We start from the raw sequence: 90437 nt of genomic DNA, 5'->3' as shown, positions 1-90437 counted from the left end.
ACTCCCGCGCGGGCCTTCACCCCCGGCGTGAACGCCGGAGCACTGGCCCGCATTCCGGTAGACCGCGACCGCGGCCCCGAATGCGATCAGCCAGGGCCGCGCGTCCGCGGGTGTGCTCCCCAGCAGGGCCCGCAGCACCGGAACCAGCAGTGCGTAGGACAGGCCCTCGGCTATCGCGGTCGTCGTCATGAGGGCCACGGTGCGGCGCATCGCCTGGGCGTACTCGTGTCCGAGCACGCGCAGCAGCATTCGGATCACCGGGGCTCGTCTCCTTGCCGTATGCCGCCACCGCGGGTTTCGGTCTCGTCGCCGGCCGCCGATCGGTGAGAACGCCAGAACTCGGCGAACTTTCCGCCCCGGGCCAGCAGTTCGGCGGGTGTGCCGCGCTCGACGATCTCCCCGTCGTCCAGCAGCACGATGGCGTCGGCGCCGGCGATCGTCTCCAGGCGATGGGCGATGACCAGAATCGTCCGATCACCCGCCGGCGTCGCCAGGGCCCGGCGCACCGCCTGTTCGGTCTGCGGGTCGGCGAAGGAGGTCGCCTCGTCAAGCACCAGAACGGGCGCGTCGACCAGCAGCGCGCGTGCGATCGAGATCCGCTGCGCCTCGCCACCCGACAGCCGGGCGTCCTGGCCGATCACCGTCTCGTATCCGCGCGGCAGCTCCGGCGACCGCGGTGACCGTCCCCGGTTCGAGGACCAGGTCGATCCCGCGCAGCACCTCGTGATCGGGTTCGTGTTCCTCGCGACTGCGGCGCTCGTCGACGAGCTCGATCGGCTCGGTAGTGCGCGTGAGCTCGTGCTCCCCTCGCTGGTAGCCGAATCGGACGTCACGCAGTTCCACCCGGTGGCCCTGTGGTGCGACCAGGTGCGCGGGCTCCGGCAGCGGCCGTACGGCGAGCACTTCCCTGATCCGGCCGACCGCGCGCCGGGCGGCCTGCATGTCGTCGAAGCCGTGGCCGAGAGCCGCCACCGGAGCGGTCAGGCCCAGTCCGAGCAGCAGGAAGGGCAGCAGGTCGGCCGGGGCCAGGCCACCGGACGTGATCAGAGTCGCGCCGCCGGTCAGCACGACCAGCAGCACGAACGGAGGCGACAGCGCCAGCTGCATCCCGGCGGCGATCACGGACATGCCACGCACCCACCGGAAGAAGACACCGACGAAATCGTCCACGGCCGACAGGAAGCTGCGGTGGGCGCGCTCGGACCCGCCGAACGCCTTGACTACCGGTGGCGGTGTGGGCCGCTCTCCCGCCTGGGCAAGGTCGGTGGTGGTCATCGTTCTCCTCAGTCCCGGGCGGGGAGCGAATCGCGGTCATCGGTCCGCTCAGCCGGTGATGGCGGTCCGGTCCGGGGCAGGACGGTGAGGGCGATGAGGACGGCGGCGGCCAGGAGCGCGGTACCGAGCGCCAGGCCGAGCGCGTATCCGGCGTTGAGGGCGTCGGGCGTGGCGGACTGGCCGGTGCGGATGTGCGCGGCGGTGCCGAGGGCGGCCAGCCCGAGTGAGGCGCCGATCTGTCGTGAGCTGTTGAGCAGGCCCGAGGCAGTGCCGGTCTCGTGGGGCGCGACGCCAGCGGTGGCGGTGGAGACGACCGGTCCGAGGCAGAGCCCGAAGCCGACGCTGGCGACGATCGAGGGCCCCAGGACGTCGGTGAGGAAAGCGCCGTCCGGGCTGATCAGGCCGAACCAGGCGCAGCCTGCCGCGGTCAGCAGTCCGCCGGTGACCATGAGGGTCCGCGGCGCGAGACGGTAGCCGAGTTTGACGGCGAGCACCGAGCCGACGATCACGCCGAGGGCGAGCGGCAGGAACATGACGCCGGTCAGCGCCGGTCCGGTCCCGAGCACGCGTTGCAGGTAGAGGGACAGGAAGTAGAACGCCGAGGCCAGGACCGCTCCGACCAGGAGGTTGTAGGCGTTCGCGCCGGCGACCGAGCGGTTGGCGAACAGGCCGAGCCGGATCAGCGGTTCGCGGGTGGTGGTCCGCTCGACATGGATGAACGCGGCCAGCGATGCGGCGGCGACCGCCAACGTCGTCACGGTGATTGGCGAGGTCCAGGAGTGCTGGTCGGTGCGGACGACGCCGAACACCAGTGCCGTCATGCCCGCGGTGGCCAGGACTGCGCCGAGGACGTCCGGGCGGCCGCCGCGACGTGGCGGCGGGCCGGGGGCGATCCGCCAGGCCAGGGCCACCGCGGCCGCGGCCATCGGCACGTTCACGAACATCACCCAGCGCCAGCCGGCGTACTCGGTGAGCAGGCCGCCGATCAGGACGCCGAGGGCGGCCCCGGCGGCGTTCACCGCACTCCATACGCCGAAGGCCCGGACGCGGGCCCTGCCCGTGGGGAATGTCGCGGTCAGCAGTGCCAGCGCGGCCGGAGCCAGTGCGGCGGCTCCGATGCCCTGTACGGCACGGGCGGCGACCAGATGGCCGGGCTCCTGCGCGAAGCCGCCGACGAGTGAGGAGAGGCCGAACAGGCCGAGCCCGAACAGTAGGACCCGCTTGCGACCGTAGGAGTCGGCGACCTTGCCGCCCAGCAGGAGCAGCCCGCCGAAGGTGAGCGCGTAGGCGTGGATCACCCAGGTCAGGCCCACCGCGCTGAAGCCCAGGCCAGCGGCGATCCGCGGGAGCCCGACGTTCACGATCGACAGATCCAAAGACACCAGGAACTGCACGACGGACACCGCGGCGAGGGTGATCCCCGGCCGGGAGATCTCCGGGCTAACGTAGCGGGACTCGCCCTTGTCTCGGATCATCTGCATGCCGACATCGTGGTATTCGGGCTGGTCGGCGGTCATCGTGCCCAGAAAGGCTCCTGCGCCTGATGTCTGGGAAGTAGGAGCGGCCCCACTACACCGCGGGGAGTAGTGAATTATTGCTACGTACCGCGGACGACCCGTCGGCGGAAAAGATCGTAATCTACACAGATGAGCCCTGCAGACCGGTGGTGGCCGCTCATCCAGGACGGCCTGCTCGCCGTGGTGATGGCCATCCTGCTGGCGGTCGTCGCGTTCGTCTCGCCACGCGCGGGTGCCGTGGATTTCGCGGCCGTCCTCGCCGGCTCGCTCGCGCTCGTCGCCTGGCGGCGGGCGCCCCTGGTGTCGTTGCTCGTCAGCACGGCCTGCATGCTCGTGGTCACGGCGCATATCCAGCCGGGCCCACCGGCCGCCTTTCCCGTGCTGGTGTCGGTGTTCGCCGCGGTCCGGGCCGGCCATCGGCCGGCCGCGGCGCTGGCGGGCGTGGTCTTCCTGGGCGCCGACCTGGTGGTGAACCTGCCCGGCGCCGACGGGGTGCTGCGGAATCTCCAGAACTCCTCACTGCTGGTCGGCTGGTTCGTGGCGGCCGGCGTGGCGGCGACGGTGACCCGGCACCGGCAGGCGTACCTGGAAGAGGCCGAGCGGCGTGCCGCCGAGGCCGAGCGCACCCGCGAGGAGGTGGCCCGGCGCCGTGCGGGGGAAGAGCGGCTGCGCATCGCCAGGGAACTGCACGACTCGCTCACCCACAGCATCTCGATCATCAAAGTCCAGGCCGGGGTGGCCGTCCACCTGGCACGCAAGCGCGGTGAGGACGTGCCCCCCGCGCTGCTGGCCATTCAGGAAGCCGGCAGGGACGCCATGCGCGAGCTGCGCGCCACCCTGGAGGTGCTGCGCGATCCCGTGCGCGACCCCGGCAGCTCCGACGGCGAGGCTCCGGCCAGTGGCCTGGACCGGCTCGACGACATGGTGGAGCGGGCCCGCTCGGCCGGGCTGCCGGCCACGGTGACGATCTCCGGAGCGCGGCGGGAGTTGCCGGCCGAGGTGGACCGGGCCGCGTACCGGATCGTCCAGGAGGCGCTCACCAACGTCTCCAGGCACGCCGGCGGGGCGGCCGCGGCGGTGCACATCGACTACGCGGACGGGGAACTGGTCGTACAGGTCGACGACGACGGCACCGCCGACCCGGATAAACCGCCCGTACCCGGTACGGGTCTGCTCGGCATGCGCGAGCGCGTCACGACGCTCGGCGGCCGGCTGCGGGCCGAGCCCCGCCCCGAGGGCGGCTTCACCGTACGCGCCGAGCTTCCCCTGGGAGAAGGATCGTGATCCGTGTGCTGCTCGTGGACGACCAGGCGCTCATTCGCGGCGGCTTCCGGGCCCTGCTGGAGATCGAGGACGACATCGAGGTGGTGGCCGAGGCCGCCAACGGCGAGCAGGGCGTCGCGCTCGCCCTCGAGCACGTGCCCGACGTCGCCCTCGTTGACATCCAGATGCCGGTGATGGACGGCATCGAGGCGACCCGGCTGATCGCCGCCGACGAGCGGTTGAGCGGCGTCCACGTCGTGATCCTCACCAACTACGGCCTCGACGAGTACGTCTTCAACGCGCTCCGCGCCGGCGCCTGCGGCTTCATGCTCAAGGATGCCGAACCCGCCGACCTGCTGCAGGGCGTCAGGGTCGCGGCCCGCGGCGACGCGCTGCTGTCGCCCGCGATCACCCGCCGCCTGATCGGCGAGTACGTCGCCCGTCGCCCCGAGCCCGCGCCGGAGGGTCTCCACGTGCTGACCAACCGCGAGCGTGAGGTCACCGCGCTGGTGGCCCGCGGCATGTCGAACGACGAGATCGCCGCCCACATGGTGATCAGCCCGACCACCGCCAAGACGCACGTCAGCAGGGCGATGACCAAGCTGCATGCCAGGGACCGCGCCCAGCTCGTGGTGTTCGCCTACGAATCCGGCCTCGTCACTCCGCGGCGCGGCTGATCGCGTGCCGGCGACCGGTGGGAGTTCGCCGGCGACTTCATCGGCTTGACGAATTCACCAGAAGATACGCCCACGCGGTAGAATTTGGTCATTCGTCCAGGACAGTCGCCCAGGGTGGGTGACCAATCATCGCGACAGGAGGAGTGCGTGGCAGGAACTACGGCCGCGGATCGGGGACGGGAGGTGCGCCGCCGGCTGTTGCGGGTGGCGGCCGAACTGATCGCCGAGCGGGGCTGGACGGCGGTCAGCACCCGGATGCTGGCCGAGCGGGCCGGCGTCGCCCCGGGGGTGGTGCACTACCACTTCACCTCGGTGCGGGCCCTGCTGGCCGAGGCGGCACTCGACGTGATCGGCGACGTGGTGGAGCAGGCGGGACCTGCGCTGGCCCGGGCCGCCACGCCCGGTGAGGCGCTCGGGCTGATGATGGGCCTGCTGGAGGACCACGACGGCCGGGACGCCACCTCGCTGCTGTTCACCGAGGCATATCTGGCCGCCACCCGCGACGAGGGCCTGCGCCGCTCACTGGCCGAGGTCATGACCGGGTTCCGGCGACGGCTCGCCGACCACCTGACCGAGCACGCGGTGCCCTCCCCCGAGGCGACCGCGGCCGTCCTGGCCGCCGCGATCGACGGCATCGTGCTGCATCGCGCGCTCGGCCCCGGCCTGGAGGCCTCCGACGTGGTGTCCGTCCTGCATCGGCTGGTCACGCCTCTCGATCGTCACGCCCCCGACGACGACCGCCCACCTCCACGAAAGGCCGGTGAATCGGCATGAAGGTAGTCATCTGCGGAGCCGGGATCGCCGGGCTGGCCCTCGCCCAGCACCTCCACGGCTTCGGCGCCGAGGTCGTGGTGCTGGAGAAGGCGCCCGCCCCCCGGACCCAGGGCTACATGATCGACTTTTTCGGGCCGGGCTACGACGCCGCCGAGGTCCTGGGTGTGCTGCCCCGCATCCGCGAGCTCGGCCACCGGGTCGAGGAGCTGACCTACCGGGACCGGACCGGTCGCCCGCGCGCCCGGATGAGTTTCGCCCAGTTCGCCAAGATCGTCGACGGCCGGCTGATCAGCATCATGCGCCCCGACCTGGAACGCGCACTGCGCGAACACCTCTCCCCCGGCGTCGACCTGCGCTACGCCACGAGTCTCACCCGCATCGACAGCCGCCCCGACGGCGTCACGATCACCCTCACCGACGGCGACGCCGTCGACGCCGATCTGCTGGTGGGCGCCGACGGCGTCCACTCGGCCGTCCGCGGCCTGGTGTTCGGGCCGGAGCGCGAGTTCCTGCGGTACCTGGGATACCACACCGCCGCCTACAGCTTCGAGGACGCCGACGTGCACGCCGAGGTCGCCGGCCGGTTCTGCCTGACCGACACCGCCAACCGGGAGATGGGCTTCTACGGACTGCCCGGCGATCGGGTGGCCGTGTTCACCGTGCACCGCTCCCCCGACCCGGCGTTACCGGCCGATCCACGCGCGGCCCTCCGCAGCGAGTACGCGACGCTGGGCTGGATGGTGCCGCGCGCCCTGGCCGCCTGCCCGCCACCCGAGCAGGTGTACTACGACCAGGTGGCCCAGATCGACATGCCGGCCTGGAGCCGGGGCCGGGTCGTGCTGATCGGCGACGCCGCCTACGCGGTGTCCCTGCTGGCCGGGCAGGGCGCCTCCCTGGGCATGACCGGCGCCTACGTCCTGGCCGAGCAGCTGTCCCAGACCGGTGACATCGACACCGCGCTGGGGCACTACGAGCGGACGCTGCGGCCGGTGGTCACCGAAAAGCAGCAGGCGGCGAGGAACGCGGCACGTTGGTTCGTCCCCGCGTCCGCCTGGCAGCTCGGCGTCCGGCGCGCGGCGCTCAAACTGGCCAGGCTTCCCCTCCTCGACCGGTACATGGCCGCCGCGCTGGTCGGCAAATCCACCGCCTCTAACACTCGCGCCGATCATGCTCAACGGGCGAGGATTCACCCATGAACAACGAACCCATCGATCTGAGCAGGGCTCTGAGTTCCTTCGACATCCTGTGGAGCCCCCGCATCGTCACCCGCGTCAACGACTACGACGTACGCGTCGCCAAAGTCCAGGGCGAGCACATCTGGCACGTCCACGACGACACCGATGAGTTCTTCCTGGTGCTCGACGGGGAACTGCACATCTCCCTGCGGGAGCCCGGCGGGGAGCGCACGGTCCGGCTCCCCCGGGGTGCCGTGTTCACCGTCCCCCGCGGCACGGAGCACAAGCCGTACGCGCCGGGCGGCGCTTCGATCCTGCTGTTCGAGCCCAGCGGGACACCGACGGTCGGAGACCGCCACGCGGAGATCCCCGACCACATCGATGCGACGACAGGGCACGAACTCGAATGAGCGCGGAGGGGAATGGCCGGTATTCGCCTGAGTTTGACCGCGGAGATTGAGCATGGTCTACGTGGAGGCGGCGTCCGGAGGCTCGACGGCGCTGCCAGGGGTGTTGTCGGGGTCGCGGCTCGGTGAGGGCGTTTTGCCGCGTCAGCGCCCCCTCTCATAGGGTGGCTGCTGTCGCACGTCGTCACGAAGGGACGCCTCTCCATGCACCGCAGCCGCACCGCCCGAATGGTGCCGACGCCTGCGGTGCTGAGGCTCTCCGTGCCGGCGTTGGTGCTCATACTGCTCGCCTTCGCGGTCTTCGCCTGCGGGCTGATCTCCACAGTGAGCGTCACCGCCGGGCTCGAGCGGATCGCGTCCCCGGATGCCGTGACCGCCCAGGGATCGTCTGACGCGACCGGCCTCCTCGTGGCAGTGGCACACGCCACCGCGGACGGCGACGATGGCGCTTCGGGCCACGGCTGCTCGAAGAAGCCGAGCGTGACCGAGGGATCACCGTCCCTCCGGGCCGACTCTTACGGGAGCGGCTTCCTGAGCATCGCCAGGCCGCAGGTCGCAACTCGGCTTCCGGCGGACAGACACAGTGCCGGGTGCGCCGGCCCGGCCCCTCCAGCCCCCGCGCCGATTCTTCTGTCTGTTCTGCGGATCTAGACATGCCCGCGCCCGTCAAGGCGCTCGTGGCAGGTCGAATGATCCGACCAGAACAGGACATCTTCATGGATTCTTCAACCATTCGGCATTTCCTCAAGCGACTGGTCGTCGCCGTACTGAACGAGCAGCGTTCCGCGCTGACCGCGCTGCGGATCTGGGGCGGCGCCCGCTGGGCGACCGCTGCCGGTGGTGCGCTCCTGACCGTACTGGTCGTCGGAGTGCCCACCGTGGTGATCCCCAACCCACTCTTCGGCCGCGAGGTGCCCGTTCAGTGGTGGAACTATCCGACACTGGCCGCCACCGCCATGCTGGGCGGCTTGGTGATCGCCACCTTTGCCGATACCTCCGGGGCCCGGGTGCGCGCTGATCGGGGCTCCTCCCGGTTGGGCGCTGTCGGCGCGGTGCTGTCATTCCTCGCTGTGGGCTGCCCGGTGTGCAACAAACTCGCGCTGCTACTGCTCGGTGCCTCCGGGGCGATGACCGTATGGGCACCCATCCAGCCGGTGGCCGCGGTGGCTTCGGTACTTCTGCTGGCGGTGGCGGCGGTTCGCCGCCTGTCCGGGGAAGTGAACTGTCCGGTACGTCCGGCGCCGCCTGCCGTACCGCCGCCGCTTGCTACCGAACGTGGCCGCCGGTCCGGCGACTGATCTTCGTCTTCCCTTCCATCTCATCAGGAGCATCCTGTGTCCAGCACCACCTCCGGCGGCGGCCGAACCCGCGGAACCGTCGTCGCCGCGGCCGCCCTCGTCGCCGTTGTCATCCTGGGCCTCGCCTCACTCACCGCGACCCCCGGCGGTACCCCGAGCGCGCCGGTCGCCACCCCTTCCACATCGGCCTCATCGGCCACCGGCAGTGTCGAAACGCAGATGCCGCCGGAGTTGGAAAGGGCGTTGCTCGCCCTGGCCCGGCGTGACGTCGATGACGGCAGTGCCACGGGACGCGTGGACGCGCCCGTGGTCTTGGTCGAGTACGCCGACTTCCAGTGCCCGTACTGCGGAAAGTTCGCGAGGGACACCAAACCTCAGCTGATGAAGTACGTGCAGGACGGCACCCTGCGCATCGAATGGCGCAACTTCCCGATCTTCGGTGATGAGTCGACGGCCGCCGCCCGTGCCGGATACGCCGCCGCGCAGCAGGGCAGGTTCTGGGAGTTCTACAACGTCGCCTTCTCCAAGGAGCGCACGCGCAACAGCGGCGCCTTCGCCCCCGGCAAGCTCGAGAAGATGGCCCGCGAGGCGGGCGTGCCGGATCTCGACCGATTCCGCGCGGACATGAAGAGTGCGGCGGCCCAGGTCGCCATCGACCGCGACAGTGAGGAGGGATATCGGATCGGAGTGACCAGTACCCCCGCGTTCCTGGTGAACGCGCAGCCCATTTTGGGGGCGCAGCCGTTTGAAGTCTTCGAGGCCGCCATCGAGAAGGCCAGGCTGGCCGCCGGGACGCCCCCGGTGGCGTCCTCGCCCGGGGTAACGGGGAAATGACTGACATCGGTTATCTCGCCGCCTTCCTCGGCGGGCTGCTCGCGCTGCTCAGCCCGTGCAGCGCCCTCCTGCTGCCGGCCTTCTTCGCCTACGCGTTCGGCACCACCGCGCGGCTGCTCGGCCGTACCCTGCTCTTCTACGCGGGGCTGTGCACCACGCTTGTGCCCCTGGGTGCGGCCGGGTCGCTCGCCGGGCGGCTGTTCTACGGCCACCGGGACCTGCTCGTGACCATCGGCGGCTGGACGGTCATCGCCCTCGGTATCGCCCAGGTGCTGGGGATCGGCTTCGCCTCGCGCCGCATACAGGAGAAAGCGGCCGGCATCCGCCCGGGATCGGCGGGATCGGTCTACGCGCTCGGCACGGTCTACGGCCTGGCCGGCTTCTGCGCGGGGCCCGTCCTCGGCGGCGTGCTGACCGTGTCCGCGATCGGCGGCAACCCTGTCTACGGGGGTGCGCTGCTGGCCGTCTACGCGCTCGGCATGGCCTTCCCGATGTTCCTGCTCGCCCTGATGTGGGACCGGTTCCACCTGGGGGGCAGGCGCTGGCTCCGGGGGCGGGGCTTTCACCTGGGGCCGCTGCACCTGCACACCAACTCACTGCTGTCGGGGGTCTTCTTCGTCCTTCTCGGGGTGATCTTCCTGCTCTTCGACGGGACCTCCGCACTTCCCGGGCTGATGGGGGTGGACGGCGAGTACGCGGTCGAGCAGTGGGTCGGACGGATCTCCGCCGGGATTCCCGATATCGCGGTCGTCCTGCTCGCCATGGCGGTGATCGTGGCGGTGATCCTGGTCGTCCGCTTCCGCCGTTCCGCTTCCACACAGGTCCGGACGAGCGAAGTGACCGAGCAGGCGGTCTCCTCCCGAACGCGGCCCCGGCCGCCATCCGACTCTGGGTGATAGTTGGAGTTGCAGCAGCACTTCGCGGTGATGAACGAGATCCGGGCGCTCAACGAGAAGATCGACCGGCTGGCCGCGACCCTGCCGGTCCCCGTTGACGTTGTTGACGTTGTTGACGTCGCCGATGGCCGGGCCGGGCCCGCGAATCACGCACGGTGAGACTGACCGGCCAGGGGCGACGCTCGGTCCCCCTGCCGGCCCTGCCCCGGCAAAGACAATTGACAAAGCTAATTTAGGGAAGACAACTGCCATCTTGCGCGTCTTGCGGGGCCGGGTTACGTTGACGCCGACCGACGCGGGAGCCCGGTGCGACCGGGCTGAGAGGACGGCTATCGATCAGCCGCCGACCGCCAGAACCTGCTCCGGGTAATGCCGGCGAAGGGAGTTTCGCAGATGAGCGACGCGCGTATTTCCGAAACCAGATCTTCCGGGATCCGCTCTGCCAAGGTTCACGTCGGGGATCTCCGGGTGCCGATGCGCGAGGTCCTGCTGTCCAACGGCGAACGGGTACGGCTCTACGACACCTCCGGGCCGTACACCGACCCGGCCGCGACCACCGACCTCACCCGCGGACTGCCGCGGCGGCGGGAGGAGTGGATCCGCGATCGCGGCGACGTGGCCCCGAGCGGCCCGGGCCGGGCGATGCGGGCCACCGGGGCGCCGGTGACGCAGCTGGCCTACGCCCGACGCGGCGTGATCACCCGGGAGATGGAATTCGTCGCGACCAGGGAGGGGGTGAGCCCGGAGTCCGTCCGGGACGCGGTGGCCGCCGGGCGGGCCATCATCCCGGCCAACGTCAACCACCCCGAGAGCGAACCGATGATCATTGGTCGTGACTTCCTCGTGAAGATCAATGCCAACATCGGCAACTCGGCGGTCTCCTCCTCCATCGAGGAGGAGGTGGAGAAGATGACCTGGGCCACCCGATGGGGGGCCGACACCGTCATGGACCTGTCCACCGGCCGAGACATTCACACCACCCGCGAGTGGATCATCCGCAACTCCCCCGTGCCGGTCGGAACCGTACCCATCTACCAGGCGCTGGAGAAGGTGGGCGGGGTGGCCGCCGACCTGTCGTGGGAGGTCTACCGCGACACCCTGATCGAACAGTGCGAGCAGGGCGTCGACTACATGACCGTGCACGCCGGGGTCCGCCTGGCGTACGTGCCGCTGACCGCTCGCCGTAAGACCGGCATCGTCTCCCGCGGTGGGTCGATCATGGCCGCATGGTGCCTGGCGCATCACCGGGAGAGCTTCCTGTATGAGCACTTCGCGGACATGTGCGAGATCTTCGCCGCCTACGATGTGGCGTTCTCCCTCGGCGATGGGCTGCGGCCCGGCTCGATCGCCGACGCCAACGACGAGGCCCAGTTCGCCGAGCTGCGCACGCTGGGCGAGCTGACCGAGATCGCCCGGGAGCACGAAGTGCAGGTGATGATCGAGGGACCGGGCCACGTGCCCATGCACAAGATCAAGGAGAACGTCGATCTGCAGCGCGAGCTGTGCGACGACGCCCCCTTTTACACCCTCGGGCCGCTGGTCACCGACATCGCACCCGGCTACGACCACATCACCTCCGGCATCGGCGCCGCCATGATCGGCTGGTACGGCACGGCCATGCTGTGCTACGTCACGCCGAAGGAGCACCTCGGACTGCCGAACCGGGACGACGTGAAGACCGGCGTGATCACCTACAAGATCGCGGCTCACGCCGCCGATCTGGCCAAGGGACACCCGCTGGCCCAGGCCTGGGACGACGCACTGTCGGAGGCGAGGTTCGAGTTCCGCTGGGAGGATCAGTTCGATCTGTCGCTCGACCCCGACACCGCCCGCTCGTTCCACGACGAGACACTGCCGGCCGCACCGGCCAAGACGGCGCACTTCTGCTCCATGTGCGGCCCGAAGTTCTGCTCCATGAAGATCAGCCACGATGTGCGGCGGTTCGCCGCCGAGCGGGGGCTGACGGAGTCGGAGGCGCTCACGGCGGGGATGGCGGAGAAGTCCGCCCAGTTCCTCGACCAGGGCGGCGCCGTGTACGTGCCGATCGCCGACCTCCCCTGAGCCCGGTCGCCGGCTTCGCCCGCCGTACGGCCCGGCCCGGTTGCCGAGCCGTACGGCGGGGCCGGTCGTCGAGGCCGCGACCGCCTCTGGTACCATATGTAGCCCGCAAGTGATCGTCCCGAGGAGGTGAGACCCATTACCGCCAGATCAGGTTGGGTGCTCCCCTCTCCCCGCCTCGCATAGGCGATCGGCAGGAGCCCCACGGCGTCCCGAAAGGCTCCCATGTCGGGCTTCTCATCCCCTTTCCCGTTGTTTCCCCTGTCCGAGGTCGTCGCCAGGCTTCGGTCCGCCGGTTGCGTCTTCGCCGAGGACGAGGCGGGCCTGCTCGTCCGCGCCGCGCGTACGCCGGACGAGCTGGCCGCCATGGTGGCGCGGCGAGCGTCCGGCCTCCCCCTTGAACACGTGCTGGGCTGGGCGGAGTTCTGCGGCCTGCGGATGGCGGTGGATCCGGGAGTGTTCGTGCCCCGCCGCCGCACCGAGTTCCTCGCACACCAGGCCGTCGAACTCATCCGCCGGCTTCCCGCCCGCACTCGGCCCCTGGTGGTCGACCTGTGCTGCGGCTCCGGCGCGATAGGCGCGGCACTGGCAGCGGCGGCGGGCACGGCACACGCGGTCGAGTTGCACGCGGTCGACGTCGATCCCGCGGCGGTGCGGTGCGCCCGCCGCAACATCGCCGCCATGGGCGGCCGGGCGTACCAGGGCGACCTGTACGACCCGCTGCCCGTGACACTGCGTGGCCGGGTCGACCTCCTGGTCGCCAGCGCTCCCTACGTGCCCACCGAGGCGATCGGGCTGCTGCCGCCGGAGGCCCGCCTGCACGAGCCGCCGGTGGCGCTGGACGGCGGAGTGGACGGCCTGGACATCGTACGGCGCGTGATCGCCGAGGCACCGGCCTGGCTGGCGCCGGGCGGCCACCTGCTGGTCGAGACGAGCCGGAGCCAGGCGCGGCCTACCGTCGAAGCGGCAGCCCGCAGCGGGCTCAACGCCCGCCTGGCCGGATCCGACGACCTGGACGCCACCGTGGTCATCGGCACCGGCCCCGACCGCGTCGGCGTACCTGCCGGTGCCTGATCTGGGATAACACGGGTAGTAAGCCCGACATGCAGAGCGACGGCGAGCGGATGTTGGGCGGTCTGCTGCGTGCCAGCCATCTGACCACGATGGAGGATCTGCCACGGCTGGTCGCCGAGCATGCCGCGCTGGTCGGCTTCTCCCACACCATGATCTACCTGATCGACCTGCAGATGAAGGTCCTGCTGCCGATGACGGGCCAGCGGGACGAACACGGTGAGGAGCTCTCCCCCATCCGCATCGAGACCACCTTGGCAGGGAGGGCCTTCCGAGATCTCGAGGTCGTCGCGGCCCGGCTCGCCGCCGACCCCGGCGAGGGCGAGCCGGTGGAGCCGGGCTCGCCCGCCGGCCCCCGCCGGCTGTGGGTGCCCATGCTGGACGGGGCCGAGCGGATCGGCGTGCTCGGGGTCACCGTGCCGATGGACGACGAGATCAACCGGTCGCGCGCCCAATGGCTGGGCACGATGGTGGCCCTGCTGGTCGAGAGTAAGCGCGACCGCAGCGACAGCCACGCCCGCCTGGTGCGCACCTGCCCGATGGCGCTGTCGGCCGAGGTGCTGTGGAACCTGGTGCCCCCCGAGACCCTGGTCAACGACCGCGTGGTGATCAGTGTCGCGTTGGAACCGGCCTACAACGTGGGGGGAGACGTCTTCGACTACGCGATCGAGGAGAACACCGCACACCTGTCCATCTTCGACGCGATGGGCCACGATGCCGCCGCCGCGCTCACCGCGACGATCGCCGTGGGCTCCTACCGCAACAGCCGCCGCCGCGGCCTGGACCTGGTCACGGCCAGTGAGGCGGTCGACGAGGCCATCGCCGACCAGCTCGGCGGCGATCGTTTCGCCACCGGCATCCTGGCCACGCTCGACATCGACACGGGCTGGCTGACCTGGATCAACCGGGGCCACCACCCGCCGCTGATCCTGCGGCAGGGGCGGCGGGTCGCCACCCTGGACGAGGCACCGCCGGCGCCGCCGATGGGCATGGCGCTCGGGCTGTCCGGCGAGCTCGCCCGCTACCAGCTCGAACCCGGCGACCGGCTGCTGTTCTACACGGACGGCATCATCGAGGCGCGTAACCCCGAGGGAGAGCCGTTCGGCATGGAACGCTTCACCAGCTTCGTGATCCGCCGCGAAGCCGACGGCGTGTCCGCCCCGGAGACCGTCCGCCGGCTGATCGTCAGCGTCCTCGACCACCAGCAGGGCGTCCTGCAGGACGACGCGACCGTGCTGCTGGTCGAATGGCGCACCCAGCGGCACCGCAAGTTCGCGCTGTGACCACGCCATGACCATGCGCTGAATGACGCTCTGGACGACGCCGAGGAGGCGCGGTCAGCCGGGGGCTCGCAAGCAGGATGATCAGGCCGCGGCACGCGGCAGCAGGCACCCGGCGCTTTCGCGGACCGCCTCGATGGCCTCCCAGTCGCCCGTGCTCAGACCGGCCAGGGCGGCGGGGAACACCCCGTCCTGCTCCTTGAGGATGTGGCGGCGCAGGACGTCGAGGACGTCCAGGAGCCGCCGTGGCCAGGCCGGGTCGGCGGGGACGCCCGATGGGGCGTCTCCCGCCTCGCCGAGCACCGCCTCGACCCGCCGGTGCTCGGCCTCCAGCGCCGCGATCTGGTCGGGGAAGTCGGCGGCGAGCGCCGGGAACAGGCCGTGCTCCTCGACCTGCGTGTGCGGCTCCAGAATGGCCGCGATCCGCCGGGCCAGTTCGGCCATGAGACCCACGTCCCCGTTCCGGTGCGCGGTCCGCACCTCTCCGATCAGGTCGACGACGGCGTCGTGCTCACGCGTCAACTCGTCGATGGTCGCCAGCGCCTGGCAACCGCAGTACTCGCACATCCGAAACCCCCTTGCGCGGGCTCCATCCCACGGGCCGCCCACGTGCAGTCTCCCTCGCACGGCAGGGCTGCGGGCAGGGTCCTTCGTCACCGGCCGCCGGGCCGTCGGTCACGCCGCCGGTCGGTGAAACAGCCGGGGACACCGGCCGCATTCCCAGGTAGACATTGTCATGCAAGCAGATGCTTGCCTATTATCGGGGCATGGCGGAAGATGTCTTCAAGGCATTGGCCGACCCCACCCGCAGGAAGATCCTCGACGAGTTGGCCGAGCGGAACGGCCAGACGCTGTTCGAGATCTGCTCGAGACTCGTGGCCAGGCACGGGCTGGGATCGTCCCGCCAGGCGATCTCACAGCACCTCGCCGTGCTCGAAGCCGCCGGTCTGGTGACGACCCGGCGGCAGGGCCGGTACAAGTTCCACGACTTCGACAGACGACCACTTGAGCGCATCGCCGACCGATGGCTCAGGCACGAACCACCGGAGACCCCATGAGAATCAACCTCGCAAGCGTCCTCGTCGACGACCAGGACAAGGCCCTGCGCTTCTACACCGAGGTGCTGGGCTTCGTGAAGAAGACCGAGATCCCGCTCGGCGAAGCCCGATGGCTGACCGTGGTCTCACCTGATGACCCCGACGGTGTCGAGCTCGTCCTCGAACCCGACGGGCACCCCGCCGTCAAGCCCTTCAAGGAAGCGCTGATGGAAGACGGCATACCCTTCACCTCGTTCGCCGTCGACGACGTCCGCGCGGAGTTCGAACGGCTGCGCGGGCTCGGCGTACGGTTCACCCAGGAGCCGCTCGAAATGGGGCCGGTGACCACGGCCGTGCTCGACGACACCTGCGGCAACCTCATCCAGATCGCCCAGCACTCATAGCGCCGGCGAAGGCGGCAGCTCACCGGCGCGCCCTCAGCTGCCGCAGGGTGTAGCCGTCACCCGCCGGATCCAGAGGCCTGGTGGCCTGCTTGAACAGGTATTCCGCCCGCTCGTACGACAGCCGCCGGCGGCCCGTCTCCGGGCACAGGTCGGCCTCCCGCGGCATCCGCGACGGCCCCGGCCGCCGGTCGGCCAGGAACACCGGGCCCCTGGTCCGGCCGGCCACCAGCTGGGGCAGCAACCGGGCCGTGCCCGACCGCCAGCTCACCCAGGCGCCGCCCACCCGGGCCCGGCGATCCTCCAGGTCCAGATGCTCGACGTTCAGCGACAGAACCGTTCGCACCCCGGCAGCCGACTCGTGCAGCAGCCGCCCCAGCCGCAGCGCCTCCAGGCACAGCCCCGGCCGCATCAGATCGTCCCCCGAGGTCGCCGAATACCCCTCATTGAAGATCAGGTAGATGACCTCGAGCACCGACGACAGGCGACCGGTCGGCTCGGCGCCGGACGGCAGCTCGAACGGCACCCGCTCCTCGGCCAGCGTCCGCTTCGCCTGTGCGATGCGCCGGGTGATCGCCGGCTCGTCGGCGAGGAACGCTCTGGCGATCTCCTCGGCGGTCAGCCCGCCGAGGAGGCGAAGCGTCAGCGCGACCCGCGCCTCGGTCGGCAGCACCGCGTGGCAGGAGATGAACATCAGCCGCAGGACGTCGTCCTGCTCTGACTCGACCGGAGGCTTGGGGTCCTGCTGCCGCTCCAGCTCATGGGCGAGCTGTTCGTGCTTGCGCTCGGCCCGCTGGGAGCGGCGGATGTGATCGATGGCGCGGCGCTTGGCCGCGGTCGTCAGCCAGGCGCCGGGATTGTCGGGGGCGCCCGAGCCGGGCCACTGCTCCAGCGCGGCGACGAGCGCGTCCTGGGCCAGTTCCTCAGCGAGGCCGACGTCGTTCACCATCCGCGTGAGGCCAGCGATGATCTTGGCCGACTCGAGCTTCCAGACCGCGTCGATTGTGCGATGGACGTCCGTCACCGGACGATGACAGCACCGCCCCGGCCCGCTCGCAAGCGCGGGGCGGCGCTCCCGGTGGTCTCGACGTCGGCTCGGCGCCGCGGGCTCAGGGCCCGAAGACCTGCTGGATCACGGTCTCACCGTCGCCGACGATCCCGCGGAACCGGCGGGTGAACTCGATCGCCTCCTGCTGGGAACGGACCTCGACCAGCGCGAAGCCGGCCACGGCCTCCTTCGCCTCGGCGAACGGCCCGTCGGTCACGGTGATCTCATCGCCGCGGGACGTCACGCGCACGCCGCCCGGTTCGAGGCCACCGGTGGCCAGCAGGACGCCCGCCGCGCTCAGTTCCTCGACGAACTCGGCCATCTCCGCGTACAGCTTCTCGTCCGGCTCGGGAGTCGTGTCCGTGACCTTGGACATCATCAGGTAGCGCATCGGGCTCTCCTTCGGTTTTCTGTTGCTCTGCCCAAACGTCGAACAACACGATGTGACAGGGAACGCCACTCGCCGGCCATCACACAGCAGCCGGTACAGCCCGGGCCGCAGCGCAAGTTCACATCGAAATGATGGGCTTCGCCCGTCTCAGGTTGAGAGCCAACTCCTCACGGTTCTACCACGCGTGACGGACCCACGCGGGCTGGCCGGGGGCGGTACGCCAGGATTCGCTCAGCGGGCTGTTGTCCACGGTGTCGAACCCGAATTGGTCGTATAACCGCGTGACGATTTCCACGGCCTCGGGGTAGTCGCTCGAGACCGACAGCGCGAACCGCTTCGGGTCGCCTGCCGGACGGGCGGCGCTGAACAAGCGCGGGGCCTGGATGTGGGTGAACGCCTTGGCGACCTTCGACGTAGGGAGCTGCTCCTGGCGAAGTTCGTGCACCGTCTTCTCGCCGGAGTCGATCACCGGGAAGTGGCCGTCGCGCCAGCTCATGTAGTTGTTCGTGTCCAGCACGACCTTGCCCCGAAGCCAAGTAACCCGCTCTCCATCAAACTCGGGCCGCTTCAGAGCAGTGCGGTTGCCTCGACCTCGACGAGCACATCCGGTTCGAAGAGCGGCCAGGCTCACATTCGGCCACGCCTCAGAGAAACAGGCCCCCAGCACCTGACCGAACACGCTCGGGATGAACAACAGGCCACGTCCCCCGAACCGAAGCCGACGGTCGCCGCCTCTCGCCATCCGCGCCGTCGCGCTGGCTCTGCGCGGCGATCTTCGTACGCCCCGGCCGGCTTCCCGGCCGTCGGGCTGCTCTTGACCTTCACATCGGCCGGTCCTACTAGCCAGGTGGCAACGCCGCCACGACTTCACGGCGGTTCCCGGTGTATCGCGACGTTGATCCCGCTCCTCACGGCGGATACGGTGACCGCATGTCCGATTCCTCCCCCCGGGATGGGCGGTTGCGCCGTTACTGGGACCGCCAGGCAGAGTCGTACGACCGGCAGATGGCCTTCGCCGAGCGCCGCTTCTTCGCCGACACCCGCGCATGGGTATGCGGGCAGGCAACCGGCGACGTCCTGGAAGTGGCCGTGGGCACCGGGCTGAATCTCACTCACTACTCGCATGACGTCCGGCTGACCGGCGTGGAGTGGAGCCCCTCCATGCTGGCGGTCGCCCGGCGCCGCGCGGACGAGACCGGACGCCGGGTCGATCTCCAGCAGGGTGACGCACGGGCACTGGGCTTCACCGACGGCCGCTTCGACACAGTCGTCTGCACGTTCTCACTGTGCGCGATCGAGGACGAACGTAAGGCACTCGCCGAGATGGCGCGCGTGCTCCGCCCGGGCGGGCTGCTGCTCCTGGCCGATCACGTGGAGTCGTCAGCCTGGCCGGTTCGCGGGCTGCAGTGGCTGATCGACGCCTTCAGCGTGCCCATGCACGGGGAGCACTGCCGCCGCCGTCCATTCCGCAATGTGCTCGGCATGGGATTCGGCATAGAGCGGCACGATCGGTTCAAGCTCGGCATCATCGAACGGTTCACCGCCCGCAAGCCCGATGATTCCTCTCGGCGAGGTTGGCGGGGTCTGTCGTAAGCGGGTATTGAGAATCATCCCGCATCCTTTACATTGTAGATTCATACTATGATCGGCGACTGTGAACGTGCCCGCGATGTCGCCCGCCGTACCGGAGCGAAACCCTCCCGAGCAGGTCGGACCAGACCCCTATCACGTTTACCTCGACGGACTCCCCAGCCCTGAGTCCCGGCGCACCATGCGGGGCTGTCTCGATCGCATCGCCCGCCTCATCACCGGTGACCCCCAGGCCACCGGTGCGGGCCAGCCCTGGGAACTACTGAGGTACGAGCACACGGTCAAGCTGCGCACGCTGATGCGCGAGCAGGGATGGTCTCCAGCGCACGTGAACAAGCACCTGGTCGCGTTGCGCCGGGTGCTGAAGGAGGCCTGGCGGCTCGGGTTGATGAGCGGTGAGGACTATCAGCGGGCCGCCGACCTTCCGGCCTACGCGCACACACGAGTGCCGGCGGGGCGGCATGTCCAGGCCGAGATCCTCACCGCGGCGCTCGCCGCGTGCGACGAGGACCCCTCACCCGCCGGAAGGCGGGACGGGGCCATGCTCGCGGCGCTGTACTCGACCGGCTGCCGGCGGGCGGAAATCGCCGGTCTCACGCTGGCCGACCTCGATCTGGACGCCAGATCGCTGCGCGTGCGCGGCAAGGGCGACAAGGAACGTCTGGTCTACCTCACAGCCGAGGCGGTCGAACGGCTCGAGCTGTGGCTGGACGTGCGAGGCAGAACGTACGGCCCGCTGTTCTGCCCTATCAACAAGGCGGGACGGCTACGGCGGGCCCACATGACCGGGCAGGCCATAGCCGACATCGTCTCCCGCCGCCTTGCCTCGGCCGGCGCGTCGAAGCGGACGCCGCACGACTTCCGCCGCACGTTCATCGGTGAGCTCCTCGACGCCGGAGTCGACCTCGCGACCGCCCAGGCCCTGGTCGGCCATGCCTCCCCCGCCACCACCGCGCGCTACGACCGCCGCCCGGAGCGCCGACGCCGCGAGGCCGTCGACAGGCTGAACATCCCGCCCGCCACGTAGCGGTAGGGCAAGGTCGGGCGGAGCGCGAGGCAATGGTTCTTGGTTCCGGGTGCTGACATCGTCACCCTTGGGCCCTCCGGCGAGGTGCAGCACGGTCTGTACCCCGTCGAGCGCCTCGTCGAGGCCGTCCCCGGCCATCAGATCGACGGCCATCAGATCGACGGCCACGTACTCCACGCCGTCGCACGGTTCCCGGTCGTGCCGGCTCAGCACCTGGACCTTGTGCCCGGCCGGCCGAAGGAGCGGAACCACCTGTGAACCGAGAAGACCAGTGCCGCCGGTGACCAAAGTGGTGGAAGTCATTTGTTGATCTCCGTGTTGTAGATTTCCGGTGCAGCACGGCTACGACCCGGCCGGGGTCAGGAATGTGACACGGTGATCCAAGATTTTTCGTCGCTCGACAGGTTCGAGGCGGAGCGGCCTCGGCTGCGGGCGCTCGCCTACCGGATGCTGGGCTCCTGCGCCGAGGAGGACGACGCGGTTCAGGAAGCCTGGCTGCGGTTCGACCGGACCGACCCGTCACAGGTGGAGAACCTGGCGGCCTGGCTGACGACCGTGGTCAGCCGCGTCTGTCTCAACCTGCTCCGGACGCGGCAGGCCCAGCGTGAGGAGTCGCTGGAGAGTTTCACCTCCGACTGGCTCGGCGCGGCCGATGAGGACCGGATCCCGCAGGAGGAGGCCGAGCTGGCCGACTCGGTGGGGTTGGCGATGCTCGAGGCGCTGCTGGCCCTGCTCGTTCGAATCCTTCGTTCGACTCCCGCCCCGTACCTGCTCGGATACGACCCCATCCTTCTGAAATTTTCGTCGCAGTTATGCCGGGCCAAGACATCGTCCGACGGAAAGCATGGGGACAACAGCGGTCATGCCTGCTTCGGAGCCACACCCGGTCTCTCGCCCGGTCGCGGTGCTCGCCGCCCTGCTCACCGTCGCCGCCGGGCTCGGGATCCGGGCCGTGGCCGACGGGCCGGTCGCCAAGTACGGCGGGGACGCCCTTTACACGCTGCTGCTGTACGCGCTGGTCGTGGCGGCCGCTCCGCGGACGCGGCCCGCCTGCGCCGCCTCGGTGGCGCTCGCGGCGAGCTGGGCGGTGGAGTTCTTCCAGCTCACCGGCGTCCCGGAGGAACTCGCCGCACGCAGCGTGCTCGCCCGCCTGGTGTTCGGCACCTCGTTCAACCCGCCCGACCTGTTCTGGTACGCCATCGGCGCGGGCGTGGGCTGGACGGCACATCGCCTGACCTGCCGTACGGCCCGGCCGGGCTGACCCCTCTTCCGGGGCTATGCCAGGACATGGGGGGCCGATGGAATAACAAGGGCCGAGAGTCGGTTAGAGTCGGTACCGGCCGATGTGGTCTGTGTCCCCCGGGCCGCAATTATCGCCTTCACGGAATACCGTTCGGCTGGAGCCGTGTTGTGCCTCTCGCCGAGGAGGCGACCGCCACATCGGCCTTCGCGTGGGCGCCCCGCGAGACTCGTTCTCGCGGGGCGTCCGCGTCTCACCTCCACCCGGTTGGCGGTGCCGTACAAAACCTGAGCACGCCACACGTGGCGACGGCACAATCACGTGCGCGGCGGCCTAAGGTTGATCGCACATGCCCGATGGAGGAGAGTCCGTGCTTTACCGCGCCAGCAAGATCATCAGTGTTCCGTTGATGCGCCTGCTGTGGCGACCGAAGGTCGAGGGCGCGGGCAACGTCCCCGCGAGCGGGCCTGCGATCCTCGCCTCCAACCACCTGTCCGTGCTCGACTCCTTCATCCTGCCCGCGGTGCTGCCCCGGCCGGTACGGTTCGTGGCCAAGAACGAGTACTTCACCGGCAACCCGCTGACCGCCCTGTGGATGCGCGGCATGGGGACGGTGTCGATCGACCGGGAGAACGCGTCGGCCGCCCAGGCCATGCTCGACTCGGCCGTGGAGGTGCTGAAGGCCGGCGAACTGTTCGGCATCTACCCCGAGGGCACCCGCTCCCCCGACGGCCGCCTGTACCGCGGCAAGATCGGCGTCGCCTGGCTCTCACTGACCACCCACGCGCCGGTGATCCCGGTCGCGATGATGGGCGTCGACAAGGTGCTGCCGCCGGGGGCAACGGTGCCGCGCCTGTACCGGATCGGCATCCGGATCGGCGAGCCGATGACGTTCGCCGGCGATCCCGGGCGGGCGCGCGACCGGCGCGAGGTCACCGATCAGGTGATGGAGGCCATCCAGCGGCTGTCAGGCCAGGAGTACGTCCCGAAGTACGCGGCGAGCGTCAAAGCGGCCACCTGATCGCTGCGGGGGCCGGCACGCGGCCGGGATGCGGATCACCAACTGATCACGTTAGGCTCTGAGGTCGATCCGGACCTCAGGGGGTGTCACGCGGTGCCGCGAGGACGTACGGTCGTGATCATAACTGCCGCGGTCGTGGTGGCCGCGGCCGCCGGGGCGGGAGGCGCCTACTACCTGCTGCACACCAGGGGAACGCCGCTGGAGACGGCCCAGCGCTTCACGGCCGCCTGGTCACGCGGGGACCTCACGACCATGAAAGCCGAACTCGCGGCCCCGGCCGCCGGTTTCGAGGCGGCCTATGCCGAGCTCACGAAGAACCTGGGCGCGACCAAGGTCACCGTCACCGGCATGCACGTGAGCGACCCTGCCGACGACCGCTCCACCGCCTCCTACACCGCGACCGCGTCCCTCAAGAACGTGGGCGAGTGGACCTACAAGGGCAAGTTGCAGCTCGTGGTCAAGGACCGTCACTGGAAGGTGGACTGGTCTCCGGCCGCCGTCCATCCCGCACTGACCGGTGCCGAACATTTGGCGATCAAGACGACCTGGCCGGCCAGGGCCGCGATCATGGATGCCGGCGGCGCCCGCATCGATGACGGCGACGACGGCGGTTCAGTGCAGCAACTCGTCGGATTTCTGGACAAGGCCACCGCCAAGGACGTCAAGAAGCTGGGCGCGGCCTATCGCGTGGGCGGCACGGTGGGACGCGGTGGCCTGCAGGAGACCTTCGAGAGGCGGCTCGCCGGCACCCCGACCACCGAGATCCAGGTCGTCGGCAGCGAGAGCGAGACACTGCACACGATCAAGGGCAAGCGGGGCGAGAACCTGCGGACCAGCCTCGATCCGCGGGTGCAGAAGGCCGCGGCCGATGCCGTACGCGACCTGCCCAAACCCACCTCCCTGGTGGCCGTCCGGCCCTCATCCGGTGAGATCCTCGCGGTCGTCAACAGCCAGGGCGGCTTCAACCGGGCCCTGGACGGCCGCTATCCGCCGGGTTCGACGTTCAAGACCATCACCGCCGCCGGACTGCTGGCCACCGGCGTCACCCCGTCCTCGACGGTGTCCTGCCCTCCGGAAGTGAACATCGGCGGCCTGAAGATCCGAAACTCCGACCACGAGGCGTTCGGTTCGCTGTCGTTCCTGGACTCCTACGCCCATTCCTGCAACACCACGTTCGCTCCGATGGCCGCCGAGAAGCTGGGTGCGCAGAAGCTGTACGACCTGGCGGGCGATTTCGGGTTCAACCGGCCGCTCAACATCGGCGTGCCGGCGACGACGGGCAGCATGCCCAAGGCGACCAGCGACGCCGAGCTGGCGGCCGAGTCGTTCGGTCAGGCCAGGATCACCGCCAGCCCGCTGGTGATGGCGGGGGTCGCCGCCACCGTGGCCGACGGGTCGTGGCGCCCGCCCACGCTGGTGCCGTCTCTCAAGCAGAAGGCCTCGCCCGAGCCGCTGCCCGACGGGGTGGCCGAGCAGCTCCGCGCGATGATGAAGGCCGTGGTGACCAAGGGAACGGCACGAACCGCCGGGCTGCCGGCCGGGACCGCGGGCAAGACCGGGACCGCTGAGTTCGGCACCGGCCCCGAACTCGACTCGCATGCCTGGTTCGTCGGCTACCGAGGCGACCTCGCCTTCGCCGTCGTGGTCGAGGGCGGCGGCGGAGGTGGCGCGGTCGCCGCCCCGGTCGCGGCCGCCTTCCTCAAGGCCCTCGGATAGAGCCCAACCAAGGCAAGCCCCAAGCCCCCCCATACCGTGATCTTGCGAATTCTCGCAGTCGGCGCCATGAGCAGGCACTTCACGTCCATGATCTTGCAGTTTCTCGCAGGCCTACCCACTGAACAGCGAAAACACCGTCCGTGATCTTGCACTTCCTGGCAACTGCAAGATCAGCTAGCACATAGACGCAGGTCGTACGCCACGCCTGCGATTATCTGCAAGATCACGAAATGGATCCGCACAGCTCAGGAGGCTTCCGTGCGAGAATTCGCAAGATCACGGAGTGGCGGTGGGGCGGCGTACGGGGCGAATAGGAGACCAGCAGGGTCTCCTTCCCGTAACGGCTCGTGCTCAGATCGGGAGGGCGGCCGCGTTGTGCTGGAGAGCCATGATCAGCAGAGCCGTGATCAGCACCACGATCAGCATCCAGCTCAACGTGATGATCAGGGTGGATCGGCGTGGCCAACGGCCCCTCGCCCCGCCGGCGGCACGATCGGCCGTCCGCCGCCGGCCGTGCTCCTTCCGCTCCACCCTCTGGTTGAAGGACTCGATCCTGGCAGCCAGCTTGGGGTCTTCGTCGGTGAGATGCCGCTCGATCATCGTGAGCATTCGCTCTTCGTCCTGCGACCAGGCCATGGCGCAACTCTCCAGAACGCGAGGTGTGTGCCGACTTTCTGCCCATCGATCAAGATCGTTAGCCGTTTCCAGAGCCGGTATTTACCGCGCGTTGAAAGTCGCGACAGGAATCGAAATTTTGTTCTAATATAGTCGTGCGCTGGGACAATCTCCGCCTTGACGATCAAGGGCCTGACGATCGAGGAAACGACGGCCGGGAACGTTCCCGCCGACAGGGCGACGACGCCGCGCCGCTGTTCGCACGCGGCGCGGTCACCAGGACATTCGACACTCCCGGGTTCCAGGGCATCACGTTCTACGAGATCCAGGCGCGCTCGATCATCAATCGCGTCCCCGGCGCCAGTCGTGTTCCCTTCGAATGGACGATCAACCGTTCCTTAGGACTGTGCATGAGTGACATTCACAGCCGCACGCCCCGAACGGTGCTGGGCGCACTGGTCGGCCGCTTTCGCAACCGGGCGGCGACGCGGATCACGTCCACGGTCAGCCGGCGATCCTCGCGGCGAAGGACCCGACGGCCTCGGCGACCTCGGCAGGAGCGGTCCCGTGAGCGGTGTGGCCCTGACCGCGCAGCACCGCCCGTTCGGCCCGGGGCAGCACACGCGCCAGCGCATCGAGGCGCTCGCTCAGGTGGGCGGGGCTCCGGTCGCCGCCGAGCAGCAACACCGGGGTCGCGATCCGGGCGTAGGCGTCGAGCCGGACGCCGAGCCGATCTATCGCCTCGGTGTCGTCGAGCTGCTGGGGAACGAGCGAGCGCAGCCGCAGCATCACGGAGAGGCACACACCGCTCAGGAAGGCCAGCCAGGCCGGGAACCGTACAACGTCCCGCATGAAGATCCGCAATGCCCGGCCCGAGCGGCCCGTCGCGATCGCCTGCCGAGCCCGGGTGATGTTCTCCCCATTCGGGCCGCCGAGTGGAGTGCCGATCACGGCCGGCGGCTCGTAGAGGACCGCTCCGGTGAACAACTCCGGTGCGGCGACCAGCGACTCCAGCGCGACCACCGCGCCGGAGGAGTGCCCGATGAGCAGGCTCGGGGAGCCGATTTCCCGAGCGACCGCGAGCACGTGCCCAACCTCCTGCGTGATCGTCGCCGGACCCGGCAGGTCCTGCCGGTACTGCCGCCGATGCAGGCGGACGACCCGATGACGCGGCGTCAGTCGCGCCGCCACCTTGCCCCAGGATCGGCCGTCGTCCATTCCGGGATGGAGGATCAGCACGGCGGGTCCTCGTCCCTCGTCGATCGCCCGGACTTCCGTGCCGTCGGGCGCGGTGGTGGTGAGCATGCCGCTCTCCTCAGCCAAGGTCAGGAATGGCGAAAAATCGACCTCCGTGCTCACGGTACGCGCGATCACCCGAGTGATGAACCATATCGCCGGCCACGGTGATGTGACCTGAATCACATCAACCGTCGGCGCTGTCGGACACGTCCCAGGGAAGAGGGGATCATCAGTCGACATGAACGGGGCATGTCTTGTCCTTGTTACGCGGATTTTCATTACGCGGATCTTCGTTACGCCGCACCGCCGCCAACGTGATGGTGAAGGCGATCGAGGCGCGTGACCGGCAGCGTTCCCGATCGGCTTCGCCGCCCGACGTCCAGGAGGTACGCATTCTGCTGCTGCACGCCAACGGCATGGGCGGCACGATCCGTACGGCGTTCAACCTCGCCGGGCACCTGGCCCGCACGCACGACGTCGAGATCGTCAGCGTGGTCAGGCAGCGCGAGGCGCCGTTCTTCCCGGTTCCCCCCGGCGTCCGCATCCGCTATCTGGACGACCGGCTGCCGCGGCGCCGGGGCCTGCTGTCCCGATTCCCGAGCCGGCTGGTCCCCAAGGACGAGGCGGCCTATCACTGGTTCACGCTGAGGACCGATCTCAAGCTGGTCCGCTACCTCCGGTCGCGGCGCGGCGGCGTGCTCATCGGCACCCGGCCGGGCCTCAACCTGATCGCCGCCGGGTTCGCACCCCCGGAGATCATCACGATCGGGCAGGAGCACGGCAATCTCGCCGGGCACCGGCCCTCGGTGCGCTCCCGGATCACCCGCGGGTACGGCAGGCTCGATGCGGTCGTCACGCTCACCGAGGCCGATCTCAATGCCTACGAACGCGCCTTCGATCGCGCGGGCCGACCGCGACCGGCCGTGCTGGCGCGGATTCCGAACGCGGTGCCCCGGCTGGAGGGCGGTCTGTCTCCGCTCACCGCGAAGACGGCGGTCACGGTCGGCCGCCTCACCCATGTCAAGGGCTATGACCTGCTGATCCGCGCCTGGGCGCACGTCGCGGCCCGGCACCTGGACTGGACGCTGCTGATCTTCGGCTCCGGACCGCGCCAGGAGAAGTTGCAGGCGGACATCGACAAGCGCGGCCTGACCGGTCAGGTGCTGTTGGCGGGACCGGTCCAGGACGTCGGCGCCGAACTGGTCAAGGCTTCGTTGTTCGTACTCAGCTCGCGCCGCGAGGGCGGGCCGATGGTGGTCCTGGAAGCGATGAGCAAGGGGCTGCCGGTCGTCGGTTACGCCTGTCCGACCGGGCCCGCCGAGCTGATCAGCGACGGCGTGAACGGGCTGCTGGTCAAGCCCGAGAAGATCCATGCTCTGGCCGACGCGATCTGCGCGGTCATCGAGGATGAGGAGCTGCGCGCCAGGCTGGCCGCCCAGGGACCGCCGACCGCCGCCCGCTACGACATCGACGTGATCGGCCCACGTTGGGAGCGGCTCCTCGCCGATCTGGTCGCGCTCCGCCGCGGGCTCTCCCCCGACCGGCTCACCCGCAGACACGCTCCCCGTTCCACGGATCTCGCTGATTTCCCGGCCGAGCTCTGACAGCGACCGGCGGCGCCCGCTGGAGGACCGACCGGGAGGCGCCGCCGATAGGGTGATGCCGTGCGCATGGGGAGCGCGGCGATCGCGGGGACCGCGACGCCCAGAAGGATCAGGGGGATCGCGGCGGAGGCGATACTGCCGCGGCTCCTGCTGCTCGTGGCCGCGCTGCTGGCCGTGAGCCTCGGTCACATCGCCGCCCACCTCTGCGGCCCGGCCTCCTCGATGTCCACCTCCTCGATGCCCGCGCTGTGCGCCCACTGCGAACACGGCGGCAGCGGGGAGGACAGGCTCGCCGGGAACGGCACACCGGCCGGGCACACGGCGGCGGACCTGGCGCCGCCGGTCACGGCTTCCGGCCCGGATTCGGATCAGCCGAACCCGATCGTCTTCTGCCTGGCCGCGGTCGCCGCGATCCTCGTGACCTTGGTGCTGCGTCTGCTGGGGGCCGGCCGCCTCCCCGAAGGCGTACGCGGCCCGGGTGAGCGGCCGGCCCGCCTTCCTCCGGCGCGCGGTTCGCCGGCTCCGCCGTTCGCGCTGTCGCTACGACGCGTCGCGGTTCTGCGCGTATAGAGGCTCCCGGCCGGGTCAGGCGTGCCTTCGCCTCACCCGGTTCTCCGTGTGCCCTTTCCGTACGTGAACTGTGAGCGAATCACCATGTCATCGATCGATCGACGACTCTTCCTGCGCGCCGGTCTGGCCGCCGCCGGAGGCGCCCTCGCCACCGCCTGCTCCCCCGCCCAGAGTGAACCAGCACGCCAATCAGCGGATCCCCGGCCCGGGACCGGCGCCCTTGTCCGGCCGTCGGGCCCCGAGGTCGCCGCCGCCGAGGCGGCGCGCCGACCCGGCCAGGTGCGCGAGTTCCACCTGATCGCCCGGGAAGGCCGCGCCGACCTCGGCGGTCCCGTGGTCCAGACCTGGATGTACGGCGACCGCCTGCCCGGGGAGCCGATCCGCGTCCGGGCCGGCGAGGTCGTCCGGGCTCGGCTGACCAACCGGCTCCCTCAGGAGACCACCGTCCACTGGCATGGCCTCGCCCTGCGCAACGACGCCGACGGCGTACCCGGGGTCACCCAGCCGCCCATCCCCCCGGGCGGGGAGATGGTCTACGAGTTCACCGCGTCCCATCCCGGGACGTACTGGTTCCATCCGCATCACGGCACGCAGTTGGATCGCGGGCTGTACGCACCGATCATCGTGGAGGATCCGGCCGAGCCGTACGACTATGACGACGAGTGGACCGTCGTCCTCGACGACTGGCTGGACGGCGTCACCGGCACACCGGCTGAGGTGCTGGCCGAGATCACTTCGATGTCGGGGGGCGGCGGCCATGGTGGCGGTCACGGTGGCGGTCACGGTGGCGGTCACGGTGGCGGTCACGGTGGCGGTCACGGTGGCGGTCACGGTGGCGGTCACGGCCATGAGGGGATGCCGATGTCGATGCCGGACTCGACGGCTTCCCCAGGGGCCTCCTGGCCGCACATGATGATGAACGCGGAAAGCGACCTCCTGGGCGGCGACGCCGGAGACGTCTACTACCCCCACTTCCTGGTCAACGGCAGGACCGCGACGGCCCCGCAGACCTTCGCCGCCAAGCCGGGCTCCCGGCTGCGGATCAGGATCATCAACGCCGGCGGCGACACCGCGTTCCGCGTCGCGCTGGCCGACCACGCCATGACCGTGACCCACGCCGACGGCTTCCCCGTCGTGCCGGTCGAGACCGACGCGCTGCTGCTCGGCATGGGCGAGCGGTACGACGTGCTGGTCACCCTCAAAGGTGGGGTGTTCCCCCTGGTGGCACTGGCCGAGGGCAAGCGTGCCGTCGCTCAGCTTTCCGTTCCACAGCTGGGTGATGGACTGTCTGCTGGGCCAGGTTTACTTCACGGTCCAGCTGTTGACCGTGTCCGCCCTTGTCGAACCCGCTCACGAAAGCACGCTTCTTTACGATGTAGATTTTTTATCTCTTGCGGTTGGGACATTTGTCCTGCCGCAGACCGGATCGATCGATCTACTCGGCCGAACGCTCGCTTCCTACCGTTTCAACCATGCGAAACATCGAAAGCCCGGCCGTGCTGCTCTCCTCGGTCACGAAGAGCTTCGGTCCGGTACGCGCCGTCGACGGGGTCACGCTCGCCATCCCCCGCGGCCAGACCATCGCCCTCCTCGGCCCCAATGGGGCGGGCAAGTCGACCACGATCGGCCTGCTGCTCGGGCTGCTGCCGCCCGACTCCGGACAGGCGTCGCTGTTCGGCCACGACCCCGGCCAGGCCGTACGGCGGGGCCGGGTGGGCGCGATGCCCCAGGAGGGCGGCCTGGTCGAACGGGTCACCGTGCGCGAACTGCTGACCTTCGTGGCCGGCACCTACCCCGCGCCGCTGCCGCTGGACCGGGTCCTCGAGCTCGCGCAGCTCACCGGGCTGCGCGACAGGCGGGTGGACAAGCTGTCCGGCGGTCAGGCCCAGCGCGTGCGGTTCGCGACCGCCATCGTCGGAAACCCCGACCTGATCGTCCTCGACGAACCGACCGCCGCGCTCGACGTCGCCGCCAGACGGGAGTTCTGGGATGGCATGCACGGCCTGGCCAGCCAGGGCAAGACCATCCTCTTCTCCACGCACTACCTGGACGAGGCCGACGAACGATCCGACCGGATCATCGTGATCGACCGCGGCCGCCTGATCGCGGACGGCACCAGTGACGAGATCAAGCGGGTCGTGGCGCTGACGACCGTGAGCGTGACCGTGGCCGGTGAGGCGGCCTGGCTCGCCGCCCTGCCCGGGGTGCGCCACCTGGAGATCCGTGGCGACCGCGCGCACCTGCGCAGCGCGGATCCCGACGCGACCGTGCTGGCCCTAGCCCGGGCGGGAGCCGTACGGAACCTCGAAGTCGCCCCCGCCGACCTGGAGGACGCCTTCGTCGCCCTCACCACCAAGACCAACCTCACCACCAAGACCAAGGAGATCGTGTGATGCTTGGATATATCCGGCTTGAGCTGATCAGGACCATCCGCGATGGCGGCTACATCATCTTCGGCCTGGTCATGCCCGTCGTCATGTACCTCGTGTTCACCAACCTCGGCCTGGCCCCCGGCGACAAGCACCACGCCGCGATCCACACGATGGTCAGCATGGCGGCCTACGGCGCGCTCGGTGCGGCGTTCAACAACGGCAGCGGCATCGCCGAGGACCGCGCGGCCGGCTGGCTGCGGCGGCTCCGCCTCACCCCGATGACCCCCGCTCAGGTGATCACCGGCAAGGTCGTCGTCGGAGCGGTCGGGGTGGTGCCGGGCATCGCCGCCGTTCTGCTCACCGGGGCGCTGGTCAACCACGTCACGCTCGCCCCGGGGCAGTGGCTCGCCGTCGTGGGTCTGCTGTGGGCGGGGACGATCCCGTTCTCGCTGCTCGGCCTCGGCAACGGCTACCGGCTGACCGGCCAGACCGCGTCCATGGCCAACCTCGCGACCATGCTCACCCTGTCCATCGTGGGCGGGCTGTGGGTGCCGGTCAACGGGTTCCCGTCGTGGCTGCGCGCCATCGCGGAGTGGACGCCGTCCAACAGTTACGCCGCCCTGTCGTGGCACGTCGCGTTCGGCGAGGGCCCCGGGCTGCGCGAGGTCGCCGTACTGGCCGCCTGGCTGCTGGCCTTCGGTCTCTACGCCGGGTACGGCTACCGCCGCGCCGGCCGTACGGCGTGACGCGTGCGGTCAGGATCTGCCCTCAGCAGACATATCGGCACGCCACCGGTGACCGGCGGATACAAAGGCGCCATGGGTCAGTCCGACAACCTCCAGTACGTAGACCTTGCGCAACAGCGGATCAGAGCCATTGGGGATCTCGGGACCGCGCTCCCTGCCGGCCCGGCGCGTCCGGATGCCGATGATCGCTGATCGGCCCGAGGCTGCCATACCGGCAGTCTGGCACGCTGAGATCTCCGGCGGGCCGTTGTTCGCGCACAGACGAGCAAGCAGGTCAGTACGGCGTGACGGGTGCCGGTCAGACCCGGTCGAGGGGCCGATGCGGTTCCGGCGGCAGCTCGACCTCGATCGGGTCGCCGGGCCGTACCACGCCGCCTTCCCTCACCACGCCCATGATCCCGGCCTTGCGAACGAGGTTGCCGTCCTCGTCCCGGGCGACGACCTCCTTCAGCAGTCCGTTCTGGAAATTGTCGATCTGCACACAGGGATTGCGCAGACCCGTGACCTCCACGACCGCGCCGTCCCCGAAACGCAGCAGCGTGCCCACGGGCAGGCCGAGCAGGTCGATCCCGCTGGTGGTGATGTTCTCCCCGAGCTCGCCGGGCACCACCCGGAAGCCCTTCTGACCGACCTCCGTGAAGAGCTCCTCATGAATGAGGTGGACCTGACGGAGGTTGGGCCGGGTGGGATCCTGCGCCACACGCGAGCGGTGCTTGACCGTGACGCCGGCGTGCACGTCCCCCTCCACGCCGAGCCCCGCGAGCAAGGTGATGCTGCTCCGGTTCGGCTTGGTGAAGGAGTATTCGCCGTTGCTGCTGACCGCCGTCACTGTCCCACCCATGCCGCGCAGCTCCCCCCGTACACCACGATGATCTGTCACGACCCAAGACTAAACGGGCGAATGCCTCGCACGTTCGATCATCTCGGTGTGATCCGGGCGACGCCGGTACTTCTGGAGGACGTGGACCGCGGCCGCGCCCAGGGCGACGCCCAGCAGGACCATGAGGATGATCGTTGGCCACTGCGCCCACGACGGCAGGTACAGGGCGAGGAACCACCCTCGGCTGTCCACCCCTGTGATCTTGAAGACGCCCGGCACGATGCCCTGGGGGAACAGCGCGATCGGGCAGAGCGTCATGCACAGGCCGACGGTGGCCTGGTCGCGCCTGGGCAGATCTTCGTACCTGGCCATCTTGCCGGCGCCGGTGTCGCGTCGGCCCGTGCGCATCAGGTGAAGCAGCTCCGGGCCGTGACCGCGCAACCTGCGCGCGGCCAACGCGCCCAGGCCCCACCAGCACAGCACCCCTGACGCCAGGCCGACGGGCACCCCGGCCCAGCCGTACAGGACCGCCACGATGCCGGCGGGCAGCGCCGTGAGCAGCCCCAGCGCCAGCACGCCGTAGATCATGCCGGTCGCCGAGCCGCTGTCTTCCGTGGTACGGAGGGGATTGCCACTGCGCTTGTGCGGATCGATTCCCGGCACGAGCCCGTACACCGAGACCAGCGGCACCAGCCCGGCTCCGCCGCCGAGCAGCGCGAACATGATCGACAGCACCAGCGGCCACGGACCGTCGACGAGCGCGGTGAGCGAGAGCGTCAGCGCGAGCGCCACGGGTGTGACGAACAGCAGCCAGGCGAGTTGGCGGCCGCGCACGTCGCCGGCTCGCGGGGTGAGCAGCGTGAGCCAGAGCGCGGTCCCGTCGGTGCCGTAGATGTTGGCCGACATCGCGGCGGCCATCAGGATGAAGATCGGGCCCGCCCACGGCAGCATCTGGTCCCAGCCCATCAGCAGTGGGATCGCCGCGAAGAACACCCCGTAGGCCAGGGCGAACGTCAGCTGGTGGGTCCGGACCAGATCACGCGACCAGGTGCGCGTCTCCTTGCCCAGCACAACGCCGGTCGCCGTGGTGGCGCGCATCGGCCTGCGCCCTCCGGTGGCGGCCCGTGCGCGTCCCACTCGCCGGGTCAGCAGCACCGCCCACGCCGCGAGCAGCAGCGCGGCCAGTACGGCCAGGGCGGCGAGTGCGACGGCGACCCGTCCCCACCTGCCGGCAGCCGCGGACTCGACCGCGACGAGGCCCCACCCGGACGGGACGGCGCGCACCACGTCGGCCACCACGGGCGGCACCCCGCCTGCTTCGCTGTAGGCGACGGCGAACACCCAGCCCTGCCCGAGCAGCGCCAGCACCATGCCGTTGATCAGTCCGGCGGCGATCGCACTCACCCGCGAGCGCAGCGCGAGGCCGAACACCGCGACCGCGACCTTCGACAGCAGGACGAACACCACCAACTGCAGCAGCAGGGCGGGCAGCGCCACCAGACCGGCCGCGACGCCCTGCCCTACCCCGAAAACCGCCAGCCCCGTCAGCGCCAGCAGGCTGATCACGGGCGCGATGCCGACGAACGCGGCCGCCAGCAGCCCGGCGGCCATCCGCCGGGGCGGCAGGCCCAGCGGTGCGAAGAACTCCGGCCTGATCGTCTCGTCCCCGCCGCCCGCGAAGACCGGGCCGAGGATCCACCCGAGCATCCACACCGCGTAGGCGGGGCCGAGCAGCTCCGGCCCGGTCAGCGACAGCGCGATCGTGCCGACCGCCAGCGCCACGCCGATCAGGCCGCCGAGGGTGATCAGGCCGGCCCGCTGGCCGGTCATCGAGTTGCGGATGATAGCGATCTTCATCCGCGCCATGGTCAGCGCGACAGCCACGACAGCTCCTTCGCCTCGCCGTCGTCCGCGCCGACCAGCTCGACGAACCTGTCCTCCAGCGTCTGCGAACCCCGCACCTGCGACAGGGTCCCGGCAGCCGCGACCCTGCCCTTGTCGATCACCGCGACGTGGTCGCAGAGCTGCTCCACCAGCGCCATCACGTGGCTGGACAGCACGATGGATCCCCCGCCCGCGACGAATCCCCGCAGGATCGTCTTGATCGTCGCCGCGGACACCGGGTCGACGGCTTCGAACGGCTCGTCCAGCACGAGCAGCCTCGGAGCGTGCAGCAAGGCGGTGGCCAGGCCGATCTTCTTGCGCATACCGGTCGAATACTCGATCACCAGGGTCTTGTCCGCCTGGTCCAGCTCCAGCACTGCCAGGAGCTCCTCGGCCCGCTCGGCCACCACCTCCGGCGGCAGCCCGCGTAACAGGCCGAGATAGGTCAGCACCTCCCGGCCCGTCAGCCGCTCCGGCATGGCCAGGCCGTCAGGAAGCACTCCGACCAGCGCCTTGGCCCGCGTCGGGTCCGCCCAGACGTCGGCGCCGAAGATCTGGGCGGTCCCGTCATCGGGCCGGAGCAGGCCCACGGCCATCGACAGCGTCGTGGTCTTGCCCGCACCGTTCTGTCCGACCAGACCATAGAACGAACCTGGCGGAACGTTCAGATCGACCCGGTCGACGGCGACCTTTTCTCCGAACCTCTTGACCAATCCCGTTATTTCCAGCGCAGCGGTCACGGGCCCTCCCAAGGGCGACGGCGATCTGGCGGAGATTCGGCAGGCCCCGGAATCATCGAGCGGACATGGGCCAACCGATCAAGATTCAAGATAATTCAACAGAACTCCTGAAGATCGGGCAATGGGTGCGTACCCGGCGTGAGATCCTCACAGACGATGGATCACGAAGGATGGATGAATCCCCTGCGGGAGGGCGAGCAGGGCCCGGACGCCAAGGGCATGTACTGGCTGGCGGTTCTCGCGGCCGGTCCGGTGTGGGACATCGTGCGGGGACGGACGCATCCGCTGTGGCCGGCCGTGGTCGCGGTGACCGCGTCGGTCGCGCTCTACCTGGTCACGGCGACCCTCGCCTTCTCCGACCGGTGGCGGGCTCAGTGGCTGGCCCTGCCCGTGCTGGCCGTGGTCACGATCGCCGCGGCGGCCGCCTTCGGCGAGAACTGGTTCTATCTGTTGATCATGCTCGCCGTGGCGGTGGGCATGGTCGTGCGCGGCCGGGAGCTGCCGGTCGTGCTGCTCGTCGTCGTGGCCGCCGGTCTGGCCATCCGGCTGAGCGCCGGCTCGTCACTCAGCGACTCGCTGACCCTGGTATGGGGGATCTTCGCCTCGGGGATCGTCCCGGCGATCATCATCAGGCTGTGGGAGGCGATCGGAGAGCTTCAGCGCACCCGCGAGGAGCTCGCCCGCGCCGCGGTCACCGAGGAGCGGCTGCGCTTCGCCCGCGACCTGCACGACCTGCTCGGCCACACGCTGTCGGTCATGGTCGTGAAGGCGGAGGCCGTACGCCGCCTGGCGCCCCGCGACGGGGAGACGGCGGCCGGGCAGGCCGCCGACATCGAACGGATCGGACGGCAGGCCCTCACCGAGGTCCGGGGCGCGGTCACCGGCTACCGGGGGCGTGGCCTGGCCACCGAGCTCGAGACCGCCCGCACGGCGCTCGCCGACGCCGGCATCGCCGCCGTCCTCCGCGTCCCTTCCGTACGGCTCACGCCGGAGACCGACGCCCTGCTGGGCTGGGCCGTACGGGAGGGCGTCACCAATGTCATCCGGCACAGCGGCGGCGCCAACTGCGCCATCGAACTACGCGAGGCCGACGGTCTCGTGCTGGAGATCCGCGATGACGGCGCGGCCGGTGGCTCTGCCCCCGGCCAGGGCGGATCCCGGGGCAACGGGCTGGCGGGCCTGCGGGAGCGGGTGGCCGCGGCCGGCGGCACGCTGGAGGCCGGCAGGCTGCCCGGCCGGGGCTTCCTGCTGCGTGTCCAGGCGCCGAACGGGAGGGAGGAGGAATGATCAGGGTGCTGCTGGCGGAGGACCAGGGCATGATGCGCGGTGCCCTGGCCCTGCTGCTGGGACTCGAGGACGACATGGAGGTCGTCGCGCAGGTCTCGTCGGGTGACGAGGTCGTGGCGGCCGCCCTGGCGGCCCGGCCCGACGTGGCGCTGCTCGACATCGAGATGCCGGGCCGCGGTGGGCTGGAGGCCGCCGACGAGTTGCGCGAGCGGCTGCCCTCGTGCCGGGTGCTGATCCTCACCACGTTCGGACGGCCCGGATATCTGCGCCGGGCCATGGAGGCGGGGGCCCGTGGGTTCCTCGTGAAGGACGGCCCGGTCGAGGAACTGGCCGGCGCGATCCGTCGCGTACTGCGTGGTGAGCGGGTCGTCGACCCCGCGCTCGCGGCGGCCGCGCTCAGCACCGGGCCGAGCCCGCTGACGGACCGGGAACGCGACGTCCTGGGCGCGGCGGCCGACGGCTCGACCATCGCCGACATCGCCGCCCGGCTCCACCTGTCAGAGAGCACGGTGCGCAACTACCTGTCCTCGGCGATCGGCAAGACCGGCACACGCAACCGCATCGAAGCGGCCAGGGCGGCCCGTCACAACGGGTGGTTGTGACGCCGTCCCGGCCGGGCTCGGTGTTCCCGGCGTCGCAATATGGGAGATGCGGCCCGGCCTGGCGGGACAGCACCATGAACAGCAGCGACACCTGCTCCGGATCGTCGACCGGGAACACCGGGCGAGCCGCCGGCGACAAGGGACCGACTTCGGCAAGGGCAAGGTGATGAAGACCGTGACCGGGCACCAGATCGTGGACACACTGACCCAGGGGGCCACGCCGGACGACCGTCCGCACGACTCGGCGGGCATCGAGGCCCGATGGAAGCTGATCGTCGATCACGAAGGCGTGACAATCGCCAGCGACCGTTTCCGGCTCACGGCCGTCGGATCGCACGCCGAGGACGACGACCTGTTTCCGGAGAGGACGTTGCTGGACGCGATGGACTCCGGCGAAATGGAGGCCATCCTCTCCGAGCTGCACAGCGTGACCAGGTGGACCTACGGGCAGTTCTGCGGCCTGGCGCGCGCGCTTGAAATGGTCGGCGAACGATGGGCCCTGTTCATCATCCGTGACCTTCTCGTCGGCCCCAAGAGCTTCGCCGACCTGCGCAAGGGCCTGCCCCGGATCCCCGCCGACACGCTGGCCGCCCGCCTCAAGGAGCTCGAACGGACCGGGGTGGTCAGCCACCGGCTCGTGCGGGGGCCCGGCGCCGAGGTGGCGGTGTACGAGCTCACCGAGTACGGCAGCCGCATCGAGGACGCGGTCATCCAGCTCTCCCGCTGGGGTGCGCAGGTCCTCGACCAGCCCCGGCCGGAGGACATCGTCACCGTCGACTCCATGATCATGGCGCTTCGCACGACGTTCCGCCCCGAGGCGGCCCGCGGCCTCCGGGCGAGCTTCGAGGTACGCATCGGCGAGATCATCCTCAACGCGCAGGTCGACGACGGCACGGTCAAGGTGGCCTCCGGGCACCTTCCCGGCGCCGACCTCGTCATCGAGCCGGGCCCCGTGCTGAAGTCCCTGATGTCGGGCGAGGTCAGTCCGGCGGAGGCCGTCGCCGAAGGCATGGTGCGTCTCGCCGGCGACGCCGGCCTGCTGGACCGCTTCGTCGAGATCTTCACGATCCGCCCCGACGCACACTTACCGGCCTGAACCCGGCCTGAATCGGGCGTCACGGCTGCGTCTCGGCGAAGAATCCGGCGGCGAAGGTGACCCGGGCGAGGGCCCGCTGGCCGGCCTCGTTGGGGTGGAAGAAGTCCCACGGGCTGACCATCTTCAGCGAGAAGGGGTAGCCGAAGACCGCACCGCCGTCATAACGGCAGGCCGGGCCGTACCGTAGACAGGCCGTCCGGAGTTGCGCGTTGTAGTCCATCACCCGCTCACGGACCTCCGCACGCCTGATCTCGTCCGCCTTCGCCGTGGACCCGGGGTTGGCCAGCATCGACTGGCAGGTGCGGCCGATCGTCCAGAACGCGCGGGCCCAGCGGTTGTCCTTCCCGATCCGCCAGAGCCGCTTCAGATCGGGAATGCTGGCGACGAAGACCCTCACGCCCGTCGGCCGTAGCACGTCAAGGGCGGCCTCGATCCGGCGCCGATAGGTGACCACCGGGGTCATGAGCTTCGGCGACCGGGTGCACGCGTCCTGCGCTCCCACGAGGATCGTGACGTAGTCGGCCCCGCCCTCGACGGCCTGCCGGGCCTGTGCGGCCAGGTCGGCGCTGGTCGCGCCGGGGACCGCGAAGTTGAGGTTGTGCCCCTTCAGGGCCGGCGCGAGCGCCAGCAGACGCAGATAGTGGCTGCTCACTTCGGGGTTGTCCCCGGCCGACCACGACCTCGAGGTGCACGAGACGTACCAGCCGCACGCGTTGAACCCCGCGCTGATCGAGTCGCCCAGCGCCGCCAGCACCGTTGGCAGTGCGGGCGGCGCCGGGGGCAGTGCGCGCGGCGCCGCCGTCAGACGGTGCGCGCGGGCCGCTCCGGCCGCGAGCAGCGTGCCGGGTGTGAGTAGAACGGAAAAGGCCAGGACCGACGTGATCTTCTTGATCATGAACACCTCCGGGTGACCAAAGGTAGGGATCACCCGGAGGTGAACTCCATCTCCAAGGCGGAATGCGCCGCTTCCCTGACCAAGTTCCTATCGCCGCTTGACAGAAGGGCATCAGCTACCGCCTGCGGTCCGGGCAACGGGGGTCCCTGCCGAAGCAGGTACGGATCTTGCGTAAAGTGAATTGAGTGAGCGTCGTTCTTATCCGCCCCCTCGCGGTTCGCACGGTCGCGGTGAGCGACCCCGGCGATCTCCTGACGCGCCTGCCGGATGCGATGCCGTACGCCTGGATCAGGCACGGCGAGGGCCTGGTGGGCTGGGGAGAGGCGGCCCGCATCGTCATTCCGCCCGGCCCGGACCGTTTCGACCGGGCCCGGGAGTGGCTCGGCTCGCTCTTCGACGGGGCGCGCATCGACGACGAGGTCGAGGCGCCCGGCTCTGGACCGGTCGCGTTCGGCTCGTTCACCTTCGACGGCGACGCCGCCGGCTCCACGCTGGTCATCCCACGCACGGTGCTCGCCCGTAGACACGGCCGGGCCTGGCTCACCACGATCGGTGAGGCCGGATCCGTTCCGGTGACCTCGCCCGTCGAACCCGGGCGCATCCGGTACGGCGACGGTACGCTGACCGCTCCGGAGTGGGAGCAGGCCGTGGCCAGGGCCGTACGCAGGATCAGGAGCGGCACCCTGGACAAGGTCGTGCTCGCCCGCGATCTCACAGCCACCGCCGAGCGCGACATCGACACGCGGGTGCTGCTGTCCCGGCTGGCCGTCCGCTATCCCGAGTGCTACACGTTCTCCGTGGACGGACTGACCGGGGCGACCCCCGAACTGCTGGTCCGGCACACCGGCCGGTCGATCGAGTCGCTGGTCCTGGCGGGCACGACGCCACGCGGCGCCGGACCGGCCGAGGACGCCGCCCGCGGCGTCGCGCTGTACGCCTCAGGCAAGGACCGCCACGAGCACGCCTGCGCCGTCGCCTCCGTCCAGGAGGCCCTGGCTCCCCTGTGTTCGACGCTGGACGTGCCCGCCCGGCCGGAGCTGCTGGTGCTGCCGAACGTGCAGCACCTGGCCAGCCGGGTCAGCGGGCGGCTGTCGGACGGCGCGTCCGTGCTCGACGTGGTGGCCGCCATGCACCCGACCGCGGCCGTCGGCGGCACCCCCACCGGCATGGCCCTGCGCGTCATCCGGGAGCTGGAGGGCATGGCACGCGGCGGCTACGCCGGTCCGGTCGGCTGGATCGACTCCCGAGGCGACGGTGAGTGGGGCATCGCACTGCGCTGCGCCCAGATCTCCGGCCGCCGCGCCCGGCTGTTCGCCGGGTGCGGCATCATGGCCGGGTCCGACCCCGTCGCCGAGCTCGCCGAGGCTCAGGCGAAGTTCCGCGTCATGCAGTACGCCCTTGAAGGGTGACTCGAGGGGTGAGCGGCGCGATCGCGGCGCCGGCGTGCTCAGCGGGCCACGGTTGAGCGGGCCACAGCTCAGCGGCTCAGGTACGTCGTGCCGCCGAAACGGGCGGTGGCACGGCCGGCGGTCGCGGTGGCCAGCCACTCCTCGAAGCCGGACGCCGCGTCGCAGGCCACAGCGACCTCGAAGGTGACGCGCGCGCCGTAGTCCACGCCGCGCAGCGGGTAGTGCGAAGCACGCAGATCGTTCTCCAGCCGGCCGGCGTGCGCGTGGTCGATCGTCACCTCCGCGATGGTCGCCGGAATCATCTCGACGGTCTCGGCCCGGTCGAGCGTCTCCCCGACCGCACCGCCGTACGCGCGGGCCAGTCCCCCGGCACCCAGCAGCACCCCACCGAAGTAGCGGGTGACCACGGCCACGACGTCGGCAAAGCCGCGCCGGGTGAGCATCTCAAGCATCGGTGTGCCCGCCGTCCCCCCGGGCTCGCCGTCGTCGTCGGCCTTGCGCAGATCTGTGCCGATGACGTAAGCGGTGCAGTTGTGCGTGGCATCCGCGTGAAGTCGCCTGCGCCCGGCGATGAACTCCCGCGCGGCCTCCTCGGTGCCCACCGGCGCTATCGCGCAGATGAACCGTGAGCGGCGGACCTCGGTCTCGTGCTCGATGATGTTTTTGATCGTCAGGTACGGCGCGGCCACGACGCTCAGGCTACTGGGACTCGGGTGCGCATGAGGCGGCGGCCTTTACCTTGTAGATCCAAGGGGCTTGAGATCCGAGGGTCAGCGGGCGCTGACCGTCTCGGGCGTCTCCTCCTCCTCGGCGAAGGCCTTGGCGGCTCTGCGCTTCAGCCAGATCGTGCCGCCGACGCCGAACAGGACGGCGATCACGAGTCCCACCCAGGAAAAACCCTTCAGCCACCGCTCGGCCACCATGCCCAGGTAGTAGACGGCCGCGGTGGTGCCGCCCGCCCAGACGATACCGCCCGACACGTTGGCCACCAGGAACCGCCAGTACGGCATGTGCAGCGCCCCCGCGAGCGGGCCGGCGAGGATGCGCAGCAGGGCCACGAACCGGCCGAAGAAGACGGCCCAAACCCCCCAGCGCTGGAACAATCGCTCGGCCCTGGCGATGTGATGGGGGCCGAAATGCTTGGGGAAGCGCCGCCCGAGCCGGTCGAACAGCGGCCTGCCGCCCTTGCGCCCGATGAGGTAACCGATCGAGTCCCCCACGATGGCCCCGGTGCTCGCGCAGACGCCGACGATGAGTGGACTTACCACGCCCTTGGCCGACAGCAGGGCCGAGCTGACCAGGACGATCTCCCCGGGAAGGGGGATCCCCAGGCTCTCGAGGCCGACGACCACGCCCACGATCACGTAGACCCACAGGGCGGGGATCGTCTGCAACCACTCCTCGACGTGCATGCCACTCCTCTGCCGGGGGTAAACAAGACCTATTGTGCCGTCGCCCCGGGCACGCGACATCCCCCTTCAGGACCAGGCCGGGCCGGACCGCAGTCGGACCACAGACGGACTATGACCGGACCACAGGACGACCCCGCATCAAGACGAAGGTCCCTGGAAAGTCACTTCCGCATCGTCGCGCGTACGGCGACGCGCATCGCGGCGTGCACCCCGGCATTGCGCTCGCGGTCGGTGCGGACCTCGACCATCCGCAGACCGTCCCCCCTGATGGCCCCATTGATGGCCTTCGGTAGCTCATCGATGTCTTCTAGCAGCGTATACGGCACGCCGGCGGCGGCCGCGAGGTAGCCCAGGTCCACACCGTGCGGCGTGCCGAAGACCCGCTCGAACGGCTCGGCCAGCGCGGCCTGGGGCAGCATCGAGAAGATCCCGCCGCCGTCGTTGTTCACCACGACCAGGCACAGGTCCGGCCGGGGCTCTCGCGGGCCGAGGACCAGCCCGTTCTGGTCGTGCAGCAGCGTCAGGTCGCCGATCAGCGCGTAGGCGGGGCCGTTGTGGGCGAGCGCGGCGCCGACGGCCGTGGAGACCAGGCCGTCGATCCCCGAGGCGCCCCTGGAGGCCATCAGCCGCAGGCCGCGGCGCGGCCGCATGGCCTGGTCGAGGTCCCTGACCGGCATCGACGACCCGCACAGCAGCAGCGCGCCGTTGGGCAGGGCCTCGGCGAGGTCCCGGGCCAGCCGGGGCTCGCTCAGCCCGGACGAGTCGAGCACCCGGTCGATCGCCTCACGGGCCAGGTGGTCCGCGTGCCGCCAGGAGCGCAGCCAGGTGTCGTCGCCCGAGGCGATCGGGATCTCCACGGCCTGGGCGACCTGGGTGGCCGAGCGGGTGGGGTCGGGCCAGCGGGTCAGGTCGCCCGCGACCACGATGTGCTCCTCTGTCCGGCCCAGCCACGACAGCAGCGGCCGTGACAGCCCGGGGCGGCCGAGGGTGACCACGACGTCCGGCCGGTGGGCTGCGGCGAACTCCTCGTCGCCCAGCAGGAAGTGGTAGGTCGAGATGGCGTGGTCGCCGTACCTGCCGCCGCCGTTGGGCTCCGACAGCACCGGCCAGCCGGCCATCCCGGCCGCGGCGACGTACCTCCTGACGTTGACCGCGCCGTCGCCCACCACGAGCACGCCGCGGCGGGTCGGCGGGATGTGCAACGCCGGCGCCGGCGGCGCGACCCTCACCCTGACCTTGGGGCGGCCCTCGTCGACGGCGGGCAGCGGCTCGCACCAGTTCGCGTCCCCGTCCGGGATGAGCGGCTCGCGGAAGGCCGCGTTCAGGTGCACGGGCCCGGGGTCGTACGGCCCGGCCGCTCGCTGGTAGGCCCGGCAGACGAGGGACCGCCAGTACGCCACCTGTCCGGGCCGCTCCTGCGGGGTCCCGATCTCGGCGAACCACCGTACGGCCGAGCCGTACAGCTTGATCTGGTCGATCGTCTGGTTGGCGCCGGTGTCGCGCAGTTCCGGCGGCCGGTCGGCCGTCAGCACGAGCAGCGGAACGCCTGACTCCGACGCCTCGATGACGGCGGGATGGAAGTTGGCGGCCGCCGTACCCGACGTGCAGACGAGGGCGACCGGCCGCTCGGAGCGCTTGGCGAGCCCGAGCGCGAGGTAGGAGGCGGACCGCTCGTCGATGCGGACGTGCAGGCGAAGCCTGGGCTGCGCGTGCGCGGCGAGCGCGAGCGGCGCGGAACGGGAGCCGGGGGCGAGCACCAGATCGGTCATCCCGCAGCGCACCAGCTCGTCGACCAGGACGGTCGCCAGCGCGGTAGCGGGGTTCACGGGCGGCGGGGGAACTTCGCGAAGTCCGGCTTGCGCTTCTCCTTGAACGCGTCGCGGCCCTCCTGCGCCTCCTCGCTCATGTAGTAGATGAGCGTGGCGTCACCGGCGAACTGCTGCATGCCGGCCGCGCCGTCGGTGACCGCGTTGAGCGCGCCCTTGAGCATGCGCAGCGCGATCGGCGACTTCTCCAGCAGTTCGCGGGCCCACTGGACGGTCTCCTCCTCCAGCCGCTCCAGCGGGACGACGGCGTTGACGAGCCCCCACTGCAGGGCGGTCTGCGCGTCGTACTGGCGGCACAGGTACCAGATCTCCCTGGCCCGCTTGAGCCCGACGGTCTCGGCCAGCAGCCAGGAGCCGTAGCCGCCGTCGAAGGAGCCGACCTTGGGGCCGGTCTGCCCGAACCTGGCGTTGTCGGCGGCGATCGTCAGGTCGCAGCACACGTGCAGGACGTGGCCGCCGCCGATCGCGTATCCCGCGACCATCGCGATGATCGGCTTGGGGCAGCGCCGCATCTGCACCTGCAGGTCGAGCACGTTCAGCCGGCCGATGCCGTGGGTCTTGTCGTCGACGTAGCCGTCGTCGCCGCGGATCTTCTGGTCGCCGCCGGAACAGAACGCCTTGTCGCCCGCCCCGGTGAAGATGATCACGCCGATCTCGGTGTCCTCCTGCGCGAGGTTGAACGCCTCACGCAGCTCGAACAGGGTCGTGGGGCGGAACGCGTTGTGCCGCTCCGGCCGGTTGATCGTGATTTTCGCGATGCCCTCGGCGGTCTCGTAGATGATGTCCTCGTACTCGCCCGACCGCTTCCACTCGACCCCGCTCGTCACACTCGCTCCTCAGTCGCGTCACCTACCGGCCGGTCACCGTCGGGTGGCCGTGCCCGCACTAACCTTACGACCGTGCTCATCCGTCCCGGACATCACCCGGCGCATCGCAGGGATCACCGGCCCGGTCGGCGGCCCGACCTGCGGCCGGATCAGCGGCCCGTGCATGCCCTGCTCATCCCGCCCGGTCCGGCTCTGTTCGACGCCGTACGGCTCGCTCTGTCGGGCGAGGGGCCGGCCGTGCTGCCGCTGTCGCCCGATCTGCCCCGGCCCGCCCTCGAGGCGGCGCTCGCCGCGCTGCGCCCGACCCACGTCGTGACCCCCGACGGCGTACGACGCCGGCCGCACGGGGAGCCCACCTCCGCCGCTGTGATCATCGCCACATCCGGGTCCACCGGCGTGCCCAAGGGCGTCGAGCTGCCGGCTGAGGCGCTGACCGCATCGGCCCGTGCCTCGCTGACCCGCCTCGACGCCCGGGAAGGCGATCGGTGGCTGTGCTGCCTGCCGCCGTCGCACATCTCGGGCATGCAGGTGCTTGTACGGTCGCTGCTGTGCGGGACCGAGCCGGTGATCCACGCGCGCTTCTCCCCCGATGACGTCGCCGCCTCCGGCGCGGACCATGTGTCGCTGGTCCCGACCCAGCTGCGGCGCATGATCGACGCGGGGGCCGATGTCGCGGCGTTCCGCACGATCCTGCTGGGCGGCGCCGCCGCTCCCCCGGGCCTGCTCGGCGAGGCCCGCGCCGCCGGCGCGCGGGTCGTCACGACGTACGGCATGAGCGAGACGAGCGGCGGTTGCGTGTACGACGGCGCGCCCCTTGACAATGTAGATCTCGAGTTCGGGGAGGACGGCCGGGTGCGAATCCGCGGGCCGGTGCTCTTCGCCGGATATCGGCTGCGCGATGAGCGACCGTTCGAGGACGGCTGGTTCGTCACCTCGGATCTGGGAACGATGGAGGACGGCCGGCTGAGGGTGCTCGGCCGCGCCGACGACGTGATCAACACCGGGGGCCGGAAGGTGGTCGCGGGCGCGGTCGCCGAGGTCCTGTCCGGTCATCCCGGAGTGAGGGACGTCGTGGTGGTCGGCCGTCCCGATCCGGAATGGGGCGAGATCGTCGAGGCGGTGGTGGTCGGCCGGGGCGGCGGAGCCGGGGAGGTGACGCTCGCCGACCTGCGGGCCTTCGCCAAGGAGCGTCTGCCGGCGTACGCCGCGCCACGCGCGATGCGCGTTTTGCCCCGCATTCCGCTGCTGCCGAACGGAAAACCGGATATGGTCGCCCTGCGGAACCAAAAATGACCATAGCGCGTCTATATGGTCAGGGAGTGGATTGAGAGAGCTGTCCGAATGCCTTCTGAACCGCAGGCCCAGGAAAGGACCCGGGAAAGGGGGACGTCGATGAAGCCGACCCGGAAGATGCTGATCTCCACAGGCGTCATCGGCGCCGTCCTCATCGGTGGGGTCGCCGTCACCGCGGCGGCCTCGGCGAACCGGTTGCGGGAGGCCGCGACCCAGATGACCGCCCGCCACCCCGGCCTCGGCGACCCCGTTCCGTCGGCCTCCCGCGTGGAGACCGAGAACCCGGCGAGCGCGCGTACGATCACGCCGATCGCCCCCGACCCGGACGTGGTGTCGAAGGATCTCGACATCGATCCCGAGGACGCGTCCGACTACTGGACCACGCGACGCATGCGGGACGCCGATCCCATGCCGGGCCCGCAGGTCAGCCTCATCATCCCCTCCCCCACCGACTGACCCCCCCACCTACCCCAATCACCCCACCCCCCACCCCCCCCCCCGTGATCTTGCAGTTGCTCGCAGAGATGCCCGCCCACCTGCCCCTCTCCCGTTTGTGATCTTGCAGAAACTCGCAACCATCCGCTCTGACCTGCGAGAAAGCCATTCATGATCTTGCACTTCTCCGGCAAGTGCAAGATCACGGAAGTCGTTTCCGCTGGTCGGCCGGCATACCTGCGAGTAACTGCAAGATCACCAACAATGTCATGCCTGGTCAGCGGCTGTGCCTGCGAGTTTTCGCAAGATCACGCACGGGAGGGGGTGGGGGGAGGGAACAAACTGGGCGCGGTGGCGTTATTGCTACTGGTGCGCTGAGCCGCCGAGAGACCGCCGCGCCCCACCGTCAGCACCCACAACAACGAACTCCGTCAAGGAGGAGGTGTCCTATGCCCCGGACCTCCGTGGCGACCTCGCTCGGGCGCGAGGTGATCCCGACGACTCTCGACCAGTTGCTGGAGCGGGGGCGTGCTCAGGGTCACCTCTCCCTGCCGGAGCTGCGCGAGGCATTCACGAAGGCCGGCGTCGGCCCTGCCGAGGGCCGCACGATTCTCCGAGAGCTGGCCGAGGCGGGTGTCGAACTGGCCGCCGAGGAGGGACCGAAGACGGCGCCCACGCGGATGACCTCCGCCAAGAAGGCGGCTCCCGCCGCCGGGAAGACCCGCAGGGCCAGAGCCTCGGCGCAGCCGGCCGAGGAGAGCCCCCTGACCTCGACAACGCAGACCTCGACAGCGCAGACCTCGACAGCGCAGACCGCCGCGTCGACGAAGGCCGACGGTGACACCGTCAAGGCCACGAAGACCACCAAGGCACGTAAGACCCGCAAGGCGGCCGAAGCCGACCTGAGCGCCGCGCCGGAGGAGGCCGAGCCGCCGGCCGACCTCGACCCGGAGATGGCCGCCGAAGCCGCCGCCGGCATCGACACCGGGGCCGAGGACGCCGACGGCATGGATCTCGACGACAACACCTCGGTGATGGGCGACTCCGTCCACACCTACCTGAAGTCGATCGGCCGCCGGACGCTGCTGACCGCCGCGCAGGAAGTCGAGTTGGCCAAGCGCATAGAGGCCGGGTTGTACGCCGAGTACAAGCTGGAGACCGCCCTGGAGGACGGCCAGAGGATGCCGCCGGGCGTGCGCGACGACCTCGAGTGGATCATCGAGGACGGCAGGCGGGCCAAGGACCACATGCTGGAGGCGAACCTCCGTCTGGTCGTGTCGGTGGCCAAGAAGTACACCGACCGCGGCATGTCCCTGCTCGACGTCGTGCAGGAGGGCAACCTCGGTCTGATCCGCGCGGTGGAGAAGTTCGACTACACCAAGGGCTACAAGTTCTCCACGTACGCCATGTGGTGGATCAGGCAGGCCATCCAGCGCGGCTTCGCCGACTCGGCTCGTACGATCCGCCTGCCCGTCCACGTGCTGGAGATGCTGTCGAAGCTGTCGCGTGTCGAGCGCGACATGCACCAGCGGCTCGGCCGGGAACCCACCCCGGAGGAGCTGGCGGTCGAGCTGGACAAGACTCCGGACCAGATCGAGGAGCTGCTGCGTACGAGCAGGCAGCCGATCAGCCTCGACTCCACGATCGGCGAGGACGGCGAGACGCGGATCGGCGACCTGATCGAGGACGTGGACTCCCCCGAGGCATCCGAGGTCGTGGACCGGCAGTTGCTGGCCGAGCAGCTCAAGGGCGTGCTGGGCAACCTGTCGCCGCGCGAGGCGAAGATCATGAGCCTGCGCTTCGGGCTGACCGACGGCAAGCCGCACACGCTCGACGAGATCGGCAAGCACCTGGGCCTCACCCGGGAGCGGATCCGCCAGCTCGAGAAGGAGTCGCTGTCCAAGCTCCGCCACCCGAGCAACACGCGCCCCCTCCTCGACTGGGCGAGCTGATCCCCGGGGACGACGTCGAACGTACGGCCCGCGCCATCCCGGCGCGGGCCGTACGCGTCTACGTATGCGAGCTCAGCGGGCCACCGCGTAGACCTGGGGAATCCCCGGAAGGTTCAGCTTGTTCTCCTCCCGCAGCGTGCGCAGGCGGCTGACCTCCGCCGTCCACAGCGCCCCGTCAGGAGTGGCCCTGGCCTTGCGCCGCGCGATGCGGTTGTCGTAGCCCTTGATCCCGAGCGTCGCCCGCTGCCCGGCCTCGGCGGCCCGCAGCGCCGCGGTGAGTGCGCGGTCGAGCGCCAGCCCGGCTGCACGCCGCTCCGCCACGGACCCGCCCGCGGCCTCCACGGCACGCAGGTGCCGCTGGGCCTCCCGAGCCTTCTCCAGCAGGGCGGTGAAGCCCTTCCCGATCTCCTGGTCCGCGTGGTAACGGACTTCCGCCTCCCGGCTCACCCGCGGACGGAAAAACGCCATCGTCAGCTCCTCCAGATCCGGCGAACGCATCGCCCTTGGGTAGGGTACGCGTTGCCCGGCGGACACCGCACATCGCGGTCAACCGGGCCCACCCCGTTTACAAAGTAAGGTCACCTGTGGCAGCGTGGGGCTCATGCCCGCCAAACGCCCTCCCGTCCCGCTGTCCCGGGAACGCATCATCGACGCCGCCCTGCACATCGCCGACGGACAGGGGCTGCGCAGGCTGACCATGCGCAGGCTCGGCGACGCCCTCCAGGTGGAGGCCATGGCCGTCTACCACCACCTCCCGCGAGGCAAGGAGGCGCTGATGGACGCACTCGCCGAGCATGTCACCGCCGTTCAGGTCGCGCCCGGCCCAGACGGATCCGGTGCCGACGAGTCCGGCGCCGCGTCCTCCTGGCAGGAGCTGGCCCGGGCCTGGGCCCGCGCGAGCCGTACGGCACTGCTGGAGCATCCGGGGGTTCTGTCGCTGGCCCTGGTCAAACCGCCCAAGGGAGCGGCACTGCTCTCCATCGGCGAGCAGATCGAGCAGTTGCGGGATGCCGGTCTCGGCGACGCGGCGCCGGCCGCGGTGCGTGCCCTGCGCGCCTACGTCTTCGGCAGCGTCGCCGTCGAGGTCCAGCAGTCCGGCTGGGCCGACCCCGACGCCGACGTCAGGGACGCGCGTACGGCCGAGGGCGAGCGGGAGTTCGAGCAGGGTCTCGACGCCCTCATCGCCGGGCTTGGCGGATAACAGCTCAGTTACCGGACGGTCGGCGTGTCGAAGTTGGACCGTTATCGTCCGTGAGGCACTCTTGCGTACTGGGTCACATCAGGTGTGCCACAGCCTGTTCGGGAGCGGTCCGGCCAGACGGGGTCAGTCATCCGTCTGCTCGGGTCGCGGCCCGATCCGGTAGCGGTGCGAGCCCCCGACCGGCGGAAACCGCCCGAACGGACTATGTCACTCTGATGCGGCCACGCCGCAGACTGGTGTAGTCCAGTGTTCGGCTGTCACAACGTCAACCCCATACGCTCGTTCTCCCGAACCAGCGAGCGAACGAGAAAGACACGGAGCCCCGGCGATGTGCCCTCATGAACCGGCCTGTCCCAGCGCTGAAGCGAAGGACCGCGAAGCCGCGCGTACGATAGCGATCCATCCGGAGCAGGGTTGGAGCCTGCTCTGCAACGGTGTCGTGCTGTTCGAGGACACCGGTGAGCTGCTACCCGACGGCGGCGTCATCGCCCCGCATCGCCCCACCGACATGACCGCCAACGCCGCCTGAGCCCCTCACGGCTGCTCCTCCGGCAGCCCCAGCAGTTCCGGCAGCCACCGCGCGACCTCCGTGCCCACCCGCACGGGGTCTTTCTTCAGATCGTGCGTCTCACCCGGCAGGACCACCAGACGTGCCGCGTCCGCCTCGTCCGGAACGCCGAACGCGTCACGATCTCCATTGATCACAAGTACGGGTGTTCCCGCCTGCCTGAGCTCCTCCGCACGTGAGCGTTCCGGCCTGGCCGGCGGGCGCAGCGGGAACGCCAATGCGATCACCCCTGCCGCTCCGGCGGCCCGTGCCGTACGGCAGGCCACCCTCGCCCCGTTGCTCCGCCCGCCCTGAACGAGCGTCATGCCGGGGTGGCGCCCGCGCAGCGCGGCCACGACCGCCAGCCACGCCTCATCCTGTTTGGCCGCCGAGCCGGGAGCCCTGGCGCCGCGCATCCGGAACGGCTGGACGACCCGGGCCACGGTGCCGCCGATCTCCAGCACGGCGTCCCGTACGGCCATCAGGTCGGGGGCGTCGACTCCGCCTGCCGAGCCGTGGGTCAGCACCAGCAGCAGCCTGGGATCGGGCACCTCGTCCACCTCGGCCAGCGCCGGGCCGTACGGGGTCTCGATCTCCATGAGGTTGACCGTATCGCCTCCGCCTTCAGCAGGAACGACCGCCCCTACTAACGGAGGACACCGGCCCGCCCGCGCAAGAGGCAGAATGTGAAGGTGCCGGAAACAGCATCGCAGCCGCCCGGAACGGGCCACCCCAACGCTGGCCGTCCCACGACGGCCCAGCCCACGCCCGCCTGGCCGCAGCCTCAGCAGCCCTATCCGCCGCAGGCCCGCCCGCCGCAGCCCGTCGCCCCGTCGCCGCGCGAGGATCTTCGCGCCGTCCTGGCCGCGCGGCGGGACCTGGGGCCGGAGTACGAGGACGCCCTGGTCGACTCGTTCCTCGACAAGCTCGACGTGGAGATCGGGGCACGGGTACGCAACGAGGTGGCGGCCCAGGCGCACTATCAGCAGGGGCCTCACCAGCAGCAGACGCCGCCTCCCCAGAAGAAGGACAGCGCGGTGGGCGTGGCGATGGGGTCACTCGCCTTGGGGATCCCGCTCACGGGTATCGCCGTGGGCAATGCCGGGACCCCCGGGCTGCTGCTGGCCTGGGGCGGCATCGTCGCCGTCAACCTGGCCTACGCCCTGGGCCGGCGCAGGCAGCGCTGACTCAGGGAGTGCTCTCGGGAGATTCCGGGGTCGCCGACACGGCGGGCCGGACGTCCCGGCCGAGACGGAGCCGCACCTGCTCGGCCAGGGCCTGGTCCGGGTGGTCCAGGCCGTAACGCCAGACGGTCGCGGCGTCGGCGTCGCGGCCGCGCAACGGCAGCGTCCGGGCCAGCAGTTCGATGGCGAGGGCGCCGGTGTCGGCATCGGCGCCCTCGCCGCGGCCGTCCTCGACCGCGGCGGCGAACTCGGCACACGCCAGTTCGAGGTGGGCGATGCCGAGCAGCACCCGCAGGCGTGCCGCGTCGGCCACGTCGGCCACGGCGTCGACGGACAGCGCCCGGACCAGAACGTCCGCCGCCTGCCCCGGATCGCCCTCCTCCAGCAGCAGTTCCGCCATCCGCTCGGCGACGGCCGACAGGCCGGCGCCCGCCTCAGCCCGGTCCGGCGACGCCTCGTCCTCGGCCAGCTCCGCGAAGATCGCGGCCGCGCCGTCCAGGTCGCCGGACCGCGTCAACTGGTGGGCCTGGGCAAGCCGGTGGGCATGGTCGAGCCGCCCGGGGTCGATGGCCGTCATCGAGGGGCCTCGCATCGGATCTGGGGACAGGAAACGATCACCAGGATCCTAGTGCGGACGACCACCGGGCGGGACCGACATGCGCCAAGCCGTACGGACTCAGTCGTCAGCGGCCTGGTAGGCGTCCAGGGGCGGGCAGGAGCAGACGAGGTTGCGGTCGCCGTGCGCCTGGTCGATCCGCCGGACGGGCGGCCAGTACTTGCCCTCCCGCAGTCCCGGCATCGGGTAGGCGCCCACGCTCCTGGGGTACGGGTGCGGCCACTCGTCCGCGGTCAGACAGTCCGCGGTGTGCGGGGCGTTCCGCAGCGGGTTGTCCGTCTTGTCGTACTCTCCCGACGCCACGCGGGCGATCTCCTCCCTGATGGCGATCATCGCGTCGGTGAAGCGGTCGAGTTCGGCCAGGTCCTCACTCTCGGTCGGCTCGATCATCAGTGTGCCGGCGACCGGGAACGACATGGTCGGCGCGTGGAAGCCGTAGTCGATGAGCCGCTTGGCCACGTCGTCGACCGTGACACCGGTCTCCTTGGTGATCTGCCGCAGGTCGATGATGCACTCGTGCGCCACCAGCCCGTCGCGCCCCGTGTAGAGCACCGGATAGTGCGTCGCGAGGCGCCGGGCGAGGTAGTTGGCCGACAGGATCGCCTGCTCGGTGGCCTGGCGCAGCCCTTCGCCGCCCATCATCCTGATGTACGCCCAGGAGATCGGCAGGATGCCCGCCGAGCCGTACGGCGCCGCCGACACGTGCCCGGGCAGGTGGGGGGCGAGGTGGGCCTTGACCGCCACCGGGCCGACGCCCGGGCCGCCCCCACCGTGCGGGATGCAGAACGTCTTGTGCAGGTTGAGGTGGGAGACGTCGGCGCCGAACTCGCCGAGCTTGGCCAGCCCGACCAGCGCGTTGAGGTTCGCCCCGTCCACGTAGACCTGACCCCCGGCCTCGTGGACCCGCTCGCAGATCTCGGTGATCGTCTCCTCGTACACCCCGTGGGTGGAGGGGTAGGTCACCATGATCGCGGCCAGCGCGTCGCGATGCTTGTCGATCTTCGCGGCGAGGTCGCCGAGGTCGACGTTGCCGTCGCCGTCGCAGGCCACCACGACCACCCGCATCCCGGCCATGACGGCGCTGGCGGCATTGGTCCCGTGGGCCGACGACGGGATCAGGCAGACATCGCGCCCCTCCTCACCCCGAGCGCGGTGGTAGCCCCGGATGGCCAGCAGCCCGGCGTACTCCCCCTGTGAGCCGGCGTTGGGCTGCACGGAGACCTTGTCGTACCCGGTGACCTCGGCGAGCCAGGCCTCCAGGGTCTCGATCAGTTCGACGTAGCCCGCGGCCTGGCCGATCGGCGCGAAGGGGTGGATGCCGGCGAACTCCGGCCAGGTGATCGGCTCCATCTCGGTGGTCGCGTTGAGCTTCATCGTGCAGGAGCCCAGCGGGATCATCGAGCGATCGAGCGCGATGTCCTTGTCCTGGAGCCGGCGCAGATAGCGCAGCATCGCCGTCTCGGAGCGATGGGCGTGGAACACCGGGTGCGTGAGGTAGGCCGAGGTGCGCAGCAGACCGGCCGGCAGCGCGTCCGGCGTCACCCGGTCCAGGTCGTCCAGCGCGCCGTCCAGCGCGTCGTCGAGCCCCTCCTTCGGGTCGCCACCGAACGCCGCCCACACGGCGATCAGATGGCCGGTGGTGGTCTTCTCGTCACAGGCGATGGCGACGTGGTCGGCGTCCACGTGGCGCAGGTTGATCCCCGCCGCCGCGGCCGCGGCGACGACCTCGCCGGCGCGGCCGGATACCCGGTCGGGCACCCGGGCGAGCACCGTGTCGAAGAACGCCTCGTGGACGACCGTCACCCCGCGCTCGCGCAGCCCGGCGGCGAGGACGGCCGCGTGCCGGTGGACCCGCTGCGCGATCCGCCGCAGTCCCTCGGGGCCGTGGTAGACCGCGTACATCGAGGCGATGACGGCCAGCAGGACCTGCGCCGTGCAGATGTTGCTGGTGGCCTTCTCCCGGCGGATGTGCTGCTCACGGGTCTGCAGGGCGAGCCGGTAGGCGGGCCGGCCGTCGGCGTCGACGGAGACCCCGACCAGACGGCCCGGCATCTGCCGCTGCAGCCCCTGCCTGACCGCCATGTAGGCGGCGTGCGGGCCGCCGAAGCCGAGTGGCACCCCGAACCGCTGAGTAGAGCCGACCGCGATGTCCGCACCCTGCTCGCCCGGGGCGGCCAGCAGCGTCAGAGCCAGCAGGTCGGCGGCTGCGACGACGAGCGCGCCCGCGGCGTGCGCCCGATCGGCCAGGGCGGCGAAGCCCGCCGCCCGGCCGCTCGCACCCGGGTACTGCACCAGGACGCCGAAGCACTCGGGCAGGTCGCCGGTGAGGTCCGACTCCACCAGCGTGATCCCCAGGGGCTGCGCCCGGGTCGCCAGCACGGCCTTGGTCTGCGGCAGTGCGTCGACGTCGACCACGAAGACGTCGGACTTCGACCGGCCCGCCCGCCGGGCCAGCGTCATGGCCTCGGCCGCCGCCGTCGCCTCGTCCAGCAGGGAGGCCCCGGCGACGTCGAGCCCGGCCAGGTCGGCCACCATCGTCTGGAAGTTGAGCAGCGCCTCGAGCCGCCCCTGGGAGATCTCCGGCTGGTACGGCGTGTACGCCGTGTACCAGCCCGGGTTCTCCAGCACGTTGCGCAGGATGACGCCGGGGGTGATGGTGTCGTGGTAGCCCAGGCCGATCATCGAGGTGAGCACCCGGTTACGGCCGGCGAGGGTCTTCAGCTCAGCCAGCGCCCCGGCCTCGCTCACCGCCTCGGGCAGATCGAGTGGCATACGGGCGCGGATCGCCTCCGGTACGGCCGCCGCCACCAGGCCGGCCATCGACTCGTGGCCGACGGCCGCCAGCATGCGCACGCGGTCCGCGGCGGAGGGTCCGATATGGCGGGTGACGAAGGGGGGAGCGGAAAGATCGTGAAGTGGTGACCTATCGGTCATGACAGGGGCCTCCCGGGCGGGTCGAGACCAGGCGTGTGCGGTCTCCCCCTCTGTCATCGGACCTGAGAGCTTCACCGGGCCGATCTGGTCCCGGCTTTCCCCTTCGGTGAGGCCCACCTGGCTGGTGCGCCCGCTTTTCAGAGTCGCCTCGTCCGTGCGGTACGGATGCCTGAGAGATTCCGGGGAGGTTGCTCCTTCGGCGCCCCTGCCACCAGGGGGCTCTCCCGCACGTGGTCGTCGGCCGTATTCACTCTACCGTTACCCGGAATCCGGACCACCACCCGCGGTCCCTTTATCCGATCTTGTTATCCGGTCTTGTTCATCCGGTCTTGCGAGCCTTACGACGCCGGGCCAGTTCGTCCGCCGGATGGTCACCCTCCGCATCGGAGGCGGCTTCCGCCCGCTCGCCCGGCAGCTCGGCGAGCGACCCCTCCACCTCGCGCCAGACCCGGCCCAGCGCGATGCCGAACACGCCCTGTCCGCCCTGCAGCAGGTCGATCACCTCGTCGGCCGAGGTGCACTCATAGACGCTCACCCCGTCGCTCATCAACGTGATCTGGGCCAGGTCGTTGACCCCCCGGTCCCGCAGGTGCCGTACGGCGGTGCGTATCTGCTGCAGCGAGACGCCGGTGTCGAGGAGGCGTTTGACGACTTTCAGCACGAGGATGTCGCGGAAGCTGTACAGTCGCTGCGACCCCGATCCCTGGGCGGCCCTTATCGTCGGCAGGACGAGCTCGGTACGCGCCCAGTAGTCGAGCTGCCGGTAGGTGATCCCGGCCGCGGCGCATGCCGTGGGACCGCGGTATCCGATGTCATCGGGCAGCGCGGTCGGCCGCTCGTCGAACAGCAGACCCTGCTCGCCGGCGCGCTCCCGCGCCGACTGCCGGACCGGGTCGTGCTGGCCGGCCGACTTACCCTCGCCGCTGCTGACCGCCACTGCGGACCTCCGGCTTTCTCTCATCCCACGGTCTGATCTGGGGGTTCGTGAATTACAACCGTGGTTTCCCTTGCACCGTAGGACTGGGGGCATCGTCAGTCAACGACCCCGTCCGGCGCGTCGTAAAGCGTAATCTCCCGAAATCGACCGGCACGTCAGCCCGCCCGACCGAAGTCTTCGGGAGTGATTTTGTCCAGGAACTGGCGGAACTTCTCGACCTCGTCCTCTTGGTCGTCGGGCATGCTCACACCCGCCTCCTGGACCACGTCCTCGCTGGCGTAGATCGTCGCCCCCGTGCGCAGCGCCAGCGCGATCGAGTCCGACGGCCGGGCGCTCACCTCCACGCCGTTGGAGAACACCAGATCGGCGAAGAAGATCCCATCACGGAGCGCGACGATGTTGACGGTGCGCAACCGCACCCCCAGGGCCTCGATCACGTCACGGAACAAGTCATGGGTGAGCGGCCTCGGCGGCGGCTCCTCCGCCTGAGCCAACGCGATGGCGGTCGCCTCGGTCATGCCTATCCAGATCGGTAGATACCGATCGCCGCTCGTCTCCTTCAACAGGACAATCGGCTGATTGGTGGGCATCTCAACGCGAACCCCCACGACCTCCATCTGCAACACGGGCGGCTCCGTCTCAAGCGTCGCGACATATCACCAGGCATTCAACGTAACACCCGGGACCGACCGCATATGCCGGTCACCGCCCCTGAACGCCGCGAACACTGCCACGAAGTAACGCGTTGTGCAATTCTTGAAGAAGTCCGGAGATCTCCCTGGCGGTCTCGTCCGCCTGCGCGATCGCGCCGGGCGCCCGGCGGCGCATCAACGGGGCCACCGCCTGCTCGATCAGGCCCGCCTCCCGCTCCACCGCGGCTCTGACTGCCCGAAGGTGCCTGGAGTGCAGGCCGAACTTCGCCAGCGCCGCCACGCTGCGGGCCACCTCCATCGCCTCCCCGTCGTAGTGACGGGCGACGGAGGCGACGAGACCGAAGCTCTCCATCTCGGCGAGCGTCTCCTCGTCGATGCCCGCCGCCTCGATCAGTTCCTCCCGGCTCAGCCGTACGGGAGGCGCCCCGGCGGTCCCGGCGGGCACCGGGCGCGGGCGGGCGGCCTGCTCGTCCAGATGATCCTTGATCACGCGGAGGGGCAGGTAGTGGTCGCGCTGCGCGGTGAGGATGTAGCGCAGCCGCTCGACGTCATGATGAGTGAACTTGCGGTAGCCCGACGGGCTCCGCTGCGGCTCGATGAGCCCCTCACCCTCCAGGAAGCGGATCTTGGAGATGGTGATGTCGGGGAACTCCCCCTGCAGCAGGGCGAGCACCTCCCCGATGCTCATGAACGCCCGTACGGCCTGCGCGCCCATGATCCCCCCTCCTCAGCGATCACAGCCCTCCAGAGCCACGCGTGAGGAACACCAGCCGGAACTTGCCGATCTGCACCTCGTCGCCGCCCGTGAGCGGGGACTCCTCGATGCGCTCCCGGTTGACGTAGGTGCCGTTGAGGCTGCCGACGTCACGCACGGTGAACTGGCCGCCGCGCCGGTAGAACTCCACGTGCCTCCTGGACACGGTTACATCGTCCAGGAAAATGTCGCTTTCCGGGTGACGACCCGCCGTAGTGAGATCGCTGTCCAGCAGAAAACGACTCCCCGCGTTGGGGCCGCGCATGACGACGAGCAGCGCGGTTCCCGGCGGAAGCCGCTCCACCGCCGACCTGTCCGGCAGCAGGGTCTGCCCCGCCTCGGCCTCCAGCGCCTCAAGCGAGATCGTGGAGGTGGTGTCGGCTGCGACGGGCGCCGGTGCGCTCAGCGGCGAACCGCATCGTGAACAGAAACGGGCATCCTCGGGGTTGGCATGACCGCACTGCGTGCAGTAGACGCTGGGCATCGATCGGCTCGGCCTCTCTCACGACTTGCTCGGACTGCGAATGCCGCAACTTACGCTGATCAAGGATCAAGGTCAAGAAGCATGGCTGGGGCGTGGACTGACCAACGCTACAGCCAGCATACGTTCAAGGTCCATCCCGCCACACATGGACCACCCGCCCCCGCCCTCACGGGGCGCCTGCCGCCCGCTCGACGACGGCGGCCCAGCGCTCCAGCAGAGCCTGGGCGGTGTCCATGTCGTGGCCCTCGGCCCACAGGTGGGTGACGGCCTCGGCCGGGTCGGGCAGCACGAGGGCCCAGCTCCCGTCGTCCTCCACGATCCGCACGCCGTCCGTGGTGTCCAGGCCCCGGCCCTCGGCCGCCTCGACCACCGAGCGCATCACGGTCCCCTTGTGCGCCCACGGAGTGGGGACCGTGCGCTTGAGCAACCTGGCCTCCGGGATGCGGGCGTCGATCTGGCTGAGCGACAGCCGGGTCCGCGCGACCAGGCCGAGCAGGCGCAGGAACACCGCCGGGCCGTCCAGTGTGGGGGCGAACTCGGGAACGATGAAACCTCCGCGGCCGTCGCCGGCGAAGACCGTGTCGGGATGGCGCGCCGCCCGGGTCAGCGTGTCCAGGCTGGTCGCCGTCCAGTCGACCTGGACTCCGTGGAACCGGCAGACCATCTCGGCCACCCGGGTCGTGGTGACCGGCAGGGCCACCCTGCCGCCCCGGCGCTCGGCGGCGACCAGATCGAGGACCACCAGCAGTGCCCGCTCCTCGCTGATCAGCCGGCCCAGCTCGTCCACCAGGGAGATCCGCTCGCCCACCGGGTCGAACCGCACGCCGAAGGCGGCCCGGGACGAGGCCACCAGTTCGGCGAGGCGCTGCAGGTCCCGGCGGCGCTCGGCGAGGGTCTCGGTCGGCGAGGCGTCGTCGAGCCGGCCGTTGACGGTCAGCACGTCGACGCCCGCCCGGCCGAGCAGGCTGGGCAGCACGAGCGAGGCCGTGCCGCCGGCGCAGTCGGCCACGACCTTCATCTCGGCGTCCTTGACCCCGCTCATGTCGACGCAGCGCAGCAGTTCCCGGGTGTAGGTGTCGACGGCCCTGGCCGGGAAGGTGAGCTCGGCGATCTCGCCGGGGAACGCCCTGCGGTACTCCTGCCGCGAGAAGACCCGCTCCAGCTTCCGCTGGGCGGCCTGGGACAGGTCGGCCCCCGCCCCGTCCATGAACACGATGTCGACGCTCTGCGGGTCGCCCGGCGTGGTCCGCAGGGCCACCCCGCCCTTGACGTGCTCGCGCGAGGTGTGGAAGCGGGCGACCGGCAGGGCCGCGGCCTCCAGGTCGATCACGTTGATCGCGCTGGAGTTGAGCGCGCTGATCACCGCCCGCTTCAGCGCCCGGGCCGCGCGGGAGACGTCACGGGACGTGACGACCGTGTCGCCCTTGCGCAGCGTGGTGGCGTAGGCGCCGGCCAGCCGTACGCACAGCTCGGGAGTGATCTCCACGTTGACCAGGCCCGAGACGCCACGCGGGCCGAACAGGCTGCGCTGGCCGCGCGACTCCCAGATGACGCTCGTGTTGACGACCGTGCCCGCCTCGATCGTCTTGAACGGGTAGATCTTCACACCGGAGGAGACGTACGCCTCCGCCTCGATGACGCACTCGTCCCCCACGACGGCGTTCTCCTCGATGCGGGCCCCGGTCATCACGTCGGTGTTCTTGCCGATCACGCAGCCGCGCAGGTGGGCGGCGGGGCCGACGTAGACGTTGTCGCTGACGACCGCGCGGTGCAGGAACGCGCCCTCCTTGACGACCGCGTTGCTGCCGAGCACGGTGTACTCCCGCAGCTCGGCGCCGGCCTCGACCTTCGCGTAGCCGCCGATGTAGAGCGGCCCCTTGAGCACCGCCTCCGGGTCGACCGAGGCGCCCTCGGCCGCCCACACTCCGGGCGCCAGTTCGAACGCGTCGAAGTCGACCTTGACCTTGCCTTCCAGGACGTCGGCGTGCGCCTTCAGGTAGCTCTCATGGGTGCCCACGTCCTCCCAGTAGCCCTCGGCGACGTAGCCGAACAGCCGGCTGCCCCGGTCGAGCAGCTTGGGGAAGACCTCGGCCGACCAGTCGACGGGCTGCCCGGGAGCGATCTCGTCGAGCACCGACGGCTCCATGATGTAGATGCCGGTGTTCACCGTGTCGGAGAAGACCTGCCCCCAGGTGGGCTTCTCCAGGAAGCGCTGGATCCGCCCGTCCTCGTCCACGATGATGATCCCGAACTCGAGCGGGTTGGGCACCCGCTTGAGCCCGATCGTGACCAGTGCGCGGTTCTCCCGGTGGAAGCGGAGCATGTCGGTCAGGTCGATGTCGGTGAGCGCGTCGCCGGAGATCACCAGGAACCGCTCGTCGCGCAGCCTGTCCGCGGCGTTCTTCACGCTCCCGGCCGTGCCGAGCGGCACCTCCTCGGTGGCGTAGTGCAGGGTCATGCCCAGCTCGTCGCCGTCGCCGAAGTAGTTGCGAATGAGCGCGGCCAGGAACTGCACGGTGACCACGGTCTCGGTGAAGCCGTGTCGTTTCAGCAGCCGCAGCACATGCTCCATGATCGGCCGGTTGATGATGGGGAGCATCGGCTTGGGCTGGTTCGCGGTCATCGGCCGCAGCCGAGTCCCCTCCCCGCCCGCCATCACGACGGCCTTCACGCCTCACCCCTTCCAGCCGGCGCGCCCAACCGGTCGGCTGACGCGCCCGCCGATCAGCCGGCGCGCGTGCTGATCAACTGGCGCACCTGGACGACGTACAACACCCCCGCCCACCAATACAGACCAGTTCCCCAGATGGCGAAAGCCCATCCGGAGATCGCGCAGATATCGGCGTACCAACCCTCGTGGGAGGCGAGGAACAGCAGCGGGAACGCGTACATGAGGGCCGCCGTGCCGGCCTTGCCGAGGAAGTGCACCGGCAGGGCCGGGCCGTACCCGTGGCGGCGCAGCAGCGGCGGGACCCACAGCAGCAGCACGTCCCGCAGCGGCACGGCCAGCGCCAGCCACCAGGGGACGGCATCGCGCAGGACCAGCCCGACGAGGGTGGCGAGGATGTAGAGCCGGTCGGCGAGCGGGTCGATCAGACTGCCGAGCCTGCTCATCTGGTTCCAGGCCCGGGCGATCTTGCCGTCGAGCCAGTCGCTGAACCCGGCGAGGATGAGCAGCCCGATGGCCCAGCCGTCGGCCCTGGGGCCCAGCACGAGCCAGAGGAAGACGGGAACGCCGAGCAGCCTGAGCGCGCTCAGCAGGTTGGGCAGCGTCCAGATCCGGTCCTCGGCAGCGTTCACGCCCCAGACCCTACCTTTCCCGCCGTTCCGCGCCTGTCCGGGCGCCTGTCCGGGCACCTGTCCGGGCACGCGAAGAAATGCTGATTTGCGCGCAATCAATGGATATTCGCCAAGCAATTAGGGCGAACCGGTTGTGACCCCACGTCGCGGATGTCACGCTCACCGTGAGCGTTCGAGTGGGCCGGGGCCGCCGACGCTCGTCACCCGGAATGTCAGGGAGGTGTACCGAACACGACCAGGGGTGGGACACGATCTCATGTCGCCGAACGCGCGCCTCATCAAGGAGAGCTTCTCGCTCGTCGAGCCCGTCGCCGGGAAGGCCGCGGCGTACTTCCACGGACGGCTGTTCGCCGAGCATCCGAACCTGCGGGCACTGTTCCCGGCCACCATGGGCATTCACGACGATCGCGTCTTCGAGGCTCTCGCTAAGATCGTCCGGATGCTCGACGACCCCGCCGGGCTCTCCGCCTTCCTCGCCCGGCTCGGCCGCGGCCACCGCAGGTACGGCGTCGTCGCCGAGCACTACGAGGCCGTCGGCAGCGCCCTGCTCGCCACGATCCGGCACTTCGCCGCGGACGCCTGGACCTCCGAGGTCGAGGCCGCCTGGACCGAGGCGTACGCCATGGTGGCGGACGCGATGATCGACGCCGCGCGGGCCGAGGCGAGGACCCGTCCCCCGTGGTGGCTCGCCGAGGTCGCCGGCCACGAGCTGCGCGCCCCTGACATCGCGGTCGTCACCCTGCGCCCGGCGCAGCGGCTGGACTTCACCCCCGGGCAGCACGTCACGGTGCAGACGCCGCGCTGGCCGCGCGTGTGGCGCCCGTTCTCGATCGCCAACGCCCCACGTGAGGACGGCACCCTGTGCCTGCACGTGCGGGCGGTACCCGGTGGCTGGGTGAGCTCGGCGCTGGTGCGGCACACCCGGGTCGGCGACCAGGTCATGCTCGGCCCGCCGTCGGGCACCATGGCCCCGGCCGACACCGACAGGGACATGCTGTGCGTCGCGGGCGGCACCGGTCTGGCACCGATCAAGGCCGTCATCGAGCACGTCATCGGCTCGGGCCGCCGTCCGCGCATCCATCTGCTGTTCGGCGCCCGCCACGCCGGAGATCTGTACGACCTGCCGGACCTCGCCCGCATGGCCTCGGACTTCCCGCGGTTGCGGGTGCTCCCCGTGGTCTCCGACGATCCCGGCTTCTCCGGGACGCGGGGCAGGCTGCCGGAGATCATGGAGCGGCTCGAGTCCTGGCCGGATCACGAGGCCTATGTGTGCGGGCCCGCCGCGATGGTGCACGAGGCCGTACGGCGCCTGCGGAAGGCGGGCGTGCCGCCGTCCCGCATCCACTGCGATGGGACCCCAGGCGATCTGGGACACCCTTCCGGAACTCCGGGCGCACCCGCCGTCAGCCTGACACCATGACCACAGCCGACAGCGACCGACCGTAAGGGAGACACGATGGAAGCCCTGCTCGCGATCGGGACCCGCAAGGGGCTCTTCCTCGCCCGCTCCGTCGGGGGCGGCCCGTTCGAGGTGGAGTCCGTGCGGTTCTCGACCATCGCGGTGCCGTCCGTGGCCGTCGACACCAGGAAGGAGACGCCGAGGCTGCTGGCCGGCATCGAGTACGGCCACTTCGGGCCGGGCGTCATGTGGTCCGACGACCTGGGGAAGACCTGGGAGGAGGCCGAGGCGCCACCGGTGGCCTTCCCCGAACACACGGGCGCCTCGCTGACCCGGGTCTGGCAGCTCCAGCCCTCGCCGTCCGAACCGGACGTCATCTGGGCCGGGGCCGAGCCCGCCGCGCTGTTCCGATCGGAGGACGGCGGGATCACCTACTCCCTGGTCGAGGGGCTGTGGGACCACCCGACGCGGCCGCGGTGGCAGCCGGGCGGGGGCGGGCTGTGTCTCCACACGATCCTCCCGCACCCCGACGACCCGGCTCGGATCGCGGTCGCCGCCTCGGCGGTCGGCTTCTTCCGCAGCTTCGATGCCGGGGCCTCCTGGGAGCCCGCCAACAAGAACATCCGGGCGCCGTTCCTGCCCGAAGGCGCTCAGTATCCCGAGTTCGGGCAGTGCGTGCACAAGGTCGCCCAGCATCCGGCGCGGCCCGAGCGGCTCTACCTCCAGCACCATTTCGGCGTGTACCGGTCGGACGACTTCGGCGGATCCTGGACCGACATCGGCGCCGGCCTGCCGTCCGACTTCGGCTTCCCGGTCGCCGTCCATCCGGAGCGTCCGGACACGGTGTACGTGTTCCCGCTGCACGCGGACATCGACCGCACGCCCGTCGGCCACGAGTACACCGTGTTCCGCAGCGACGACGCCGGAGCCACCTGGCAGGGGCTCCCGGTGGGGCTGCCAGACGAGCCCGTGTACTCGTCGGTGCTCAGGGACGCGATGTGCGCGGGCGAGGCGGGCGTCTTCTTCGGCACGCGCGACGGCGAGGTGTACGGCTCCCGCGACGGCGGCGAGACCTGGACGCGGATCGCCGGGCACCTGCCCGACGTCCTGTGCGTCCGCGCCGCCGTGATCTGAGCCGCGGCCTCCTGTCAGTTCACCGACCGGCGGTCCGCACCGTGGCACCGCCAGGTCGGTATCCAGCGGAATTCTCGAAGGAGCGCGAACCAACCGGCGCGGCCCGCACTCTTATAGGGCATGAGACTCAGGACCTCGCTCACCGCCCTTCTCTCCGCCACCGCGGTCGCCGTTACGCTGACCGCCGCGACGACATCCCCCGCGAACGCCGCCGCCATCCCGAAGTTCAAACAGCCCAAGGTTTTCGGCACGTCCTTCCAGAAGGACCCCAGGCACGACTTCACCAAGAGGATCAGCCCGCGGCATGACGGCGTGCTGCGCGGCTGGATCACGCGTCACCGCGGTGGCATCGCGGAGTACGAGCCCATCAAATGGGCGAAGGGCAAGCACACGGAGGGGCGTTTCGTCGGCCCGCCCGAGGGCGACGTCACCCGTTACGCCTCGCCCATCTCCAAGAACGTCACGTTCTACAGCTCCTACGGCTGCAGGGGCGGCGACGGCGGCGTGACGGTGGACAGCCGGGGCGTGGGCGACAAGCGTTGCTCCCGCAAGGAGTTCTTCTCCCGCCTCAAGGACCGGCATCCGGCGCTCATCACCGTGTATCGGGGAAAGATCGTCAAGTTCCAGGAGATCTACGTTCCCTGACCGGGACGTGGTTCGGGGCCCCCGCGCGGGTGTGGGCGGCCCACCCGCGCGGCCGACCGACGATCAGACCTTGCGCCAGCTGGGGATCCAGGCGCCGTCCTCGACCGCGTAGTCGCCGAACAGGGCCGGGGCCTCCGTCCGCATGATCTCGCCGATCTTGCCGAAGACCAGGCGGATCTCCTCCTCCGCGCCCGCGGCCGTACGTGCCTCGATCGTGTGGCGGAGCGTGCGCACGTTGGCCGTCCACACCAGGCCGGTCGCGACGCCCTCGGGGGCGAACCGGCGCATGAACGAGGTGCGGTGCTTCTTCTCGGCGAACGGCACGCCGTCGGCGTCCAGCTGGAAATGCTCGGCCGCCCAGGTCTGGAACTCCTCCATCCGGTCGAGCAGCTCGGTGGCCCGCTTCATCAGCTCGGCGTCCTCGCGCGCCCATTCGGGGAACCAGAACGGGATCTCGGTGAGCCGGACGAACCGCAGCGACTCCTGCGAGATCGCCACCCCGGGGCGGTGCCTCGCCAGCTCATGGGTGAACACCCGGCTGACGTTGTGCAGGACGAAGCTGAAGCTGAGGTGTTCGAGGACCGAGCCGTGGGCGCTGGCCAGGATGTTGCGCAGGTAGGTGTCCTGGTCCTTGCGCACGCGGACCACATTCGGGTTCAGCCCGGGCTCGTACGACCGGTAGCACAGGCGGCCGGCGAACTCGGCGAGGTTCTGCGCGTCGAACTCGCCCCGCTCCAGCCGATCCAGCCAGCGCTCGCCGCCGATCTCCTGGAGGTAGCGGGCGAGTTCGTCGTAGTCCAGTTCGGGCCTGGCGACGAGGAAGACCTCGGGTTCGACGCTGCGCATGTACCTTTTCCCCGTTGTTGCGGTAACGACCGGTCATGCACACCGTACCGGGCCGGAACGCACGCCCCGGCCCGGTATGCCCAAGCAGGTTCAGGTGATGTCGCGGCGGACCGTGGTGGCGGAGGCGATGGCCGCGAACAGCAGGCCGTACCCGACCAGGACCAGTGCTCCACCCCAGGCGGGGAGCCAGTGGGGGACGCCGAGCCCGGTGTCGATGTCGATGCTCATCAGCGCGTTCGCGGCACCGCTGGGCAGCCATTTTCCGACACCCTGCAGGGCGGGGATCGCGGTGAAGATCGACTCGATGATGTACGTCCACACGATCGCGCCGACGATGCCGGCGATCTGGTTGCGCACCAGAGCGCCCAGGCCGATGCCGAACACCGCGTAGAGGGCCGTGGACACCAGGATGCCGAGGCTGATCTGCGGGATATGGGATTCGGACAGGGAGAGCTCTCCCCCCGAGATCAGCACCGTGGGAATCACCACCAGCGCCTGGAACACCAGCACGGCCAGGGCGTACAACGCGCCGACCACCAGACCGGAGACGAGCTTGGCGACGATCACCTGGCTGCGGCGCGGGGTGGTCAGGAAGGTGCCAGTGATCGTCTGGTAGCGGAACTCGGAGGTCATCATGATGACTCCGAGGATCATCACCATGATCCAGCTCATCTGCGCGCCGGTGGTCCAGGCGAGCTGCGCCCACTTCGGGTCATCCGTGGCGGGGATGCCCGCGACTCCGTCGCTCTCGACTCCGGCGAACCCGATGAAGAAGCCCAGGAACACCCCGGTCAGCAGAAGCAGCACGATCAGCAGGATCCACCAGAGCCTGGTGGTGAACAGCTTCTGCAGCTCCGCCTTGACGAGACTGGTCATCGTCCCTCCGTCAGCTCGAGGAAGACCTTCTGAAGGTCCGACCGCTCCTGTGCGACCTCGGTCAGCACGATGCGCTGGTCGAGCGCCACCTGCCCGATGGTCTCGGTGTCCAGGCCGCGCACCCGCAGCACCCCGTCGTCGACACGCTCGACCTGGGCTCCGGCCGCCTCGATGGCGGGGGCGAGCTCCGCCGCCTTCACCGTGCGGACCCTGATCACCTCCCCACCGTTCGTGGTCAGCTCGGCCAGGCTGCCCTGCCGTACGAGACAGCCCTTGGCGATGATCACCACGTTGTCGACGGTCTGCTCGACCTCGGACAGGACATGGCTGGAGACCAGCACCGCCGCGCCCTCGTCGTGCGCGAGGTGACGCAGAAAGCCACGGAGCCATTCGATCCCCGCGGGGTCGAGGCCGTTGGCCGGCTCGTCGAGGATGTACACCTTCGGGCTGCCGAGCAGCGCGGAGGCGAGCGCGAGCCGCTGCCGCATGCCCAGCGAGAAACCGAGCACGCGCTTGTTGGCGGCATCGGCGAGGCCGACCTGATCGAGTGCCTCGTCGGCCCGCTTCGCGGGCAACCCGGCGGCGGTGCACATGATCCGCAAGTGGTTGCGGGCGGTGCGGCCGGGATGGAAACTGGTGGCCTCGAGCACGGCCCCGACCTCGGTCAGGGGCGCGGCGAGTGAGGTGTAGGGCCTGCCGTTGACCAGCGCCTCACCCGAGTCGGGCGTGACCAGGCCGAGCAGGCTGCGGAGCGTGGTGGTCTTGCCGGCCCCGTTGGGGCCGAGGAATCCGGTGACGGATCCCGCCTCCACGCTGAACGACACGTCGTCGACGGCCTTCACGGCCCCGAACGACTTAACTAAATTTTTGATCTCTATGGCAGTCATCAGGCCTGATTATCTCGCCCCAAGAGCTGTCCTTTTCTCCTCCTTTATGAGGATCTCGGACACTCCCCCTGGAGGAGGACCCTCAGAACGCCGGTCCGCAGCTATCGACATGTTGCGCATCGGCCCAGGTCAGCGGGTGAATCGAACCGCCTGCCGCTGTCGGTGATCCAGGCCATACTTGCCGCATGCGTGCTCCCAAACGCAAGCGACCACTCCTACGCAGCCTCCTCCAGCCACCTCCTGGCGTGTCCCTGGCCGATCTCGCTGATCGCGCCTCTTACGTAGGCAGCGGAGAACATAAGTCATATCCGTCGTTCGCTGGACGGCCCCGGCTCCGCGCGGACGCGAGCAAGTGCGACCCCAAGTTCAATGACGCGAACGAGATCACTGGCTTCCTGCGGCAAGCGATCGCCGCCGGGAACGTCGGCGCGCCATGGGAAGGGGACTTCCCGCGCTATGCGTGGCACACCTTGGATGATGTGATCTACGAAGCCAGACTGGTCAATCAGGAGCTTGGCCAGTACAAGGGATACCCGCTCAAGCGAAGTGAGTGGCCTGAGAGCCTCAACAAGATGGGCGAAGGAGATGAGCGATGACGGCCGTTCCCGAGCTGAGGATTCGGTGGGAGTGGGAGCACGCGCCGTCGGTCCGAGCTCCCGAGCATCGGGCCACCTGGGCCCGTCTCGACATCCGAATCGGTTCCGAGCATGTCACCCTTGTCGAGGACCAGGAGTCGGGCAGTTCGCGCAGATCGGTTTACTGCCCCCTCTACCCGCTGGCCGAATGGATCGCGTACAACTGGTGGTTCCTCCGGTCGGACGCCAGACTGGCCCGCACCTCCGATCTCAGCCGTCTGGAGCATCTGCACCCTCGCGAGTTCCGACGGCACTCCCTTCGCGGCAGCGGCAACGGCTTCCTGTGGCCGAATCTCCTGATCATCCCGGAGGGTGAGAGCAAACGGCTGATCTGGTATCGGGATCGTTTGCCGCTTCCCGTACGGACCTCGATCCGATTCCTTTCGGACGGAGAGGCGCTCCTGGACGGGGCAGCTGTGGAGCAGGAACTCGTCCGCCTCATCTCGGCAGTACTCACTCGACTCGCGGAGCAAGGAGTCACCGGCACTGCCCTGGAGAAGGAGTGGACAGCCATACAAGAGGCTGATCCGGATGAGGTGGAATTCTGTGTCGCGTCCGCTCGGCTCGGGCTGGAACCCTACTCGGAGGCAGAGCCGTACGAACAACTGATCGTCCAGGCGGCCGACGAGTTGCGAGGAAACCTGCTCGGAGATTTCTACGACGCCGTCGACCCGGCACTGATGGGTGATGCGCTCGAATGGATCCGTCTGGCACGCTCCGACATCCGGCAAGCCGTGCGACCCGGGTCGGACGCCGTGGCGCTGCGTCGGGAACTCAGCCCTCTCCAGTCACCGGCCGATAATCGCGCATGGGAGAAAGGTTGGAGCCACGCGCGAGCCGTGCGGCGCGCGTTGGGACTTCGGGAAACCGCGAAATTCTCGCTTACGCCCTACATCCATTGCCTGGATCGGGGCGGCCCCGACCGTGGACTGCGAGCGGTGGGAGGCGCGGCCGAGGAGTACGGTCCCGTGGCGGTGATGGAACCCGGTCTCCCCACGACGGCCAGGCGTTTCACTCTCGCCCGCGCGCTCTGCCGCTATCTCTGGGAGCCGGAGCCGTTGTTCCTGGTCACAGCCGCCTATACCTTCCGGCAGAAAGTGGAACGCGCTTTCGCGACCGAGTTGCTCGCGCCTGCCGCCGGCATCGCCGAGCTGCTGGACGTCGCTCCTGACGCGGCACTCCCGGACGATCTCGAGAAGATCGCCGCACGCTTTCAGGTGTCGCCCATCGTCATCAAGCATCAGCTCGAAAATCAGCTGCTTGCGACGGCCTGAAGGCGCGAGCGCGATCCGGGTCTCTCGTGCCACCCGCCGAGGCGGTTCGCGGGCGCCGCTCACCCGTACGGACGTCCACGAGGACGACCGCACGGGTGGCGTGGCTGTACGGAGGCCGGCTGCGGACGGGAGCTACGCCGAGGTGAGGCGCAGGATGTTCGCGATGATCATTTCGCCGGAGCCGCCCTGGGTGGTGAGGATCGACTCGGGGTGGAACTGCACGGCGAAGCGCCGGTTGTCGATGTCCTCGATCGCCATCACCGCCCCGTCCGGAGTGCACGCGGTGACCGCGAAGCCGCCCGGCACGCCCGGCCGCTTGGCGTGCAGCGAGTGGTACCGCGCGGCGACGAACTCGCCGGGCAGGCCGTCGAGCAGCGCGCTGTCCCCCTCGCGGCGGACCCGGCCGCGCTTGCCGTGCTCCGGGTACGGCAGCAGCTCGAGTGTGCCTCCCGCCTGCTCGACCATGGCCTGCAGTCCCAGGCAGACGCCGAACACCGGCAGCCCCTTCGTGTACACCGCGTCGAGCAGAGCCGCGCAGCCGAAGTCGGACGGCCAGCCGGGGCCGGGCGAGAGCACGACCAGCGTGGGCGCGATGTCGTCGATCATCTCCAGCGGGAAGCCGTGCCGCAGCGTCACCACGGAGGCGCCCTGCCGGCGGAAGTAGTCGGCGAGGGTGTTGACGAACGAGTCCTCGTGGTCGACCAGCAGCACGGTGTGGCCCTCACCGGGCAGGTCGGCGGCCCGGGCGGGCCCCGCCTGCTCCTGCGGGCAGCCGGCCGCGGCGAGGGCGCCGAGCAGCGCGCTGGCCTTGAGCTCTGTCTCCCGCTCCTCGGCCTCGGGGTCGGAGTCGAACAGCAGGGTCGCCCCGGCCCGTACAGCGGCGACGCCGTCGCGGATCTGGGCGGTACGCAGCGTCAGGCCGGTGTTCATCGAGCCGTCGAAGCCGATGAAGCCGATGGCCCCGCCGTACCAGCGCCGGGTCGTCTCCTCGTGGTCCTCGATGAACTGCATCGCCCAGGTCTTCGGGGCGCCGGTGACGGTGACGGCCCACATGTGGGTGAGGAAGGCGTCCAGCGCGTCGAACTCGGGGCGCAGCCTGCCCTCGATGTGGTCGACGGTGTGGATCAGCCGGGAGTACATCTCGATCTGGCGACGGCCGATGACGCGGACGCTGCCGGGGACGCAGACGCGCGACTTGTCGTTGCGGTCCACGTCGGTGCACATGGTGAGCTCGGACTCCTCCTTGACGCTGGACAGGAGCGTCCGGATCGCCTCGGCGTCCTCGACCGGGTCGGCCCCGCGGGCGATCGTGCCGGAGATCGGGCAGGTCTCCACCCGGTCGCCGGTCACCCGCACGTACATCTCGGGCGACGCTCCGACCAGGTGCTCGCCGCCGAGGTTGAGCAGGAACTCGTACGGCGCGGGGTTGCTCGTGCGGAGCACGCGGTAGAAGGCGGCGGGGTCGGTGCAGGCCCCGTGGAAGACCTGGCCGGGGACGACCTCGAACAGGTCTCCCCGGGTGAACTTCTCCTTGGCCTGCGCGACGACCTCCGCGTACCCGCCCCGGTGCGGGTCGTCCGGGATCCGGTCCGGCGTGACGAGCGGGATCGCCTCGCCGGTGCGCGGCAGGCCGTGGGTGGAGGACCCGTCGACGGTGAACTCGTAGAGGTGCTCCACGCTGGTCTCGCGTACCCGGTCGATCACGACGAGCCGGTCGGGCAGGTGGAGGACCAGGTCGCGCTGGTCGTCCGGCCGGGTCAGCCGGTAGCGGATCGGCTCGAACTGGAATGCCAGGTCGTAGCCGAACGCGCCGTACAGGCCGAGGTGCGGGTCGTCGCCGCGGAAGGCCGCGATCACCTCACGGATCGCGGTGAAGACGGTCGGCCGGCGGGTGCGCTGCTCCTCCGGCAGCAGGTCCTCGGACTCCGGTACGTACACCTCGACGAACCCGTCGCCGAGCTCGGTGACCGGCTTGCCCGCGGCGAGCAGACAGGACGCGACCACGGGGAGGACGACCAGGCCGCGGTCGTTCAGCGCCCGGGCGGAGATCCGCCGCCCTCTGACGACGAACTCCAGGCAGGGATCGACGTACCCGAAGGCCCATCGGCTGTAGCGGCCGGGGTAGTCCATGCCGGAGGAGAAGGCGCCGCCGCGGTGCTCGCCGAGCGCCGTCACGATCTCCTCGAGCGCCGCCTCCGACACGTCGCGCACGCCGCGTTCCACGGTGACGCCGCCTGCGGTGGTATATCGGCTGATCTCCACTTGTCCATACCCCTTTTGGCCGAAGCCCGTCGAATGCCCCAGGGCGGACAACACAGAAGGCCGCCTCTCGGGCGGCCGGTCCGTTCACGCTTGCGAATGCGAAACCCACGCCGCCTGTTAGCGGCGCCACCACTGAAGGGTCGCGGGAACTCGCATGGAATGAAGGTTAGCGGCGGTCACCGCGACCATGCAACGGGACACGCTGGCCGAATGGCCGTACGGATAGATATTCTGTTACCAGTAGGTAAAAGGAGGAGCGCGAAGGAGTCCGCATGGTCGATCTGCCGGTCCGGTTGCCGATTTCCTGGACAGTCCAGCGGCCGGGACGCCGCCCCGCCCACCGGGTGCGGGTCAGGCGCGACCTCCCCGTGCCCATGCCGGACGGCGTGATCCTCCTGGCCGACCACTACATCCCGCTCGGCGCCACCCGCCCGCCCACCATCCTGATCCGCACGCCCTACGGCCGGGGCGGCCCCTTCGGCTGGATGTACGGCTGGGCGTTCGCGCGGCACGGCTTCCAGGTCGTCCTGCAGAGCTGCCGCGGCGGATTCGGCTCCGGCGGTCTGCTCGACCCGCTCGCCGACGAGCACGCCGACGGCCTGGCCACGGTCGAGTGGCTGCGCCGGCAGTCATGGTACGGCGGAAGCCTCGCCATGCACGGGCCCTCCTACCTCGGCTACACCCAGTGGGCCATCGCGGCCGAGACGCCGGACCTGAAGGCGATGGCGACGCAGGTCACCGCCTCCTGCTTCCGCGACGCGGCCTATGTCGGCGGCGCGTTCGCCCTGGAGTCGTCGCTGATCTGGACCACGCTCACCGCCCACCTGGACGGGCGGCTGCCCGGGATGGCCCCGCTGTTCGTCCCCCGCAAGGCACGCCGGGCCTTACTTTCCGCACTGTCCGCACTGCCGGAAACGGCCGGACCCAACGGAGCGCCGGTGCCGCCGGGGTCAACGGGGAATTGGGGCCGGCCGATCACCGAGCTCGACCTGCTGGCGGCGGGCCGCCCACTGCCCTTCTTCCGCGAACTGCTCGCCAATCACGCCGACCCGGCCTCGTCGTACTGGCAGAAGAGGGACTTCTCCGGCACGGTCGACAGGGTGACGGCCGAGGTCACGATGACCGGCGGCTGGTACGACGTGTTCCTGCCGTGGCAGCTGAAGGACTACGCCGCGATGCGCGCCGCCGGGCGGCAGCCGTACCTGACGATCGGGCCGTGGCATCACACCGACGTACGGCACGGGCGGGCCGCCAACAACGACGCGCTGGCCTGGTTCCGTGCGCACCTGCTCGACGACCCGTCCGGGCTGCGTGCCTCGCCCGTACGGCTGTTCGTGACCGGCGCCGACGAGTGGCGCGACCACCCCGACTGGCCGCCGCCGGGGACGCGGCCGGTGCGCTGGCACCTGCAGCCGGACTTCGCGCTGTCCACCGGCAACCCGGCCCCCTCCGAGCCGGACCGGTACCGCTACGATCCCGCGCATCCCACCCCGGTCCTCGGCGGCCCGGTGCTGATCGGCGACTCCTCCCCGCGGGACAACAGGCGGCTGGAGGCCCGGCGGGACGTGCTCGTCTACACCTCCGACGCGCTGGCCGAGGACATCGAGATGATCGGGCCGGTCACCGCCGACCTGTTCCTGCGGTCGACCAACGACCACGCCGACGTGGTCGTGCGGGTGTGCGACGTCCACCCCGGCGGCGCGTCGATGAACGTCTGCGAGGGCGTCCGCCGGCTCACCCCGGCCCTGCCGGTCGGCGCCGACGGCGTGCGCCGGGTGGAGGTCGAACTGTGGCCGATGGGGCACCGCTTCCGCCGGGGCCACCGGATCCGGCTGCACGTGGCGAGCGGGGCCTATCCCCGGATCGCCCGCAATCCGGGCACCGGGGCGGCGCTGACCGCGGGCAGCCCGATGGTGCCGTCGGACCATGAGGTCCTGCACGACCCCGAGCACCCCTCGGCCGTCGTGCTCCCCCACATCGCGGCGCGATAGCCGTCGTTCGGCGCGCCGTCCGGACCGTTCGGCGATCGGTGACGACGCTGTGATCTACGCGTATTTACTGTGATCCACGTCACTCAACCGGGTGACACACAAGGTGTCTGATCGGTTTGGAGAGTCGTTGACCACGCCCCGCACCGACCGCAGCAACTGGTACTGGCTGCTTCCGATCCCCATCGTGATCCCGCTGATCACACCCCTGTTCAACGCCGTCGAACCCCGCCTCTTCGGCATCCCGCTGTTCTACTGGCTGCAACTCGCCTTCATCGTCCTCGGCGTCACGACCACCACGGTCGTCTACCGCATGACGCGGAGGGGCCGATGACCACCGAGATCGTCATCTTCACGATCCTGTTCCTGCTCGTCAGCGGCATGGGCTTCGTCGCGGCCCGCTGGCGGCGCGCCGACGACCTCGCCAGCCTGCACGAGTGGGGTCTCGGCGGGCGCAGCTTCGGCTCGTGGATCACCTGGTTCCTGGTGGGCGGCGACCTCTACACCGCCTACACGTTCGTGGCCGTCCCGGCCCTGCTGTTCGGCGCCGGCGCCATGGGCTTCTTCGCCGTGCCGTACACGGTGGTCGTCTATCCCCTGGTGATGCTCGTGCTGATCCGGCTGTGGTCGGTCTCGCACGTGCACGGGCTGGTCACGCCGGCCGACTTCGTGCGGGCCAGGTTCGGCTCGCCGACGCTGGCGCTGCTGGTCGCGATCACCGGCATCATCGCGACCATGCCGTACATCGCACTGCAACTCGTCGGCATCGAGGCGGTGCTCAAGACGATGGGCGTGTCCGGCGACCTGCCGCTGATCATCGCCTTCGCGATCCTCGCGGCCTACACCTACCAGTCGGGCCTGCGCGCGCCGGCCCTGATCGCCTTCGTCAAAGACTCACTGATCTACATCGTGATCCTCGCGGCGGTCATCTACATCCCGGCGAAGCTCGGCGGCTGGAGCTCGATCTTCGCTGCGGCCCAGGCCAAGTTCGAGGCCACGCCCGCGCCCGGCGACGGAGTCCTGCTGAACGCCGGCAACCAACTGCAGTACATCACGCTCGCGCTCGGCTCGGCGATGGCGCTGTTCCTCTACCCGCACAGCGTCACCGGCGTGCTGGCGTCGCGGGACCGCAACGTGATCAAACGCAACATGTCGGCGCTGCCGGCCTACACCTTCCTGCTGGGCCTGATCGCGCTGCTCGGCTACATGGCGATCGCGGCCGGGGTCACCCCGATCGGCAAGGACTCCAACACGGTCGTGCCGCTGCTGTTCGACAAGATGTTCCCCGACTGGTTCGCCGGGGTGGCCTTCGCCGCGATCGGGATCGGCGCGCTGGTGCCCGCCGCGATCATGTCGATCGCCGCGGCCAACCTGTTCACCCGCAACATCTACCGCGAGTATCTGAGGCGGGACGCGACCGACGCCCAGGAGGCCAGGGTCAGCAAGATCACATCCCTGGTCGTGAAGGTCGGCGCCGTGCTGTGCATCCTGCTCATCGATCCGCAGTTCTCCATCGACCTGCAGCTCATCGGCGGTGTGATCATCCTGCAGACACTCCCGTCGGTCGCGCTCGGGCTGTTCACCCGCTGGTTCCACCGGGCCGGCCTGATCGCCGGGTGGGTCGGCGGAATGGGCGCGGGCATGCTGATGCTCTACAACATCTCCAGCCCCACCCACGCCCACTTCGCCGGGTCGGGATTCCCGCTGTCCCAGCTCGGCCTGGACACCAAGATGACGATCTACGCCGGGTTCCTCGCGCTGATCGTCAACCTGGTCGTCGCCGTGCTCGGGACGTTCCTCGCCCGCGCGCTCAGGGCGGCCGACGGACCGGACGCGACCCGTCCGGACGACTACACGGCGGACAAGGACGACCCCCGCGTCCACGAAGTGGAGATCTCCGGCTCCGCCTGATCCCCCAGGAGCCGGCCCGCTCCACCCGCCCTGCTCCGCGGGTACGACTCCCGCCCGGCGGCCCCACGCGGTCCCGGGCGGGCCGCCCGCCGCCCATAGGCGGACCGCGCTCACCCGGCGAGCTTCATCAGCTCGTCCAGCGCGTCACGCAGGTAGTCGATCAGATCCCACACATCGGGGACCATGTCGCGGTCGGCGATGATCCCGAAGTCGACGCGGCCGTCGTACGAGAAGACGGTGATGTTGATGCCGCCGCTGACATCGGTGATCACCGAGATCGGATACTGGGCGACGACACGCGCGCCGCAGACGTACAGCGGGATCTGCGGCCCCGGCACGTTGGAGATCAGCAGATTCATGGCGGGTGCCCGGCGCGAGGCCAGCCGGAACCCGGACCTGGCGGCCAGCGCGTTCAGCGCGGCGGGCATGGCCTGGCTGAACTCGATCAGCCAGGTCGCCGGCGCGGCGGAGAACCGCTCCTTGACCAGGGTCATCGAGTCGCCGACGGCACGCAGCCGGTCCAGCGGGTCGGCGAGGTGCGTCGGCAGCGTGGTGATCGCCGGGATCACCTCGTTGGCCGGTCCGCCCTCCGGCGAGCGGCCCCTGGTGGATATCGGGATGCCGACGACGAGCGGCAGGCGCGGCAGCTCGTCCCGCTTGGCCAGCCAGCACCGCAGCGCGGCCGCGCACAGCGTCAGCACCACGTCGTTCACCGTACGGCCGAAGGCGTTCTTCACGTGTTTGATCTCGTCGAGCGGCAGCGTCCCGAACGCGAACCGGCGGTGCTGGGAGACCGGACCGGACAGCGGGGTGCGCGGCACCGGCATGCGGGGCAGGCCGGGCAGCCGCTCGGCACCGCTCCCCCGGACGCCGATTCCACGGATCAGCCGCGAGACCAGCCCGGCGCCCGGAACCTGGGAGATCACCGGCATCTCGTCCAGCCTCGGCACCGCGTCGGCGAGGAAGCGCAGCAGGGCCAGCGGGTTGTCCAGGACCCGGGTGACGCCCCTGACGGTCATCTCCAGCGGTCCGGGGGCCGTCGCCGCCTCATCGGGCTTCGGCGGCCCGGCTGCCGGGGCGTCGCACGGCCGCGGCTCGAAGTCCATCAGCGCCGCCATCACCTCGACCCCGGTCACCCCGTCGATCGCGGCGTGGTGGACCTTGGTGTACAGGGCGACCAGATCGCCGGCCACTCCCTGGATCACGTACAGCTCCCACAGCGGCCGCCGCCGGTCGAGGGCCCTGCCGTGCAACCGGGCGACCTGCTCGGCGAGCTTGTGGTCGTCTCCGGGTGGCGGCAGCGCGAGCTCGCGGACGTGGTAGTCGAAGTCGACCTCCCGGTCCTCCGCCCAGTACGGATGATCGAGTCCCAGCGGCACCCCGACCAGACGGCGGCGCAGCGGCGGGGCGAGGTGGAGCCGCCCGCGCAGCAGCGTCACCAGGTGCTCCCGGTTGATCGTGCCGCCGGGTGCGTCGGACGGGTCGAGGATCGTCAGCCCCGCGATGTGCGCGAGGTTGGTGACGGTCTCGAAGTTGAGGAACTGTGCGTCGAACGGGCTGAGCTGCTGTCCCATGCCTACAAACTGCCCCGAAACCGCCCGGACACCGACCTGGAACATCGTTCACCCTGAATGGCACGGCCTGCTCGGCAGGGTGAGCGGCGACCGGCCCGGCCTGCTCGGCCGATGGGCATGGCCGCCGATCAGGGGCGCAGCTTCATCAGCGCGTCGGCGACGTCGAACACCGAGGCGCCGAGATCGAACCGGCTGAAGAGGTGGACCTGGTCCCCCGCCTCGATCTCCAGCAACTCCGTGGTCAGTCCGTAGCGGCGGCGGGAGTCCACCCGGATGCGGTCCACGTCGTTCCAGGAGATCCGTTCCCTGCCGGCCAGGCCGGCGACGACCAGCCCGTCGGCGCTCGCGGACAGCCGTACGGGGATGACCAAATCGCGCATCGCCACCACGGCGAGCCCGAGGGCCACGACGCCGGCGAGGAAGAGCTGGTGATGATCGCCGATCGTCGCCAGCACTCCGAACAGGACGGCTCCGGCGATCTTGGCCATGACGACCTGTCGCGGCACCCGCCATTCGTGCCGCGGCCCCTCAACAGCAGCCACGTTGGCAGCGTAACAACGCCCAGAGTGTCACGACGCCGTCCGTGTTCCGATCGTCCGCGCCTCCGACGGTTACCACCGGGGGGACCTTCAGTCACCGGAATGTGACCCTGGACCGCTCCAATACAGCCCGCCTCGGGGCGCACTATCGAAACAGGTGCCAGACCGGCGCCACCCTCGCGGGACGCCCTCGCCCGCGGGGAAATCTCCGAGGAGTAACGATGTCCCGAGCACGCCCCCTGGCCGCGCTGGCCGTCCCGCTGATGACCGCCACGATCCTGGCGGCACCCGCCGCCGCGGCTCCCGTCCCCACCGCCGCCCAGTTACCCGCCGCCGTCCCGATTCCCGCCGCCGTCCCGATTCCCGCCGCCGTCCCGATTCCCGCCGCCGTCCCGATTCCCGCCGCCGTCCCGATTCCCGCCGCCGTCCCGATTCCCGCCACTGCACGGTTCTCCGCCGCCCGTCCCGTGTCGACCCTGGTCGACATCCGAGCCGCCCACCATCGTGGGCTGGACCGCCTGGTCTTCGAGTTCCGCGGGCCGCTTCCGGCCACCCGCCGCGCTTCCTACGTCTCCTCCCTGATCGCCGACGGCTCGGGCAATCGGGTCCAGGTGGCCGGCGACGCGATCCTGCAGGTCCGCTTCGGCCGCGCGGTGGGGCACGACAGCCGCGGTGCGGGCACCTACGGGCCCACCCGCGAGACCTATCCCCTCCCCGGGGTGATCCAGGTCGTCAACGCGGGCGACTTCGAGGGGGTGCTCAGCTTCGGCATCGGGCTGTCGCGGCGCACGCCGTACCGGATGTACACCCTCACCCACCCCAACCGGGTCGTCATCGACATCAAGACGCCGTTCCGGACCGTGCCGGTGAAGACCTTCCTGCACGACTCGCGCGCCTACGCGGCGGGGCGGGATCCGTACACGGTGGCGGTGCGCCGCCCGGTGATCCCGCCCGCCACCGCACGCGGCGCCCTCCAGCGGCTGTTCGCCGGACCGACCCAGGCCGAATACGCCAGGGGGCTGCGCTTCGTCAACTCCAAGGCCACCGGTTTCAGTTCGCTGACCGTACGTGACGGGGTCGCCCGGGTCCGCCTCACCGGGAAGATCACGAGCGGAGGATCCACCTACACGATCGCCGACCAGATCACCCCCACCCTCAAGCAGTTCCCCGGCATCCGCTGGGTGAAGATCTACGACCGCTTCGGCCGCACCCAGCACCCCACCGGCCGGTCCGACTCCATCCCCAGGAGCCTGGAACCATAACCCACCCCGCCCCCCATGCCCACCCCCTCCCCCGTGATCTTGCAGTTTCTCGCACGCTAGCGCTCTAACGTGGGAAAACCCCTCCGATGATCTTGCAGTTTCTCGCACCCACGCCACCCGACCTGCGTATATGCGATCCATGATCTTGCACTTATCGTGCACTGCAAGATCGCGAACAACATTTCCGCTGGTCAGGGCATATCTATGCGAGAAACTGCAAGATCACGATGTGAGAAGTTCCTGCTCACGGCGCCCTGCTGCGAGAATTCGCAAGATCACGGCTAGGATTTCGTGGTCAGGTCACCGGGGTGATCCGGGCCTCTCGCAGGCGGCCGTCCTCGATTTCCAGTACGCCGAGGGTGCCGTGGGGCTGGCTACGGCGATCGGTGGGCGAGCCGGGGTTGAAGACGCGCACCCCGTCGCCCGTCAGATCCATCGGGATGTGGGAGTGGCCGAACACGACCAGGTCGGCCTCGGGGAACCGGCGGCGCATCCGGGCGGTCCTGCCCCCCTTCGGGCCGCTGTCGTGGATCATGGCGACCTTGAGGCCGTCCAGATTGAGCTCCAGGGTCTCCGGGGCGCCCCAGTCCGCCACGTCAGGGCCGTCGTTGTTGCCGAGCACCGCGTGGACGGGCGCGTAGGCCGACAGTTCGACCAGGACGTCGGCCGTGCAGACGTCTCCCGCGTGGAGGATCGCGTCCGCCTGCCGGAGATGCTCGGCCACTCTGGGCGGGCACGACTTCCACCGGCGTGGCGCGTGTGTGTCCGCCAGCACGACCACTTTCACACTTCCATTCTCTCCGCCAGGGTCCAGGGTCCCTACTCCCCCCATGAGGAAGGACCTTCCGGGTGGGACGGACGGCCCTGGCGGCGGGATGGCGGTGCTCACCAGACTGGCCTCATGAACGAGACAATCAAGCCGGAAGCAGTCCTGGTGGAGACGAACGGAAAGGTCCCGGCGGGGGCGGTGACGGAGGCGCGGGAGCGCATCGCGGCGCTGACCCGCTTCACCGGCAGGCCGATCCTCTACGCCAGGGTCGTCCTGGGCGACTCGCACTCCCGCATTCCGGAGGAGCGCTGCCGGGCCCGGGCCGTCCTCGACGTCAACGGGTACGCCCTGCACGCCGAGGCGCGGGCCGAGACCATGCACGGCGCGATCGCCGGCGTCCAGGAGCGGCTGCGCTCCGGCTTGGAACGGCTGACCGGACGGCACTCCAGGAAGCACCCGCAACGGTCGCCGCGCAACGGGCCGGCGGAGGTGGACGAGGAGGCACGGCGGCCCGAGGTGCCGGTCTGACGGGAGCGGGCGGAGCCCGCCACGGAACACGACCCAGGCCCTAAGAGGGCATCCCCGTACGGCTCGCCGCAACCCTCCGGCGGGCCGTACGTCATTGTGGTGACCGCGGAGTGGTCAGCGTCTGGATGCCGGGGACCGGACGGTCGCCGATCGTCCGCCCGCCGATCGTCCTTCGACGGGAACGTCGCTCCAATGCCGTCACGGCGACCAGCGTGCCCAGCCCGGCCAGCACGACGACCGAGATCGCCAGCAGCGCCAGCATCACGAGCACCGCCATGGCCGCCAGGGAGACGGCTGCTCCCAGCAGCTCCGCCACGTGCCCTCCCGAGATCGCCCCTCGCCATGGGAGATTGCCGGATATGAGTGCCTTGCCGTAAAAGAGTCATACCTTACTAGGCGAGCGACCCACACACCCGGGGCTTCTCGGGCACTCTCTCGCATTCGCGCGGATTCGACCCCCGCACCCCGGGTACGGCTGGGCTGATCTGCTGAGGAAGCGGTGAGGAAGCGGTGGGCTAATGATCTTCAGTCGCGGATCGGGCCGCCGCCGGTCCGGGTACTGGTCGGCGCGACGGGCGGCGCGCTGGTCGGGGCGCTGGTCGGGGCGCCGGCCCGGCTGTCAGATCGGCGCGCGGCCATGGAGTGGACCACGGCGCAGGGCTCGCGCGCGGGCTGGACGGCTGCGCGCCACCGCCCGCGACGCCTTCGGCTGGGAGCGGCTGCGGCCGGGCCAGCGGGAGGCGATGGAGCACCTGCTCGCCGGGCGCGACGTGCTGCTGGTGATGCCGACCGGCGGCGGGAAGTCGGCCGTCTACCAGGTGCCCGGTCTCCTCCTGGACGGCCCGACCGTCGTGATCTCGCCGCTCATCGCGCTCCAGCGCGACCAGGTCATGAGCCTGCTGACCGCCGACGCGGGCGGGGCTGTGGCGGTGAACTCGGCGGGGTCGGTCGAGGCGGGCCTCGATCAGGTCATCGCGGGCCGGGCCGAATACGTGTTCCTGTCGCCCGAACAGCTCGCCAAGCCCGAGGTCGTCGACCGGCTGGCCGAGGCCAGGCCGTCGCTGATCGCGGTGGACGAGGCGCACTGCGTCTCCGCCTGGGGTCACGACTTTCGTCCTGAATATCTGCGGCTCGGCAAGGTGATCGAGCGGCTCGGCCATCCACCCGTGATCGCGATGACGGCGACGGCCGCGCCCACCGTGCGCGACGAGATCGTCCGGTCGCTGGGGATGACCTCCGCCCAGCAGCTCGTCCGGGGCTTCGACCGGCCCAACATCTATCTCGAGGTCCGCCGGTTCACCTGTGAGGACGACAAGCGCCGGGCGCTCGCGGAGCACCCGATGGACGGTCTCGGCCTGGTCTACGTCGCCACTCGGCGCCAGGCCGAGGAGTACGCCGCGCTGCTGTCGGACGGCGGCCGCCGGGCCGAGCCGTACCACGCGGGGATGAAGGCGAAGGACCGCCGCACGATCCACGAGCTGTTCCAGGGTGACGGCCTGGACGTCGTCGTCGCGACGTCGGCCTTCGGAATGGGCATCGACAAGCCGGACGTCCGGTTCGTACTGCACGCCGCCCCGCCGGAGTCCCTGGACGCCTACTACCAGGAGATCGGGCGGGCCGGACGGGACGGCGAGCCGGCCTCCGCGGTGCTGTTCTACCGGCCCGAGGATCTCGGCCTGCGGAAGTTCTTCGGCGGCGGACGGGCCGACCGGGCCGCGATGGAGCGCATCGCCGAGATCGTCCGCGAACTGGACGACAGCGGCGAGGTGCCCCCGGCGCGGCTGCGCGAACTGCTGGACGTCGGCCCGGTCAAGCTGGCCTCGCAGGTGAACCTCCTGGAGCGGGCCGGCGCCGTGGAGGTCGCCCACGGCGGCGGGCTCAGCTACGCCCTGGACGGTCCGCCGCCGGACGAGGCGGCCGACCGCGCGATGAAGCTCGACGACATGCGGCACCGCCTCGACGACTCCCGCCTGGAGATGATGCGGGGCTACGCCGAGACCACCGGCTGCCGCCGCCGTTTCCTGCTGGAGTACTTCGGCGAGCCGTACGAGCGGGTGTGCGGCGCATGTGACACCTGCCGCTCCGGCGAGGCGGCCGCCCCCGCCGTCACCGGCGACGAGGGGCCCTATCCGCTGCACGCGGGCGTACGGCACGCCGAGTGGGGCCCCGGGATCGTGATGAGCCGCGAGCCGGACCGGATCACCGTGCTGTTCGACTCGGTGGGCTACAAGACCCTGGCGCTCGGCGCGGTGGAGGGCATCCTCGGCCTCGCCTGACCCGTTGCCTGCGTGCTTCCCTCCGGTCCCGTCCCGGTGACCGGGATCCGCGTTGCCGCCCCTCCGCCGCCTGTTCTTACGATCAGCGGCGACCGAGCGACTCCGGTTCGCCTGTGTCGCGACAGGAAGGGACTGATGATCATGGCCGGGGCGCAGCGCACCCCCGAGCAGCGGATCGCCGATCTGGAGCGGGTGGAGGCGATCAAGACGCTGAAGTACCGCTACTGGCGGGCCTGCGACAACAAGGACCCGGAGGCGTTCCGCGACTGCTTCATCCGGGAGGGCGCGTCGATCCGTTTCGGCCGGATGGGCGACTACGACGACGTCTCGGGGCTGGTGGAGATCTTCACGAAGATCGCGCTCCGTGAGGAGGACGGGCGGCACGTGATCCTGGACATGCACCACGGCATCCATCCCGTGATCACGCTGCTGTCCGACACCGAGGCCGTCGGCCAGTGGACGCTCCGCTTCCGGCAGATCAACCTGCTCGACGACACCGAGAGGCTCGCGAGCGTCGAGTACGACGACACGTACGTCATCGAGGACGGACGCTGGAAGAAGTCCAGCTGCCACGTCCGCGAACTCTGGTCGATGGTACGGCCACTGCCTGAGGGAACCGTCGTCAAGGAGGGGTTCTGACATGGGGCGCGGCACCGGGAAGGTCGCGGTCGTCACCGGCGCGAGCAGAGGGGTGGGCAAGGGCGTCGCGCTCGCTCTCGGCGAGGAGGGCTGGACCGTGTACATCACCGGGCGCGGCGCGGCCGACGACGCCAGTCCGCTGACGCGTACGGCCGAGGGGGTGACCGAACGCGGCGGCACCGGGATCGCCGTCGTGTGCGACCACCGGGACGACGCCCAGATCATGGCTCTGTTCGATCGCGTCGACGCCGGGCACGGGCGGATCGATCTGCTGGTCAACAACGTGTGGGCCGGCCCGAATTACGACAACGCCGCCGATCCGTTCTGGAAGCGGCCGCTCAGCGACTGGGAGACCCTCATCGACGTGGGGCTGCGGGCGCACTTCGTCGCCAGTGCCGCCGCGACGTCGCGGATGGTCGAGCGCGACAGCGGCCTGATCGTCAACATCTCCTCCTTCGGCACCCGGCGTCATCTGCACTCGGTGCTGTACGGCATGTCCAAGGCGGCGCTCGACAAGATGACCTGTGACATGGCCCATGAGCTGGCCGGACACGACGTGACGGTCCTGTCGCTGTGGCTGGGACTCGTGCAGACCGAGAAAGTGCTGTCCAAGGGGATCGACAACATCGCCGGCTTCCCCATCGCCCAGGCCGAGACCCCCGAGTTCGAGGGCCGGGTGATCGCCGCGCTCGCCGCCGACCCCGAGATCGGCTCCCGCAGCGGGCAGACGCTCATCTCGGCCGAGGTCGCGCTCGAATACGGCGTGACGGAGAAGGACGGCCGCCGTCCCGCCTCGCACCGCGCCGCCTTCGGCGGTGGCCCGGTGTTCCCCCCGGCCTGAACAGCCGGCGATCCGCTTCCGTTACGCAATGTAAACATTACGGACCGTGACATCTGTCCGTCTTGCGGGCGTTCCCACCTGGGAGGACACTCAAAAGGGGAATTTATCACACTCTAGGGGGTGAGTCGGGTGCAGGAAGGGTTCAGCACCTACGAGACGTGGCCGTTCGAATGCCTGCGCTGCCTGCTCGTCTGGGAGGAGGAGTACCTGGTCCGGCGTCTGTCGGACGGTCACGGCAACGACATGGTGGTGTGGACTCGTGAGGGCACACCCGTCCAGCCCCCGTGGTCGGGGATGAGCTGCCCCTCCTGCGGCTGCGGCAGTGTCACCACCTTCCCCACGGGCTACCTCGGCCATCACGCCGAGATCGTCCGCAGGGCCGAACCGGCCGTGCCCGTCCCGTTCACGCGGGTTCCGGCCGAATCCGCCTCCGCCGCATCCGGGCTGCCCGCGGAGGCGTAGATCTCCGGACGCCGACGGCGTCCGTGCCTTCGACGGCGCGGAATCTCGGCATTCCGCCCGTCCCGGGCACGGTCGCCAGGCCGTACAACCCGGCATCGCGATGCGCTTTCACCTACGGCCGTCCTCTTAGTTGGCGGCCATTTGTCAGTCAGACACGGCATAGTCTCCTGTGCATCCGTACGGCGAGAGCGGGGGTCGCGGCAGCCGTACGGCCGACCCGGGCGTCGCCTGATCGAAGCAACTGAGGGGATGGGCGCGACACTCGGAGCGCGCAGCGTGCACAATCTTTCCCCGAACCTCAATGTGAAGGCGGATCAGGATGGTGACGACGTCCATTCAGCAGCGGATCGCCGAGGAGCTCGGCGTGCGCGAAAGCCAGGTGACCGCGGCCGTCGACCTGCTCGACGGCGGGGCCACGGTGCCGTTCATCGCCCGTTACCGCAAGGAGGCGACGGGCACGCTGGACGACGCGCAACTGCGCACGCTCGAAGAGCGGCTGCGCTACCTGCGGGAGCTGGAGGAACGGCGAGCGGCCATCCTCGACTCCATCCGCTCTCAGGGCAAGCTCGACGACGCCCTGGAAGCGCAGATCATGGCGGCGGATTCGAAGGCCCGGCTGGAGGACATCTATCTCCCCTTCAAGCCCAAGCGCCGCACCAAGGCCCAGATCGCCAGGGAGGCGGGGCTGGAGCCGCTGGCCGACAAGCTGCTGGCCCAGCCGGAGCTCGATCCGCATGCCACGGCGGAGGCGTTCGTCGGAGAGGGCGTGGCAGACGCGGCGGCGGCGCTGGAGGGGGCCAGGGCCATCCTGGTCGAGCGCTTCGCCGAGGACGCCGACCTGATCGGCGATCTGCGTGAGCGGATGTGGGCTCGCGGCAGGCTGGTATCCCAGGTGCGGGACGACAAGCAGGAGGCCGGGGCGAAGTTCGCCGACTACTTCGACTTCTCCGAGCCGTTCACGTCGCTGCCGTCCCACCGGATCCTCGCGATGTTCCGGGGTGAGAAGGAGGAGGTCCTCACTCTCACGCTCGACCCCGAGGCCGAGGAGCCGAACGACTACGAGCTGCGGATCGCCCAGCGGTTCGGCGTCTCGGACCGCGGCCGCCCCGCCGACCACTGGCTCGCCGACACCGTCAGGTGGGCCTGGCGCACCCGGATCCTCGTGCACCTCGGCATCGATCTGCGCACCCGGCTGTGGCAGGCCGCCGAGGAGGAGGCGGTCCGCGTCTTCGCCGCCAACCTGCGCGACCTGCTGCTGGCCGCCCCCGCCGGCACCCGGGCGACCATGGGCCTCGACCCGGGGCTGCGGACCGGAGTGAAGGTCGCGGTCGTCGACGCGACCGGCAAGGTGGTCGCGACCGACACCATCTACCCGCACGAACCGAAGCGGCAGTGGGACCAGTCGCTGGCCGTGCTCGCCCGGCTCGCCGCCGAGCACGGCGTCGATTTGATCGCGATCGGCAACGGCACGGCCTCGCGCGAGACCGACAAGCTCGCCGGCGAGCTGGTACGGCACATGCCGCAGCTCACCAAGGTGGTCGTCTCGGAGGCGGGCGCGTCGGTCTACTCGGCCTCGGCCTACGCCTCACAGGAACTGCCCGGCCTCGACGTGTCGCTGCGCGGCGCGGTCTCGATCGCGCGCCGCCTCCAGGACCCGCTGGCCGAGCTCGTGAAGATCGACCCCAAGTCGATCGGCGTGGGGCAGTACCAGCACGATCTGTCCGAGCTGAAGCTGTCGCGCTCGCTCGACGCGGTGGTCGAGGACTGCGTGAACGGCGTCGGCGTGGACGTGAACACCGCATCCGCCCCGCTGCTGACCCGGGTCTCCGGCATCGGCGCCACGCTGGCGGAGAACATCGTGGCCCACCGGGACGCCAACGGCCCGTTCCGGTCGCGTAAGGGCCTCAAGGACGTCCCCCGGCTCGGCCCGAAGGCGTTCGAGCAGTGCGCGGGCTTCCTGCGCATTCCCGGCGGTGACGACCCGCTGGACGCCTCCAGCGTGCATCCGGAGGCGTACCCCGTCGTCCGCCGCATCCTCGATGCGACCAGCGGCGACCTGCGCGCCCTGATCGGCGACGCCTCGGTGCTCCGCTCGCTCAGGCCGGCCGACTTCGTCGACGACACCTTCGGGCTGCCGACCGTCACCGACATCCTCAAGGAGTTGGAGAAGCCGGGACGCGACCCCCGCCCGGCCTTCAAGACCGCCGCCTTCAAGGAGGGCGTGGAGACGCTCGCCGATCTGACCCCGGGGATGGTGCTGGAGGGCGTGGTGACCAACGTCGCCGCGTTCGGCGCCTTCGTCGACGTCGGCGTGCACCAGGACGGCCTGGTCCACGTTTCGGCGATGTCGAACTCGTTCGTCAAGGATCCGCGCGACGTGGTCAAGCCCGGCGACATCGTGCGGGTGAAGGTGCTGGACGTCGACATCCCGCGCAAGCGGATCTCGCTCACCCTGCGCCTCGACGACGAGGTCATCGGCCGAGGCCAGAACGGTCAGAACGGTCGCAACGGCCAGAACGGGCCGAGCGCCCAGAACTCCCAGAAGGGTCGTCCGGGCGCCGGCGGGAGCGCGCAGCAGCAGGGCCGGGGCAGACAGGGCCAGGGACAGCGGCAGGGCGGCCAGAAGCAGGGACAGCGGCAGGGCGGTCGCGGTTCGGGCGGCGCCCCGGCGGGCGGCGCGATGGCCGAGGCCCTGCGGCGCGCCGGCCTGGCAGGCCCCGACTCCCGCTGACGGGCCGGCTTCCCGCAGGCGGCACCGGTTGGTTCCGCCGGTGCCGCCAGTACCGCCAGTGCCACCAGGGGCCCGCGCCCGCCGCGGGCTTCGCCGGCCGTCGCCATGTACGGCCCGGACAACGACGACGGAGGGTGACATCGGGCGTAAAGCCTGACCATCTGCGGCCATGAGCATGGAAGGCGGACGTTTGCTGTCCTTTCGCCGCTGGGTAAGCCCTGCGCGACGCTCAGCGGAATCGGGGGAAGGAGCAGGCGAGATGACGTTCAATCCACTGGAGGAACGGGGAATTCCTCTGGACCGCCAGCTGCGCAACTGGCGCGAGCTGAACGTGACCCCGATCGACCCGGATCACGCCGATCCGTACACCCGGTGCCGGATCATCACGATGAACGGCATCGAGAGTGAAGCGATCATGTTCAATCGTCATCTCGCCCGGCACTGCCCCGACTTGGAGGACAGGCAGCAGCTGGCAGAGACGCGATTCATCGAAGCGCAGCAGCAGAGGGTGGTCAACTGGCTGCTGCCGGGGCTGGCCTCGGTGCTGGAGACCACGCTGGCCTACGAGCAGGTGGCGACCGACCTGACCGCGTGGGTCGCCCGGATGGAACCCGATCCCTACCTCAAGCAGGCCTACCAGTTCGGGCTGCTGGAGGACTTCGATCACCTGTATCGATACGCCAACCTGTTCGAGATGATCGAGCACCGGAAGGCCGAGAAGATCGTCGACCAGCTCACCGAGGTGATACCGGCCCGGCCGACCAGGCTGCACCAGCGGCACCCGGTCGACAACGTGCGCGAGCCCTACGACCGGAACGCCGCCGCTCCGATCTCCAAACTGCACGCGCTGACCATCATGTCGGCCGAGCAGCAGACGCTGAACTTCTACATGAACGTCGGGCCGATGTACATGGAGCCGATCGCCCGGCAGCTCTACCAGGAGATCAGTCTGATCGAGGAGGAGCACGTCACGCATTACGAGTCTCTGGTGGATCCTGGCGAGACGTGGTGGGAGCAACTGGTCAACCACGAGTACAACGAGTGCTACCTCTACCACTCGTTCATGGAGACCGAGACCGATCCGAAGGTGCGGGCGATCTGGGAGCTGCATCTGAACATGGAACTCGAACACCTGCGTATCGCGGCGGACATGATGCGCCGGCACGACGGGCGGGAACCGCAGGAGATCCTCGCCCCACGGCTGCCCGCACCCGTGAGGTTCGAGCCGAACAAGAGCTACATCCGCGAGGTGATCGCCACCCAGATCGACTACACCACGCTGGGCACCGGGTACGTCCAGGAGGCCCATGAGCGCTTCCAGCGCTGGCAGGAACAGATCCACGGAGACCAGGAGCCGCCGAGCGAACGCGTCATCGACGAGAACCGCGCCAAGTCCGGCCGGGAATACCGCCTGGAGACCGAGGGCGCCCACCCGATGTACAGCCTGCGGCCCCACTGAGCGTCCCACTGAGCACCCCGCCGCGGGCCGGCCCGCCCGGCGGTACGGTCCACGCCCGCCGGGGCGTGAGCCGTACCGCCGGGCGGTGGTCGTCGGCCCGTCAGTCCTTCCTGCCGACCGCCATCGCGATCAGGTCGCGGGCCCTGTCCATGATCGCTGCTGGCGGTCCGAGCAGCAGGTTCCGCATCGCCGACTCCACCCCGGGGCGTGGACGGGTGGGTGCCATCGCCTCCGCCGCCCGCACGCCCAGCGCCATCGCCCGGCGTTCCATCGCCGAGGTGCGGGCCCGGAGTCGCGGGAACTCGTACCGTTCCTCCGCGCGCGCGTGCGCCAGCACGGCGACCCGCAGCATGTCGAGGTTGGCGAGGAAGTCCGGGTGCCGCGGCCCGTTCCTGTCCATCACCACGAGCAGCCGCTTGGCCTCGCGTTCCTCCGCAAGACGATCGGCGACCACCGCGTCCCCGCCGTCCAGCTTGCGCCGCGCGTAGGGGTGCACGATCTCCTCCTCTGCCGTCTCGTGCACCGCGAGCATCCGCACCAGCCGCCGGAACGCCTCCGCCCGCCCGTCTTCCGGCGCCTTCGCCGCCTCGTCGAACATGTCCCTGATCATCGAATGCTGATGAATGAGCAGATCGACGACGTCGTTCTCCCTCATCAGCTCAGGAACCGGATGTTGTACATCGGTCATGGGACTCTCCCTTCGGATCCGACGCCCATGCCCAACCCGATTCGGGCCGCAATGCCCCCGCGCGCCCTCGAATCAGGCCCGCGAATCGGGCACTTGAACCAGGCACCGTGGAATCCGTACCCTCCCCCGTTCGGCATCACGCCCCCCGCCCCCAGGGCATGACCCCCACAGCAGGCCGTGCCCCTCCCCCAAACAGGGCGTGATCTTGCCGTTCTCAGTGCAAGATCACGGGGGGGAGAGGGGGTGAGCGAAAACGGGCGGAGGTCCGCCCGTTTTCCTGATCGGTGGCGTCGGTTTCACTGGTTGGGCGGCGCGGCCGAGATGCCTCCCAGAGCCGACCGGGAGTCCCGTTCCATCGCGAGATCCCCGAGGCTGACGATGCCGACGGCCTGGTCGTCCCGTACGACCGGCACCCGGCGGATGGCCCGCTCACGCATGAGCCGGACGACCTCGTCCACGGTGGCGTCCGGAGACACCGTCGTGAGCTCCTCGCTGCTGGCCTCCCTCACCGGGGTGTCCGGCCCTTTCCCGTCGGCCATGACGCGGATGGCTATGTCACGGTCGGTGATGATGCCGCGCACATGTCCGCCGTCGGTGACGACGATGCCACCGGCGTCCTTTTCGCGCATGAGCCGGGCGGCGGTCGACACCGTGTCATTCGCCTCCACCGTCGCCGGATTGGCCGTCATCACATCCGCCACGGTCTGTGCCATCGGAAACCTCCTGTCCTTGGTGAAGAACTAATCTCCATACCCTCCACGCCGAGGACACACGTCCGGGTGAGGAAGTTCCTCCCGGCGGCACCCGCCGAGACATGAGGCGGCCTCCCGCGCCGGGCTCTCGCCGCCCTCGCCGAGATCTCCGAGATCTCCGAGATCTCAACATGCTGATAGCCACCGACCGTGAACGCACCACGCGGGACCGGGATCTCCTCCCGACCGAGACGTTCTACAGAACGACGGCGAAACGGTACCTGCAAAAGTGGGCAAATAACCGTTATTGCCACGAGCAACCCAAGCAGCGGCGGTGGAGGATAGAAAGGTCATTTTGCGCTGTGGGCCTCACGGGTCGGTCGGCCCCGACCCACCATCGGAGCCTTGGCGATACGGGGGAGGAAGCATGACCGTGACCCAGACGACACCCCAGACGTCTCGCGGCGCGTCCGACGCGACCGCGACTCCCGCGGCGGCGGAGGAGCCCGGCCGTCAGTTCAATCTGAACCTGCCGTTCGTGCGCATCCAGGTGCGGCCGCCGGAACTGCACCTCCCGCACATCGGACTGCCGCATGTGAGTCGCCACGACGTGGGCCAGGCCGTGGACATCGCCCGGACGTTCCTTCCGCCGCCCGAGCGGCTCGCATATTACGGCGGGCTCGGTGCGCTGGCGGTGCTCGGCCTGATCGACTGGCCGGTGGCGGCCGCGATCGGCGCCGGAACGTTGATCGCGCAGCGGACGCGTGCGCAGGAGCAGCGGTGGTCTCCGCTGCGTGCGCCACGTCACGAAACCCGCGCCACAGCTGCCTCCGCTCCGGGCGCCGCCGCTACCCCGAGCCCGGCGGCCGCAGGCGAGCAGGCGGTCGGGGAAGCCGCCGCCCGGGCGGCTCAGCAGGCGACGGCGAAGGCCGAGCCGAAGACCAAGCCGGCGACGGCGACAGGGCGTACCAGGACCACCGGCAAGTAACGCACCAGCCTTAGCTCAGATGGACCAGGCCGCTTCGGTTTGTCTGGTCCATCCGCGCGTTCCCGGGGCTTCTCGGACGAAGCGCGCACCGACCGGCGACGGGGAGGGCGACCACGTCCGCACCGATGATTTCCCCGCCGCACCGGGACGCGACGCACGGCGGCAGGTCTCCGTCTCGTCATACGCTGTTCACCGTACGGTAACCTCTTTTACGCCTACATGCGAGGTTTATGCGTCATGCTGCCATAGCACGTTGCTTCGTCCCGATAAGGTATCCAATGACTGACTTCATCGCCGCCGTTCTCGCCAAGGCGGCTCTGATACTCCTGGAAGCACTGATCATGCGACTCGTCCAGGCTCTGGTGACGTCCAGCTTCCGGATCAACTTCGCCCCGGCGGCCTGAACCGCCTTCCCGGGATCGTGGCACCCCCGCCCCGATCCACACCCAGGAGGAAGGCCCTTCGGAAAGGAACGCCTCCCAGCGCCGGCGTCCCTCACCCTCCCCTTCATCCGGTTCATCCGTTGCCCCCAAGCCCCCCGATCACCGGCCTTCCGCACCCCGACGTCCATCGGGGATGCGGGGCCGGATCGGCCGTACGCATGGTCAGTCCGTGAAGGCGTCCTTCACCCGGCCGGCGGCGTCCTTCACCTTCTCGCCGGCCTGTTTGACCTTGCTCTCGCTCTGCTCGGCCTGACCGCGAGCCTCGAGGCTCTCGTCGTCCACGGCCCTGCCGACCCCTTCCTTGGCCATGCCGCCGACCTCTTGGGCCTTGTTGCGGAACTTGTCCTCAGTACTCATGATTCTCTCCTTCTCATCGCGCTTCACGATGAGAGCAACAACTAGGGCGCGTATCGGGTTGTGATCAATTCCCTTGATTCGCCCCTACGGTGGGGCTTGATC

General features: G+C 70.0%; 90 protein-coding genes, 4 pseudogenes and 2 riboswitches. Of the genes and pseudogenes, 54 read left to right on the top strand and 40 right to left on the bottom strand.

Annotated features, from left to right (window positions below; translation table 11 throughout):
• The 4 genes and pseudogenes from ACFHYQ_RS19905 to ACFHYQ_RS19890 form a co-directional block, all read right to left on the bottom strand.
• Window positions 1-249: pseudogene (locus ACFHYQ_RS19905) on the bottom strand (ABC transporter ATP-binding protein); the annotation flags it as partial.
• Between the two features lie 5 nt (window positions 250-254).
• Entirely contained in the window at window positions 255-641 is a 387-nt protein-coding gene (locus tag ACFHYQ_RS19900) for an ATP-binding cassette domain-containing protein (protein ID WP_394302656.1), read from the bottom strand.
• Window positions 547-1275 carry an ABC transporter ATP-binding protein gene (locus tag ACFHYQ_RS19895; protein WP_394302655.1) on the bottom strand — a complete coding sequence of 243 codons (729 nt, stop codon included), beginning with the start codon at window positions 1273-1275 and terminating at the stop codon, window positions 547-549. Before ACFHYQ_RS19895 ends, ACFHYQ_RS19900 begins: the two co-directional genes overlap by 95 nt.
• 8 nt (window positions 1276-1283) lie before the next feature.
• Window positions 1284-2792, bottom strand: a complete 1509-nt coding sequence (locus ACFHYQ_RS19890; protein WP_394302654.1) for an MFS transporter — start codon at window positions 2790-2792, stop codon at window positions 1284-1286.
• Window positions 2793-2921: 129 nt separating this feature from the next.
• On the opposite strand from ACFHYQ_RS19890, the gene ACFHYQ_RS19885 reads away from it, so the two are divergent.
• The 13 genes from ACFHYQ_RS19885 (at window position 2922) to ACFHYQ_RS19825 (ending at window position 14528) form a co-directional block, all read left to right on the top strand.
• Entirely contained in the window at window positions 2922-4076 is a 1155-nt protein-coding gene (locus ACFHYQ_RS19885) for a sensor histidine kinase (protein ID WP_394302653.1), read from the top strand.
• Complete coding sequence (locus ACFHYQ_RS19880; RefSeq protein WP_394302652.1) at window positions 4073-4732, top strand: response regulator; 660 nt, start codon at window positions 4073-4075, stop codon at window positions 4730-4732. The genes ACFHYQ_RS19885 and ACFHYQ_RS19880 overlap by 4 nt, the downstream gene beginning before the upstream one ends.
• A 147-nt stretch (window positions 4733-4879) precedes the next feature.
• The gene (locus ACFHYQ_RS19875) at window positions 4880-5506 is read left to right on the top strand and encodes a TetR/AcrR family transcriptional regulator (protein WP_394302651.1); all 627 of its coding nucleotides are present in this window, start codon (window positions 4880-4882) and stop codon (window positions 5504-5506) included.
• On the top strand, window positions 5503-6702 hold the full coding sequence (locus ACFHYQ_RS19870) for an FAD-dependent monooxygenase (RefSeq protein ID WP_394302650.1): 1200 nt from the start codon (window positions 5503-5505) through the stop codon (window positions 6700-6702). Before ACFHYQ_RS19875 ends, ACFHYQ_RS19870 begins: the two co-directional genes overlap by 4 nt.
• On the top strand, window positions 6699-7091 hold the full coding sequence (locus ACFHYQ_RS19865; protein ID WP_394302649.1) for a cupin domain-containing protein: 393 nt from the start codon (window positions 6699-6701) through the stop codon (window positions 7089-7091). The genes ACFHYQ_RS19870 and ACFHYQ_RS19865 overlap by 4 nt, the downstream gene beginning before the upstream one ends.
• A 201-nt stretch (window positions 7092-7292) precedes the next feature.
• On the top strand, window positions 7293-7739 hold the full coding sequence (locus ACFHYQ_RS19860; RefSeq protein WP_394302648.1) for a hypothetical protein: 447 nt from the start codon (window positions 7293-7295) through the stop codon (window positions 7737-7739).
• Between the two features lie 2 nt (window positions 7740-7741).
• The gene (locus ACFHYQ_RS19855; RefSeq protein ID WP_394302647.1) at window positions 7742-8386 is read left to right on the top strand and encodes a hypothetical protein; all 645 of its coding nucleotides are present in this window, start codon (window positions 7742-7744) and stop codon (window positions 8384-8386) included.
• A gap of 36 nt (window positions 8387-8422) precedes the next feature.
• Window positions 8423-9220: a DsbA family protein gene (locus ACFHYQ_RS19850; protein ID WP_394302646.1), complete on the top strand. Its 798-nt coding sequence runs from the start codon at window positions 8423-8425 to the stop codon at window positions 9218-9220.
• Entirely contained in the window at window positions 9217-10116 is a 900-nt protein-coding gene (locus ACFHYQ_RS19845) for a cytochrome c biogenesis CcdA family protein (RefSeq protein ID WP_394302645.1), read from the top strand. Before ACFHYQ_RS19850 ends, ACFHYQ_RS19845 begins: the two co-directional genes overlap by 4 nt.
• 3 nt (window positions 10117-10119) lie before the next feature.
• Window positions 10120-10275, top strand: coding sequence for a hypothetical protein (locus tag ACFHYQ_RS19840; RefSeq protein ID WP_394302644.1), 156 nt, complete (start codon window positions 10120-10122; stop codon window positions 10273-10275).
• Between the two features lie 126 nt (window positions 10276-10401).
• A riboswitch (TPP riboswitch) is annotated at window positions 10402-10517 on the top strand.
• Window positions 10510-12177, top strand: a complete 1668-nt coding sequence (gene thiC, locus ACFHYQ_RS19835) for a phosphomethylpyrimidine synthase ThiC (RefSeq protein ID WP_394302643.1) — start codon at window positions 10510-10512, stop codon at window positions 12175-12177. Its footprint overlaps the riboswitch before it by 8 nt.
• Before the next feature lie 222 nt (window positions 12178-12399).
• Window positions 12400-13248 (top strand): putative protein N(5)-glutamine methyltransferase, encoded by an 849-nt coding sequence (locus ACFHYQ_RS19830; protein WP_394302642.1) that lies wholly within the window; start codon window positions 12400-12402, stop codon window positions 13246-13248.
• A gap of 29 nt (window positions 13249-13277) precedes the next feature.
• A complete protein-coding gene (locus ACFHYQ_RS19825) occupies window positions 13278-14528 on the top strand; it encodes a PP2C family protein-serine/threonine phosphatase (RefSeq protein WP_394302641.1) in 1251 nt (416 codons plus the stop codon).
• Window positions 14529-14609: 81 nt separating this feature from the next.
• Here the strand turns inward: ACFHYQ_RS19825 and ACFHYQ_RS19820 are convergent, their stop codons facing one another.
• A complete protein-coding gene (locus ACFHYQ_RS19820) occupies window positions 14610-15092 on the bottom strand; it encodes a hemerythrin domain-containing protein (RefSeq protein ID WP_394302640.1) in 483 nt (160 codons plus the stop codon).
• Between the two features lie 200 nt (window positions 15093-15292).
• Here ACFHYQ_RS19820 and ACFHYQ_RS19815 point away from each other — a divergent pair, with 200 nt between their 5' ends.
• Together ACFHYQ_RS19815 and ACFHYQ_RS19810 are read left to right on the top strand one after the other, a co-directional pair.
• Complete coding sequence (locus ACFHYQ_RS19815) at window positions 15293-15583, top strand: ArsR/SmtB family transcription factor (RefSeq protein ID WP_394302639.1); 291 nt, start codon at window positions 15293-15295, stop codon at window positions 15581-15583.
• A complete protein-coding gene (locus ACFHYQ_RS19810) occupies window positions 15580-15966 on the top strand; it encodes a VOC family protein (protein WP_394302638.1) in 387 nt (128 codons plus the stop codon). The genes ACFHYQ_RS19815 and ACFHYQ_RS19810 overlap by 4 nt, the downstream gene beginning before the upstream one ends.
• 19 nt (window positions 15967-15985) lie before the next feature.
• On the opposite strand, the gene ACFHYQ_RS19805 is transcribed toward ACFHYQ_RS19810, so the two are convergent.
• From ACFHYQ_RS19805 to ACFHYQ_RS19795, 3 genes are all read right to left on the bottom strand, one after another.
• Window positions 15986-16987 carry an RNA polymerase sigma factor gene (locus ACFHYQ_RS19805; RefSeq protein WP_394302637.1) on the bottom strand — a complete coding sequence of 334 codons (1002 nt, stop codon included), beginning with the start codon at window positions 16985-16987 and terminating at the stop codon, window positions 15986-15988.
• 85 nt (window positions 16988-17072) lie between these two features.
• Window positions 17073-17402 (bottom strand): YciI family protein, encoded by a 330-nt coding sequence (locus tag ACFHYQ_RS19800; protein ID WP_394302636.1) that lies wholly within the window; start codon window positions 17400-17402, stop codon window positions 17073-17075.
• Between the two features lie 175 nt (window positions 17403-17577).
• Window positions 17578-17919, bottom strand: coding sequence for an NADPH-dependent F420 reductase (locus ACFHYQ_RS19795; RefSeq protein WP_394302635.1), 342 nt, complete (start codon window positions 17917-17919; stop codon window positions 17578-17580).
• Window positions 17920-18332: 413 nt separating this feature from the next.
• On the opposite strand from ACFHYQ_RS19795, the gene ACFHYQ_RS19790 reads away from it, so the two are divergent.
• Together ACFHYQ_RS19790 and ACFHYQ_RS19785 are read left to right on the top strand one after the other, a co-directional pair.
• The gene (locus tag ACFHYQ_RS19790) at window positions 18333-18995 is read left to right on the top strand and encodes a class I SAM-dependent methyltransferase (protein WP_394302634.1); all 663 of its coding nucleotides are present in this window, start codon (window positions 18333-18335) and stop codon (window positions 18993-18995) included.
• Window positions 18996-19056: 61 nt separating this feature from the next.
• Window positions 19057-20019, top strand: a complete 963-nt coding sequence (locus ACFHYQ_RS19785; RefSeq protein WP_394302633.1) for a tyrosine-type recombinase/integrase — start codon at window positions 19057-19059, stop codon at window positions 20017-20019.
• Window positions 20020-20121: 102 nt separating this feature from the next.
• Here the strand turns inward: ACFHYQ_RS19785 and ACFHYQ_RS19780 are convergent.
• Window positions 20122-20322, bottom strand: a pseudogene (locus ACFHYQ_RS19780) (NAD-dependent epimerase/dehydratase family protein); the annotation flags it as partial.
• A gap of 72 nt (window positions 20323-20394) precedes the next feature.
• Here ACFHYQ_RS19780 and ACFHYQ_RS19775 point away from each other — a divergent pair.
• The 4 genes and pseudogenes from ACFHYQ_RS19775 to ACFHYQ_RS19760 form a co-directional block, all read left to right on the top strand.
• A pseudogene (locus ACFHYQ_RS19775) lies at window positions 20395-20604 on the top strand (sigma factor); the annotation flags it as partial.
• Between the two features lie 277 nt (window positions 20605-20881).
• Window positions 20882-21280 carry a ribosomal maturation YjgA family protein gene (locus ACFHYQ_RS19770; protein ID WP_394302632.1) on the top strand — a complete coding sequence of 133 codons (399 nt, stop codon included), beginning with the start codon at window positions 20882-20884 and terminating at the stop codon, window positions 21278-21280.
• A 328-nt stretch (window positions 21281-21608) separates the two neighbouring features.
• A complete protein-coding gene (locus tag ACFHYQ_RS19765) occupies window positions 21609-22280 on the top strand; it encodes a lysophospholipid acyltransferase family protein (protein ID WP_394302631.1) in 672 nt (223 codons plus the stop codon).
• Window positions 22281-22394: 114 nt separating this feature from the next.
• Window positions 22395-23996 (top strand): penicillin-binding transpeptidase domain-containing protein, encoded by a 1602-nt coding sequence (locus ACFHYQ_RS19760; protein ID WP_394302630.1) that lies wholly within the window; start codon window positions 22395-22397, stop codon window positions 23994-23996.
• Between the two features lie 351 nt (window positions 23997-24347).
• On the opposite strand, the gene ACFHYQ_RS19755 is transcribed toward ACFHYQ_RS19760, so the two are convergent.
• Together ACFHYQ_RS19755 and ACFHYQ_RS19750 are read right to left on the bottom strand one after the other, a co-directional pair.
• The gene (locus ACFHYQ_RS19755) at window positions 24348-24632 is read right to left on the bottom strand and encodes a DUF3040 domain-containing protein (protein WP_394302629.1); all 285 of its coding nucleotides are present in this window, start codon (window positions 24630-24632) and stop codon (window positions 24348-24350) included.
• Between the two features lie 483 nt (window positions 24633-25115).
• On the bottom strand, window positions 25116-25916 hold the full coding sequence (locus ACFHYQ_RS19750) for an alpha/beta fold hydrolase (protein ID WP_394302628.1): 801 nt from the start codon (window positions 25914-25916) through the stop codon (window positions 25116-25118).
• A gap of 251 nt (window positions 25917-26167) precedes the next feature.
• Here ACFHYQ_RS19750 and ACFHYQ_RS19745 point away from each other — a divergent pair, with 251 nt between their 5' ends.
• The 5 genes and pseudogenes from ACFHYQ_RS19745 to ACFHYQ_RS19725 all read left to right on the top strand — a co-directional run bounded on the left by ACFHYQ_RS19745 (window position 26168) and on the right by ACFHYQ_RS19725 (window position 31142).
• Complete coding sequence (locus tag ACFHYQ_RS19745) at window positions 26168-27454, top strand: glycosyltransferase family 4 protein (RefSeq protein WP_394302660.1); 1287 nt, start codon at window positions 26168-26170, stop codon at window positions 27452-27454.
• A gap of 60 nt (window positions 27455-27514) precedes the next feature.
• Window positions 27515-28024, top strand: a complete 510-nt coding sequence (locus tag ACFHYQ_RS19740) for a hypothetical protein (RefSeq protein WP_394302627.1) — start codon at window positions 27515-27517, stop codon at window positions 28022-28024.
• A gap of 84 nt (window positions 28025-28108) precedes the next feature.
• Window positions 28109-29194 (top strand): annotated as a pseudogene (locus ACFHYQ_RS19735) (multicopper oxidase family protein); the annotation flags it as partial.
• 302 nt (window positions 29195-29496) lie between these two features.
• Window positions 29497-30417 (top strand): ABC transporter ATP-binding protein, encoded by a 921-nt coding sequence (locus ACFHYQ_RS19730; protein ID WP_394302626.1) that lies wholly within the window; start codon window positions 29497-29499, stop codon window positions 30415-30417.
• Window positions 30417-31142, top strand: coding sequence for an ABC transporter permease (locus ACFHYQ_RS19725; protein WP_394302625.1), 726 nt, complete (start codon window positions 30417-30419; stop codon window positions 31140-31142). Before ACFHYQ_RS19730 ends, ACFHYQ_RS19725 begins: the two co-directional genes overlap by 1 nt.
• 298 nt (window positions 31143-31440) lie before the next feature.
• On the opposite strand, the gene ACFHYQ_RS19720 is transcribed toward ACFHYQ_RS19725, so the two are convergent.
• Genes ACFHYQ_RS19720 through ACFHYQ_RS19710 form a run of 3 tightly spaced genes read right to left on the bottom strand, consistent with a single transcriptional unit; the run spans window position 31441 to window position 34586 of the window.
• On the bottom strand, window positions 31441-31983 hold the full coding sequence (locus tag ACFHYQ_RS19720) for an MOSC domain-containing protein (protein WP_394302659.1): 543 nt from the start codon (window positions 31981-31983) through the stop codon (window positions 31441-31443).
• Window positions 31984-32031: 48 nt separating this feature from the next.
• On the bottom strand, window positions 32032-33846 hold the full coding sequence (locus ACFHYQ_RS19715; protein WP_394302624.1) for a hypothetical protein: 1815 nt from the start codon (window positions 33844-33846) through the stop codon (window positions 32032-32034).
• Window positions 33831-34586 (bottom strand): ABC transporter ATP-binding protein, encoded by a 756-nt coding sequence (locus ACFHYQ_RS19710; protein WP_394302623.1) that lies wholly within the window; start codon window positions 34584-34586, stop codon window positions 33831-33833. Before ACFHYQ_RS19710 ends, ACFHYQ_RS19715 begins: the two co-directional genes overlap by 16 nt.
• A gap of 174 nt (window positions 34587-34760) precedes the next feature.
• Here ACFHYQ_RS19710 and ACFHYQ_RS19705 point away from each other — a divergent pair, with 174 nt between their 5' ends.
• The 3 genes from ACFHYQ_RS19705 to ACFHYQ_RS19695 are packed head-to-tail and all read left to right on the top strand — an operon-like array spanning window position 34761 to window position 37571.
• Entirely contained in the window at window positions 34761-35873 is a 1113-nt protein-coding gene (locus ACFHYQ_RS19705) for a sensor histidine kinase (RefSeq protein WP_394302622.1), read from the top strand.
• Window positions 35870-36475 (top strand): response regulator, encoded by a 606-nt coding sequence (locus ACFHYQ_RS19700; RefSeq protein ID WP_394302621.1) that lies wholly within the window; start codon window positions 35870-35872, stop codon window positions 36473-36475. Before ACFHYQ_RS19705 ends, ACFHYQ_RS19700 begins: the two co-directional genes overlap by 4 nt.
• Window positions 36476-36521: 46 nt before the next feature.
• The gene (locus ACFHYQ_RS19695; RefSeq protein WP_394302620.1) at window positions 36522-37571 is read left to right on the top strand and encodes a winged helix-turn-helix transcriptional regulator; all 1050 of its coding nucleotides are present in this window, start codon (window positions 36522-36524) and stop codon (window positions 37569-37571) included.
• Between the two features lie 19 nt (window positions 37572-37590).
• On the opposite strand, the gene ACFHYQ_RS19690 is transcribed toward ACFHYQ_RS19695, so the two are convergent.
• A complete protein-coding gene (locus tag ACFHYQ_RS19690; RefSeq protein ID WP_394302619.1) occupies window positions 37591-38466 on the bottom strand; it encodes a GDSL-type esterase/lipase family protein in 876 nt (291 codons plus the stop codon).
• Between the two features lie 185 nt (window positions 38467-38651).
• Between ACFHYQ_RS19690 and ACFHYQ_RS19685 the strand changes: the two genes are divergently transcribed.
• Window positions 38652-39875, top strand: coding sequence for an isochorismate synthase (locus tag ACFHYQ_RS19685; protein WP_394302618.1), 1224 nt, complete (start codon window positions 38652-38654; stop codon window positions 39873-39875).
• Between the two features lie 68 nt (window positions 39876-39943).
• Here the strand turns inward: ACFHYQ_RS19685 and ACFHYQ_RS19680 are convergent, their stop codons facing one another.
• From ACFHYQ_RS19680 to menB, 4 genes are all read right to left on the bottom strand, one after another.
• On the bottom strand, window positions 39944-40564 hold the full coding sequence (locus tag ACFHYQ_RS19680; RefSeq protein ID WP_394302617.1) for a YigZ family protein: 621 nt from the start codon (window positions 40562-40564) through the stop codon (window positions 39944-39946).
• 81 nt (window positions 40565-40645) lie between these two features.
• On the bottom strand, window positions 40646-41287 hold the full coding sequence (locus ACFHYQ_RS19675) for a DedA family protein (protein WP_394302616.1): 642 nt from the start codon (window positions 41285-41287) through the stop codon (window positions 40646-40648).
• A 161-nt stretch (window positions 41288-41448) separates the two neighbouring features.
• Window positions 41449-43113, bottom strand: coding sequence for a 2-succinyl-5-enolpyruvyl-6-hydroxy-3-cyclohexene-1-carboxylic-acid synthase (gene menD / locus ACFHYQ_RS19670; protein WP_394302615.1), 1665 nt, complete (start codon window positions 43111-43113; stop codon window positions 41449-41451).
• On the bottom strand, window positions 43110-43940 hold the full coding sequence (gene menB / locus ACFHYQ_RS19665) for a 1,4-dihydroxy-2-naphthoyl-CoA synthase (RefSeq protein WP_204011340.1): 831 nt from the start codon (window positions 43938-43940) through the stop codon (window positions 43110-43112). Before menB ends, menD begins: the two co-directional genes overlap by 4 nt.
• 159 nt (window positions 43941-44099) lie before the next feature.
• Between menB and ACFHYQ_RS19660 the strand changes: the two genes are divergently transcribed.
• The 3 genes from ACFHYQ_RS19660 (at window position 44100) to ACFHYQ_RS19650 (ending at window position 47620) form a co-directional block, all read left to right on the top strand.
• Window positions 44100-45233 (top strand): AMP-binding protein, encoded by a 1134-nt coding sequence (locus ACFHYQ_RS19660; protein ID WP_394302658.1) that lies wholly within the window; start codon window positions 44100-44102, stop codon window positions 45231-45233.
• A 99-nt stretch (window positions 45234-45332) separates the two neighbouring features.
• A complete protein-coding gene (locus tag ACFHYQ_RS19655) occupies window positions 45333-45689 on the top strand; it encodes a hypothetical protein (protein WP_394302614.1) in 357 nt (118 codons plus the stop codon).
• A 428-nt stretch (window positions 45690-46117) separates the two neighbouring features.
• The gene (locus tag ACFHYQ_RS19650) at window positions 46118-47620 is read left to right on the top strand and encodes an RNA polymerase sigma factor (RefSeq protein ID WP_394302613.1); all 1503 of its coding nucleotides are present in this window, start codon (window positions 46118-46120) and stop codon (window positions 47618-47620) included.
• Window positions 47621-47692: 72 nt separating this feature from the next.
• Here the strand turns inward: ACFHYQ_RS19650 and ACFHYQ_RS19645 are convergent, their stop codons facing one another.
• The gene (locus tag ACFHYQ_RS19645; RefSeq protein ID WP_394302612.1) at window positions 47693-48088 is read right to left on the bottom strand and encodes a hypothetical protein; all 396 of its coding nucleotides are present in this window, start codon (window positions 48086-48088) and stop codon (window positions 47693-47695) included.
• Between the two features lie 133 nt (window positions 48089-48221).
• Between ACFHYQ_RS19645 and ACFHYQ_RS19640 the strand changes: the two genes are divergently transcribed.
• Both ACFHYQ_RS19640 and ACFHYQ_RS19635 read left to right on the top strand, forming a co-directional pair.
• Window positions 48222-48821 carry a TetR/AcrR family transcriptional regulator C-terminal domain-containing protein gene (locus ACFHYQ_RS19640; RefSeq protein WP_394302611.1) on the top strand — a complete coding sequence of 200 codons (600 nt, stop codon included), beginning with the start codon at window positions 48222-48224 and terminating at the stop codon, window positions 48819-48821.
• 328 nt (window positions 48822-49149) lie between these two features.
• A complete protein-coding gene (locus ACFHYQ_RS19635) occupies window positions 49150-49350 on the top strand; it encodes a DUF5999 family protein (RefSeq protein ID WP_204011329.1) in 201 nt (66 codons plus the stop codon).
• A gap of 5 nt (window positions 49351-49355) precedes the next feature.
• Here the strand turns inward: ACFHYQ_RS19635 and ACFHYQ_RS19630 are convergent, their stop codons facing one another.
• Window positions 49356-49967 carry an alpha/beta hydrolase family protein gene (locus ACFHYQ_RS19630; protein WP_394302610.1) on the bottom strand — a complete coding sequence of 204 codons (612 nt, stop codon included), beginning with the start codon at window positions 49965-49967 and terminating at the stop codon, window positions 49356-49358.
• A 93-nt stretch (window positions 49968-50060) separates the two neighbouring features.
• Between ACFHYQ_RS19630 and ACFHYQ_RS19625 the strand changes: the two genes are divergently transcribed.
• A complete protein-coding gene (locus ACFHYQ_RS19625) occupies window positions 50061-50555 on the top strand; it encodes a hypothetical protein (RefSeq protein WP_394302609.1) in 495 nt (164 codons plus the stop codon).
• 1 nt (window position 50556) lies between these two features.
• Here the strand turns inward: ACFHYQ_RS19625 and ACFHYQ_RS19620 are convergent, their stop codons facing one another.
• The 8 genes from ACFHYQ_RS19620 to clsA form a co-directional block, all read right to left on the bottom strand.
• Window positions 50557-51129: a hypothetical protein gene (locus ACFHYQ_RS19620; RefSeq protein WP_394302608.1), complete on the bottom strand. Its 573-nt coding sequence runs from the start codon at window positions 51127-51129 to the stop codon at window positions 50557-50559.
• Between the two features lie 99 nt (window positions 51130-51228).
• On the bottom strand, window positions 51229-54102 hold the full coding sequence (gene gcvP, locus ACFHYQ_RS19615) for an aminomethyl-transferring glycine dehydrogenase (RefSeq protein WP_394302607.1): 2874 nt from the start codon (window positions 54100-54102) through the stop codon (window positions 51229-51231).
• 147 nt (window positions 54103-54249) lie between these two features.
• Window positions 54250-54339: riboswitch (glycine riboswitch) on the bottom strand.
• An 82-nt stretch (window positions 54340-54421) separates the two neighbouring features.
• Window positions 54422-55039 carry a MerR family transcriptional regulator gene (locus ACFHYQ_RS19610; protein ID WP_239089330.1) on the bottom strand — a complete coding sequence of 206 codons (618 nt, stop codon included), beginning with the start codon at window positions 55037-55039 and terminating at the stop codon, window positions 54422-54424.
• 155 nt (window positions 55040-55194) lie between these two features.
• The gene (locus ACFHYQ_RS19605) at window positions 55195-55665 is read right to left on the bottom strand and encodes a bifunctional nuclease family protein (protein ID WP_394302606.1); all 471 of its coding nucleotides are present in this window, start codon (window positions 55663-55665) and stop codon (window positions 55195-55197) included.
• A 76-nt stretch (window positions 55666-55741) separates the two neighbouring features.
• Window positions 55742-56407, bottom strand: a complete 666-nt coding sequence (gene ftsR, locus ACFHYQ_RS19600; protein ID WP_394302605.1) for a transcriptional regulator FtsR — start codon at window positions 56405-56407, stop codon at window positions 55742-55744.
• A 19-nt stretch (window positions 56408-56426) separates the two neighbouring features.
• A complete protein-coding gene (locus tag ACFHYQ_RS19595) occupies window positions 56427-56930 on the bottom strand; it encodes an FHA domain-containing protein (protein ID WP_394302604.1) in 504 nt (167 codons plus the stop codon).
• A 166-nt stretch (window positions 56931-57096) separates the two neighbouring features.
• Window positions 57097-59601, bottom strand: coding sequence for a sugar phosphate nucleotidyltransferase (locus tag ACFHYQ_RS19590; RefSeq protein WP_394302603.1), 2505 nt, complete (start codon window positions 59599-59601; stop codon window positions 57097-57099).
• Window positions 59602-59654: 53 nt separating this feature from the next.
• Entirely contained in the window at window positions 59655-60230 is a 576-nt protein-coding gene (gene clsA, locus ACFHYQ_RS19585) for a cardiolipin synthase ClsA (protein ID WP_394302602.1), read from the bottom strand.
• A 256-nt stretch (window positions 60231-60486) separates the two neighbouring features.
• On the opposite strand from clsA, the gene ACFHYQ_RS19580 reads away from it, so the two are divergent.
• The 3 genes from ACFHYQ_RS19580 to ACFHYQ_RS19570 all read left to right on the top strand — a co-directional run bounded on the left by ACFHYQ_RS19580 (window position 60487) and on the right by ACFHYQ_RS19570 (window position 63408).
• Window positions 60487-61650 (top strand): globin domain-containing protein, encoded by a 1164-nt coding sequence (locus tag ACFHYQ_RS19580; protein WP_394302601.1) that lies wholly within the window; start codon window positions 60487-60489, stop codon window positions 61648-61650.
• 36 nt (window positions 61651-61686) lie between these two features.
• Window positions 61687-62763 (top strand): WD40/YVTN/BNR-like repeat-containing protein, encoded by a 1077-nt coding sequence (locus tag ACFHYQ_RS19575; RefSeq protein ID WP_394302600.1) that lies wholly within the window; start codon window positions 61687-61689, stop codon window positions 62761-62763.
• A gap of 120 nt (window positions 62764-62883) precedes the next feature.
• The gene (locus tag ACFHYQ_RS19570; RefSeq protein ID WP_394302599.1) at window positions 62884-63408 is read left to right on the top strand and encodes a hypothetical protein; all 525 of its coding nucleotides are present in this window, start codon (window positions 62884-62886) and stop codon (window positions 63406-63408) included.
• A 63-nt stretch (window positions 63409-63471) separates the two neighbouring features.
• Here the strand turns inward: ACFHYQ_RS19570 and thyX are convergent, their stop codons facing one another.
• The 3 genes from thyX to ACFHYQ_RS19555 all read right to left on the bottom strand — a co-directional run bounded on the left by thyX (window position 63472) and on the right by ACFHYQ_RS19555 (window position 66017).
• Window positions 63472-64254 (bottom strand): FAD-dependent thymidylate synthase, encoded by a 783-nt coding sequence (gene thyX, locus ACFHYQ_RS19565; RefSeq protein ID WP_394302598.1) that lies wholly within the window; start codon window positions 64252-64254, stop codon window positions 63472-63474.
• Between the two features lie 90 nt (window positions 64255-64344).
• Window positions 64345-65130: an ABC transporter permease gene (locus tag ACFHYQ_RS19560; RefSeq protein WP_394302597.1), complete on the bottom strand. Its 786-nt coding sequence runs from the start codon at window positions 65128-65130 to the stop codon at window positions 64345-64347.
• Window positions 65127-66017: an ABC transporter ATP-binding protein gene (locus ACFHYQ_RS19555; RefSeq protein WP_394302596.1), complete on the bottom strand. Its 891-nt coding sequence runs from the start codon at window positions 66015-66017 to the stop codon at window positions 65127-65129. Before ACFHYQ_RS19555 ends, ACFHYQ_RS19560 begins: the two co-directional genes overlap by 4 nt.
• 245 nt (window positions 66018-66262) lie before the next feature.
• On the opposite strand from ACFHYQ_RS19555, the gene ACFHYQ_RS19550 reads away from it, so the two are divergent.
• Entirely contained in the window at window positions 66263-66613 is a 351-nt protein-coding gene (locus ACFHYQ_RS19550) for a hypothetical protein (RefSeq protein ID WP_394302595.1), read from the top strand.
• Window positions 66614-67068: 455 nt separating this feature from the next.
• A complete protein-coding gene (locus ACFHYQ_RS19545; protein WP_394302594.1) occupies window positions 67069-67926 on the top strand; it encodes an ImmA/IrrE family metallo-endopeptidase in 858 nt (285 codons plus the stop codon).
• A gap of 132 nt (window positions 67927-68058) precedes the next feature.
• Here the strand turns inward: ACFHYQ_RS19545 and ACFHYQ_RS19540 are convergent, their stop codons facing one another.
• A complete protein-coding gene (locus ACFHYQ_RS19540; RefSeq protein ID WP_394302593.1) occupies window positions 68059-70188 on the bottom strand; it encodes an anthranilate synthase component I in 2130 nt (709 codons plus the stop codon).
• Window positions 70189-70460: 272 nt separating this feature from the next.
• Here ACFHYQ_RS19540 and ACFHYQ_RS19535 point away from each other — a divergent pair, with 272 nt between their 5' ends.
• The 3 genes from ACFHYQ_RS19535 (at window position 70461) to mctP (ending at window position 74087) form a co-directional block, all read left to right on the top strand.
• Window positions 70461-72179, top strand: coding sequence for a CocE/NonD family hydrolase (locus tag ACFHYQ_RS19535; protein ID WP_394302592.1), 1719 nt, complete (start codon window positions 70461-70463; stop codon window positions 72177-72179).
• Window positions 72180-72306: 127 nt separating this feature from the next.
• The gene (locus ACFHYQ_RS19530; protein ID WP_204011262.1) at window positions 72307-72510 is read left to right on the top strand and encodes a DUF3311 domain-containing protein; all 204 of its coding nucleotides are present in this window, start codon (window positions 72307-72309) and stop codon (window positions 72508-72510) included.
• A complete protein-coding gene (mctP, locus tag ACFHYQ_RS19525; RefSeq protein ID WP_394302591.1) occupies window positions 72507-74087 on the top strand; it encodes a monocarboxylate uptake permease MctP in 1581 nt (526 codons plus the stop codon). Before ACFHYQ_RS19530 ends, mctP begins: the two co-directional genes overlap by 4 nt.
• Before the next feature lie 110 nt (window positions 74088-74197).
• Here the strand turns inward: mctP and ACFHYQ_RS19520 are convergent, their stop codons facing one another.
• Together ACFHYQ_RS19520 and ACFHYQ_RS19515 are read right to left on the bottom strand one after the other, a co-directional pair.
• Window positions 74198-75661: a WS/DGAT/MGAT family O-acyltransferase gene (locus ACFHYQ_RS19520; protein ID WP_394302590.1), complete on the bottom strand. Its 1464-nt coding sequence runs from the start codon at window positions 75659-75661 to the stop codon at window positions 74198-74200.
• A gap of 128 nt (window positions 75662-75789) precedes the next feature.
• A complete protein-coding gene (locus tag ACFHYQ_RS19515) occupies window positions 75790-76203 on the bottom strand; it encodes a PH domain-containing protein (RefSeq protein WP_394302589.1) in 414 nt (137 codons plus the stop codon).
• Between the two features lie 218 nt (window positions 76204-76421).
• Here ACFHYQ_RS19515 and ACFHYQ_RS19510 point away from each other — a divergent pair, with 218 nt between their 5' ends.
• Entirely contained in the window at window positions 76422-77462 is a 1041-nt protein-coding gene (locus tag ACFHYQ_RS19510; protein WP_394302588.1) for an AMIN-like domain-containing (lipo)protein, read from the top strand.
• A 295-nt stretch (window positions 77463-77757) separates the two neighbouring features.
• Here ACFHYQ_RS19510 and ACFHYQ_RS19505 read toward each other — a convergent pair whose 3' ends face one another.
• A complete protein-coding gene (locus ACFHYQ_RS19505) occupies window positions 77758-78249 on the bottom strand; it encodes a metallophosphoesterase family protein (RefSeq protein ID WP_394302587.1) in 492 nt (163 codons plus the stop codon).
• Between the two features lie 114 nt (window positions 78250-78363).
• On the opposite strand from ACFHYQ_RS19505, the gene ACFHYQ_RS19500 reads away from it, so the two are divergent.
• Complete coding sequence (locus tag ACFHYQ_RS19500; RefSeq protein WP_394302586.1) at window positions 78364-78759, top strand: HPF/RaiA family ribosome-associated protein; 396 nt, start codon at window positions 78364-78366, stop codon at window positions 78757-78759.
• Between the two features lie 91 nt (window positions 78760-78850).
• Here the strand turns inward: ACFHYQ_RS19500 and ACFHYQ_RS19495 are convergent, their stop codons facing one another.
• Window positions 78851-79075: a hypothetical protein gene (locus tag ACFHYQ_RS19495; RefSeq protein ID WP_394302585.1), complete on the bottom strand. Its 225-nt coding sequence runs from the start codon at window positions 79073-79075 to the stop codon at window positions 78851-78853.
• A gap of 202 nt (window positions 79076-79277) precedes the next feature.
• Between ACFHYQ_RS19495 and ACFHYQ_RS19490 the strand changes: the two genes are divergently transcribed.
• From ACFHYQ_RS19490 to ACFHYQ_RS19465, 6 genes are all read left to right on the top strand, one after another.
• Complete coding sequence (locus ACFHYQ_RS19490; protein WP_394302584.1) at window positions 79278-81035, top strand: RecQ family ATP-dependent DNA helicase; 1758 nt, start codon at window positions 79278-79280, stop codon at window positions 81033-81035.
• Window positions 81036-81170: 135 nt separating this feature from the next.
• Window positions 81171-81674: a nuclear transport factor 2 family protein gene (locus ACFHYQ_RS19485; protein ID WP_394302583.1), complete on the top strand. Its 504-nt coding sequence runs from the start codon at window positions 81171-81173 to the stop codon at window positions 81672-81674.
• A gap of 1 nt (window position 81675) precedes the next feature.
• A complete protein-coding gene (locus ACFHYQ_RS19480) occupies window positions 81676-82515 on the top strand; it encodes an SDR family NAD(P)-dependent oxidoreductase (protein WP_394302582.1) in 840 nt (279 codons plus the stop codon).
• A gap of 120 nt (window positions 82516-82635) precedes the next feature.
• On the top strand, window positions 82636-82977 hold the full coding sequence (locus ACFHYQ_RS19475; RefSeq protein WP_204011236.1) for a hypothetical protein: 342 nt from the start codon (window positions 82636-82638) through the stop codon (window positions 82975-82977).
• A 322-nt stretch (window positions 82978-83299) separates the two neighbouring features.
• Entirely contained in the window at window positions 83300-85708 is a 2409-nt protein-coding gene (locus tag ACFHYQ_RS19470; protein ID WP_394302657.1) for a Tex family protein, read from the top strand.
• A 259-nt stretch (window positions 85709-85967) separates the two neighbouring features.
• On the top strand, window positions 85968-87167 hold the full coding sequence (locus ACFHYQ_RS19465) for a hypothetical protein (protein ID WP_394302581.1): 1200 nt from the start codon (window positions 85968-85970) through the stop codon (window positions 87165-87167).
• A gap of 100 nt (window positions 87168-87267) precedes the next feature.
• Here ACFHYQ_RS19465 and ACFHYQ_RS19460 read toward each other — a convergent pair whose 3' ends face one another.
• Both ACFHYQ_RS19460 and ACFHYQ_RS19455 read right to left on the bottom strand, forming a co-directional pair.
• Entirely contained in the window at window positions 87268-87855 is a 588-nt protein-coding gene (locus ACFHYQ_RS19460; RefSeq protein ID WP_394302580.1) for a hemerythrin domain-containing protein, read from the bottom strand.
• 296 nt (window positions 87856-88151) lie between these two features.
• Window positions 88152-88568: a CBS domain-containing protein gene (locus ACFHYQ_RS19455; protein WP_204011231.1), complete on the bottom strand. Its 417-nt coding sequence runs from the start codon at window positions 88566-88568 to the stop codon at window positions 88152-88154.
• Window positions 88569-88974: 406 nt separating this feature from the next.
• On the opposite strand from ACFHYQ_RS19455, the gene ACFHYQ_RS19450 reads away from it, so the two are divergent.
• Window positions 88975-89535, top strand: coding sequence for a hypothetical protein (locus ACFHYQ_RS19450; RefSeq protein WP_394302579.1), 561 nt, complete (start codon window positions 88975-88977; stop codon window positions 89533-89535).
• 278 nt (window positions 89536-89813) lie between these two features.
• On the top strand, window positions 89814-89939 hold the full coding sequence (locus ACFHYQ_RS19445) for a hypothetical protein (protein WP_394302578.1): 126 nt from the start codon (window positions 89814-89816) through the stop codon (window positions 89937-89939).
• 201 nt (window positions 89940-90140) lie between these two features.
• On the opposite strand, the gene ACFHYQ_RS19440 is transcribed toward ACFHYQ_RS19445, so the two are convergent.
• A complete protein-coding gene (locus ACFHYQ_RS19440; protein WP_394302577.1) occupies window positions 90141-90335 on the bottom strand; it encodes a CsbD family protein in 195 nt (64 codons plus the stop codon).
• Window positions 90336-90437: the final 102 nt, after the last annotated feature.

The sequence above is a fragment of the Sphaerimonospora cavernae genome (assembly GCF_042435035.1).
Taxonomy (GTDB): Bacteria; Actinomycetota; Actinomycetes; order Streptosporangiales; family Streptosporangiaceae; genus Sphaerimonospora; species Sphaerimonospora cavernae.
Note: the sequence above shows the minus strand (reverse complement) of the source record. Positions and strands in the feature narration are given on the sequence as shown.

What these genes read in the sequence shown, in the direction of transcription:
- ACFHYQ_RS19510 (WP_394302588.1), top strand. Translation starts at nt 76,422, where the DNA reads ATGTCCCGAGCACGCCCCCTGGCCGCGCTGGCCGTCCCGCTGATGACC.
- ACFHYQ_RS19730 (WP_394302626.1), top strand. Translation starts at nt 29,497, where the DNA reads ATGCGAAACATCGAAAGCCCGGCCGTGCTGCTCTCCTCGGTCACGAAG.
- ACFHYQ_RS19895 (WP_394302655.1), bottom strand. Translation starts at nt 1,275, where the DNA reads ATGACCACCACCGACCTTGCCCAGGCGGGAGAGCGGCCCACACCGCCA.
- gcvP (WP_394302607.1), bottom strand. Translation starts at nt 54,102, where the DNA reads ATGACCGATAGGTCACCACTTCACGATCTTTCCGCTCCCCCCTTCGTC.
- ACFHYQ_RS19725 (WP_394302625.1), top strand. Translation starts at nt 30,417, where the DNA reads ATGCTTGGATATATCCGGCTTGAGCTGATCAGGACCATCCGCGATGGC.
- ACFHYQ_RS19855 (WP_394302647.1), top strand. Translation starts at nt 7,742, where the DNA reads ATGCCCGCGCCCGTCAAGGCGCTCGTGGCAGGTCGAATGATCCGACCA.
- ACFHYQ_RS19465 (WP_394302581.1), top strand. Translation starts at nt 85,968, where the DNA reads ATGACGTTCAATCCACTGGAGGAACGGGGAATTCCTCTGGACCGCCAG.
- ACFHYQ_RS19480 (WP_394302582.1), top strand. Translation starts at nt 81,676, where the DNA reads ATGGGGCGCGGCACCGGGAAGGTCGCGGTCGTCACCGGCGCGAGCAGA.
- ACFHYQ_RS19580 (WP_394302601.1), top strand. Translation starts at nt 60,487, where the DNA reads ATGTCGCCGAACGCGCGCCTCATCAAGGAGAGCTTCTCGCTCGTCGAG.
- ACFHYQ_RS19595 (WP_394302604.1), bottom strand. Translation starts at nt 56,930, where the DNA reads ATGCCCAGCGTCTACTGCACGCAGTGCGGTCATGCCAACCCCGAGGAT.
- ACFHYQ_RS19890 (WP_394302654.1), bottom strand. Translation starts at nt 2,792, where the DNA reads ATGACCGCCGACCAGCCCGAATACCACGATGTCGGCATGCAGATGATC.
- ACFHYQ_RS19820 (WP_394302640.1), bottom strand. Translation starts at nt 15,092, where the DNA reads ATGTGCGAGTACTGCGGTTGCCAGGCGCTGGCGACCATCGACGAGTTG.
- ACFHYQ_RS19825 (WP_394302641.1), top strand. Translation starts at nt 13,278, where the DNA reads ATGCAGAGCGACGGCGAGCGGATGTTGGGCGGTCTGCTGCGTGCCAGC.
- thyX (WP_394302598.1), bottom strand. Translation starts at nt 64,254, where the DNA reads ATGCGCAGCGTCGAACCCGAGGTCTTCCTCGTCGCCAGGCCCGAACTG.
- ACFHYQ_RS19675 (WP_394302616.1), bottom strand. Translation starts at nt 41,287, where the DNA reads ATGCACGTCGAGGAGTGGTTGCAGACGATCCCCGCCCTGTGGGTCTAC.
- ACFHYQ_RS19620 (WP_394302608.1), bottom strand. Translation starts at nt 51,129, where the DNA reads ATGACGGCCATCGACCCCGGGCGGCTCGACCATGCCCACCGGCTTGCC.
- thiC (WP_394302643.1), top strand. Translation starts at nt 10,510, where the DNA reads ATGAGCGACGCGCGTATTTCCGAAACCAGATCTTCCGGGATCCGCTCT.
- ACFHYQ_RS19705 (WP_394302622.1), top strand. Translation starts at nt 34,761, where the DNA reads ATGAATCCCCTGCGGGAGGGCGAGCAGGGCCCGGACGCCAAGGGCATG.
- ACFHYQ_RS19450 (WP_394302579.1), top strand. Translation starts at nt 88,975, where the DNA reads ATGACCGTGACCCAGACGACACCCCAGACGTCTCGCGGCGCGTCCGAC.
- ACFHYQ_RS19460 (WP_394302580.1), bottom strand. Translation starts at nt 87,855, where the DNA reads ATGACCGATGTACAACATCCGGTTCCTGAGCTGATGAGGGAGAACGAC.
- ACFHYQ_RS19745 (WP_394302660.1), top strand. Translation starts at nt 26,168, where the DNA reads ATGGTGAAGGCGATCGAGGCGCGTGACCGGCAGCGTTCCCGATCGGCT.
- ACFHYQ_RS19445 (WP_394302578.1), top strand. Translation starts at nt 89,814, where the DNA reads ATGACTGACTTCATCGCCGCCGTTCTCGCCAAGGCGGCTCTGATACTC.
- ACFHYQ_RS19750 (WP_394302628.1), bottom strand. Translation starts at nt 25,916, where the DNA reads ATGCTCACCACCACCGCGCCCGACGGCACGGAAGTCCGGGCGATCGAC.
- ACFHYQ_RS19650 (WP_394302613.1), top strand. Translation starts at nt 46,118, where the DNA reads ATGCCCCGGACCTCCGTGGCGACCTCGCTCGGGCGCGAGGTGATCCCG.
- ACFHYQ_RS19490 (WP_394302584.1), top strand. Translation starts at nt 79,278, where the DNA reads ATGATCTTCAGTCGCGGATCGGGCCGCCGCCGGTCCGGGTACTGGTCG.
- ACFHYQ_RS19555 (WP_394302596.1), bottom strand. Translation starts at nt 66,017, where the DNA reads ATGACTGCCATAGAGATCAAAAATTTAGTTAAGTCGTTCGGGGCCGTG.
- ACFHYQ_RS19640 (WP_394302611.1), top strand. Translation starts at nt 48,222, where the DNA reads ATGCCCGCCAAACGCCCTCCCGTCCCGCTGTCCCGGGAACGCATCATC.
- ACFHYQ_RS19440 (WP_394302577.1), bottom strand. Translation starts at nt 90,335, where the DNA reads ATGAGTACTGAGGACAAGTTCCGCAACAAGGCCCAAGAGGTCGGCGGC.
- ACFHYQ_RS19575 (WP_394302600.1), top strand. Translation starts at nt 61,687, where the DNA reads ATGGAAGCCCTGCTCGCGATCGGGACCCGCAAGGGGCTCTTCCTCGCC.
- ACFHYQ_RS19765 (WP_394302631.1), top strand. Translation starts at nt 21,609, where the DNA reads ATGCCCGATGGAGGAGAGTCCGTGCTTTACCGCGCCAGCAAGATCATC.
- ACFHYQ_RS19535 (WP_394302592.1), top strand. Translation starts at nt 70,461, where the DNA reads ATGGTCGATCTGCCGGTCCGGTTGCCGATTTCCTGGACAGTCCAGCGG.
- ACFHYQ_RS19520 (WP_394302590.1), bottom strand. Translation starts at nt 75,661, where the DNA reads ATGGGACAGCAGCTCAGCCCGTTCGACGCACAGTTCCTCAACTTCGAG.
- ACFHYQ_RS19695 (WP_394302620.1), top strand. Translation starts at nt 36,522, where the DNA reads ATGCGGCCCGGCCTGGCGGGACAGCACCATGAACAGCAGCGACACCTG.
- ACFHYQ_RS19800 (WP_394302636.1), bottom strand. Translation starts at nt 17,402, where the DNA reads ATGCGCTACCTGATGATGTCCAAGGTCACGGACACGACTCCCGAGCCG.
- ACFHYQ_RS19500 (WP_394302586.1), top strand. Translation starts at nt 78,364, where the DNA reads ATGAACGAGACAATCAAGCCGGAAGCAGTCCTGGTGGAGACGAACGGA.
- ACFHYQ_RS19865 (WP_394302649.1), top strand. Translation starts at nt 6,699, where the DNA reads ATGAACAACGAACCCATCGATCTGAGCAGGGCTCTGAGTTCCTTCGAC.
- ACFHYQ_RS19810 (WP_394302638.1), top strand. Translation starts at nt 15,580, where the DNA reads ATGAGAATCAACCTCGCAAGCGTCCTCGTCGACGACCAGGACAAGGCC.
- ACFHYQ_RS19700 (WP_394302621.1), top strand. Translation starts at nt 35,870, where the DNA reads ATGATCAGGGTGCTGCTGGCGGAGGACCAGGGCATGATGCGCGGTGCC.
- mctP (WP_394302591.1), top strand. Translation starts at nt 72,507, where the DNA reads ATGACCACCGAGATCGTCATCTTCACGATCCTGTTCCTGCTCGTCAGC.
- ACFHYQ_RS19830 (WP_394302642.1), top strand. Translation starts at nt 12,400, where the DNA reads ATGTCGGGCTTCTCATCCCCTTTCCCGTTGTTTCCCCTGTCCGAGGTC.
- ACFHYQ_RS19690 (WP_394302619.1), bottom strand. Translation starts at nt 38,466, where the DNA reads ATGATCAAGAAGATCACGTCGGTCCTGGCCTTTTCCGTTCTACTCACA.
- ACFHYQ_RS19485 (WP_394302583.1), top strand. Translation starts at nt 81,171, where the DNA reads ATGATCATGGCCGGGGCGCAGCGCACCCCCGAGCAGCGGATCGCCGAT.
- ACFHYQ_RS19630 (WP_394302610.1), bottom strand. Translation starts at nt 49,967, where the DNA reads ATGGAGATCGAGACCCCGTACGGCCCGGCGCTGGCCGAGGTGGACGAG.
- ACFHYQ_RS19755 (WP_394302629.1), bottom strand. Translation starts at nt 24,632, where the DNA reads ATGGCCTGGTCGCAGGACGAAGAGCGAATGCTCACGATGATCGAGCGG.
- ACFHYQ_RS19790 (WP_394302634.1), top strand. Translation starts at nt 18,333, where the DNA reads ATGTCCGATTCCTCCCCCCGGGATGGGCGGTTGCGCCGTTACTGGGAC.
- ACFHYQ_RS19845 (WP_394302645.1), top strand. Translation starts at nt 9,217, where the DNA reads ATGACTGACATCGGTTATCTCGCCGCCTTCCTCGGCGGGCTGCTCGCG.
- ACFHYQ_RS19885 (WP_394302653.1), top strand. Translation starts at nt 2,922, where the DNA reads ATGAGCCCTGCAGACCGGTGGTGGCCGCTCATCCAGGACGGCCTGCTC.
- ACFHYQ_RS19770 (WP_394302632.1), top strand. Translation starts at nt 20,882, where the DNA reads ATGCCTGCTTCGGAGCCACACCCGGTCTCTCGCCCGGTCGCGGTGCTC.
- ACFHYQ_RS19570 (WP_394302599.1), top strand. Translation starts at nt 62,884, where the DNA reads ATGAGACTCAGGACCTCGCTCACCGCCCTTCTCTCCGCCACCGCGGTC.
- ACFHYQ_RS19815 (WP_394302639.1), top strand. Translation starts at nt 15,293, where the DNA reads ATGGCGGAAGATGTCTTCAAGGCATTGGCCGACCCCACCCGCAGGAAG.
- ACFHYQ_RS19455 (WP_204011231.1), bottom strand. Translation starts at nt 88,568, where the DNA reads ATGGCACAGACCGTGGCGGATGTGATGACGGCCAATCCGGCGACGGTG.
- ACFHYQ_RS19645 (WP_394302612.1), bottom strand. Translation starts at nt 48,088, where the DNA reads ATGGCGTTTTTCCGTCCGCGGGTGAGCCGGGAGGCGGAAGTCCGTTAC.
- ftsR (WP_394302605.1), bottom strand. Translation starts at nt 56,407, where the DNA reads ATGGGCGCGCAGGCCGTACGGGCGTTCATGAGCATCGGGGAGGTGCTC.
- ACFHYQ_RS19720 (WP_394302659.1), bottom strand. Translation starts at nt 31,983, where the DNA reads ATGGGTGGGACAGTGACGGCGGTCAGCAGCAACGGCGAATACTCCTTC.
- ACFHYQ_RS19635 (WP_204011329.1), top strand. Translation starts at nt 49,150, where the DNA reads ATGTGCCCTCATGAACCGGCCTGTCCCAGCGCTGAAGCGAAGGACCGC.
- ACFHYQ_RS19870 (WP_394302650.1), top strand. Translation starts at nt 5,503, where the DNA reads ATGAAGGTAGTCATCTGCGGAGCCGGGATCGCCGGGCTGGCCCTCGCC.
- ACFHYQ_RS19655 (WP_394302614.1), top strand. Translation starts at nt 45,333, where the DNA reads ATGAAGCCGACCCGGAAGATGCTGATCTCCACAGGCGTCATCGGCGCC.
- ACFHYQ_RS19860 (WP_394302648.1), top strand. Translation starts at nt 7,293, where the DNA reads ATGCACCGCAGCCGCACCGCCCGAATGGTGCCGACGCCTGCGGTGCTG.
- ACFHYQ_RS19560 (WP_394302597.1), bottom strand. Translation starts at nt 65,130, where the DNA reads ATGACCAGTCTCGTCAAGGCGGAGCTGCAGAAGCTGTTCACCACCAGG.